This is a genomic window from Autumnicola patrickiae (assembly GCF_031846525.1).
GTDB lineage: Bacteria > Bacteroidota > Bacteroidia > Flavobacteriales > Flavobacteriaceae > Autumnicola > Autumnicola patrickiae.
This window is the reverse complement of record NZ_JAVRHM010000002.1, coordinates 1-115,343: the sequence shown is the minus strand read 5'-3', so window position 1 is coordinate 115,343 and position 115,343 is coordinate 1. Positions and strand designations below refer to the sequence as shown.

Genomic DNA, 115,343 nt, shown 5'->3' with positions numbered 1-115,343 from the left:
TATGATCTTGAAAAAAATAAAGAAGGTTTATGGGTAGGAGAATCTGCCCCGCAAGATGAGGGCTTTCATTATTATCAGCTGAATATTGATGGTGCTTCAGTTCCAGATCCTGGTTCAAAATATTATTATGGTGCCGGTCGCTGGGGCAGCGGGATTGAAATTCCGGCTGGCGATAAAGAATTTTACGCTTTAAAAGATGTTCCCCACGGAAACGTTTCTGAAAACTTATATTTTTCAGAAATAACCCAGCAATGGAGGCGTAATTTCGTCTACACCCCGCCGGGATATTTTGAAAACCTCGAAAAGAGATATCCGGTACTATACCTTCAGCATGGGAGTTATGAGGATGAAACCGGCTGGTCCTCCCAGGGTCACGCCAACTTAATTCTGGATAATTTAATTGCTTCAGGTAATGCAGAACCTATGATTATCGTAATGGATAACGGGTATGCATATAAACCTGAAGACCTTGAAGAAGCGGGAGAGAATCGGCCAAAGTCTTCTTTTGAAGAAGTACTTATAAAAGAGGTTATTCCTAAAATTGATAACAAGTTTCGCACAATTCCAAACCGGGATAACCGTGCCATTGCCGGACTTTCAATGGGTGCCAGTCAAACCATGAGCATTATTATGAATAACCTGGACCAATTTTCGTATTACGGTGGTTTTAGTGGTACAGCCAACTTTCCCGGCAATAAAGAACTGGATGCATATACTTTTCTAAATGGTGCTTTTAGCAATGCCGAAGAAGTTGAGCAAAAACTTAATGTTCTTTTCCTGGGATTGGGGACTAAAGAGGCTGAGGTTTTCTTCAATACCGTAAATGCATTTCGGGATATGCTGGAAAAACAGGATATAGATTACACTTATTATTCGTCGCCAGAAACTGCCCATGAGTGGTTAACCTGGCGCAGGTCTTTATATCAATATGCCCAGATATTATTTGATCAAAATCAATAATAATAAATCAGGATTATAGATTTCAAACCCTTATTAGTTTTATCCCGTTCAATAAATAATTTTTTTTGAACTAGCAGAACCAAAAGCACATTCAAGTATAATTTACATTTTCGGGTATTATTAACTTATGCTATTTTTTGTTAAATTCTTTTTTCTGTAATTAGAAGGAGAAACACCATAAAAATCTTTAAAACTGGTTGAAAATTTAGATACACTTGAGAAGCCGGTAGCGTATGCCACTTCCGAAACAGATATGTTTTTAGAAATTAACAGTTCGGCTGCTTGATTTAATCGTACGTTTCTAATAAGCTCCCGCGCAGATTGATTTGTTAATTGCTTTAATTTTCGGTAGAGATGTACTCTGCTAATTCCTAATTCCTGTGCAATCATTTCGACATTAAGATCTGTGCTATTTAGATTTTTGCTCACCACATCCATGAAACGCTGGATTAACTTCTCATCAGCAGATTTCATTTGAACCTTTTCGATTTTATCATTATGAGTTTGATTACCTCCGAATGAATTTTTAAGAATTTTTCTATTCCTGATAAGGCTTTTAACTGTCTTTTTTAGGATTTCAATATTAAAAGGTTTTGCCAGGTAAGCGTCTGCACCTATATCTAGTCCCTGTACTTTTGTTTCATCATCTGTTTTACCTGTCAATAGAATTATTGGTATATGATTGAGCTTAATATTATTTTTTAGTTTTCTGCAAAATTTAATACCATTCATCTGGGGCATTACTATATCACTAATAATGAGATCGGGATTTTCTTTTAAAGCTATTGGTAAGGCTGCTTTACCATTTGATGCTGAAACAATATTGTACTGTAATTGTAATTCCTGGCAGATGTAATTCCTTACATCCTGATTATCATCTATAACCAGGATTTTAGGTTTGTTTTTATTATTAGTATTTGAATCACCTTCATCTTTTAAAATTGGGGAGATTAATCTTTTATTTTCTGGTTTAAAGTTTTCATTATGCTTTACTTCATGGTCAATTTCTTCTGGACTAAGGTGTTTTTTACCTAAAGGTATACTTACAATAAATTTACAACCAACTCCATTTCTGTTGTTTTTGGCGTAGATAGTTCCATGATGTAATTTGGCAATAGACCGGGTAAGATGAAGACCTATACCTGTACCTTCAGAACGACGTAGATTGTTATTTACCTGATAAAAACGGTCAAATACCTTTTCTATCTCACTCTTATTTATTCCAACTCCATCATCTTTAATTATTATATGAAAATATTTCTTTCCAGATTTAACTGCAGTACTACCTAGGTTTTTAGTGGTAATAATTATTTTAATAAGGCCATTTTCTGGAGAAAATTTCACCGCATTAGAAAGTACATTTTGTATAATCTTATCAAAATGTTTAGGATCTATCCAAACTTGAAGTTCCTCAACTTCTGAGTAAAATTTAACGCGGAGGTTCTTTTCATTAACTTGATCTTCGAAAAGAGAGTAAATATCTTGTATAAAGGAGATTAGCTCTACCTGACGAAATTTTAATTCAATTTGACCCTTATCCAGTTTTCTGGCATCGATTAATTGGTCGATCAACTGCAAGATACGGTCAGAATTACGTTGCATTATCCGGTAACTCTTTTGTCTTGCCTCATTATCATCAGTAAGAATTAATTTTTTTAAAGGATTGGTAATTAAAGAAATAGGTGTTTTAATATCATGGGAGATATTTGTTAAAAATTGTAGCTTAGCTTCATTAATTACCTTAGCCTGCTTGTAATTTCGAAGCCTCTTCCTGGTTTCTTGACGTTGACGAATTTGATGAAGGATGAAGTAACAAAAGATGATAAAAAGAACGGTGTAAAGAAATTTCATCCAGGTCGAGAAATACCATGGAGGATGAACGATAATTTCTAGACTTCTAATGTCCGAAAAATAACCTTGATCATCAGCTTTAACCTCAAAAGAATAATAGTCTGGTTGGAGATCACTAAAGGTGACATTATTAACACCAGGTTGTAATTTAATCCACTCGCCTCCATCAAATTTATACAAGAATTTCACCCTTTCAGGATTATCAAATTCCAACGAAGAAAATTCGATGCTAAAATCATTATCCTTATGTGATAAGTGGAAGGTGTCGGCGTCAATTATAGCTTTATCAACAATGTCATAACTTCCAGATTTCGTCCCTTTTTTTACAGATTTATCCTGAAGATAAAATCCGGTTATTTCTACATTAGGAATTATTCGCTGTTCTATTATTTCACTGGGATCGAAGAAGGTTACACCATTTGTACTACCAAAAAATAACTGATTCTCGGAAGCATAAGAAGCGTTTTTGAGAAATTCATTGCCTTGAAGGCCATCATTAAAAAAATAATTAAAAAACTGATTTTTCGCTGGAATAAATTTACAAATGCCATGACTGGTACTAATCCATAAATTATTCTCATCATCACTGACGATGGAGCTTATTATATTGCTCGGAAGACCATCCTCAGTTGTATATTTTCTCTTAATTTCTTCTCCTTCTGGTTTAAGGAATAGACCTTCTGATGTTCCAATCCAAAGGTTTTTCTCCTTATCTTCAAAGAGTGAATAGACAATTTTTCCCCGTAAGAATTTATTCTTACCTTGTTCTGTCACATAACTATAAGTCTTTAAATTTAAAATGCTAAGGCCATCAAAAGTGCCGATATAAAGTTTATCGCTTTCAGAAAAAAGGAGACAATTAATCCATTCGTTATCCAGGACATTATTTGGTTCACCATTTTTGATGACATTGTGGTTCTTTACTTCATTAGAAGTTAAATTAAGGGAAAAAAGCCCCGAACCCATTGTGCCAATCCAAAGACGATCATCATTGTCTTCAGTTAAACTGAAAACCCGATTGACCTGATATTTTTTTTCATCCCTTAAGCCCTCAACATAATCAAATCGGTTCTTTTCTTTATCAAGTTTAGCTAATCCATTCAGATAAGTTCCGATCCATAAATTATTTTTAGAATCCTCAAAAATACACATGATAGTCGATGAATTTCCTGAGTCCTTCGTATTATTGGAGTAATGATATTTTTTTTTCATCCCGGGAGAAATTCCATACAAACCATCACCATCTGTTCCTACCCATAATGTTTCGTCTTCATCTTTAAATACTGACATTACGGTACTGGAACCAATAATATTATTTTTAAAAGACTGATATCCTATGTAATTGAAATTGTTTTTTCTTGCAGGAATTAGCATAACCCCTTTGTGATACAGACCAAGCCATAGATTTCCTACTTTGTCTTCAATAATTGAATGCACTTTAGCCTTAGAGAAATTGTAATTTGGAAAATTAATATTCGTTTCGTTTACCTCCTGTTGAGAAGGGATAAAGGTTTTTAAGCCTTCTCCATCAGTACCAATTAAAATCTTGTTTTCTTTTGATAAGTGCAGGGATGTAATAGATGTATTTTCGGTTGATGAAATAGGAAGAAAATCATCGGAAGCATTATCGTACTTCAGAAGTCCGTGATTAAAGCTTCCTATAAAAATATTTTGATCTGCGTCCTGAATTATAGTGGAAATATTGTTTTGATATTTCTCATTAAAAAGATATTGTCTGACTCGGTTCTTCGAATCAATTTTAAAAATTCCCTGATCTTGTGTTATAATCCATAGGTTTTCTTCATTGTCTTCAAAAAGTTTTAAAATAAATGGACTTGAAATTAAATTTGGTAGGCTATGGGCTGCAGGTGCTGAGTCTGAAGAGTCAATTTCGAAAATTCCTTCGCCAGATGTTCCTACAAGAACCTGTCCGTTTTTCCTTTCCAGGATACATAATACATGTGCTTTATAAGGATCATTATTCTCAAGTAATAAAGGGATTTCTTCGAAATCTTCGGTGGCGTGATCATATATTTGAAGTCCGTTAAAAAAACCAAAATAAAGTCTATTCTTGCTGTCTTCGAAAATCTCCTTTACATAATTATTTAATAGGGATTTGGAATCACTACGGTTTTGTTTGAAGATGGTAAACTTTGAGCCGTCATATCTGTTGAGACCATCTTCTGTGGCTATCCAAATAAATCCTTTACTATCTTGATGTACATCATTCACGAGACTGCTGGATAACTCAGAATCAGTTGAAAATAACCTGCCCGATTGAGCCACTGCTAATAAAGGGAAAAGTATGAGGACTATAAGTAGTTCTTTTATTTTCAAATGCTAAAGGTTGAATTAGAAATAATCAAAAAATTAGTATTAAAAGGAATATAATGATCCTGCTATAATTTCTAGAAAAGTACCTTATAAACTAATAGTGCAAGTGACCACAAGTTTATTAAATCAGTCGGAATTTCGCAATTTTATACGATTAAAAATAGAAATTCATCAATTTTTATTTTTAAAACCTTCACCTTTAACAAAGGTGTTTGGTAATATTCGTGTCTGGTTATTTATGTGAAGTCAACGTTGAAAAAATGAATACGATCGAAGGTAAAAAAAATATACTGGTCGATTTAAAGACTTTTGATATTTTAAATTTAAGTGGATACGGGAGCAGAATACTTAAAATAAACGATATTCTAATAATAAATTTCCAATGTAACATGATGAAAAGAACGTGTAACAAATCGATGGCTTTTTTTACGGGCTTCCTAATATCTTTGTAAAGGAAGTGAAGTAGACCTATAAATCTGTATTGTGTCAGAGCTCAAGTAGAACATCAGCAAATAGGGAAGAAGAGGGCCGCCAGATTAATTTCCGGAGGACGGGCTCGAAATGTTTATTTCGTAATCTTACTGTTTTAAATTAGCAGTAGCCAAAGTAGAAAATAATTTATTTTCTAAATGTTTCTCTACTTTTTTAAATTTAATAAAATTCAATTTCTATGATAAAGTATATTACGTCTTTAATCATTCTTTTGGTAATAGGTACTTCTGTGTGTTCTCAGGAGATCGCCAAAGAAATGCCAGAGGGTTTTGATGAGGAACGAACAGGCATTGCCAACGGAAAAATAGACACTATTACTTATTTTTCTAAAACGATAGGGAATACCCGAAAAGCATTAATTTATACTCCCCCTGGTTTTTCAAAAGAGAAAGGCCATCCTGTGTTATACTTGCTTCACGGAATTGGCGGTGATGAAAAAGAATGGCTGAAAGGAGCTAATCCGCAGGTAATTCTTGATAACCTTTATGCTGAAAATAAGCTTGAACCGATGCTGGTGATAATGCCTAACGGAAGGGCGATGAAAAACGACCGTGCCGAAGGAAATATCTTTGCACCGGATAAAATTGAAGCTTTTAGCCGTTTTGAAGATGATTTATTAAATGACCTGATTCCTTTTATTGAAAAGAATTATCCGGTGCTGACAGATCGCGAGAATCGAGCTATTGCCGGACTTTCAATGGGCGGTGGTCAATCTCTCAACTTTGGCCTGGGCAATCTCGATAAATTTGCCTGGATAGGCGCATTTTCTGCCGCACCCAATACCAAACAACCAGAAGCACTGCTACCAAATCTACAGGAGGCAAAGGAGAAACTTGAGCTGCTCTTTATTTCTTGTGGCGATAAGGACGATCTTATTAATGTAAGTCAGCGAACTCATAATTATCTTTTTCAGAAAGGAGTACCGCACATTTACTACCTGGAGCCCGGTGGCCACGATTTTAAAGTCTGGAAGAATGGACTCTTTATGTTCAGTCAGTTTTTATTTAAACCGGTAGATGAGTCTTCTTTTTCAGAATACACTGTGTTAGGGACTCCGGCTTCAACAAATATTCGTTCCGCAGATTATCCGCAGATACTTCCTGACAATCGTGTCAGATTTCGCATAGATGCACCGGAAGCGAAGAAGGTGCAGATTGATCTTGGGCGCAAATATGATATGGAAAAAGATTCCAGTGGAACCTGGACGGTTACTACGGATTCTATTGGTCAGGGCTTTCATTATTATTCTTTGGTTATTGACGACGTTGCAGTGGCCGATCCTGCCAGCGAAACCTTTTACGGAATGGGTAGAATGGCAAGCGGAATTGAAATTCCATCCCGGGAGGGAGAATTTTATGCCTTGAAAGATGTGCCGCATGGAGATGTACGGATACAGCGCTATTTTTCTGAAGTAACAAATACCTGGCGCAGAATGTATGTCTACGCTCCTCCGGGTTACGACGCTTCAAACGAAGATTACCCTGTGTTATATTTATTGCACGGTGGAGGAGAGGATGAACGTGGCTGGTCTACACAGGGACGGGCCGATTTGATTCTGGATAACCTTATTGCGGAAAACAAAGCTGAACCTATGCTGGTGGTAATGATGGATGGAAACTTGGGATCCCGAGATTCTTTTCAACAATCTCTTCATACATTTGAGCAGGAATTAAAACATGGTGTTATACCTTTTGTGGAAAGTAATTATCGCGTGGCACCGGGAGCTGAAAACCGGGCTCTGGCCGGACTTTCCATGGGTGGCCTTCAAACTTTATACGGCGGTATTCGAAATACCAAAATGTTTTCCCATTTAGGAGTTTTTAGCTCTGGCTGGTTTACAGACAATCCAGAACTTACTAAACCGGAATATACTTTTATGAAAGAAAATGCAGCGAAAATTAATAATAACCTGGAGTCTTTCTGGATTTCTATGGGTGGTGAGGAAGATATAGCATACAATAATAATAAAGCGATGATGGCCAAATTTGATGAAATGGGAATAAAGTATGATTATAGCGAATATCCCGGTGGCCACACCTGGCCTGTTTGGCGGCACAACCTGTTTTCTTTTGCACCCCTTTTGTTTAAGTAACAAAATTTCCCTGGAGAGGCTTATCGAATTATTAACACTTAAACTACTTATTATGAAACACTATAAATTAATACTCTTTTTAAGCTTAAGCTTTTTATCTCACATTGGTATTGCACAGGATCAAGAGGTAAACAATGAGGAAAAGTTTAAACCCTCCCCGGTAAATCAGCCGGGCAGTGAATATCCTATGGTGAACGAAAAGGGACAGGTTCGTACACAAATATCTGCTCCTGAAGCCAAGAAGGTTCAACTGGATATTGGCGGGGTGAAATACGATATGGAAAAAGATGAAGAAGGACTGTGGACAGGTGAGTCGGCACCTCAGGATGAAGGTTTTCATTATTATCAGCTAAACATAGATGGAGCTTCTGTTCCAGATCCCGGAAGCTTATATTTTTACGGAGCAAATCGATGGGGCAGTGGAATTGAAGTACCAGCTCAGGATCAGGATTTCTTTGCTTTAAAAAATGTTCCGCACGGTAAAGTTGAACAGATCTTTTTTCCGTCAAAAAGTACAGATACTTCGCGCCGGGCGTTTGTATATACGCCACCCGAGTATGATTTGGAACCAGAGAAAAGCTATCCGGTTTTATATTTACAACACGGATATGGTGAAAATGAAACTTCCTGGCCCAATCAGGGTCGCGCCAATCTTATTATGGATAACCTGCTGGCAGAAGGAAAAACAAAACCTTTTATTATAGTTATGACTTATGGGATGACCAATGAGATAGAATTTGGAGGTTTAAGAGAATTTGATATCGAGCCTTTTCAAACGGTGTTGGTAGATGAGTTAATTCCTTATATAGATACTGAGTACAGAACAAAGGCAAATAAGGAAAATCGCGCAATGGCAGGCCTTTCTATGGGAGCTTTTGAAACAAAACTTATCACTCTAAAAAAGCCTGATGTGTTTTCGCACTATGCCTTATTTAGTGGAGGGATTTATGAACCGAAGGAACTCGAGGATAGAACCAATCCTCAATTAATTTTTATTAGTACCGGAAGTAAAGAAAGACCTGATGCCGTAAAAGGAGCGGTTTCTGAGTTGCAAAAGGAAGGTTTTAATGCGGTTTCCTACGTTTCTGAAGGAACAGCCCACGAATTCCATACCTGGCGTCGTAGCTTATACGAACTGGCGCCATTGTTATTTCAACCTCAATAACAAAACGGCAGAAAAATGGGTCTCGCTTTAACAACTTTTAATAGTTGGGTATCAAGCAGTAATTCAGGTATTAATTCCATTTCTTCTTCTATAATATTATCTTAAAAAATTGTTTTCCGGAGTTATATAAAAGAAATATGCAAGCCTTCTTCGGTAAAAATCGACCCTACTCAATTTAACTTCTTATGTCTGGCATATTATTATATTAACTTCAAATCCTGCATAATATATATAAGATGGGGGACTGGTTTTTAGGTTAAAATTTTCTCGTAAGCTTTTTAGCTTTTTTTCGATAGCACTTTTACTATTAGGTTTGATATTCTGACTTTTTAGTTTTTCCTGAATTTCGTCCTGAGAAAAGCCCTTTGCCAGGTACTTTACCATATTTATTTCAAAATCGTTTAAAGTTGATAGGATGTTTTTGTTCAAAATCTTTTCAATTGAAGGAGAGTTATAGGTTTCACCTTTATATAAATGTCACGAAATTAGAAAAAAGCCTTAGGGATTGCGGCTTTTTATTTTTATACGACTATGACTATCCTCCTATAGGTTCTTCTGTCGGATCTATATTGTCATTGTTACCATTACTGGTAAAGTTCCTTATCAGGATTAAGGCTGTCGCTCAAACTTTGTTCTTTATGGAGCTGTGTTTAGACTACAATGATAAGAGAGACAATAATGTCTTTTACCAAAGGGAATTACCGATTCCAGTTAATTGACACTATTTCACCTCTTTTTCTTTTTAAATAGCGGAAAAAACTGAAAACATAAAGGAAAGGTTTGTGTAGAAATTAAAAATAAAGAACTTTTTGGCCAAAGTTTGATCAGATTAGGCGCGATAGCGCGTTTGTTTAATTTCCGGGGCCAACTGTACCAGAGCTTGTTCAGCAGAGGACCACAGCTTGTTCTCTACTTGCTCATTTTTTGTTCTTCACTAATTTTTACAATTCACAAATGCTATCTTCCGAATGCATTTATATTTATTTCAACCAAAAGTAATACTAAACTATAAATAGTATTAAAGGAAACCATTGATTCCGCTTCTTTTCTCCCTTATAGAAAGAAAGTCAAAAATTGTACAGAAATTCCTTTTTGGAAGATCACACTCCTAAAACCTGTTAAAGATTTTTTTCAACCTATACAAATTCTTAATCTTTGTAAATATGTGTTGAAAGTTTCAACAACAAAATCAGAACATCTTGTTCAATGAGAAACTTTCCTTAATTAAATTGGAATGTTTGGAATCAGCGATTTACCGAAGTTTTTTTTAGCATTTTTTCTGGTAATGCCACTGATTTCTATCTTACATGAAGGAGGTCATGTTTTTTTCGCCTGGTTGATGGGTGGGAAAAACATTAAAGTAAGTGTGGGTACCGGAAAGCCCATTTTTAATTGGGGAATGATTGAGGTACGTAAATATTACTTCTGGTATGGCCTATGCACCTTTGAGAACCTACGACTTAATAGAAGGTGGAGCAATATCCTTATATTTTTTGGAGGTAGTCTTTTCAATATTTTCGGAGTAATGGCTGTAATGATCCTGGTAGAACAGGAATTGATGGATACAAATATGTTCACATACCAGTTTACCTATTTTTCACTTTATTACATTTTTTTTGCTCTTCTTCCTATGTCTTATCCAGGTGGAAACTACAGCGATGGCAAAGTAATTCTGGATCTTTTACGAGCTAAAAGTCACGTTATAAACGAAAGGACCTACCGGGTGCAATGGAATGAGGAAAAAAAAGAATGGCACGTTTTTAATCACGACAGGGAATTCATTCAGGCCTTTAAGGAAGAGCTTGATGCTGGCAACAAAGCAAGAGAGATCGCAGTGCACAACAGGCCAAGCAGAATTGTTAACGTGAAAGATGGGGAGGAGAAAGAAATCCATAACTATCCGCGAATTCCATTGTAGGTTCTATTTTGTTACCCATAGAGGCACACCAAAGTTGGCATTAAATAGTTCTTCTGTTACGCTACCTACTGCGAAAGGGGAAAAAGTATTACCCCCTTTATCTGCGACCACTAGCAGGTCTGCATTGGATTTTTTAATATTGGCAATAATTTTTTGGGCAGCACCAGATTCCCTTCCCAGGAAATAAAGTGGCTCAATAGATTCAGAATAATTTATCTTCCTGATATACTTTTCTATTTTCTCCTTCACATGTTTTTCTACCTTGGGAGCCATTGATTCAGCAGAAACATAAGGTGAAAATTGCACCGGTACGCTATAGACATGCACCAGTTTAAGAGAAGTGCCATCATGCTCCTGTAAAGCTTTGGTGACATTAAATACTTTTCGTGATTCAGGAGAAAGATCAGTCCCGGCCCAGATGAGTTCGATGTCTGGTTGGGCTATACGCGGTAGAGCTAAAATATCACACCTTAGCAGCCTCAGCAGTTTACCGCTCACGAGTCCGGTACCTTTTTCGTGCTTTTTATTACCAACAATGGCCAACTGAATTGCATATTTATCTACAACGTATTTGATGAGGGACTCACTGTAGGGATCTTCAGAAATTAAAACCTCCCAATCTATAGCTGCTTTAAAATGCTCCTGTACTTTCTCATTCAATTCATCTCCAATAACCTGGTCAAGATTAACATCTTTAAGCTGTTCTTCAAAGAGTTCAGAAATCTCGTATTTTTTTATGTTATGGACGAAATACACCTTTTCTGCTTTTAGCCGTTCACAAAGAAAAGAAGCGTATTTAATAAGGATCTCATCCAGGTCTGAAAGATCCAGGGCAACGAGTATATTTTTATAATTCTTCATGAAAATTAAAATTAAAGATTAGGGTTTGATTTTGCGGAGCCTCGTTTTTTGATGATATCCGCGAGCCGTTCTTCATAGCTTTCCCATTCCTTTTGTGTTTTACGCTCTTCAGATTGCCGATGTTCGTCCTGAAGGGCGGTGTAAAGCGAATAACACATAAACAGGAGAATAAAAGCAAAAGGCAACCCTGTGGCTATAGAAGCTGTTTGCAAGGCCTGTAAACCTCCCCCGATAAGCAGAACTGCAGCCACAGTACCTTCGGCAACTGCCCAAAATATTCTTTGCCCTACAGGTGCATCAATTTTTCCTCCAGATGTAAGACTGTCCACAACCAAAGAACCGGAATCTGAAGAAGTAACAAAAAACCCTCCAATCAGGATTACTCCTATCACATTTAGAACGACTGCAAAAGGATAGTCTTCAAGAAAAACAAAAAGTGCCGTGGCTATGTTATCATCAACTGCATCAAGAACAGCTTCGTTTCCAACTAAAGCTTGTTGAATTGATGTACTTCCAAAAGCAGTGATCCAGAAAAAAGTAATGAGCGAAGGAACTATAAGCACGCCCAGAATAAATTCCTTTATACTACGTCCCTTACTGATACGGGCAATAAACATCCCAACAAAAGGAGACCAGGCGATCCACCAGCCCCAATAAAATACCGTCCAGGCGTTTTGCCAGTTATTTCCTGTATAACTTTCTGTCCATGTAGAGATCTGCAGAAAGCTATAAAAATAGTTTCCGGTATTCTGAACGAACGACTGAAGGATAAAAATTGTAGGTCCCAGCAGGACTACCAGCACCAGTAAAAGCACTGCTATTCTCATATTCCATTCACTCAAAAATTTAACTCCTTTGTCCACCCCCAGTACTACTGAAGCTGTAGCAACAAGAGTAATACCGGCAATAAGTGCCACTTGTGTCACAATTCCGCTGCTAAGACCAAAAACATGAGCCAATCCAGCGGCGATTTGTTGTACGCCCAAACCCAATGATGTAGCAAGCCCAAAGAGGGTAGCGAGAACTGCAAAGATATCAATAAGGTCTCCCCATTTTCCGTAGATCTTATCACCCATAAGAGGATAAAAAACAGAACGTATGGTTAATGGTAGGCCATGTGAGTAGGTAAAATATGCCAGAGAAAGACCCACTAACGCATAAACTCCCCAGGCATGAAATCCCCAATGTAAAAATGTAAAATTCATTGCCTCTTGCGCCGCAAGTGGAGTGCCTTCCTCTGCAAGCGGTGGATTCATAAAATGCGTTACTGGCTCAGCAATACTCCAAAACAATAAACCAATTCCCATCCCTGCACTAAAAAGCATAGCAAACCAGGAAAGAGTTTTAAATTCGGGTCGGGCATCTTTTCCTCCTATTCTTATCTCCCCATATTTACTGAAGGCAAGATAGATTACAAAGATCAGGAAGATATTTACACACAGCACAAAAAACCAGCCTACAGTATTAGAAATAAAATTCTGAATCTCATTAAAATAACTTTCTGCCTGCTCCCTGAAAATTAGGGTAAGCGTGATGCTTATTATTATAATAATGGAAGAGGTGAAAAATACAGGACCATTGACATCCAATCCCATAATAGATTTTTTCTCATCGCTTCTTATAATTTTCTTAGCCATAAAGTGATTTTTTATCTCCTATTTGCTTTATTAGTTTAAAAATAGTACCCAATATTAATATTGAACCTCGCCTCCCAATTAGCTCCTGGTGTTCCACGGCTAAAATCATCAATATAATTTCCTCCCAGCCAGGAATGGTTTAAACCGGCAGCATAATCAATATACGTATAAATATTTCCTGCGGTTACTAAAACTCCGGTTACATTCATGACAGAATCCTCAAAATCATCTTTTTTCTTCTGCATATACCCTATATCATTATAGAATCGAAAAGATGATACCGGTCCCCAATCTACTGAAACATTTTGGGCAAGGGTCATAGTATAAATGTTAAAATCTGCAGCAACTTCATAGGCCGCACCATAAGCTGCCATTGATATTACCTCCCGCGGAAGACCTGGTGCGTTTTCAGGGTTATTAGAGACGTTCATCGCTTCCGCTTTCAGGTTCCAGTTTTTATAGGTTGCTTCATAATGCAGAGCAAGTCCATAATGATCTCCTGTTTCTCTAGTATTCAGATTGTATAAACTTCCATACTGCCCGGATATCCCTATTCGCTGCAGCACGTTGTTTCCAAATTTATAGACGAGTTTACCATTGAATTGGTTGATTTCCTTATTTCTTCCTGCTATATCATAAGAATACCTGCTGGGAGAGATCTCTGTGTCATTCCCAAAGCGCATTTCTTCAGCATTTTTAAAGAAAGCCAGGTGATATTCCATTTTCTCTCCCATATGGATATATTTGATCCCCATATCATGATCATCTTCTAGGCCTACATAATAAGAAAGGTTAAAAAACCAGTTGTTGGAATTATATTGCTGAATTCCGAAAGGCACCTGGGTAAGTCCCAATTGCAGTTCATTTGTTTCGCTGAAATGGTAACCAAACCAGCCTTGTTTCAGCATTCCGCCCCCGAAGGCATCAGAGTAGAGACGGTATTCAGCATTAAGATAAATTCCTTTGTAGGATGCCATTGCATTTATTCTGAATAGATCATATCCAAAATCACCTCCTCTTGATTTTTGCTCAGGCTTCCAGGAAGATAAATTATAATTAAAACGTAGAGCACCGCCAACTGTAACTTTGGGATTTTCCTGGGCACTTACAGTACTGGAAACGGCTGCTATAACCATTAACTGCCAGATAAGGATTGACGGTCTAATTATTAAATTCATTCCATTTACTTGAAACTTTTAATTTAGGCTTAGCAATTTAAAAATCAATTCATTTTTTATAAATTAATGTTAATCTACCCCCTGAACTTACGACCAGTATAAATTTTTTTCAAGTTGTGCAGGAGTTCTTTTATGCAGTCAAAAAAGTTGGATTGACTGAATAAATGTATAAAGGTTCGAAAAGATAGATGAATAACTATTGAAATTACCATTAATATAAATTTTTGAAACAGGTAGAAGTTCACAAATTCCATGAATTTTTTAATTCCTGAAAGGCTTACCAAAAAAATCGAGCTCAATCCGGTTTCTTTTCAGATGCACGGTTTTTAAAGTCCTTTATATCCAGCTTTTCCCGAAAGGCTTTCATATCATCACTAATTTTTCGATCTACAATTTTGCGTAATTCTGAGGTGTTCTCAAATTTTTGTGCGAAAGCATTTTACTTACCGCTTCTATTGGAACTCCATTGGACAATGTAATGGTGGTTGCAAATGTGTGCCGGGCAAGGTGTGTGGTCAACCGTTTTTTGATCCCGCACATCATGGCTATTCCTTTTAAAAACATATTGGACTTTTGATTACTGAGAACAGGTAGAGCCAAATTAACAATAGTAAATAGTCCTGAATTTGATTATAGATATGGAAGTGAATTTGTTAGAGTTAATATTAATGCCGCTCTAAGGCAGCAGCAAAATGATGGGAAATATAAGGGGCGTTTGGATGCTATTTATACTCTCACAAGCAAAGATGCTGGTAAATATGAAAAGGATCAAATTGAGCATTCTTTTAAATGGAGTCCAGTGAAGGTACATGAAAAAACGTTTAAAAGGGGAGTGGGACCAACAACTGATTGGAAACTTCAAGTTGAATATCTTACAAGAGACGGGGTGAAAATGCCTAGCTCTGGAGCCCATTCACATTGTAATTGACCATTTCAAATCCAGAAAAAGATGAAATGGTTTATGATGGAATGAGACAAAACCTTCAATCCTCGGGCGTTACTACAGCTGATATAAAAACTGCTATACGAATACCTCCAAGAATATAATCTGTCACCAGAAAACAAAAAACCCCGTAAACATTGCTGTTCCGGGGCTATCTAGTGGAGTCGGAGGGAACGACCATTTTTTATACTTTCCAGTATTTTTAGGGACTTTCAGATGCTATAAAAATATTGGTCACCGAATTGGTCCCGCTTTAACAAAGTTTAACACATAAGGCTGCTTTAGGATTCGTAGATCAGGTTAATCTTCATTTAAAAAATATACGAAAAATCAACAATACATAAGCTTCCATATATTTTAATAAAACAGCTCCTTTTTTATTTCAAGGAAGTAATTTTCTTCAAATGTATCATAGAAGAAACAAATTGTAACAATACAAATCACTCTTTACAAAGGAATTGGACTAAATTCGTTCCTGATATTTCTATTTTTTCTTTAGTCTAGGAAAAAATCAGCTTTACCAAAAATGGGTATTATTATTTAGAGTCATAAGGTGTAAACAGGTTGTTTATCTATGAGCAGGTTTTTATAACTTATTATAAGTTTTAGTTTGAAAAAGTATAGTGGAATTTACTGATTCTGACATTGACAATCTTACAAAAGATAAAACCTTCTCTGTTTTGATTTAACAGCCTGTTCTTTTAAAATAAAATATTGCAATTATTATTATTGGATTCACAGGTCTGGTATTTGGTCGTTCCTATTCCTATAAAATCTAATTAAGAGGCGGATATGGTGTAAAAATTAAAATCATGAGAGAAAGAATTAAATTATGTGCCCTTTCAGCATTATTATCTTCAAGTATGATCTCAAAACCTTGGAGCAATAGTAGTAAGATCGATGCTCAAACGAAGAAAAGAGTAAGAAAAGTTTCAGTATTAACTAATTATGTTCCCAATCATCAGGTAAAAGATTTAAAGGATAAGAGGGTGAAAACAATTGGTGTCATTATTCCTACCATTCAAACAGAATTTTATTCTCTGGCACTGGAAAGTATGATTAAGGAGGCCAATAATAACGGATACAGAATAGTAGCTTCCATTTCTGATGAATTGGTGAGCAGAGAAAAGGAAAATATCAATTTTCTAATTCAACGTCAGGTAGATGGCATTGTCTTGTCGCCTTCCAAAGAGACACAGAAGTTGGATGATTTAAATCACGTAAATCTCTTAAAGCAGAGAAAAATACCAGTAGTTATTTTTGGTAGGTCGATTAATAATTTGAATTGTGAAGAAATAGGTGTAGATGATTTTAAGGAAGCTCATCGAGCTACACAAAATTTAATTAGATCTGGTAGAAAAAACATTCTTTATATCTCGGGATTATCAGGGATAGATTTATATGAAAAGCGTAAGAACGGATTTTTAAATGCAGTTTTAAATTTTACAGGGAAAGGCAATGTTTTGGAATACGACAGCTTAAAAATTTCTAGTAATGAGTTAAAATATGCTATTAGATCAAATGGAATAGATGGAATTTTAGTTTCCGATGAACTGACAGCTATTCAAGTAATAAAAAATTTATTGCAGTGGGGTTACAAAATACCGAAGGATATCTCTCTTATTGGATTTTCCGCTGGTATCATGGAAGAAAATTATCGCTCATCCTTATTTGCTATTGATCAGGCACCTACTAAGCAGGGAAGTCTTGCTGTTAAAAACATTATAAATAGAATGGAAAATGAAATAACTGGTGCTGTTATATCATATAAAAAGTAGGAAATAATTTTTATATGATAATTGGTGGAATAAAAATGAGAGTCAGCGTAAATACCAATTTGCTGTTATCTGTATTTCTGGGAATGCTGTTTTTGATTTCACCCTTATCCTGGAGTCAGGAAAGTTCGCGGTAAGACCAGTGGTTTTGAGGAAGTGGAAGGGAAGGTAGAATTTTTGGCCATCACTAACATTTAAAATGAAGGAGGTGAAATAATTTCAGAAAGCAATATGCTCAAAATTATAAAGATCTAAGCATTGATGAAGAAGCAAAAGGAGCTAATCCTAATGTTTTCTTTAGGCTCCCTAACATTAAACAACCCCTTGTTTCATAAGAAGCCAAATTGACAGAAGCAAAAATTCAGAAAGTTTATGAATACGATTTGAATACTTCTAAAGGAAGACAGTATAAATTAAGGATTAAAAGATGATTGAAAATATAAAATTTGAATTTATGAATCTAAGAATTATAATGTTAGCATTGGTTGGATTTGGATTATTGCTTGCACCGCAGCATTTAAAAGCTCAAAATCCCATTATTACAGATGTCTTTACGGCCGATCCTGCCCCGCTTGTGCACAATGGTACCTTGTACCTTTACACCAGTCATGATACTGCGTCGGTGACTTCAACCAATTATGAAATGAAAGACTGGTTAGTATTTTCTACTACAGATATGAAGAACTGGACTAATCACGGACCTAAATTATCCCCAAAAGACTTCTCCTGGGCAACCGGGGATGCCTATGCAGCTGAGGTGGAAGAAAGGGACGGGAAATTTTATTTTTATGTCTCAACATTTCATAAGAATGACGACAGGAGTGATGGTGGAGGTGCAATAGGAGTCGCAGTTGCCGATTCACCGTTGGGACCATTTACAGATGCAAAAGGAGAAGCTTTAATATACAATGAAATGACTACCGATAATCCACACGGATGGGATGATATAGATCCTTCAGTTTTTGTAGATGATGACGGGCAGGCATATATGTATTGGGGCAATGGCAGTCTCAAAATGGTGAAATTAAAGGATAATATGGTCGAATTAGATGGATCTATTAAATATTACAATCCAAAGAATTTTGTAGAAGGTCCCTGGGTTTACAAAAGAAAAGGTCTGTATTATTTAGTATACGCCAGCCATGGAGGAGAACGTGAAAGAATTGAATATGCTATCTCCGACAGCCCGGAAGGTCCCTGGGAGTATCAGGGAATACTGGCAGACAGCGCTCCTAACAGTTTTACCATCCATCCCGGTATCGTAAATTATAAAGGAAAAGATTATTTTTTTTACCATAACGGAGTTTTACCCACTGGCGGAAGTTATCGCCGTTCTATTACTGTAGATTACATGCATTATAATAAAGATGGTACTATTCAGAAAGTAGAACAAACTGAAAAAGGAGTAAAAGCTGTAGAATAATTCTAATTATTACAGATCCCAAAACCTGAAATTAGTAATATGGGATCCTGCTTTTATTATATAGTATACTAAAAATTACTAGAAAAATTAAATAATGAAAAAAAATCAAGTTAGTTTGATCACGGCCCTATTGGCTTTATTTTTCTTTACTGGTAGCAATGCTCAAAAAAACGTCCCGATATTTTCTAGTGTGGTATACGAAGGAAATGATGATGTTTATAAAGAACATCCTCTGGAACCTGATGAATTCTATAATCCAATTTTACAGGGTACTTATCCAGATCCCGCAATTGCGCGTAAAGGTGATGACTATTATTTAGTAGTCTCATCCTTCGCAATGTTCCCCGGGGTGCCAATTTTCCATTCTAATGATTTGGTCAACTGGACACAAATCGGTCATGTGCTGGATCGGAAATCCCAGCTAAAAGTTCACGATACAGGAATTAGCGCCGGAATTTACGCGCCGGATATAAGGTATAATCCATACAATGATACTTTTTATATGATTGTAACCCAATTTGCCGGCGGATTTGGGAATATGGTCGTAAAAACCAAAGATCCAAAAGAGGGATGGAGCGATCCCATTAAACTGGATTTCCAGGGAATAGATCCTGCCATCTTTTTTGATGATGACGGGAAAGCTTATGTGGTTCATAACGATGCACCCAATGCAGGGGAAGAGTTATACCAGGGTCACCGGGTCATTAAAATCTGGGAATATGATCTTGAGGAAGATCAGGTCATAGAAGGAACCGATAAAATCATTGTAAATGGAGGGGTCGACCTTGCAGATAAGCCTATTTGGATCGAAGCACCCCATATTTATAAAAACAATGGGCGGTATTATTTAATGTGTGCCGAAGGTGGTACAGGAGGGTGGCATAGTGAAGTCATTTTTGTCAGTGATGATCCGCTGGGACCTTATGAACCGGCACCATCCAATCCTATTCTTACCCAGCGTTATTTTCCAAAAGACCGAAAAAATAAAGTCGATTGGGCAGGTCATGCCGATTTAGTGACTGGGCCTGATGGAAGATATTATGGGGTCTTTCTGGCAATCCGCCCCAATGAAAAGGATCGGGTTACTACCGGTAGGGAAATTTTTATCCTGCCTATAGATTGGTCTGGGGAATTCCCTGTTTTTGAAAATGGTTTAGTTCCAATGGAGCCAAAACTTCAAATGCCTGAAGGTGTTAAAAACAGAACAGGAGAAGATGGTTTTTTTCCAAATGGAAATTTCACCTATACCGAAAAATTTTCTTCAGAAAACCTGGATTACAGGTGGATTGGTTTAAGGGGACCACGTGAGGATTTTATGGAATTTACAAAAAATGGACTTCAAATAAATCCTTTTGACGTGAACATTAAAGAGGTAAAACCTACTTCTACATTATTTCACCGGCAGCAACACAAGAATTTTTCTTTTACAACTACCATGGAATACAAACCAAAATCTGAAAATGATTTAGCGGGAATTACAGCTTTACAAAATGAAAAATTTAATTATGTGTTCGGTATTACCCAAAAAGATGATAAGCACTACGTAATTCTGGAAAGAACAGAGGACGGGTTTTCGGAAATACTTGCCAGTAAAGAAATATCAATAAAAGATAAACTTCAACTTAAAGTAGAAGCAGATGGGGACGATTATAAATTTAGTTTTGCCTTAAATGCAGGGGAATTTCAAAGTTTAGGTGGTACTGTTTCCGGAGATATATTATCTACCAACGTGGCGGGAGGTTTTACAGGCACCCTTTTAGGTTTGTATGCCACATCAGCAAACGATGCTGTTCCTGAAAAATAAGAAATCAAAATTGAAATTTAACAGGAGTTCAAAAATAAAATATTAACATAAAAACTGTATTATGGTAGCTAGATCAATTTTTTGGACATTTTTATTTGTTTTTACCGCAACAAGTTGGGCGCAGGATGGAACAATTTATCCTCTTGAAGCCCCTGATGAGCCTAATGCAATTCCGCTGGGAACGGGTGGTGTTGAAGATCAGCCAGCTGAAGAGACCTGGTTCCGCCAATGGGGCGATCCGATGGCACGGAATATCACCACTGCGACACTTACTCCCTTTTTGCCAGACCCGGAGAAAGCAACCGGTACAACGGTTATTGTGGCTCCGGGCGGTGGTTTTAGGTGGCTTTCAATGGGGAACGAAGGTTGGGAGGTAGCAGAGGCACTTGCCAAGCAGGGAATCACTGCATTTGTGTTAAAGTACCGGCTCCACCCAACTCCTGAGTCGCTTGATGAGTTCAGGACCTCCATGGAAAGACTTCCCATGCCTCCCAATGATGCTTCAGATAATGAGCAGAATACCCCACCTCAACGTCCGCGATCTAACCTTACTAACCAGCTGGAAGATGCCGAGGCTGCCTACGCCTTAATTGTAGAGCGTGCAGAGGAGTGGGGTGTGGACACCACCAACATTGGCATGATCGGCTTTTCGGCCGGTGCCGGACTTACAATGCATTCAACTTTAAATTCCGAAACGATGGATTTGGCTTTTATAGGTCCAATCTACGGTGGTCTGAATGCAGTAGAGGTGCCGGAAAATGCTCCTCCTATGTTCAATGTTATTGCTGCAGATGATTTTCTCTTCCACGGGGAATTTGGACTGATAGAATCCTGGCATAAAGCCGGCGTACCTGTTGAGTTTCACCTGTACCAGAACGGCGGCCATGGTTTCGGACTCGGAAATCCTGATCGTACCAGTAATCGCTGGTTCGACGCCTTTATTCACTGGCTTGAGGTTAACAAGTTCCTCAAAGTTGCCTCCGAGGAGTGATTCTTCTTTTATGTCCTAAAATTAAAGAGCTTAATTGATCCTATCTAATTAAGCTCTTTTTTAATAATTACAATATGGTTTTCTGCTGCACCTTCTGATTTTTAAACCTTCGACCTGTCGGCAACATTTCTTTAGAACCAGCTATCTCAAATTTTAATTTCATTTTTAACCTATTCATACCCCTTGTCTTGTTTAAGTTTTTCACTGTCAGGTCTGGCAACAGTTTCACCTCCACATAGCGGGGAAAAAGATTGATACGCCCATCCATTAAATAGGTTTTATGCCAATATTGCGATGGTAGAAACTCAAGATGGAAGCCTGCTTTTCCTCTAAGTTCTGTGGGAACGGGTTCAGGTAAACAGATTTCAAAACCTTGGTCCTTAGCACTAACGACTACTGTTGATTTGAAGTGGAAATCTTCATATGGTAAAACAGATTCAATGCTATTTGTGGCAGGATCTACTGTTCATGTAGGAATATTGGATACAAGATTCCATTGCTTCGGAGTGTTGGAAAGCCTAACAGCACCGCCTTGAGCGGTCCTAACACCTGGCGGAACAGTTCAATACCGGTTGTTTTCTCATCGTTAAAACCTCCGGGAAAAAGATTGTTGTAAACAAGAACGTTAACAGCATGTTGTTCAAAATATTTCTGGTCCATTAAATTTGAGTTCCTGACACCAGGAATTTCTGGATATCGCAAGCAGTAGCACTGCTAAAAATAACAAATTTCATTTTTCCTGTTGAGTTAAATAATTCCTGTAAACAGCATTTAATCCTTATACGAAACCTCGTTTGTTCCTTCACCAATATGAGTTTTATAAAATCTCCAGGCTTCGCAACATTTCTTCCCAATTCCAGTCCTGCAATATTATCTGCCTGGAAGCCGAATCATATGTTCTGGCACAATTATATAGATGAAAATATATTCATCTATTATTGTTCTTTTCATTTTATCTCTTTGTCTAAATGATCCTCTCTATATTGTGTTGGGGTAACACCATAAAATTCTTTAAAACTAGTTGAAAATTTAGATACACTGGAGAAGCCGGTAGCATATGCCACTTCGGAAACAGAAATATTTTTTGAAACCAATAGTTCGCTAGCTTGATTTAAGCGTATATTTCTTATAAGTTCCCGGGCAGATTGATTTGTTAGTTGCTTTAGTTTTCTGTACAGATGTACCCGGCTAATTCCTAATTCCTGTGCGATCATTTCAACATTTAGATCTGTGCTATTTAAATTTTCGCTGACCACATCCATGAAACGCTGAATCAACTTCTCATCAGCAGACTTCATTTGAACCTTTTCAATTTTATCATTATGTGTTTGATGGCCCCCGAAGGAATTTTTGAGAATTTTTCTATTTCTAACGAGGCTCTTTATAGTCTTTTTAAGAATTTCAATATTAAAAGGTTTTGCCAGGTAAGCATCTGCACCTATATCTAGTCCCTTTAATTTTGTTTCATCATCTGTTTTACCTGTCAATAAAATTATTGGAATGTGATTTAGCTTAATATTATTTTTGACTTTTCTGCAAAATTTAATGCCATTCATCTGGGGCATTACTATATCACTTACAATCAGATCGGGATTTTCTTTTAAAGCTATTGGCAAGGCTGCTTTACCATTAGATGCGGAAATTATATTGTATTGTAACTGTAATTCCTGACAGATATAATTTCTAACGTCCTGGTTATCATCTATGACCATTATTGTAGGTTTGTTTTTGTTGTTCGTATGTGAATCGCCTTCATCTTTTAAATTTTTAGAGATTAATTTCTTCTTTTCTGGTTTAAAAGTTTCCTTTTGTTCCACTTTGTGTTCAATTTCTTCTGGCTTAAGGTGTTTTCTACCTAAAGGTATACTTATAATAAATTTACAACCAACTCCAGTTCTGTTGTTTCTGGCGTAGATAGTTCCATAGTGTAATTTGGCAATAGATCTGGTAAGATGAAGGCCTATGCCGGTGCCTTCAGAACGACTTAATTTATTGTTGACCTGATAAAAACGTTCAAATATTTTCTCTATTTCACTCTCATTTATTCCAACTCCATCGTCTTTGACTATGATATGAAAATATTTAGTGCCAGATTGAGCTGCAGCTATACCCAAATTTTTAGTAGTAATAAGTATTTTAATCAGACCATTTTCTGGAGAAAATTTTACGGCATTAGAAAGTACGTTTTGTATGATCTTGTCGAAATGTTTAGGATCTATCCAAACATTAAGTTCCTCAACTTCTGAGCAAAATTTAACGCGGAGGTTCTTTTCGTTAACCTGATCTTCAAAAAGGGAATAAATATCTTGTATAAAAGAGATCAGCTCTACTTGGCGAAATTTTAATTCAATTTGACCTTTATCCAATTTTCTGGCATCGATTAATTGGTCGATCAATTGCAAGATACGGTCAGAATTCCGCTGCATTATCCGGTAACTTTTCTGTCTTTTATCATTGTCATCAGTAAGAATTAATTTTTTTAAGGGATTTGTAATGAGGGAAATAGGTGTTTTAATGTCATGAGAGATGTTCGTTAAAAATTGTAGCTTCGCTTCATTAATTTCCTTTGCCTGCTTATAATCCTGAAGCCTTTTCCTGGTTTTTTGACGCTGACGAATTTGATGAAGGATGAAGTAACAGAAGATGATAAGGAGAAACGTATAAAGAAATTTCATCCACATGGAGAAATACCAAGGAGGATGAACGATAATACCTAATCTTCTAATGTCCGATAAATAACCTTGATCATCAGCTCTAACCTCAAAAGAATAGTAGTTAGGTTGGAGGTCACTAAAAGTGACATTATTAACACCAGGTTGTAATTTAATCCACTCTCCACCATCAAATCTATACAAAAATTTTACTCTTTCAGGATTGTCAAATTTCAAGGAAGAAAATTCGATGCTAAAATCATTATCCTTATGTGATAAATGGAAGGTATCGGCATCAATTACAGCTTTTTCGACAATATCATAACTTCCAGACTTCATCCCTTTTTTCACAGTTTTATCCTGAAGATAAAATCCGGTTATTTCTACATTTGGATTAATTCGTTGTTCTACTATTTCACTGGGGTCAAAGTAGGTCACCCCATTTGTACTGCCAAAGTATAATTGCTCCTCGGAAGCATAAGAAGCATTCTTGAGAAATTCATTGCCTTGAAGACCGTCATTAAAAAAATAATTAAAAAACTTATTTTTCTTCGGAATGAATTTACAAATGCCATGGCTGGTACTAATCCATAAATTGTTGTCTTTATCACTGACAATAGAGCTTATTATATTACTCGGGAGACCATCCTCAGTCGTGTATTTTCTTTTAATTTCTTCTCCTTCTGGTTTAAGAAAAAGACCTTCTGATGTTCCAATCCAGAGATTTTTCTCCTTATCCTCAAAGAGTGAATAAACAATTTTTCCCCGTAAGAAATCATTGATGCCTTGTTCTGTCACATAACTATAAGTCTTTAAATTTAGGATACTAAGACCATCAAAAGTGCCTATATATAGTTTTTCGCTTTCAGAAAAAAGGAGACAATTAATCCATTCGTTATGCAGAGCATTTTTTTGTCCACCATTATTGATAACATTGTGGTTCTTTACTTCATTAGAAGTTAGATTAAGGGAAAAAAGACCAGAACCCATTGTACCAATCCAAAGACGATCATCATTGTCTTCTGTCAAACTGAAAACCCGGTTGACATGATATTTTTTTTCATCCCTTAGACCCTCAACAAAATCAAATTGGTTCTTTTCTTTATCAAGTTTGGCTAATCCATTTAGATAAGTTCCGATCCATAAATTATTTTTAGAATCCTCAAAAATACACATGATAGTAGAAGCATTTCCTGAGTCCTTTGTATCATTTAAGTAATGATATTTCTTTTTCATCCGGGGAGAAATTCCATATAAACCATCGCCATCTGTTCCTACCCATAAAGTTTCGTCTTCATCTTTAAATACTGACATCACGGTACTGGAACCGATAATGTTATTTTTAATAGACTGATATCCTATATAATTAAAATTGTTTTTTCTTGCAGGGATCAGCATAACCCCCTTGTGATAAAGACCAAGCCATAGATTTCCTACTTTGTCTTCAATAATTGAATGCACTTTAGCCTTAGAGAAATTGTAATTTGGGAAATTAATATTTGTTTCGTTCATCTCCTGTTGAGAAGGGAAGAAGGTCTTTAAGCCCTCTCCATCAGTGCCAATTAAGATCTTGTCTTCTTTTGATAAGTGTAGGGATGTAATAGATATATTTTCGGTTGATGAAATAGGAACAAAATTATCGGAAGCTTTATCGTACTTCAGAAGACCGTGAATAAAGCTTCCTACCATAATATTTTGATCGGCGTCCTGAATTATAGTGGATATATTGTTTTGATATTTCTCATTAAAGAGATATTGCCTGACTCGGTTTCTTGAATCAATTTTAAAAATTCCCTGATCTTGAGTTATAATCCATAGATTTTCTTCATTATCTTCAAAAAGTTTTAAAATAAATGGACTTGAAATTAAATTTGGTAGGTTGTGGGCTGCAGGTGCTGAGCCTGAATAGTTAATTTCGAAGATTCCTTCGCCAGATGTTCCTACAAGAACATCACCATTTTTCCTTTCTAGCATACACAATACATGTGCGTTAAAGGGATCATTATTCTCCAGTAATAAAGGGATTTCTTTAAAATCTTCCGTGGCGTGATCATAAATTTGAAGCCCGTTAAAAAACCCAAAATAAAGTCTATTCTTGCTGTCCTCGAAAACTTCCTTTACATAATTATTTAATAGGGATTTGGAATCCTCATGATTTTGTTTGAAAATGGTAAACTTTGAGCCGTCATATCTGTTAAGACCATCTTCTGTGGCTATCCAGATAAATCCTTTACTATCTTGATGTACGTCATTTACAAGGCTGCTGGATAATTGAGAATCGGTTGAAAATAACCTGCCCGACTGAGCTGCTGTCAATGAAGGACAGAGCATTAGTACTATAATTAACTCTTTTAATTTCAAAGTTTTTAAATGAATTAGAAAAGATTAAAAATTGGAGCCGAAAGAATAAATAAAGATTCTAATATAATTGTAAGAATAGTATTGTGTAAACTAATGGTGTAAGTGACCACAAGTATATTAAATTAGTCGGAATTCCGCAATTTTATGGGGTAAAAAATAAGAATTTGTCAATCTTTTATTTTCTGATTTTCACATTTTAAGGGAGGTGCTTTATAATAGTGAGATTTAATTACGACTTGTTTTTTGCAATTTCCTCTACTTTCAAATTCGCTAATTTAATTCAGTAAAAATAATTACTTAAAGTTGATTAGGTTTTAAATATAGATAAATCTATACTCAGCTTTTAAGAGCTTTAAATATTTTAAATTTGAATTAACTACAGGAGAAAACCCACCAATCGTCAATAATTTCTACCTATTTAGTTCTAAATGTAACCTGGTGAAATGAACGTGTAACAAATCAGCGCTTTCATTTATAAACATTCGAATATCTTTGTAAAAGAGAGGTTCATCAAAACCTGGTTTTTTCTATTGATTTTAGTAACGCTGAAGCAAATCATCTCTGTATGAGAAAAAGTAGTTGAGCTGACTCCCTGAGTTATTCTCGACGGTAAAATTCAGAAGAAGGTCTTTTATTGATTTCCACTTTGGCTTAATTATATTGAATTTATGAGAAAAATTGTTTCTTTGTTATCTTTAATCTTGATAATCGGCACCTCCACCTGGGCCCAGGAAATTGCTTTAAAAGCACCTCCGGGTTTCGATAATGAAAAACCAGGGATTCCCAAAGGCAAAATTGACACAATTTCCTATGCTTCTAAAACAGTTGGTAATACTCGCCAAGCATTAATTTATACTCCACCAGGTTTTTCAAGAGAGAAGAAGTATCCTGTATTGTACCTTCTTCACGGTATTGGTGGTGATAAAAAAGAATGGCTCAATGGTGCCGATCCGCAGGTAATTCTGGATAACCTTTATGCCGAAAATAAGCTCCAGCCAATGCTGGTGGTAATGCCTAACGGCAGAACTATGAAAGACGACCGTCCTGTAGGTAATATCTTTTCACCAGACAAGATCGAAGCTTTTAATCGCTTTGAGCGTGACCTGTTGGACGATTTAATTCCTTTTGTAGAAGAGACCTTTCCTGTGCTTAAAAATCGCGAAAACAGGGCTATTGCCGGTCTGTCAATGGGAGGTGGCCAGTCATTGAACTTTGGTTTGGGCAATCTGGACAAGTTTGCATGGGTGGGAGCCTTTTCAGCTGCACCCAATACTAAACAACCTGAATTGCTCTTGCCTAAGCCTAAAGAAGCAGAAGAGAAACTTGAGTTGCTCTTTATCTCTTGTGGCGATAAAGACAACCTCGTTTATATTAGTCAGCGCACCCATGACTATCTTTTTCAGCACGAAATACCTCATGTTTACTATCTGGAACCCGGTACTCACGATTTTAAGGTTTGGAAAAATGGTCTATACATGTTTAGCCAGTTTTTATTTAAACCGGTTGACAAGTCTTCTTTTTCAAAATATACGGTGCTTGGAACTCCGGCTTCCACCAATATTAGATCTGCAGCTTATCCCCAGATTCTTCCGGACAATCGTGTTATTTTCCAGATCAATGCACCAGAGGCAGAGAAGGTTCAAATCGATTTAGGACGTAAGTACGATATGAAAAAAGATAGTAGCGGCACATGGTCGGTTACTACGGATTCCATTGGCCGTGGCTTTCATTATTACTCTCTGGTTATAGACGATGTAGCTGTGGCCGATCCGGGAAGCGAAACATTTTACGGAATGGGTCGTATGGCGAGCGGAATCGAAATTCCTAACAGGGACGGGGATTTTTATTCCGTAAAGGAAGTACCTCATGGAGATGTCGGGATAAGGCGTTATTTCTCTGATGTAACGAACAGCTGGCGCAGAATGTACGTTTATGCTCCTCCGGGATATGACGCTTCGAGTGATAAGGAATATCCTGTACTCTATCTTTTGCATGGTGGAGGTGAGGATGAGCGCGGCTGGTCCACTCAGGGGCGTGCAGACCTGATATTGGATAATCTCATTGCCGATAAGAAAGCTGAATCAATGCTGATAGTGATGATGGATGGAAATCTAGGATCCGGGGCTTCTTTCTCTCAATCCCTTCAAACTTTCGAGCGGGAGCTGAAACAGGCTGTAATACCTTTTGTAGAGAATATTTACCGCGTGGCACCTGGTGCCAAAAACCGGGCTCTTGCCGGGCTTTCTATGGGAGGGCTTCAAACTTTATATGCAGGTGTTCGTAATACAGATATGTTTGCCCATCTGGGAGTTTTTAGCTCAGGCTGGTTTGCAAACAACCCTGAACTTACTGAACCGGAATATGCTTTTATGAAGGAAAATGCTTCAACAATTAATAATAATCTCAAATCTTTCTGGATCTCCATGGGAGGCGAGGAAGATATAGCTTTTAATAATAGTAAAGCAATGTTAGCAAAATTCGACGAAATGGGAATAGACTATGACTACAGTGAATATCCAGGCGGACATACATGGCCTGTATGGCGCCACAATCTGTTTTCTTTTGCCCCGCTGCTATTTAAATAAAACGGCTGATTCGGAAATGATATTTACTTATTATAATTGATTTCACTTGAACTGAAAGTTTAAAATAACCTAACAAAAGCAAACTCTTTACAGGAATTGAGAATACAGTTTATGCCGCTTCCCCATTGCTCAATAAGCCATAAATTCTTTTAAAAATATTGGAGAATACCCGATTTCGGCTTTCACTGCGGCCTTTAAAATTTTTTTCTATCGTAATATTGTTAGGTGAGCTTCCGGGAGAGAGAATATTTACCATATCATCATAAACTTCAACTTTTATATCACGGCTACAATTCAAATAGTCCCGGTGAATTACGAATTGCCACTTCCTAATTACATTTTTGAAGCTTATAATGTCACAAGTCTTTCCAAAGGTCGAAAAATAATGGTTAGCAAATTATTGGTCCCTCTTGAACAAATTTTAACAGTCGGAGGAGTTTTGCCAAGCAGTAATTCAGGAATTAATTCCATTTGTTCCTCTATAATATTACCTTTAGAAAATAATTTTTTAAAAAGGCATAAAAGAAATATGCCAGCCTTTTTCGGTAAGAATCGACCCTACTCAATTTAACCTCCAAAGGTCTGGCATATTATTATATTAACTTCAAATCCTGCATAATATATATAAGATGAGGATTGGTGTTTGCGCTAAAATCTTCCCGTAAACTTTTTAGCCTTTTTTCAATAGCACTTTTACTATTGGGTTTAATATTCTGACTTTTCAGTTTTTCCTGAATTTCGTCCTGAGAAAGGCCGTTTGCTAGATACTTTACAATATTTATTTCAAAATCGTTTAAAGTTAACAGGTTGTTTTTATTCAAAATCTTTTCAATCGAAGGAGAGTTATAGGTTTCACCTTTATCTAAATGTAGGATTGCTTCCTTTAATTCTTTTAGTCCGTGGCGATCTTTACACACATAAGCTTCTATATTTCCAGAATCCCATAAATCCCTTACGGTTTGCGGATGATCTTCTATTGAATTTACCAGGATCTTGAGGACTGGATTTTCAGATTTAAGGATGGCTATAAGTTCTTTTCCAGATTTGATCTTTTCTTCCCGGTGATCCTCCTTGAATGAGAGATCACAGATAAGTAGATCGAAAGGCTTTTCTTCCTGAGAGGCTTTTTTGACTAAAAGCCAGGCCTTGTCGCAATACTGCGCATGTGCAACTTCAGGAATATTTAATTCTTCTAAAACAGATGCAACGGCATGGTTGATACTGTCCATATCTTCTGCTACTAATACTTTTTTAAACATGCCTGAATACTATATTGGTATCTGGATTAAAATTTTCAATCCCTTTTCCTGTTCGGTTTCAAAATTAAGTTTTCCTTTTATAGAAAAAATACGGTTTTCCATATTTTGGATTCCATTGCCCGATTTTAAACTTTCCTTTGAAAGACCAATTCCATTATCAGAATATTGGATCTTTAGTAAATTCTTTTCTTCAGAAAAGATTATCGCCACTAAACTGGCTTGGCTGTGTTTATTCATGTTGATCATCATTTCCTGTAAAACCCTGTATAAGATGATCTTTTTCTCGGGACTAAGTTTACTCCAATTGATACTTTCTTCACCACGCAAAATAAGTCGGGTATTTTCTGAAAGGGCAGAACTAAGAGTAGATATTAAGTGAGGCAGGTAATTTTCTCCCACCGGAATACTGCTGTTCTCTCTGGAAATGTTGCGTGTTCGCTTGTAAATATGATCTAGTTTATTCATGATGTCATTGGATGCAATTTCCTGCATTCCGCTCATTACATTATATACATCGTTAGCCAATTCATCGTGGATCTTTTTAGAAATCCTGGTCTCAGTGAGATGGGTTTCCTGAATTTTTTCTTTTTCGTGGCGTTGTTTTAAATAATAAAATCCGAACCCGCTGCTTACCAGAATCAGCAATCCACCAAGAGAAAGAATTATGGTTTGACTTTTTAATTCTTCAGATTCCAGTTGTTGCTTGAAGGATTCAGCCTGGAGATCATCAATTTCCTTCTGTTTTTGTTCCTCATCAAGTTTGATCTTGGCAAAGAAATTCTTAGCCTTTAATTCAGCTGTTTTTAGACTGTCGTTTAAATGAAGGTATCTTCTGATGTATTTCTCAGACTCCCTTGGTTCTACCATGCCAAGAAGACTTTCCAGAGCATTTAATTCTGAAGTTTTACTGTCATTTTTTCTGGCGGCCTCCAGTGACAGGACGGCATATTCTTTGGCCTGGGCCCAATCCTTATTTAAGTAATAATCTGAAAGATGGTTGTAACTAGAGGTCAGGCCTTTTAAATCATTATTTTTCAACCTCATTTCCAGCGACTTTCTAAGAGCAACTAACACATTAGCTGTTGAATCCTTGAGCCATTCGGTGTAGGCAAGATTATCTATAAACCTGGCGTGCGATTCCTTATCAGCATATTCACTTTTGGAATTGATCAATTTGAGGTAATCAATTGCTTTGCTGAAGTCGCCATTGTCTCTATATGCCAGGGCCATATTATTTAAAAAGGAAAGGCTGTCTCCAGTCGAGGTTGAATATTTTAAACCGGATTCGTAATTTGCTATTGCATCCTGGTAAAAGCCACGTTCACGATTTGCAATACCAATTTGGTTTAGAGCACTGCCTATATAAGATGAGTCCTTAGTCTTCTGTAAAAGGCTTAATGCGAGGGTAGCATTTTCCTGACTTCCTGTATAATCTGACATACTGCTCTGGGCATTCGCCATTTCCAGTGATCTTTTTCCAGCTCTCAGGCTATCTCCTATACTTAAATATAGGTTTCGGGATTTAAAGGCATTTCTGAATTGCTCCTTATGATTATTTAAATACTGATGGATTACTGCTTTACGGTAGTATCCTAAAGCTTCAAAATAGGTGTTTTCATTAATCCTGGCCTGTCTGATCATTTTTTCCGAATAAGCCATGGAACTATCGTATTTCTTAAGTTTATTATACGAGTAGATGATCCCATCCAAAAGGTAGTACTCTATAGTATCGTTAGTTATTTTTCCTGATCTAAGGCCTTCTTTAAAATGAACCAGCATTTTGGAAGGTTCCTTAGCATTAAGAGCTTGTTGAAAATATGCTTCTGCTGAATCTTCTTTAATTCCGGGAGGGTTGTTTTTCGTGCTTTTGCTACAACCAAGAATGATCAGAAATAGTATCGGCAGCATTAGAAAATATTGGGGCGACTTCATAGGTGCGAAAATAGAAAATGCTACTAAGAAAATCCTAACTATTAAACAAGCTTGGAATTTTTTTTTAACTGCCTGTTTATGATAATAGCTTTTGGTTCTATGCCTGAATGGTGAATTTTGAGGTATTTATGTTAGAACAATAATTCAGCCTGCCGGGGACAGTTTTTGACGATTTAAATTTTCAACTTTCAAAAAAGAAAAGTACATGACAATCGAACAATTTTTTGGAAGTCTTTGACCTTAACAGAGTTTATTTCAGAAATGCTGCTGAGTAATGGTCGTTCCCATGATTATGGCACATTGGAGGAATTCATTTATCTTGCTGTTACTTCAGGAGAGGTGCGAGGTGAGAGGCAATACGTAGTGGCACTACATGGGATCTGCAAAAATATCTTGTCTTTCCGATTCCATTTCTCCAATAATTTTAAGACGACATTAATTGTCGTTAGGCTGGCATAGGTTTGTAAATCTAACAGGGCTGAGAAATGCCTCGTAAAGTCTAATTTCAAAAATAATAGTATGCCAATGCCAAATAATGGCTTCAAATGGAGGCCTAATGATAATTCTGCCACAACCAATCTGCGTTATACTCTTGAGGCAGAAAAGTGGATGAAGGCAGTTTCTTCGGCACAAGGAAAGGCCCGGCCAAGGTCTATCTGGCGTGATTTGGGAATGATCAGTATGCTTTTCGAATTGGTGTTTTCGGTCATTTTATTGATCCTTCTGGGCCTGCTGCAGCTAATTACAGCTTTAATCCGTTTTGTAGAGACAAATATTCAGAATAAATCAGGATCGGGCAAAGAGCAGGTAAGGGAAAAAAGTGAACCCGAAAATATAGAAGAGCATAAACCAGATGTAGTCTGGAACATAAAGAAAGAGAAGAGATATCCATCAGGCTTACAGTTAATCTTTTGGAATAGCTGGGGAGAGGTAAGGGAGATCTGGAGGTTTCTTTTAATGTTCGTGTTCATTTTTGCCTGTGTGATCTCCGTCTTTTATCTGCTTAGCTTTTGGAGCTCCGGGCAGGTGCATATTGGTATGGGTGGTTATCTGGTTGCAGGTGCTATAAGTTTATGGAATGCTTTTATAGGTTCTGAATAATCGATTATGGATCGTAAAAAGCTGATTACAAAAGTATTATTTCTGTTTCTGATTCTTAGCCTGACATCCTGTGCTCCCGCAGGTGTAACGGAGAATGAGTATGGTTTTTTTGCAGGGATTTGGCATGGTTTCATTCTTACTTTTTCTTTAATAGGACGTTTTATTTTTGGGTATGATATCGGTTTATGGGCAGAAACCAACAGTGGAGTTTTATACTACACAGGCTGGATTATTGGAATTTTAATTATAGGCATAATTTCTTTAGGAAAGCTATAACGTAAATATGGAAACAGAGGTTTTTCTGAAAAATCCTTCGATCTTAAGATTGGAAATCGAATACAAAGGAAAATCAAAACTTTTTTCAAGGCTCTCCATCTTTAGGCGGAAGGATATTCAAAAGTTGAAGATGATCTGGGAGATAAAATTTATTACCGACGACGAGTTTTGGCGCTTTTGAGTCCTAATCTTGAATAAACGAAAACAATATGACACCCGAAGATTTTTCCAACCGGCCTGTTGCTTTTACCGAGTTTGTTGCAGAAATACTGCTGAACAAAGGCTGTTCCCTTGATTTTGGAGTAGCAAAAGGACTTGATTTTCTAAGTGCTACTTCTAAAGATCCTCCTTTGGAAAAGCAATATGTGGTAGCATTGCGAGATGAGGAGGTAAGAGGAAGCCTGCTTTCGGTACTAAAGTTTACAAAAGAAAACCCGGAAAAGAAAATTTTTATCTGTGTCCTGAATCTTGGAGATAAGCAATTCCTGGAGCGTGTTCTGCTTCCACGTACACAAAATGTGGAAATTTGTCTGTTACCGCTGTTAGAAAGGTACAGTTTCTATAAAAAGGATTTTGAATCGAGAAAAAGTAAAATATGACAAAGCTGTTCCTCCTATCGATCCTTTTGATGATCCCGATCAGTGCTGTGAGCCAGGCTGTTCATCTGCAAAACAGGTATGGTAAAAAAGTCTTTTTCCTCGAGAATAACAGCATTAAGCGTGAAAATCGCTATGGTGAAAATTTATATCATTGGGATGGGGAGACTATCAGGCAAAAGAACAGGTACGGAGAAAAACTATATCATATTTCCGGAAACGAGGTAAGGTATAAGAACCGCTACGGAGACAAACTATACTTCTTTGACGGTCACACAATAAGAGCAAAAAACCGCTTTGGCAGAAAGTTGTACTTCCTTGATGGTAGGGTGTTGAGGGAGGAAGACAAGTACGGCGAAGCGGTCTTTTATTTTGAAGGTATTCCTGAAAAGTGGATGATTATCACAGTTATTGGATATTTATAGGTGGAAATTTTTAAAAAAGCTATACCGTGAAGATGAAAGTTTTATAAGATTATTAACATATTGATTTTTAATTGGTAAGAGTTGTTTTTAGAAAGCCATGTCTCCCATAAAGCAGCAATGCCGCAGCATTACAAATCATAAAATTTCGCACGATTACGGATTTTCTTTTTTTTCCTACAATCTGATTCTATATATTTAACAGGATTTTAAGCCCCTACACTTAAGATCACATAACCAGATCAACCATGAAACCTACTTTCTATTCGGAAGTATCTGAGGGGGCTTATCATTTGCATCAACAAATTCTCGCAGCCGCGGGAAAGCATCCTGAGATAACAACATTGTATAAAGGCTGTCAGCTGCTGTTCAGTCCGCTGCTGCAGCGGCCTAAGATCCTATTGATCGGCTTTAATCCCGGGGGAGGCTACTATAAGCACCACGGATCCATAGTCGAGAATTTGGAGCCTATGCAGGCCATGGAATACTACCTGAACCGGCACATCCTGGGAGAGCAGACAAAAGAGCTCTTCCGGCAGGCGGGCAGGGAAGAGCATTTGCAGCATGCCACGGTAAAAACCAACTTTTACTATTGGGCAACAGATAATGTCGCCGATTTCAACCGACTCCTGAAACTTCTTCCCGAAGAACTCAGCCGAGAGATTTTTCATTTCGCCCGAGTGTGGACGAAGCAGTTAATTGATGGTCTTCGACCGGAGATGATCATGGCGGAGGGGTTCAAGGCTTATGATGAGATCGCTGTTCTGTTCCCACAGAAACTGCAGGAGGAGAGCTCAGGATCTATGAGATCATTTATAACTCCAGAAGGGGTGAAGGTTCTGGGGTATAAGAGGAATCAGGGAAGTATTGTGGGGAAGGAGTTAATTGCCAATGCAATTAACTCTTTGTCATTAACCACGAAAGGCTAAAAACGAGATTAAGAGCACTAAAAAATATGGCAACATTTGAAATAAAAACCAAACACTGCATAAATGTCAAAGGAGAATATATAGATGGCGGACTGGCTGTACAAATAAGCTCAATGTTTGCAAATCCTCTGGATGAAAAAGAGAAAGTTTATAATGCATTCATGAGAGTACATGGTGTGGATCTAAAGACAGAAGGGTATTTGAATACGGGATATTTGGAGTATAGAGCAATTTAATTTGGATGTATGGGACAATTAGATGATTTAAAAAAGCACACCAACAAACTTATCGATGAAGTGGAATCTGACACTGACCATAGTAGAAGTCAATCCTTTTTAGAAGATTTTTGGGCAACCAGGGAAAAATTACAGGAGGCCAGGGATACCACTTATGGAGAAGAGAAGAGTTCTTTTAGTGAGCTTTTAAACCTCCTCAACCGTAACGCTGAAGAAAACGATTTGGAGCCTTATTAATATTAATTAAAGCATCAACAGTGAAGGATGTGGAGAGATCAAATGCAAAATCAGATAAAAGTGGAAATGAACTTTAAAAAGGTAATGAAAATAGGACTATTCCTGTTTCTAATTCTTAGTCTAACCTCTTGTGCCCCTGCAGGTCCAACGGAGTCTGAATATGGTTTTTTTGGGGGGCTATGGCATGGCTTTATTATAACTTTTTCACTAATAGGTTACCTGATCTTTGAAATAGGAATATTCGCAGAGACCAACACCGGTTTTACCTATTATTTAGGATGCGGAATTGGGATGCTAATTATGAGTATAATTTCTTTAGGGAAGTTATAGCTCAGAGAATTGATTCTTACGCTAAGCATTTTAGGCTTTCAGAAAAACCATAAATTCTGGCTAGAGCAGCCTTATATCTATATATCTATTATTACAACATAGTAAAACGACCATTAATTAATAATTACAATATAATGCTTGAATATGTCCCAACTCTAATTTCAAAATTTTCAGGAAAACAGCCACAAAAGGAGTTCTACAAGTGGCAAAAAATGTTTAGGGAAGAAGACGGAGAAAAGATCTTAAGTCAAGAAGAATATTTTTTTAGAATACCCCAGAAAAGTTCAAATTCAAAAAAGGTTGAAGACCTAAAAGATTTTTTTTTGTTATTCAAGGATTTCTACAAGGGATTTTACAAAGATGTAGCATTACTAACAATAGCTTCTATCGGAGGATATTTTTTGTATGTGTTGCGTCCAGTAGTGTTCACCCCTATTCCTCCTAATGTTTTTTCTGGATATTTAAAGGATGCGGCCTTTTTTGAAATTTGTCTAGATATTGTTAAGGAGGATCTGGAGAAATATAGAGAGTGGAAAAAAGCATAACCAGTTGAAGTTTAACGGATTCAGAGGAAACTAACATTACAAACTGGAATGATAAATAAAAACAGGCCATACCGGAGAATAGAAATAGATAAGGAATTTGCAAAAGCAAAACGATCGATGCACGCAGCTGCACTGGCAAGAGGAAAAGCCAAAGGATTTGAACAAGCACATTACCAGGATATTTATACCGGCAAAGTATTATTGGGGGGTGATCCTTATGATTATGAACATATTAGATCTTCTGAAGAAATTCACAGCAGATATAAATCCGTTTTAACCGATGAGCAAATTGCTCTGGTGGTAAATTGTTCGGAAAATATTGGAGTTACACTTTCATCTATAAATAAATCGAAAGGTAAAGGCAGAATGGAAGATTGGTTGAGCAATCCAACTAATATTGAAGTTAACGGAATCGATTTAAAATTAACATTGGCTAATTTAAAGAAAGCAGATGCTGGAATTGAAGGTCTGGTGAAAATACTCACAACGTAATCATCAACAAGAATTGAATTTTAAAAAAGATGAGAAAATATAACCTAATTGAAAAAAATGGGATACGGCGAAAATAATATTATAGAGACACTTAAAGATAAGAGGAAGAATAATTCAAGCTATCGAAATGTCTATTCGAGCCTTATTGATAATGTTGATGAAGTACTGAACGACATTTCTAATGTTGAGATACAGCATATTGATGTAAAAAAAGTAAATGACGAAGTACACTCCGATTTACAATACTTGAGAAATGAATTTGTTCAAAAACTTATAAAGTTAGATGAAAATGCGGTTTGGGATAAGTTCACTATTGCATTTTTTGGCGAAACAAACGCTGGTAAAAGTACAATAATAGAGGCCCTAAGAATTTCAATGCTTGAAGATAAGAAGATTGAAAACAATGAACTAAAAAAATCCATAGACTCCAAAATTCTCGAGTTGAAACAAGAATCTGAAGAAATTAAATCCTCTATTAGAGAGTTAAAGCTTAATCAAGCCAAAGAAAAAACCTCTCAGTTGGAGCAAATAAAAGAAAAGGCAAAAAGATTGCAAAATACTTTTTGGGCAAATGGACTAGATGTTTTCAGGTCTTGGTTTGGCTTACCTCCTGTTCTCTTTTTTGAACAAAAAATCAAGTTGTTGGAAAATGAAATTTATAAACTGGATTCAGAAGATCCAGAACAGGATAGTAGAGTGGCGAATATAGTTTCCAAGGCAAGCGAATTGAAAAAAGAAAGGGAGCAATTCTTTGATGGGGAAATAATAGGGACTGGAGTGCAAGATTTCACTCAATTCTGTATTGAGTATCAATTCAATCAAGAAGAAGAACCTTTTACATTAATTGATGTGCCAGGTATTGAAGGAAATGAGGGTAAATATGAAAAAATGATAATGGAGGCTGTCTCAAAAGCACATTGCGTTTTTTATGTGTGCTCGGCAGGGAAATTACCAGAAAGTGGAACGATAGCTAAAATAAAAAAATATTTAAAGGAGCAAACTGAAGTATATTTTTTATTGAACGAGAGGAAAAACACATACACTTATGACGACGTCGTAACTTTTGAAGCAATGCATCCTGGTGCAGAAGACTTCAGGAAAAACATTTCTAACCAAATGCAAAATGAGTTAGGAGATTTTTATAAGGGTTGTTATTCTTTACAAGGCTTAATGGCTTTTTGTTCAAAAGGAGAAATACCTCAGAAAGAAAGGAATTTTAAGTTTCAGAAAAAGCTTCTGGATAAATTTGAAACACCTGAGAAACTTTACTCTATTTCACAATTAGAAAAAGTTGAAACTTTGATTAGGTTTCAGTTGACTGAAATGGAAAGAAAAATCATTAATGCAAATATTCAAAAAGCAGTTTGTGCTGCAAATGATTTTCAAGAGAAAATCCAAGAAATACGCAATTCAAGATATAGTGATGAATTTGTTCAAAATATTGATAAAGAGATTACGGTAGCGAAGGATAAAAACGACAACAGTCAGAGGGAATTAAAGAATGAACTAACCCGAATTTTAAACAAATTATCGAAATCCGCAGTAGAAAATCTTCGTGAAAAACTATACGATCTAATAGATAAAAAAGGGGAAAGTCTTTATAGATTAAATACTTCTGATAGATCAAAAGCTCGTCTGATCAAGAATCAAGAAAAACGTATAAAATTTATTGCAGGCTGTTATGGCAATTATGTTTTAGAAGAATTATCGAAAGAATATACGGATTCTACACAAAAAACATGTGATTCATTTACACGTGAGGTAAAAGAGAATGTGGAAAAAATGCAAAGTAACATCAAGAAAATTGCATCGGTTAGAATTACCGGTTTTGAAAATAGAACTGTTGGTGACTTTAATACGTCATTTAATTTTCAGTGGAGTAAATTTGGAGGGATTGTAATCTCTGTGGCAGGAATGGCAATGAGTGGAGCTGCTTTAGGTTCTGCTATACCAGGAATAGGAAACTTAATTGGGGCAGCTGTTGGAGCTATTCTGGGTGCTCTTTTTAATGTTGTTAGGTTCTTCTTGGATAAAGAAACTCCGGAATCAAAAGCTAAGAAACAGGTGGATGAAAAATTAAGAAATTTGCAAGCCGAAATCAAATCAAGATTGGATGCTTCAAATAAAAATATCATTGATGATTGTCAGAAGAATATAATTAATGAGGTTAGGACGATGCTAGATTACAACCTAAAGGGGATTAAGGCAATACAATCTGTATTAGAAGCAAAAACAGATCAGCTAGAAATATTAATTAAAGAAGTTAAAACCCAAAAAAAATAAAAAATGGAGCCATTAAATAGCTTTCTTGAGCAAAAACAACAAATAATATCCAATCTCGAAAAAACGCTGAAATGGGTAAGAGAAGGTAAACTACTAAACGTAGATGTCGAAGACACTGAAAAGAAGATTTTAAAAGTAATTGAGGGGGTGAAATCTGAAAAAATAAAAGTTGCATTGGTAGGGGCTTTTTCAGAAGGTAAGACAACAGTTGCCGCCAGTTGGTTAGGGAAGATAAAAGAAAATATGAAGATAGATCCGTTGGAATCCTCAGACAGTTTAGAAATTTATCGTCCAGAAGGTTTTGAAGATAATTGCGAAATTGTCGATACCCCGGGGCTATTTGGTTCAAAAGAAAAGGTAGCTGAGGATTCAGCTGTACTTAAATATGCAGAAATAACCAAAAAGTATGTTTCCGAAGCACATCTTATATTATATGTTTTAAATCCGGTTAATTCTATAAAAGATAGCCATACCGAAACCATAAAGTGGTTATTTCGAGATTTAAAAAAGTTGAATAATACTATTTTTATTATAAATCGTATTGATGACGTTTGCGACATAGAAGATGATGAAGACTATGAACATCAGTTTGCAATAAAAAAGAATGCAGTAATTGATAAATTAAAAACCGTAATTGGATTGACTTTAGAAGAGGAAGATCAATTAAAGATTATAGGTATTTCTGCGAATCCATTTGATAGAGGTGTGGTAAATTGGTTCAAAAATGAAGATGTATATCTAAAACTTTCCCGAATCAATAAACTTAGGGAGTTGACAGAATCATTTTTAAAAAGTTCCAAAGAGAATCTTATTAAAGCACAATCTTTAAGTGTTATATCAGAGTCAATATCAAAACAATCCAGACAAGCTGATGAAATTTTTACTTTTTATGAACAACAACTTAAAACCAGAGATGAATCCCTGGCTGAAATTGATAAACAGATTTCGAAAACCAAATCTAAATTCAAGGAAAACAGAATTAACTTAAAGGCGGAAGTGATTTCTTATTTTGATGGAATGCTATTGCAGGTGAAATCGACAGATTTAGAAACGTATGAAGACTTTTTCATCCGAAACATTGGACAGGATGGCATAAACCTGGAATCTGAAGTGAATTCTTTTTTTGATAGATATGCCGAGAGTACTAAATCATCAATAGTAGCATTGAATAACAAAATTACTGCTGAATTTGATTTCAGAGATTCCTTAGATAAATCGTTTTTACAATCACAGGCAAAAATGGGCTTTAATGCTTTATCTAAATTAGGAATAAATAACACTACTGTTTTGGCTTCCAGAGATATACTGAGGGGAGGATTAGGTAAAATTGGTATTGATTCAGCAATGAAATTCAAGCCTTGGGGAGCTGTTAAATTCGCCAAAGGCCTGAATGGTGCTTTAGCCGGAATCGGTGTGGCTTTTGAGGTATGGGAAACTTGGGATTTGCATCGAAAAAACAAAAAGCTGGAAGAGTCGAAAACTGAAATAGTAGCCTATTTAAATCAATATAAAAAGCACCTTTTATCAATTGTTAATGACGATGAATCCTATATAAAAAACTTTGCCCCGGCTTTCGAAAACACCTTAAAAAGTCAGGAATCTTTAAGAGCAGAAGCCGGCGAATTTATGGACAAGGCAAAGAAAATAAAGGAATGGTATGACAAGGCAAGTTATATTACTACTGTCGATTATGAAGAAGTTGCGTAGTTGAACAAATTTACATTACAAAGGATCATTAAAAAAAGTTTCAATAAGATCGAATATGTTCCGGTACTGTTTCGGCAGGAAAAATGTTAAAGTAATTCCTGTATTCGTTTTTCTCTGACTATTAGGGAGTTCTTTTGTGGCAGTTTGAACATTTTGAAGCTCCTGAAAGACTCCTTTTTATAGCCTTTTCGACGTGAATTATCTGCTGTAAAAAATTTTCTAATATGAAATCACCCCCCCACCACCACTTCGCCTCCTTCTTCAAGGAACAAAAAGACTTGCAACCCTTCGCCTACGCCGTTTCCCGGCAGCTGGCCCAGGGCAGTGTCTGCCTGGACCTAAAAGAGAAACCATCAGCGGATGAATTGTTCGAAGGCTTTCAGGAGGACCCAATGGACCTTGACCTGCAAGAGGCAGTTGAAAAACTGGCACAGAGCGATCTTGTGTATAAGCAAACTCCTGAGAACGGGGAAGGGAAGATCAACCTCCCCTTTGCCCTGGCCGGAAACAACTTCTATATCACGCGCTACTACAACTACGAGACTCAGATCATAGAAGGCATTAAAAGCCTCATCTCAAAAGGACAGGAAGAACGGCAGGGAAGGCTGAGGAAACTTAAAGAGTCCTCTCAGTTCGAAAAACTTATCGCAGGCAGGGAAACCTCAAAGGAGGTGGGGACGGACTGGCAGCTATTGGCTGCGGCCATGGCCTTTCTCAATAACTTCAGCATCATTACCGGAGGACCGGGGACGGGAAAGACCACTACCGTGGCCAAGATCCTGAGCCTGCTGTATGAGGAGAACCCTGATCTGGACGTAAAGCTGGCGGCTCCGACCGGGAAAGCGGCCATGAGAATGAAAGAAGCCCTGAAGGACAATGCGCAGGTGCCGGAAGATTTCAGGGAGAGCATTGCTGCCCTGGAGCCTTTTACCCTGCACCGGCTTTTGGGACCTAAATACCAGTCGCCGTATTTCAGGCATGATGCAAAGAACAAACTGCAGGCAGATGTCATAATTGTCGACGAGGCTTCGATGATAGATGTGGCCCTGTTTGCGAAGCTTATCAGTGCTGTTAAGGAGGACACCCGGCTTATCGTCCTGGGGGACCAGAACCAGCTGGCTTCGGTGGAGGCGGGGAGTCTCCTGGGGGACCTGTGTAATTCTGTTAAGGATCGAAACCGATATAGTGCGGAGGTGCTGAGGGACCTGAAGGAATTGCTGCCGTTCTATGAACTTCAGGAGAACCGCGATGAAAGCGAACTCCTGCAGGATCATATCACCGAACTGCAGTTCTCCTATCGATTTCAGAAGCATCCGGAGATAGGGAGGCTCAGCAAAGCCATCATTATTAACAATGAAAAAGAACTGGGATCCTTTTATGAGAAAACTTATTCCAGCAAGGAGATAGAGATAGATCCTGAGTATGATCAGAAGCTCCTCCACGAGTTCATAGAAGGCTTCAGCGAGTACATAGAGGAAAAGGATATAGCAGAGGCCATCCGTAAGCTGAACAAGCTCAGGATCCTCGCTGTGATCCGTAGGGGGCAGCAGGGAGTAGAAGGGCTGAACGAGAAAGCCGAAAAGCACCTGAACAGAAAAGGCCTTCTCACAACGGGAAAAACTTTTTATAAGAACCGCCCGGTGATGGTCACAAAAAATCATCCCGACCTGAACCTGTTCAACGGTGATGTGGGGATCGTAAGACCGGCAGAGGACGATCCCGAAAAAATGAAGCTGTGGTTCCTCGATGAGAAGGGAGAAGCAAAGAGCTATCCCCCGGGACTGCTCACCGATGTGGAGACCGTCTTTGCCATGACCATCCACAAGAGCCAGGGCTCGGAATTCGACAGCGTGTTCATGGTCATGCCCAAAACAGAGGAGCTGGCCCTGCTTACCCGGGAGCTGCTCTATACCGGCATCACCCGGGCAAAGCAAAACCTGAAGATACAGGGCACAATAGAAGTATTGAAAACGGCAGCGAAGGCAATGGTGAAAAGGGCCTCCGGAGTAAGAGACCGGATATGATCCTGGAGGCCGCTTTTAGCACCGATCTTTCTCAAGAATATAAATAAAAGAGAAGGAACTGTTCCAAACCTTTTTCTGAAAAACCAACTAATCCACTGACCATGGAAACCAACCAGACCGAAATACAGAACCTCAGGAGATACAGCGCCGCTCACAAAACCGAACTGGCAGCTGAACTGGCGCAGCATATTAAAATGAACTTTTCCGGGGCAGCGCTTGTTTTCAAGCCGGTTCAGATCATTACTCCCAATAAGGCGCAGCACAACTGGCTCAAAGAACAGCTGGCACAGGAAAGCGGATTTATTTCAAACCTGAAGCAACACAGCCTGAATTCCTTTTTCAGGGAGCTGATCGCAGAACTGGATCCGGAACGCAAGGACAGCTCCGGCAAAGAAGAACTGATCTGGAAGCTGTTCTCCGAAATGGGAAAGCAGAATTTCCGGAGCAAGTTCATTAAGATAAAAGAGTACTGCGGAGACGATGAGATCAAACGGCTCGCCCTGGCGCAACAGGTGGCCAACTTGTTTGAAAAGTATCAGGAGTATGATCCTCAGCAGGACTGGAAGAAGCAGCAGCATCCCGATCTGGAATGGCAGGCCTGGCTGTACAAAAAGACCGGATACGAAGATCAACTCCTGTCCGCATCGGACCTCAGGGAGCTGATAAATGAGCATCTGGACAGGCTCCTGGAATTTCATTCCCTGTACCTTTTCGGCGATCTGCAGATAAGCCCATTGCACTTGGAGTACCTGCAGGTGCTGGCAGAGAGGGAGGAATTTCCCATGTATGTTTACAGCACACATTCCGCAATAGCACGGAAGGTGAATCCACTGGCACAAAGCTGGGGTGAGTATCTCGTTCACCGGAACAGGCAGCTGGAAGTGCTGAAGGCTACTGCAGAGGATATTTCTGCCACTACATATGTGCCCGGAAACAAGATGCAACACCTGCAGCGCGACATTCTCAGAGATAGCGTCTCAGAGACACTGCCGCAGGATGATTCCATCCTCATCTATAACTCTTTCACCAGGGTAAGGGAGGTGGAGGCACTGTACAACTACCTGGTGAGGCAGGTAAGCAATAACAAGGAACTTGGCGCCAGGGATATCATGGTGTGCATGCCTTCGCTGGACCCCTATGTTTCGGCGATAAGAACCGTCTTTGATTCGGCACCTTATAAGTTCCCCTATACCCTCGTAAGCCGCGGCTACGGAAGGGAGGAGAGCTTCTGGACAGCCCTGGAGCAGCTGCTTTCTTTTAAGCGGGAGGATCTCACTGCTCCGGGAGTTTTCAACCTGCTGGAGATGCAGCCTGTGCAGAACAGCTTTGGCTTCAGCGATCTGGAGCTGCTCCGGAAGGCCTTCATAGATGCCAATATCCGAAGGGAACACGAGGGCGACGAAACCCTGGAAACGCATTATGCTTCTTTCCGCAACGGCCTCTCGCGACTCATTTACGGGTTCTGCCTTGGGCACACAGAGCCGGTGGATATCTGCGGAAAGAAGATCTATCCGGTGGACATTGCCGAAGGCCAGCAGGCTCAGGATCTCTTCAGCCTGCATGAGATGGTGGAAATGCTGAACGATTTCCTGGAGCTGAAAGAGAAGAAAAAGAGCGCGAAGGAGTGGCATCTGGAGCTAATGAAGCTTTCTGAAGCTTTCCTTCGGCCTGAGGACTGGCAGCAAAGGCAGTTCCAGGAGCTTATGGAGAGAATGGGAGGCATACAGGCTTCGGAAGAGAAGATCGGGTTCAGAACATTCTTTTTCCGCTTGAAGGATCAGCTGCACAACAAGGACCTGCAACAGATCAAGGGGAGGGGAGGCATTGTTTTCTGCGGACTCTACCCAGGAATGAGCATACCTAAGAAGCTGGTCGCTTTTCTCGGACTCAACTTCGGCGAATTTCCGCGGAAGTCTCAGGAGCTCAGCTTTGACCTGCTGCAGAAGGAGTCGAAACCGAACAGCCGCAGGGAAGACCGGGGCGCCTTCCTGGAGACCTTCCTGAATGCGGAGCGGCAGGTACTGCTAAGTTATATCGGCCAGAATGTGAAGGACAATTCAGTGATCCCGCCCTCGGCGCTTATCAGCGAACTGCAGGACTACGCAGAAAAGGCAGGGGCCGAGATCAGGGAAGTGAAACATCCGTTGCATGCGTTCAACTCGAAGTATTTTGATCCTGCGGAAAAAGAACTATATACTTACCAGATACGTGCCAAGGATAAACTGAAGATCAACGAGGTGAACAGAGAGCCAGATATCCCGGAAGAGATTCCTTTATGTGTTCTGGAAAACTTCCTGAAGGATCCTTTCAAACACTACTATAATAAGGTGCTCGAGATCTATTATGAGGATCCGGAAAACCTGCCGGAATGGGAGCTTTTTGGTCTGGACAATTTGCAGGAATGGAGCCTCAAGAATTCCCTCCTTCAAAAGAGCCTGGCAGGAGAAGAGTTGGATCTGGAAGAAATAAGAAGGGAAATGATCCTGAAGGGACAGTTGCCGCTAAAGAGCGTAGGAGAGCAGGAACTGGAAAAGGTAAATACCAGGATAGATGCTCTCTGGAAAGAACTGGAGAAACACACAAACGGCAGGACCCTGACCATGGAAGAGATAGACCTAAAATTCACCCTGAAAAACAACAGGAGCATTAAATTGAACGGACACCTGAGCACTTTAGGAGAGGATGCTGTCTACTTGTTCGTTTCAAAGGCCGAAAAGAAGAAGTACGAATTGTCAGCCTACCTTCATTACCTGGTACTGAAAGCCTCTGGAAGAACCGGAGCTCTGCATTATCTATGTCTCGACGACAATAATGAGCCTTTCCACCACAAGATAGAGGTGCCAAAGACGATCGAAGAGGCAACAAAGGAAATAGAAGAATTCCTGGAACTATATGTCGAAAATCACGAGCGTATTATCCCCTTTTATCCGGAACTGAATCTAAAAGTGGAAGAGGTAGCTGCCTGCGATGATACAGCCGAAAGCGATAAGATCGAGAAACTGCGAAATCTTATCGACAGTAAGTTTGAACCCTTCAGTAATTTCTATCCGTCAGATTATTTCCTGCGGGAATACCAGCAGGGGTTTTTTCTGGGAGATCAGGGAATGTCCAGCCTTCTGGAATTTCAGGACCTGTATACCAGGATAGGAGGAGAAATAGAAACCGCGTTTAACAGATAAAGAGATCAGAGATGCCCAATTTTAATCTAAACACCGTGGAGCTGGAAGGCTCAAATTTAGTTGAAGCCAGTGCAGGTACGGGTAAAACCTATTCTATAGGTTTACTCGTGCTGAGACTCATTCTTGAGAAGGATGTAAAAATTGAAAAGATCCTGATGGTTACCTTTACCAATGCGGCAGTGGCGGAACTGGCGGCACGAATAAGAAGGTTTCTTAAGGAAGCAGTAAAGGCAGTCAAATTCGGCGAATGTGACGAGAAACCTGTGGAGCGGCTCATTGCAGGCCAATCCAATAAAAAAGTGGCACTGGAGAGACTGGAGGCAGCAATAAAACAGCTGGATGAAGCTGCTATTCAGACCATCCACAGCTTCTGTCAGGAATCCCTGAATACTTTTGCCCTGCATGCTGCACAGCCTTTTGGCCTCGAATTAAAAACAAACATTCAGGAAATAGCCAATAACCAGATAAAGGAATTCTGGAGAAGGGAGGTCACTCCGCTTCCAAAAGAGCTGCTTTCGGAGATCAAAGCAATATCCTTTGCAAACCTGGAATCGGCCGTAAAGGAATCTATTGGAGGTAAAGTATATTCCGTAAGCGAAACGGAAGAGCCATCGATCGAAAACTATTTTAAGCAGTTCAAGGCATTCAGGGAAAATTATGAAAGGGATCTTGAGAATATTCATGATAAGATTCAGAATTCTGATCTCACTGATAACCGTAAAGCACATGTCCTAGACAAAGTAAGTAACTTTTCAGGCTACTGTGAATTTCTTCTCGAAACTACGCAGTACAAGGAGAGATTTGTCAATAATTATCTTAGTGCTGAAAAAGTGCAGGCTCAGGAACTTCTTTCCCAGAAAGAACAATGCTGTCACTGGTTCTTTTCAAAGTGTATCCGGGAAGTTCAGGAGAAGGTAAAGCAATATCTGCAGGAAAATCACCTGCTCACCTATGACGAGATCATCAAGCGGATGCATACGGCTATAATGAAGGAGGAAAATAAATCTTTCAAAGCAGCTCTCAGAGACAAATTTGATGCTGTCTTTATCGATGAATTCCAGGATACCGACAGGCTGCAGTACGAGATATACCATAGGCTTTTCGGAAAAGGAAAGACCATTTTTTTTATTGGCGATCCCAAACAGTCGATCTATGCGTGGCGTAAGGCTGACCTCAATACCTATTTCAGAGCCAAAGAAGATATTGACCGCCACTTCGAAATGAATGTAAATTTCAGGTCTTCAGAAGCCTATGTAGAAGCAGTTTCTCAATTTTATGACAGAGGGCAAGATCCCTTTAAAACGAAAAAGAGTGATCTGGATATAAATTATCTGCCAGTTACTGCCAATGATACCACGTCTTCCGGGCTCACACATCCGGAAAGGAAAATGAAACCTTTACAGATGTTCGACGGGGGTACTAAAGGAAAAATAAAGTCTCTGGTCACAAGGCTGGTTCATGATATCCTGTTCGGAGGCTATAAGCTGAATGGTAAAGATGTTGTGAAGTCTGATATCGGAATACTTGTCCGTTCTAACAAGGAGGCGCAGGAGGTAAAAGGCTTACTCGCTAATGAGGGTATACACGCCATTACTATAGATGATTCCTCGATCTATAAAGATTCAGAGGAAGCAAAGTCGCTCCGTTATATCATGGAAGCCGTACTGAATATCACTGAAAAGAATATCAGTAAAGCCCTGCTGAATTCATTTACCGGTTACTCTTATAAGAAGGTTTCCGCAATAAAGAAAGAAGAGTTGCTGGATACATTCAGGGGATACAGGGAAATCTGGAAAGAATCCGGGATCTATTCCATGATCCGGAAATACATGGAAGATCTTGATGTCATGCGGCACCTGATGAAGAGGAGGGACCAGAACGGATTAAGGATCCTGAGCAATCTCACCCAGCTCCTGGAACTGCTGCAAGAAGCGGAGTACCGGCAGGAATTAAAGCCGATGGCACTTTACGATTACCTGGGGAAACAAATTGCAGGAAGTTTAGAAGAGGGAGATGAATTTGAGCAAAGAATGGAGAGTGACGAAGCAGCAGTCAAGATACTGACGGTGCATAAAGCTAAAGGGCTGCAATATCCCATAGTAGTAGCGCCTTTTCTGGACCTGACAAATTATGAGAGCTACGATATTTGCTCTTACCGGGAACCCGGAGCAGACGGTGAGTACAAGTTTTACTGCAAGCCGTTCAGGAGTGAGGAGCAGAAAAAAATGTTTAAAGACCAGCTAGATCAGGAGAATTGCCGACTGCTTTATGTTGCGTTGACCAGGGCAAAATACAACTGTTTCCTTTTTAAAACTTCAGGTGAAAGAGTTCGCACGACTTGTCTCAGCCCCTATGCCACTAATTTTGACAGTCTTCCCTCTCTCGATCGACCCATTCCGGAAGAAGAAGGGGAAAAGAAAAGCGAAGGAACACCGCTTCCTCCTTTTTGGGGAGAGGGTGAGGTCCTGGAAAAATTCTCTCTTCCCGACCAACACCACGGCAAGCTCAGCTTCAGTGCCCTGAGCGCCCACGGGTCTCATGTGTCCAGGAGTAACTCCGGAGAGCCTCAGGACGACTACGACAAGTTCATCTTTAAGGAGATCCCAGGCGGGAAGACCATGGGAAGCATGCTGCATTACCTCTTTGAGAACATCGATTTTGAAGGTGACAGGGAGCATATACTTGCAGAAGTGGATAAGCTGCTGGATAAATACTACCCGCACAAGAAGGAAGCCCTTCGGGAAAAGCTGGTGGAAATGGTGGAGCATGTGCTGGAGGCCGAGATCCAGATAGAGGAGACGCGTATTCCGTTGAGGGAGCTTGATCCCAACAGGAAACTGAACGAGATGGAATTCGATTATAATACTTCCGGACTTGACCTGGAGAAGCTCAAGAATTTTGATGCCGGGGAAGGTATTGAAATCAACTGCAATATGGCCATAAGCACACAACAGGGTCTGCTCAACGGACTCATTGACCTCTTCTTTGAATACCAGAACAAATATTATATTCTTGACTGGAAGTCAAATTACCTGGGGGATGATCTCAGCTATTACGAAGGGGAAGACAACATGCGAGAGGCGATGAATTCCGGCAACTATCACCTGCAGTACTTTATCTATTCCCTGGCTGCAAAAAAGCATTTGGAGCAGAGAATATCCGGCTTTGATTATGATAATCAATTTGGTGGAGTGATCTATGTGTATTTGCGAGGTGCCCGTAAGGGAAAAGCATCAGGAATTTACACGAACAAGCCGAGCCTTGAACAAATAGCTCGAATGGAACAGTTGTTTAATAAAGAGGAATTGCAATTGGCATAAAATATACAGGTGATGAGTAAAAAACAAATGGGAGCCTTTGAGTTCTTTGACCATGCACTGGCACATGACTTTGGAGTGCCCGTAGAAGTTTACATAGAGACCATAGAAAACGCTCCTGAGTTCAGGGCGGAGACCATTCTCAGCGGAATCATTAATGATGATCCTAAAAAACGAGAACAGGCCAGACGCTGTTTTCACATGCTCAAACCTCCAATCCACAAAATGAATTAATTCACGCGGCCTAACATCTCACGTCTCAAGTCTAACGTCCAACGTCCAACGTCTAACGTCTAACATCTAAAGTCTACCGTCTAACCTATGATCTACCCACCCAAATTCCCCACCCATAACGACAACAACGGCGAAAGAAAGGTTTTTGAAGCCTTACAGAAGCTGGATCCCCACAATTTTGACATTTTCTGGAGCCGGGGCTTTACCGGAAGGGCCACCGGGGAAGACAAGCATTATGAAATAGATTTCCTGGTGTTTGATCTGCGGGAAGAGCGACTGGATCATATTTACGTTATTGAAGTAAAGGGCGGAAAGGTGCAGTATAAGGCAGATGAGAATGCCTGGTACCAGAATTCCCGGGAGATGGCTCCGGCACCCGATCATCAGGTGATGGGTTATGTATCTAATCTTCTAAAAAGATATAAAGAAGTTATTGAACATAAAGTGCCGGTTACTTGGTTGCTTTGGTTTCCTGATGGGATATTGGACAAAGATAATCTGCCAACCCAATGTGAAATCTGGAATGTACTGGACCAGGAAGATCTGGATGATCCCCGGACAGCTCTTAACATGGCAGCAGAGGCCGTGGAGAATGAATACAGTCACTTTAAACGGATCTCTATAGACGACTACAAAACCACACTTCAAAAGGATCTGCTGCAGAGCCTGGAGGTTTCTGAAAACTTCAGAACGCTGCTGGAAAACATGGAGATAAACATAGACAAAACAGAAGAGAGTCAGAAAGCCTTTTTCAACGGACTCTGGAGCTATTCGCGTCTGGCAGTTGAGGGTGGCGCCGGCAGTGGTAAAACTGTATTGGCGAAATGTGCTGCTGAGGTCCTGGAAAATAAAGGAAAAAAAGTGCTTTTCCTGTGCTATAACACTTATTTGTGCTCCGAGGTAAGGGCAGATCTTAATTCCGGAATTAAAACCGATAATATCCACAACCTGATGAGGAAATTTGCAGATGACCGGGAACCGCGTTGGTTTGAAGCTCAGGAGAAAGACAGGGATTTTTGGGATAAAGGCCTGCCTGAAAAATTTAAGGAGCTGCTTAAGGATAAGCCACTACGGGAAGAAGAAAAATTCGATGTGATCCTGGTGGACGAAGCACAGGATTTTGAGGTGGGCTGGCTCAATATGCTGCTCAAGTATCTAAATCCGGATTCTCAGTTTTTCCTGTTCTATGACCAACGGCAGAATATCTTCGAGCGGAATTTCATGCTGCCCCAGGGACAGAGCTGGCATTCTCATCTTCTGAATTGTAACTACAGGAATACCAAAAAGATCAATGACTTTATAAACACAACCGTGGGTACAGATGCTGTTTCTTACGGAGTCGATGAAGGGGAGGAGGTAAGAGTTAAAGAATATGCTCCCGGGGAAATGGCAGGGGCTCTAAAACGATGTTTACTGGAAGTGCACAATGTGGGAAAAGTACCAAAAGAGCAGATCATGGTCCTTACAGACGGTTCTACTAATGACTGGAACCTGACGATCCACAGGAACGGCTTCGAATACGAGATTCTGGATCCTGTAAAGGCAAGGGAAAAGGAAAAAGTATATTATTCCTCTATCCGCCGCTTTAAAGGTTGTGAAGCCCCTGTAGTTATCCTGCTTCTCAAACAGCCTTTTGAGGAGATTAAAAATGGAAAGACCAAAAATAAAAACAGGCTTTACACCCAGCTTAGTCGGGCGAAGAGTTTGTTGTATGTTTTGGAGCCGGAAGTAAAAGAGTGAACGTGATTACTAAAAAGTGAAAAGAGGAAGAACACCTTCTGTTTCCAATTACCTTTAAAGAAAAGTTCATTGATTTGTCGTACAATAAAATTTAATCTCTATGTCACCTAATACGCTTTTACAGATTTTCCAGAATACCACTAATAGTTACAAATATTACTGGTGGTATTCTTTATTAATTCTTTTTAAAAAAAAATCAAAACCAGGAAAGCTTTTCCTTTAAGGAAACGGCTATTCAGATGGTTGTGTTAGTGTGGTACCCTATTAACTATTTTAAAATTTCATTCGGAAAACAAGATCAGCTTGGAAAGTTAGTAAAGAAATTGAAGGCTATATATTCAATTCCAGACGATATTTCCGAAGATCAACTACGAGATTTTTTGGAAGACCGAGCAAGTGAAAAGGAATTGTCACGAATTTTGAATGCCCTAACAAGATATGTGCCCTACAGATTTATAAGACCGTGGTTTCTCGAACTTGTAGGAGTAATAGATGGAGCAATAAATAGGAGAATATTAGAATTGCAGGAGTCGAGAATGAATAGGCCGCCGTACCAAATAAAGGATGAATTAATTTCTTTTAACAGTGACTGGTTGAACTGGATACGTTCAAATTTAATGCTAATAGAGAAATTTACGCTATTCGAACTATTCCGTTACGTTGAAAAAAATAATCCTAATACCCCGAACATTTCTTTAAAACTTTTCAAACCTCAGCAAAGAAAACTAACTCAGGCAACAAACCTTTGGAAGGGATTCGTAGATAGAAATCGGACCGTTAGAACCGTCTTCGAGAAAAAGCCAGTCATCAAATTAGATGTTGTTAGTATTGACCATTATATTCCCTGGAGCTATTTAACTCATGATCAGCTTTGGAATTTACATCCCACAGAGAAAATTAGTAATAGTTCAAAGGGAAATAAATTGCCTCATTCTTCCTACTCCTCAGAATTCTGCTTGTTACAGTATCAATTTGTAAGATATTTGATTTCTGAGGAAAAAGAGAAGTATCTTTTAGATTACAACAATTTTCTATTTATATCTACAAGAGATCTGGCCATTATACCTAGAGAGCTTTTTCAACAGAAGTTAAGGGAAAAAATGGAAATCCATCTCGACACAGCTCAAACTATGGGATTTAGCCCTAACTGGTTTTTAGACTAATTCTTTTACTCCTTCTTCCATTTTTTCTACGAGAAAATCAAATCCATCTATATTTCTTCTTATAGATAACTCTTTATACAAAATTTCTAGTCCGTCATCTATATGCAATTTGATGTACTTAGGGATATCCTTATCTGAGATATATAGCCCATAATGTAAAGCAACTAAAGCACTATAGTAGTCACTATTTTTTCCGAATAGTACAGATTTTGAATATTCTTTTCCACTAGAATTTTGAATATCTTTCAAATCGAGCCTTCTTTCTTGTTTTAAAGAATAGGATAACGCAATTCTAGCAATGGCATTTTCCGCTCCCAGATTTAACTGTCTCGTTAGTTTAGAAACAATCTCTCTATTTTCTTTGCTTGTTCTAATGTGCGTAAACATCATCTTCAATTTTGAATTCGTCGAATAATTTATGAACAGGACAATTTTTCACTACAGATCCACCCGTTACGTTTTTAATCAAATAGGTTTTGTTGATGTTTGGCTTGAGGAGTTGGAACTCTTTATAAGACAGCTCCTTTTCCAAGAGAGGGAACAAAACAACCTGTTCAGAAACTCTTGGATAGAATTCTTCAATAATCCTTACGGAGTGTTCAACATCAAATTTCTGCAAAGGACTATCAATAAAAACCGGAAATTTTATGCCGGATTCATCTACAAGAGCTTTAAGTAGGGCAGTCGCATATAACTGCTGCTCACCTTTAGACAATTCGTCCTTATCAATTATATTGCCATTACTATCTAACAATTCTACATCCATTATATCTTCAAGAATTTGCACTCTTACAGAGGCTATAAATTCTTTTTTATGCATAAGTTGTTTTAGGTTTCTTTGGATTGCATGTTGAAGAGAATACTTTTTTTCTTCCTTTATCCTCCCCATGAGAAGGTTTATTTTCTCTAGCAGTTGTTTGGTGAGATCGTATTTTTTCAAATCTGTCTCTCCTATCTTAAAATTTTTCTCGTATTCAGAAAGAATCCTTTTATGGCTGCTACTATTGCTATTTAGTACACCGAGAGCGAGAGTTAATTCATTCTTCTTTTGAGAAAGACTACTGATTTCTTTTTCAATTTCCTCTTTTTCCCTTCTGAATTGTTTAGCTAATTGATTGTTTTGTCTAGCTTCTCCTTGTTTTATTTTATTGCTAGTCCTATTAAGAAGTGCTTTTGTGGTGCGTTCATTCTTAACAATCGAATTGAAATGCGACACAAAGGATGATCTAATATTGTCGTAGAGAGCTTTAAAACCTCGATATTGCTCGTCAGAAAAATCCAGCATCGTATCTCTCTTTTCAACCGACTTGTTTTTTTTGTATCTGGAGTTCAAGGTTTCACCAACAGTACCAATGATTTCTTTTTGTAAATGATCATCTTTTATGATGCTACTAAGTTTTTCGGAAAGTATTTTAGAAAAATTCGAAAGCTCGGCTTCTAGTTCTTCTTTGTATTGTTCTTGTTTTGAAGAATCGTGTTCATACGATAATTGCTCATACAGTAAGGTGGTTTTTTTTCCTGCAATCACGAAAGGAGCAACGTCTAAAAGTTTTTTTAATTCATCTTTACTTTTTTTAAGCTCTAACTGTAGGTCATTCTTACGAGTTTTTAGATTTTTTAATTCGTCTAGCGTAATGGAATTCCCTTCCCGAATTAGACTTTCTTGAAGTGTATCGCTCCTTAATTGAAGATTATTTATTCGGAGAGCAATGCTTTCTTGTTCACTTTTATTATGCTCGACAAGCTTTTGAAGCTCCCTGTCCTTCTCAATTAAATCTTGTAATTCTGATTTTTGATATGTCGTTGCCCCTTTTCGCCTCAATTTAGCCAGCAACGTCTCCAGGTTGAGCTTTAATTCTTCATATTTCTTAATTCCCAGAACCTCTGAATAGGCTCTACTGAGGCTTCGTAGTTCAGACCTAGATCTGGCTTCGGCAAGAGAAACTATTTTTTCTGCGTCAAAAAAGAAAAATTTTGCTATTTCACGGGGTAAAATGAAATCATTTATAAATACCTCGTAGCCGACGTCTTTTGTAAGTTCGTTTTCGTCTCCATCTATTAAAATAAGAAGGCTTTCATCGTTTGTTTTTAAATCAAAAGAACGTTTGATGGTGACAGTCTTGCAAGGAATTGAAGGAATCATTAAATCTGAAAGCTCAACTTCAACGGAGAAAACCGAATCTTCACTCAATCCCTCCTCGAATTTCTTTCGAGCATTTCTATTAAACAAGGATTTAAGATAGTTGTCGTATCCTCCTTTGTTTTTGATGTCTTTTTTGAACTTTTCCTCTACCTGCACCATTAGCTTTCCGTAAAAAGCATAAATTAATGAGGATAAAAAAGAAGTTTTACCAAAACCATTTTTTCCTGCGATCAGACTGATGTTCTTTTCACTGTTGTTAGAAAACAAAACATTATTCTCTCCTTGGTATATTCTGTAATTATGTAGCCTTATCTTTTCTATTTTCATCCCTGTCTTTCTGTTACAAAAGTTTCTATTCTGTTCTCTAGGTCATTGTGAAGGCCATATTTTGATATCATCAAGGTTTTGCTTTCCTGAAGGGTGAGTAAGTTATCTATAAGATGATAATAATCCGTATTATCATCACATATCTCTTTTAATATGCGCCGTTCAGTCAGGTCGAGTGACTTCATGTTATTAGTTACAATGTCTTTATCGTAAACCTTTTTGTATATTTCACCGACATTGTAATCAAAAATCATGTCTCTGTTCCAGATGACTTGGATAGCAATAAGTTCTTGATTTGTTATGAGGCTAATATGTGGTTTTTGAATTTGAACTTCTTTTTGAATTTGAAGAAGTTCTTTTAGAATTCTGGCACGATAATGAGATTCATAATTACCTTGTTTATGACCGTCTGGATCGACGGCTGGAGCACCATTTCTTCTGGTGGCAGACCTGTTTTCACTAAGATTTCTATTGGCAACTAGATCATTCCTGAAATTAAGTAATGGCATCATCCAGTGCTGTCCTTTATCGACTAAAGCAGACATAGATTTATCTTCTTTAACAACCGTGCATGTCCAGCAACCGAATCTGCTTTGACCACAGGAGGAATGCTCCTTATTAGTTACAACAGTCGGACATTCATAATCATCTGCGCTGGCATCGCTATAAATTTGAAAGAGAATTGAATTATCAAAACCCCATGGAGAGGGAACAGTATTAATTATATACCATATCTCTTCCAGTTGTAGGTCCTTAATAGGCGGATATACGTAGGTGTTTGGAGTGTTATTATGTTTAGATAACCTCTTTCCTTGGACTTCATGTTTTCGCATAGAACGCTCTCTGGTGGAACTTTCTTCATAACGAGTACCCAGAAGAACGATAGCCTCTCCCTTTTCATCGATTTGCTCTAATAAAAAATTGGAAGTCGGACGGATTTTTAGTTTATCCGTACACCATCTAAAAGTGTTATTTGGTACTGGGTACCCTTTACCAATGACATTTATAAAAAATGTTTCTTCTAATTTGGGAACAGTTTTCTTGACAATGATAGGCAGATTTTGGTCTCTTGCGGCAGTTTCTATTTTTCCGAGAACATCCTCTACATAACTAGCGATTATAGGATTTTCTACCATTGTATCGTTACAAACAACATAGACAGGTCTTCTTAACTGGTATGGGTACGGCATTTGCTCTCTGATTCTCTGGAGCGCAATCCAAACTAAGGTGAGGAGCACGGTGGAATCTTTACCACCACTAAAACCTATGATCCAAGGTCGTTCAGAGGTATCGGCGAAGGCATACTGGTCAATTAATTCCTCAATTATTTCCTCTGCTTTTTTGCTTCTAATCTTTGTCATTTTCCTTAGGATTGTATGGTATAAAAATATGAAATTTCTAGGTGTGACTTGGAATAAATCCAAATTTTTATTAACCGGGTAGGCCGCTGTTTTGGTTATTATCTTCTCTAAAGCTATTGAAGGCGAGTAAATGAAATTGCTCAGGCTCCCGTATTTTAATGTACCCCCGTGGGTAGGATTTCTATTGAAAGTTTACCAATTATAATCAGCAAGTGAAATTGTACACCTTTTTGGGGGTAAAGGAAAAACCTCAAAACCAACTACCTTCTCTTATTCTCTACAATTAAAACAAAATGTCCACTGGCATCGGAGGAAGTTTAACATTACTTTACCAACAGTTAACGTGATAAGATAACCGAATTTAGAAAAGTTATATACGCTATGAAGAGTCTGGGGCATGGTGTTTAAGTAGTTGCGAACAAAAAAGGATCAAACTTTAAGTGGTAAAGAGTGATCCTTTTTATTTTTTTCAAAAAAAACTGAATTGTAAAAATTTCGGGAGGTTAAAAAGCTACTCTTTCTGAGCTAATCGTTGATGAATTTCGTCGAAGAAATGTTCAATATTGTTTAGGTAGGTCTTGGAGACAGGATCATCGCCCTCTCGTTTCTCTAAGATGTATTTAGCTCCACCCTCTGCAAATTTGGATATATTGTTTAAAATTTCTCTTATTCCATTCTGACTGGTAAGATCCTTTTCAATATCGTTAATTTTAGTTTCATTTAGTCCTATCATTAGCATTGTATATGCCACGTCTTCAGCTCCATCTCGCAAAAAGGTTCCTATTGAAAAGGTGTCGGTATGTTCCCATTTCTCGGGAATCTCAGTTCTTTCATAAAAATATCCCGTAAAAAAAGCCCAGGAAAATGCATGAATATGTTTTCCGAATACCTTAGTGTCGTCCAGGTTTACCTTACCCTGCACTCTTGTTATCAATGGTATTAATTCCCTTAAATTTTTTCCGTAATGTAATTTTTTGTCTTCAACTAATTTTAGAAATGTATCTTCCATTTTAAATTTCTTCTTTAATTACTGTTCTTGACTCAGATTTTGGTTTTGGATTATTTGGACCTACAGGATTAGAATTTCTATCCACCTGCTCAATCCAGTACCATTTTCCACCCTTTGATTTGCAGAGATTAATTAATTCGGTTTTTCTTGCAGAATCATTTTTAATAGGTTCTAAGTAATCCTTCGAAAAAAGGATGACCTGATCAAAATTTTCACCTAAATTATTGGTAAAATACCTAACGTTTACCCATTCCAGGGAGGAGGTAGGTGCATCTGCGATTAAGGGTAAGGATCTGCCAAGTTTTTTACTACTAATTTTTAGAAGTGCATTTATTATTGAAAATCTAATTAGAGTATCCTGCGATTCATTATCTGAGCCCAGCTCTAGTTCTCCGGTACTTCTATCCAATCTTAGAATTTCGCCATTATTGATTTCAATGATGACTGAAGGATTATGATAATAACTGGTAAATAAATAATTGCTTGTCTCTGTTATTTCTTTTTCTAATCCTGTTTTAGCCTCTTCTTCTAAGTCATGCATTATATCCTTTAATAATTCGTAGTAGTAGATATTCTTATTGGCACTCTTTAATTCCGTACTTCCATTGTCGAATTCTTTTATATCCTTCGAAACTTCCTCCAGCTTTTGCGAATCTTGTTGAAGAAGCTTTTCAATTCTTCCTTTATTTAATCTTAAACTATCTAATTCTTTTTTCTTATCCTTTTCCCTTCGCCGGTACAATTCATAATTGCTGCCGGAAGAGTCCGTAGTGCTTTTTTTTCCATTTGTGATTTCATCAAGTTTAGTCTCTTGATCTTCTAGTTGACCCATAAGAACCTTTCTTCTTTTCAAGAAACTATTTATTTTTTTATTATGGTTCTTAATATCCACTTCGATTTCCACATAATTTTCGGAAGTCCTGCGCTTTATTCTTTTAAATTCATCGAAATTTTTACGAAGCCATTTCGCTTTCTGGCCCTCCTTATATACATCTAAGCGTTTTAGAAGAGCAAAATAAGCTTGGTCTGAGGTGTCTGGAACATCTCTTTCGCAGATATGGCATTTCATATCGTCAATCATCTCTTGAACCATTTCGGGTCCAGGTATATGAAGAGGAATTTTGCTTTCATCAATATCATTTAATTCACTTTGGAATAACTGGATATGAGATTGGAATTTCTCATACTCTTTCTGAGCACCAATAATAGACCATTTTTTTATTAGGTTGTTTACCTTTGAAATCTCTAAAGTTTCGATTTCACTATTAATGGAAGAAATCTGATTTTTAATATTTTTTATTTCACCATTAATTTCCACGTAATCCTTTACATTGTTCAGATAATCTTCAATATCAATTAACTGTCTTTCTTTAGTGTCTATGTCTTCTTCAATGTCCTCGAGCTGGGAACTATAAATAGGAACTTTTTCCTGTAATTTTTTCTGAAGTAATAATTTATCTCTTTGTTCCCTGCTCAAATCATCCTGAGAGCTCCTTATAGTATTAAGCTCTTTTGTTTTCTTACTATGAGCTTTTTTAACTCGGTCAAGCATTTTACCATAAAAGGGATAATGAGAAATTTTATCTAAAATTTCATTAAAGCCACTTCCTTTCCTCGTCAGATCAATATCAGAAGAAAAGCCTTCGCCTTGAAACCACATTAACTTCCTAACTGCTCTAGGAAAAAGGGTTTCAATAATGTCATCTTTACGATAGCTACTAAGGAGGACATGTTCACCCGTATTAGGGTGTATGTACTTTATTTCTAATTCATCTCTGTTAGTCAATATTGTTCCACTGCTCGACCTAAGATGATGTCTTTTTTTTGAAAAATACCACTGTGTGTTAATTTCTGGATTCTCTTCAATGTGGGGTGCTTCTAAAATGAGCTCTACGGAGGTAACAATATTGTCTTGTTTATATTCTTCCTCGTTATTCTTATTAGTGTACCACACGGGATAGAGCGTTTTATTGTCTGCTTCTACCCAATCCGGTTTTTCATAAATTTGATTGTACAATACCCAATAAATACTGTTCAAAAGCTGAGATTTTCCAGTACCATTTCCAGCGTTCACAATATTAAGTCCGTTATTGAAACTAAATTCAATGGGTTTTAAGAAACAGGTGAAATTTTCGATTTTAATGCTTAATAATTTCATTTTTAAAAACTTTTAGAGCTTCTGTCAATTGTATTAATCAAGGCGTTAGCATCCGTGTTGATTTTGGAATTAGTCTCCTCAGTGATATTTTGCCTTCTAATATCTCTGATTTGCTCAATAAGTGTTTCGAGAGCTAAATCTAAAATTTCAATATCTAGATCTTGATTATTTATTTTTGAGCTATATTTCTCTTCTGATAATTTTTCAGAAAATTCGTTGCGGATATCGTCGTAAATTGTTGCCATTTCTTTTTATTTCAAATAATCATTTAGGTTAATGCCGTAATGGTCTGCGATTGATAATAATTTTCTGTCAGATAGAATTTCATCTAAATTTTGTGAGTCTAGAGCAAATTCAATTAATCTACGCACTTCCCCTTCTATTAATCCTTTTTCACAATTAAATTCCCGTTCCTTACTAGTGAAATCGATAACAGGTATTACTATCATGTCGTAGATCAAAGCATTTTCTTTTTCCTTGTGCAGCCGTAAAACACGACCCCGTCTTTGTACATATTGCCTAGGATTTCCAGTACTGGAACAGAAAATTGCAATTTCTGTCCTGGGAATATCGACTCCCTCATCTAGGCACTTCATAGCAAATAAGGAATCTGTTTTACCGGTTTCAAAATCCTTGAGAATTGATTGCCTATCCCTCGTTTGCCCCGTAAAGTGTCGAATAGGAATTTCATTTTTATATCTCTCATTTACAGTTAAAGTATAATCAGAAATGATATTTAAATCCTGTTGATCTAAATTATCCCAGTCAAGATCATTTTCTGAATAATCTATTTCCTTACCCTCTGGAACATATACGAATGAATATTTAAAATTCTTAGGTCCTATTTCGTCGATAATTTCTAATAATGCAAATTTTTTATTTCTTGCTTTTTTAATTATATCCTTTCGTAATTTTAAGATCTTTTCAACTTCGATAGACATCATTAATTTCCCTTTTCCATCAATATGTCTTGCCAGTTGCCTTGTATATTCTTTATACTCATTCAACTCATCTTTTTCCAATTCTACAAACTTAATCCTGTATGTGTAAGGACACAAAAAAGGTTCTGGTTTGGCATTAATAGCCTCAGAAATACTGAAGCTATAGGTGAAATCCGGATTGTTGTCCTCTATCTTTATATTAAAAAAGGTATATACTTGTTGTTCTCCATAATCATCAAAATATCTTGATGGTGTAGCCGAAAGACCAATTCTTTTCTTAACAGGTTCCAAGGAATCGATTATCCGAAGAAAGCCTTTTGAGCCCATGTTATGCGCTTCATCTGCAATTAGAGTAAGAGAATCTTTGTGTGAAAAACGTTTAAAAGCTTCCTGGAATTTCTGCCCTTTAAAGGTTGCATAGGTTAAAAGAATGCAGCTATTTTCATCTGGCTCATCATACTCTATTTCCTGATAAAAATATTTTGATCGCACACTGATAATTTCCTGAAAATTAAATTTCACCTTAATTTCTTTCTCCCATTGCTCAACTAAGGCTCTAGTGGGTACTAAAACGATGAATTTATACTTTCCTGTCCTTCTATAGCCTTCCAGAATACAATTTAATGCTGTTACTGTTTTTCCTGTCCCAGTTGCCATGGCAAAAATTCCTGTGGAATTATTTTTTTTCCAATTCTCAAATGCTTTTTTCTGGTATTCCCTTGGTCCTTGAGGAAAAGGAAATCTAGGTTCACTTTCTATTTTATTAATCATCAACTGAAATTTTTGAGCTTGTTTTGTTTTCAGGGTTCTAATCTTTTGAGAATATTCTTCATTGGTAGAGCATTCAATCGCATCAAACAGTAGATCTTTTAAATCTTTCTCATTACCTATGTCGTCTATTACCCTTTCTAACTGGGTAATATTTAGGTATTTATAGGATGTGTGCTTTTTCGAAAATACTTTATCAAAATGTTCCACTTGTTTTGAAATTCGACTTTTACTTACTCCTCCATTCCAAGGAACTTCTACCTGAAAACTTTCACCGTTTTTGGCTACCCCTGCAGGAGTAAAATTCATGCTTCCTTGTGTGAGAATAGTTTCTCTTCCGTCAAAGAATAACATTTTTTTATGGTGGTTCATGCTTTGTTTCCCAAATAAAACGGGTTGTAATCTTAACCTGCCCTGTTTCTTCAAAAATTTGAGACAATCAAAAAAAAGCTGTCCACGAGCATCTAATGTTTTCTGTAACTTTTTCAAATTGCCTACAATTTCTTCTGCCTTGGAATAATCTTTGTATTCATCAGGCTCTTCTACCAGATTGTCATAATCTGTCGCCGAATAAAAGTGATTAGTTACAATGCGAATTTCGCCACCTTTATATATAAATTCCGCAAAGGACTCAGAAAGAAGGCTGAAGGTAAATGAATTAAAATAACCTAAGAATAAATCGATTCTTTTAGAGCGGGGAAAGACCTCACTGTAGAATTCAAAAGGAATATGGCTATCTTCAGAATCTGAAGAATATTCAAAGGTGGTGGGGAATTTTATATTACGATAATATTCCATAAAGTATTGGTTAGTAAGGATTTTTTTAAAAATGAAGAAATTCTTCTTTGTAGGGTAAAAGAAAAAAATTCGATTTTCAGGTGTTTTCAAACATAGCTCTTTTCCTACACAAAAAACAATTTTTTGTTAATCTGGTAATGTTAAAAATCATAGTTAGCGGATTCGAATCTTTCGACTAGTTTTTCTAATCCAATCCGTCACTTCCCGCCTGCTGCACCTTAGCACATTTCACCTTCACTAATGTCATTGTACCTTTCAGCACAGTCATATTCTAGCACCTACAGATGCTTTTTGTGAGGCCGAGCATTTTTTCATGGATGATACACAGGCTTTGTGACTTTGATGATCAGAGCCCCTAGATCGCTTCTTCGGATCGACCAAATAATCGGAAAAGAACTTCTGTAAATAATTCTTATTGATGGAGCACTTATAGTCATTCTGCCAGTAAAAAAGGTCATTCTTGTCCCTTTCGCAGATCCTGACCATCCCTCATCATGAGTTGCTGCCCGTCGTCTATAAAAGCAATATCATTGTCCTTCAGCAGCTGCTTCTATGCCTCTTCTAAGTATTCATAACTCTTCAATTTAGTTTTCTTAAGTACACCCAAAATCTCTATTAATTTAGAGTCTAGAGCCTCATCCGTATCCTGACCTTCAGTTTTGTTGACATTCAGGATAAATCCTTCATCGTTATCAGCTTCAAAATTTAGGTGCTTTAGAACATCAGCTATCTGCTGTTCAATCCTATGCTGACTTGACTCATCGACATTCAGGAATCTTACCTGGTAATTCCCGTTGTCGTATCTTATATCCAGATGATAGGATTCATTTCTCTTCCATCCTTTAAAATAACAGCACGGCTTTTCTTGTTGATCCTTAACAGGATGGTATCCTATTTCCTTGAAAGGCTCAGGATCATGAGAAAAGTTATGCTGCAGGAACTTGGTTCTCAGCTCGCTGTGATACCCGCTAGCCGTTGGATTAATTAACAAGCGTACATTGTCATCATTGTTCTTTTTTATCATCCGCTTCTTGCAGGCCCGTATGGTCTCCGGCTCCTTTATGAAATAATATTTCCAGTCCTTTATCTTGTAATTTTTTACCAGGGCTTTTAAATCATTTTCAAAATCTTCAATACTCAAATCCTTTAGTAGGGAATTAAAAATTTGGAAGTAGTTTTTGGCATGTTCACTCTTAAATAACCAACGCCATCCTTCTTCCTTCGAACGTAAATCAGTAGGGTTGTTTGAGAAAATTTCTAGCTTGTTACCATTTTTGCCCTTAAATTCAAAGCCTCTGGTCATTAACGCTCTTTGTAACAGCCATTCACTGTTTCCGGAAAATTGCGGATCGAACAAGGCTGATAATTTCGAGCTAAAGGATGCAAATTCTTCCTTGTTAAATATATCTCCCTGCTCCACTCTATTGGTCGCCATATCTATGGCGAAACCTATTTGGCCATGAAAGTAATCGTGGTTTTCAAGAGATCTGAACATCTGGTACAGTCCCGGATCATCTTTATACAAGGATACCTTCTTCACTTCCTCTGAGATCTGTCTTGGAAACACTCCCAGATTAGTTCCTTGCTCCAACAGGGTTTTCTCAACATTCCTGCCGTTAGCCACTAAAATATTGACATGTTTTACCGCTGTTTCAAACTCATCCTTACCCTGGATATAAGCTTGATTATATATCAGGTTTTGCAAGACCCTGCACCATTGCCTGAACAATCTTATGTCAAAGTCTTCTTTATAGGCACCCAGGTAGCTGGTGAGAGCATAATTAAATGTCCTGTCATAGTAGCCTGTATTTCCTGAATCGCTTTTTAAATTATGTTTGAGAAAATCATATCCAAACTCGGGCACCCCGTTTTTTTTAAAGCTGATCTCATCTGCCACCTTTTGTGCCTTGTTCAGGAACCCGGCATCTGAGAGGGTTTCCAGGTTCTCGAAAACATATTTAAGGCTGGCCGGTGAAATGAGTTTAAGTTTTTGCAATGCCTTGAAGTCAAAACGTTCAAAGTTGCTATCTCTTTTGTCTCCTATTAAAGCTGAAAAGTACTTAGAGCAAAACTGGTCATCAGAGTTTTTGTTGCTTATTCTGTGTAACAGTAAATGGTACAAAAAGAAGTAGTGGAACGAATTCTCAATATTAAAGCTATCGGTTCCTTTTTCCTTCCAGAACAAATCATGCCACCTCTTATCCAGGTTTTGTGCTATTTCGTAGTACTCCCTTTCCGTAAGATCCGGATCATGCTTTCTTTTGGCGAGATCCTGAAGATAACCGAGCAGATCATTCTTGAAGATTTCAAAATCGGTTAGTTGTTTACCCCGGTCATTCATTTTTATATAAATATCATCCTCTACATCAATGTCCGACAATGATAAAAAGCTGAAATGAATGGCAGGTTTACCTTCACCTTTAACAAGATGATCTATCCATTTTTCCAGCTCCTGATTTCGTTCCTCACCTGGAAAGGCACTCAATTTTTCCTTCAGTTGGGTTCGTATCTCATCAAGACTAACCATCATTCCTTTCACCGTCGGGTCCTGTAACCAGGCCTTATAAAACCACTTGGATTTTTCTATACAATTGGAATAGCTGGAATCTTTGTCCATGTCAATATTCTCGATCAGGCCGTTGATAAATGAAGTACTGCTCTTCCTGGTTTTATAGGTGAAGTTGTGCATCCACTTCGGTAATTCCAGGGCAGACTGGTGATAGAGGACATAATGTAACAGCCACAAGGTGGTAAGTCGTTGTTGTCCGTCCAGGGGCATGAGTTTTGTTTTACTGTTATCCAGAACCTTTCTGTCCACCTCCGGAATTGCTCCTGACAAACCAACCTTGGCTTGTAAGGTATAGGCTTTGGCAAATGCCAAAATACTCTCCACATGATTGTAGTTGTTTTCCTGGACATTCTGGGTGGACTGGGATTCAATTCTTCCATAAATGAAGTCCAGATGAAGCTGACTGTTTTCCGGATTTTCTATTGCCTTTAGCAGGGCACCAACAAAGTCTTTTCTTATGCGGTTTACCTTCGGGTTTTTTCTGCCCTGAGCATAATCGCGTTGAATGACAGGAATTTCGATAATGTGTTCGGTGAGTAGTTTTTGAAGATTATGCATTTGGCTCTATTTGTTTTCAGGTAAGAAGTTTTTCATCATTTCGGCAATATTTTTTTTGTAATCCATGGCATCCCGGTAGCTCCAGAAATCCAGTTGTAAACTGTCCTCACTATGGAACTTTGTAAATACCTGTAAAGTGGAAATAGGTATAAAACTTCCCTCTTTTGAATCTGAATTAAAAAAGTTAAGTATTTGTTCTCGTTTTGACTTGAAGGAATTATTGCCAAGACTACTGTTCTCTGCAGATCGCAGGAGTGCAAGATTTCCTATTCCGTGCAGCTCAAATCTATCTGTGATGTTTTCTTCCACAAAATTGTTGAACCTCAATAGATAATCCCGTTGCTCTTTTTCAGTTACCGCTTCTGGCATGGAATTAATCAGTTGGTCAAGCTCTGCCCGTACATCACCAAACTGACTGTCGGAGTCGGTATCCTCATTTTTGATCAACGATCCCATCTCTTCTAAATAGATCGCAACATTGTCAAAACTTAAATCCTTCGGGTTCTGAGGTTGGATATGCTCCACACTCCATTTACCGCTGTAGAACTGGTCAAAGTCTAGCCGATAATCGGGCATGATGCGCTCATAAGTCAGGATATTGAGCAGTACCAGCAAATTGCGGACTTCCGGGAGGTCGTGATATGAAATAGAATCCAATGAATAGATGCTAATTTCTACTTTGTCCCTTGTTTGCGTTGCCCGAAATAGTTCCTTCAATTGCTCCTCCAGGTTTTTCTTAAAAGTATCCTTATCTACTACATTCTGATACCTTTCATGGATGTGTCTAAGGGTCCTCCAGTCCTTAATGTTCTGACGCATAAGAAAACCTATCCGGTGGTAGGTTTTTATGTCATCAAACCACTCCCTAAGGGTGAAAAATAAATCCGTTACAGTATTCCAGTTTAATTTTGCTTTGGCATTTGCATCTGAATACCTTCGATAACATTCATACACATTCTTGTGATCAATAGTATCAGTAAGAACTTCAAAGAGGTAACCTATACGACTGTCCTCGTAGTTACGGCTGGTATTCCCGATGATGAAACTCCAGAATTTTGACTCATGTAATTGCTGCTCTATATCATCCCATTCACTCGCAAGCTTGTTTTGTTCAAACTCAATCTGGGCGGGAAGTTGATCTGCTTTTTCCAGTTTTAGAATAAAAAGGGCCTTTATTAAATCTGAAGCAGACAGCCGAATCTTACCTGAATTGAGGTTTTTAAAAAGTTTATTGGCCGTTTCATCAGTAGGATCCTGGTACCAGATGACCTTTACCTTTTCCTTCAGTTTGTCCAGAAACTGGTCTTTATCAATTTCTGGTCTGTCAAAATAACTTCGGATAATCAGTGCAGCCTGAAAAAAATGATAATTATCTACATTGTCATAGTTCTCTTGGTTTTCTTCATCATTCCTGGAGTCTTCTATGTACTTCTTCCATTTTTGATTTAAAGAATTTTCAATTTCTCTTTTAAATTGATCCTTTCTGTATTCAAATTTATAATCCAGGAAAGGATGAATGTCCCTAAGGAACAACTCACTTTCCGTCCTTGTTCTGTAATATATGTCAAAGAGGTTCTTTCCACCACATATTTTGAGTATAATGTAAATGGTTGTCAGGCGTTGCTGGCCGTCAACCAGTTCATATTCATCAGGAACATCAGGGTCGGCTTTTACAGCTACTGGTTGTAAACAATAGGAGTCCAGATTTCCATGTGAATTAAAACTGTTAATGTCTTCCAGCAAATCGAGCACCTGATTAAAGTCCCATTTATATCCCCGTTGATAATCCTCTACTAAAAAAGTTTTACCTGCCAGTTCTTTTATCGGCTTTTGTTTGAAGTGAGTGTTATCTGATAAAACTTCTTTCTGGTGTCCCATTTAATTTATTTGTTTTTTATTGGATTCTTTCGTCTGCAACCCTTGCTTGGTTGTGAATGATATACAGCTAGATGGATTCAACAAGGGGTCATTCTCAAGGAAATCTTACCGGAAAATACTTTTTCCAGAGTATCTTTAATTTATGGTTTCTTGTCGGTAAACCAGGCAACAGCTATCCGTATAACTTCTTCAGCTGAGTGAAGTTTCTCGATAATTGTAGACTGGATGTTTTCAAAATAGGTTTCTGCAAGCATTTGATGGTAGGTTGGTTAGACTAATATTCTCAATTAAATATTGCAAATCGGATGGTTGCGCGCTTATTATGTTTCAGAGTAACTTTTGATGAACTCATTTATAAAAAACCTACAGTGTGGCTTTAAGCTTTTTTCAGCGTATGCATTCCATTCTCTCATAATTTCCTTTTCAATATTTTCTGTTTTGCCCAGATCCAGCAGGGCCAGGTCGATCAGTTCCTGGTCTTCGACGGCCCATTCCTTTTCGTTTGTGATTTTACATCCATACTGATCGATGCCGTTTTTCAAGAGATAAGAGGCAACAAGGGTATGGAAAACATCGGCCAGGCCAATTGCTTCCTCTTCATATCCGTTAAAAATTGCATCCATTGCCAGCTCCTCCATGCGCTCCAAGTCGTGAAACGTAAGAGGAACTTCTTCTATGTTTGTAGAGTGGTAGGCATAAACATAGATAGTGCAGAAATGCCTGCCAAAAAAATTAAAGTCATAGATATCCACAGGCTTTGGGAGCAATTCGGTACTGGTGGAACCTCTTCTTTCGTATTCCATGTCTTCGTCCAGTTGTGCCAGCCTCGTACAGAAGGAGCGGCCGGCTGCAATGCTATTTACGAGTACCGGATTATCCACAGAGGTGCCATAATCTTCTATATCTATAGAAGCTTTCTTTAAAAAACTCTTTTCTTCCATCGTTGGGGTTCTCAGAAATTATTGAGTGTAAACTTCGAGTATGGAAAGGAAATAGCTTTATAAAAGCATGGCGCACACAGTAGAAATAAATTTCTCATTTATCAGGTTGGTTAAATTGATAGACTCTTCTGTGTAGGGGCAAAAGAAACTTTGTTGTCTCCTCAAACATAGCCCTTTTCCTACGTAAAGCAAAATAATATGTTAATGCTTGTTAAAATTCTTATACTTTAACATTTTCTGCAGTCTAAAAATAACTGCTGCAGCCGTCCTTTCCTTACGGTTATCCGTAATATATTTCTTCTCTTCCGGTTTAATATTCATAATCAGCTCATAAGATCAGTCCTTCCTGTAGTTTTTGAGTTCAGAGAATATTCTACACAAAACTTCAATAAATAATTGCTATTAAAAGAGCATTTATAGTTGTTTGAACAATAAAAAATATTCTTTTCATCTATTCATAACTCAGCACCAGCTCTTTATGCAGGCCTTATTTTTTAAGCCTTTCTCACCTGTTATGGAAAAGATATTAATCTTTCGGTTTAGGAATTATTCTTTTAAGAATAATCCTTTTCCTATGTAAAGAAAAAATGAAACGTTTGGCGTCATTTAATTTTCTTGTTTATCAGGATGTGCGGCATTGCGTGGCGGCTACAAGATCTTTTATTCGTAGGATGTTATCATCCTGGGGGAGAAGGGATTCATTAAAATTTAGCTCTTTCGGCATGTCCATTAGAAATAAAACCACTTCCAGCAAGTACCCGGAAAAACTATCATTTCCAATATGATCAATATAGACAGCATTTTTCCGAATCTCTGGTGAAAGATGTTTATGCAGCAATGGCTGTAGCCAGATTTTTATTTCCCTGCCGCTTAGATCCATTCTTAACTCTTCCCTGGTAAAATAAAGCCTGAAAATATTTATATCTGATTTCCTAATGCTGGAAACCTCCGGATCAGTTTTTTTAAAGAAAAGGGAAAGTATTGCAAGGGTGTAAAGGTCTGCTTCCATAGTAAAAAAGGAACCTGGAAGGTCGAAAAAATACTTTAAATACTCTATCAATTTATCTTTCATACCTCTTTTAATGCTAATAATTTCGCTTAATAGTTAAATTTCAAGATGAATTTTATATTAAAAAATACCCACCGCGGGATCAGTGGGTATTTTGGTAGTTAAATCAAAATAATCAAGTTAATCAAGTTAATCAAAATCATATTCCCGCTTATGATAATTACATCCTCATCTCCATCTGCTCTTATTTTAATACGAATTAAACTAATGTAAACGACAAAACCTGACGCTTAAAAAAGATGTATTTTATCTCTTTTCATAGCCAAGGTCAAAACATAAACTGGCTGCTCCCACGTTGCCATAGGTGATCAGCAGTTTGTCCTGCCCCCAGGGCAGCTCTTCTTTTAATTTTTTAAACAGCAGTTCGCCTTCAGTTTTTTTCGCATTTTCATCAAAATAAGCAGCAAACTTTTCCCTAAGCTGTTCACTGCAGTATTCAAAATCCTTGATTTCCTCCACATAAATAAAAAGCAGGGCAGGTGAGGTAGTATATCCATCCGGATGTAGTACCGGCTCTCCCGTTACCGGGCAGTAAAAATATTCGAATTCGCGGTCCGGGGTGATTTCAGTCATATCTTTTAAAAGTTAAGGGAGGCAATACTAAAAAATGCTGACGTCAAAACCTGTCGTTGCTTTAAGAAATTGTTGCCGCATTACTTCAGTAGAGATGAGGTGAAACTTTAGCAGGCAAGCTGACTTTCGAGATTCTTTATTTAAATTAGTAATTCTTCTGGCCTGATATTATAGGGAATGCTATTGGTTTTTTCCTTCCAACTTCTGATTGGAAATCCATTGTTCAAGATGCCAGCCGTTTAATATAAGCCTGATCTTTATTGTGGTTTGAATCATCTTCTTTTCTATAACAAAATTCAGCTTACTTTTGCTGCTTTCAATAAGATTTTCTTCTATAACCTACACTTCGCTTAATAACCGGAGAAATAGATTATTTCTCATAATTCCGTTATGCTCTGCCTGCTGTATAATGTCTTTTAGCTTTATGAAGAATTGATGTTCAAACATTGGGATGCTCTCGGAGTTTTCCAGCTGCACCATTATCGTTTTTCGGTTAAATATGTATTTGCAGTAATTACATACTTTGGCGGCAATCTTTGGGGTAACTACAGGAAGCAGAAACACGTAATAGGATTCATTTGATAGGGAAAGAAAGTAGTCCTGATGATTTATTACCAGCAAGGGCGAATAATTTCCCTTTTCTTCAATCAGTTCGAAAAGTGCCTGCTGAATAAACTCTACTTCTAAAAGTCTATAAAGGTTAGTGAAATAATCTTTGGTCATGTTCATTTTATTCCGTTAAGATACCTTCCTTTAAACAATCCTCCCAGATCTCCTGCCATTCATTGCGGTAGGCTTCCGCAGTTTCATAATCGGCATAGGGATGTTCTGTAAAGTCATTAATCAGTACTTTTTCATATTTCTGGTTTTCAGGATTAAAAATATATTCGTACCGGGAATGAAATTCAATTCGCAGTATGTGACTCTTTCCGCGAGGATTCCAGGTATCAATATGAAATGCCTTAATTTTGGAGAGATCTATTGTAATCCCACCATGGGTGACCAGGTAAATTTTTTTCATGTCGTTTACTTTAAACGCTGAGAATTTTAATGATGCTTCCTTACCCCAAAATCAGAAACCAATCCCAATTATCTCAGCGGATATATTTTCAAAACTACAGGTGAAGTATGACAAACTATGTCGTTGAACCGCTGGAGTAATAGCTTTCTAGCGCATTTGTCAGTTGAGCGGCTATCTTATCTCCCAGTTCCTTCGGCTCCATAACTTTAACCTGGTCTCCATAAGACAAAATTTCCATCCTGAAATCATAAGTGGGCCTTATAAAATAACTGAAGCACATTTCCTTTTCATCTTCAGAATTTAACTGCTGACTCTGGTGCAGTGGGAGGGAAGCTACATATTTGCCTTCGCGTGCGGTAAATGCCAGCACCACCTTTACCGGCTCTTCATCGGTGCCGTTAATGATTCCAAAGCTGTCTTTAAATTCTTCGTGGATATTATATTCAATCTTTTTAAATTTTTCTGAAGTGATGCTGAGCTCCTGGATCCTGTCCAGGGAAAAATTCTTGATCTGCTCGTCTTTGGTATCCATGGCTATAAGATACCAGCGGTTGCGGGCTTCCTTTAGTGAAATGGGTTTAACCTTTCTTGTGCTTTGGGAATCTTCGCGAAATTTGTAATACTGAAACTTCACAAGGTTAAGATTCTGAATGGCATGAAGCAAGCCGGCCATATGTTCAGTGCCCAGGGATTTCCTTTTCTCAAAGATGAGGCTGCTGCCCAGGCTTCGGGAAAGCCTGATGGCATTTAAAATTTCAAAATTTTCCCTGAGCCTCTGGGAATGGTTCATCTCGAAATCATCAACAATAAAATATTTATTGTAAGCGCGGTCTGAAGCAATCTCAATTCCGTAGATAGAGGCAATATCCTTTATATCGCGCTGCAGGGTTCTTTGGGATTTTAGCAGGTTTTCTTCCAGTGAATCAGGATCGGACAGAATTTCATCAGAGAGTTCTTCATAGCTCATCGGCCGCTTTTTAAGTAGCGAAATGATCTTGTAGTGGCGTTTTATAGTTTGACGTACAGACATAGGTTTCGTTTTAATAACAAAGTTTGGAAAAGAAAGTTCTTACCTGTTCCCAGAATAGTTCTTGCGGAATGCGGTGCCCAAGTTGGGGATCTGTGATAATTTCCAATTCAGATTTTTTTAAATGCCTGCCGAGAAATTCCATGGTTTCCGAAGGGTTCACCACCTCGTCACTGCCTCCCAGTAGTAGCTGTTTATAAGCCAGGCCTTTTGTAAACCGGGCGCTGAAATTTATTTTCCGGTATTTGATTAGTGGCGGATTGAATAGTAAGGCAAGCCTGCCGATATTTTCTGAAATAATATAGCCGTTAAGCGCGCCCATACTACTGCCGATGATCACGTTAAATTCCACCTCCGGGTATTTGCTCAGGATAACTTTTGGCTGAAGATGCCGTTTTTCATAGTCGATATCGGGAGCGAAGACGCTGCCATATTCTTGCAGGATTTTTCGTTTAGGATTGCTAAGTTTGCTTTCGAGTCCGTGCAGGTATAAAATGTTCATCCTGTAAATTTAGAAGTTTAAGACAAATAAAAGGAGATTAGGCGACAAAAACTGTCGTTATAATAAATCTTTAAATTACAGGAGCTCGATAGGTAAAAAGTTCACATGTTTGCTGTCGCTCCCTCCTTCACTTTATTATGAAACATTAATGTTCTTAGAAGGAATGTCTCGAAGCTAACTTTTCTTACAACGGCTCTCTATAGTCTTTATACCTACTAGTATGCAGGTTGTCCCAATTTCGGGACGGTGGCCTAAATTTTGGATCCTTTTTTATTTCGTCAGCTTTTATTATCCAGTTCCGGGCACAGGCCTGCCAGTCGGTGATCGGATTTTTACCATTTAATTTCCAGCCTATGGCTTCGTAAAAGTTATAGAATTTTTTAGCCTCCAGGGGACTTCTTTTTTCAGATTGAAAATATTCAATAACTACTTGTTCATTTTCTGGACCTGTTTGTTTAAAAGAGTTTATTAAAGGTTTACTTTTTTCTTTATTTAAAGATACCAATTTTTGGACAGGTACCTGTTCAGAAACTGGATAAGTCCTGTTCATTTTTTGATCAGGTAGGGTATCAAATCTGAACATCTCAATGAGGGAACCAATTTCCGGATTATTGGAGGGATGGTATTGAAGATAGCCCCACATTTTTAACTCTTGAAGTAATTTATGATAGGTAGTCCGGGAACGTATTTTGGCCAGGGACATTACCTTTTTGCTGTTTACCATAAGGGTCTTCGGAAAATGTTGCTGGTTCCATAATTCAAAAAATGCCAGGTATAAACTGCGGTGCGAGGACGATATTTTATCATCATCGGAAAATTTCCGCAGTACCCTGTTTAAATGGCTGATATAATTGACTGGTCTCATTTTGGTGATTTTTCAGATTTGTAAATGGCTTTAGCCTCCCTGTATATTTTCTGAAAATTCAATTCCAGATCTTCTAAAGAAAATTTGTGCTTAGGGTCCGGTAATTCCTTGGGCCAGTCGGGCGTGGAGAATTTTACTTTTCGGTCTTTACCATCAGAAAAAGTCACGAACTCGCCCGGTTTTAAGCGAAAGAAAACATCAGCCCTGATCTTGGCCACTTCGCGTTCACTTTTGGTGGTACGGGTATCAAAATTCAGGTTATCACTTTTGCTGACACTGATACTTTTCCGCTTCACAATCTCAAAGAAACTCTCATAGTATTTTGCTGTCTCGGGGTCATTGACCTTTCCGAAGAACTGATAAGACAGATTGCTCAGGATGGCTTTTCCTGCTTCCCTGCCATAAAGGATATCATTTTGTATTTTATCCTGGATTACATAGACCGTAGCAATGTTATAGCTTCGCAGCGTCGCCGGAATACGGTGCATGTTGAGCAGGCGAATTGTGGAAGCTTCCTCCATAAGGATAAACGAACCAAGCCTTTCATGTACACTCATTTGCTTAGTTATACTATGAATTATGGTTGCTACAATGGGGGAATATGCCGATTCAAATTTAGGATTATTCACTACTGAAATCACCCCTGGATTTTCGGAATTATTGATATCCAACGGAATCTCATCTTCAGAAAGTACCATAAAGATCCGTTGGGTGCTTATTTTTTTAAAAGCATTGGAGAGGGTACTTTTTACCGAAGCCGTTTGTCGTTCTGAATCCACACCATTTATAAAAGCATTTGCCATGGCCTGGGAGGTTAGATTAGAACTTAAAAAGTCAACTAACTCGTAGGTCGTTAATTGCTGGAACAATGCGATGAGATGCGGAAGGGTACAATACCCGGGATGATCGGTTTTAAGTTTCCAGATGAGCCCTCCAATAATCCCTTCTGCAGCATCGTTAAAGAACCTGGAACTTCCCGAATACCCGTTTTCCGTTTTTTCTAATAAATTCTCCAGAAGAACGCGGGAAATCTCGTTGACACTTTCTTCATCCTGCATATAGCGAGGCGCAATGGGATTTACTTTATGAAAGATGGTATCAAAGGAAATAATATAAAACGGCATTTTACTTTCCTTGAATAGGGGGTAGGCAATTTTGGAAAGTTCAAAATTTTTGTAGTCATGGATAATTCCGCAGAAAGTATGCCTGCTAAAATGCCTTAGAAATTGAGCAACCACACTTTCCGTTTTTCCACTACCTGCAGCTCCAATGATGGATACCCCGCGGCGGATATCTTTCAGTTTAATCGATCCGGAAGATAGAGGCACTCTGAAAGCGTATTGTTTGGTTAAGCTATCTTTATTAGGTTTGAGCAGCCATTCCTTCAGCAGCACATTGATAAGAAATAATGGGGTCAATAGGCGTATGGAAAGCAGCATAAACATATCAAAGTCGAAGCGGGAAGGAAAACTGATAAAAAACAGCAGAAAAATAAAACTAAAGTTGATGGTATACCCCCAGGAAGTATTTTTCAGGGAGAAGTAAAACATGCCCACGGCCGCAGCATAGCAAAAAAGTACTAAATAAATATTTGACAGCATAACAGATAATTTTAATAGCCGATAGAACTTGCTTTAATTCCGGCTTCGATGATTTTTTTAAGTTGTTTATAAGCGAAGCCCACTTTACTTTGGGGCAGGTGTAATACCGGCAGTTGCAGCCCGGTTTGCCGGATCAGGTTAAAGGCGATCTTTTTCTCGTTAATACCCAGGCTTCTTAAGGATATAATATATTGTTTCGGATCCTTGCTCAGCATTTTCCTGGCGGCATAACTTTCCACATAATTCCTGTTGTACCCAAACATCTTATCAAACGCTTTTTCAGAATTCTGAAAAAACCGGTCACGCTCAAACCCCCGCTTGACCATTTTGCCATGCATCTCCACTTCCGAAGCTTTGTATTTACTACCCGGGGAAAGACTGTAGATATTTGAAGCATCTTTCCTGCTTACAATGATGTGGATATGGCTTTGTAGCCCTTCCTTTTTCATTCCCGGTTCCACCACCTGTCCGCGGATTTTATAAGGAGCATCCCTAACCAGCTTTTGGATCTCATTTTCAAGTTGCCGGGTATTTCCAGGAATTTCTCCCCGTTCCACCTTCCGAAGCTCATTTTTTAAATGCGCAATTTGATTGCTGTAAGGCTTATTCTCCCGAATAGCTACATCATTACTTTTATAGGTTCGCTCATGTTCAATTTTGGCGAAATATTTAATGTCGTTGACGCTGATGGGCCTCCCGTTAATCTCCCGGTTAAAGGAGTCGGCATATTCTTTCATGGTTTCCCGGACAAAAGCCCGGAGTTTCTCAGGATTATTATGAATATGTTTTAATTCATATTGGCTGGGATTGATGGTGATAGAATAATATTTAGGTTCCTTGAGTTTTAATTTAGCTGTATTCCCATCAATCTCTTTAATTACCTCATACGGCCGTATGTTATCTCCATATTGATTAAAGAAATATTCCTTTTCCAACAGGTTTTTTCCTTGGTTTTCTTTTTCCAGGTAGCTCACAAAATCCCCTGCACTTTGTGAAAAAGCACCGCCTAATTTCTGAGGAGAGATAGTGATATACATTTAGACTTTATGTTTTATGGCAATCTTAAATTGTTCAAATGCTGTTCGGGGGATGTTCAGTTTTAGGTAATCCGCACCAAAAGTGTTTCCTTTTATTTCCACATGCTGTAGCAGGTACTCCAGGTCCTTTTTTGTAGCTTTTAATACCTCCTGAAGCCGGGAGATTTCCAATTCTAATTGTTCCTGGGTTTTTTCATTGTTGGATGCAATCTTTTTCTTTTCAATTAATTCAGGTTTTGGAACAGATCGCCCTTCCATAAGTAATTCTAGCATTAACAAACCTGGTTTGGTCTGGGTCTTTTCAATATTTTTAAGGATGGCTATCACGGCATCGATCCTTTTTTTTATGAGCTGTTCCAGGCTTACTTTTGAAGGCACTAAAGTCTCAAAAGGAGAGAGGTTATTTTTCTCAAAAAAATCCAGTACCAGGTCTAAGGTTTCGGAGGGGTTGCTATTGTTCTTTTTAGAGAACTCCCGGAACCTGTTTGCCGTACTTACTTTTACTTGAAGTCTTGATTTTGTCTTCATGGCTACTATTTTTACTTCTGCTGGCTAAAGCCCTCCTGATTTTACTGGGCTTTCTAGAGGAAGATATCCATCAGAGTGGATACTTTCATATTTTATAAATTTTCAACTACTTTAAAATCAATATTTTATAGATTTTGGAAATCGAATGACATCGCCCAGCGTGTCATCCTCTTGCTATTCGATTTCGTCCCGCAGGCGGGACAAAATTTTCATACAAGTTGGTTTGCACCAACTGCATTTCTTTTAAGGGAATGCAAAAAATCCCTCTATTATTCTAATGGGTTAATTATTTAGTGAAAGTCAAATCAGTGAGATTTCCATTCTTGATACTAAACAGAAAATCACCACTTTAAGATACTATTTCTGCTGATTCAGTTAAAACGAATTATTCATGAAATTTGATGTCAATTGATCTCTATTGCTATCAAAACCTTCAATTCTTACAAAATGAAAAAATTCGAAACGGCAGATTTTCCATTTTAGAAGCTATAAACCCATCTTAAATTTCCACCCTTAACCTGAAAAAAACCTATTCAATTTTGCTATACCTGACCCGCCAATAAATTTATTTTTAAATGATTTACTTATTATATCCAGAGCATTTTCCTTTTTTTGTTTTTTTAACATCAGACTAGATCTATATTTTGAGATTTGGAATTGATTCTACTTTTTCCTTATGGATTTACTTCCTACAGAGCCGTCACATTACCTTTTTTGATGCTTTTGTTTTACAACATCCGGGTTTGGTAAAGCGTATAAAAAGAGTAGGCGAAGCCGGAACGGCTTTATGCCGCTGTCCAAGAGAGGATGTTGTTATTTGCGTCTTAAAAAGGGATGGCTGTGAGGATGAAATTTGAACAAGGATTAGGAAATATCCCTATTTTTCTTTGGGAAAGAAAAGCTATAAGTCTAAGTTCAATCTGGCGGACTTCATCGCAAAATTTCGAGCTGGAATGAAGCGTTCCGATATTTTCATCGGGTTAGCGGAATGGAAGTCGAAATTTCTTCGATGGTGTCCAAGACTTTTATAGAGAAGCGCTTTTGCCGGAATGAAGCTTTTGCGAAATGCAGCGGAAAAGGGCTGAACGGGTATTCACCTTTTATAACCTAAGTTATGACGGGATTGCCGCTAATATGATATGACCTTCCACCCAATAAACTGTATTATTTAAAAGTAAAAATATTACTTTTAAGCAATTGGCACGTAAATTAAAATACTAATGTTAGAATTGGGGAAAGTTTATTTACCAACCTTGCTGTCTTATGATCCGGAAACCAACAAAGTATCATTGGAAATGCCAGATATCCATACCCCGGACTATTTTAAGAACATAGATTATTCGTTACAATTGGCTTTTAGTGGCAGTAATGTTACTATCATGTACTATGGTGAGAATGACACTTACCTCTCTCAAATTCTTCATTTTGAAGATTTTTGCATTGCCAGTGGTAATTTAGAATCAGAAAGCTTCGGTAAAATCCAGGAAAGGGCCTTGAGAGCCTTGGGTAACTATATTACAGACCCTCAAAGGGAGGTACTAGATCTTTTTAATGAAGAGTAGGCTAAATTACAATCAGGTATTGACAAGCTTTGTGACCTGGAATGAACAGAATAACACGCTATTTTTTCTTCTTAGAAGAGGGTTTATCTGAATCTTTATTTTCCTTTTCTTCTAGTTTTGCTCTTAACGCTTTCATATCATCACTTATTTTTCTATCCACAATTTTGGCATAGTGCTGGGTAGTTCTAAGATCTTTATGACCTAGCATTTTACTCACCGATTCTATTGGAACTCCATTAGTTAAGGTAATGGTGGTGGCAAAGGTGTGTCTAGCCAAGTGGGTGGTAAGGGATTTTTTTATCCCGCACATCATTGCTATTTCTTTTAAGTAGGCGTTATATCTTTGATTACTGGGAACCGGAAGAATACAATGCTTATTCTTAACTCTGGGATAATCTTTATAGCGTTCGATGATTTCTTCAGCTATGGGAAGTAAAGGAATGCTGCTTAAGGATTTAGTCTTTTTTCTTTTTGTTCTTATCCATTTTCCCCCATCGAGACCCTTTGTAATATCATTTTCAGTAAGTTTTTCAACATCACCATAAGCCAACCCGGTATAACAACTAAAGACAAATAGATCTCTGACAACTCTTAAACGGTCAAAATGAAGTTCTTTTTCTACGAGAGCCTTAACTTCATCTTCATTAAGGAATTCGCGCTCCACAGATTCAAATTGTACTTTATAATTATAAAAAGGATCCCTGTCCATCCATTGATTGGCAAGCGCAATGCGGATGATCTTCTTAAAGTTGTTGACATACTTCAGGGCAGAATTGTGATTGCATTCTCTTTCCGTTTTTAAAAAATATTCAAACCTGGTGATAAATTGATGGTCGATGTCCTTCATCCGGTAATCGTCAGACCTGTAAACTTCATTAATGAATTGTTCTACATGATTGTAACAGGTCCAGTAGCGCTTAGCAGTGCTCTTAGAAATACTTTTTCCGGAAAGGCGGTCCATTTGCTCGTTGTGCTCTTTGAAAACTTTCAGGGCCATTTTAGAATTATCCTTGTTCTCGCCTTTCAATTCTCTGATCAATGTGGTTGGCGTAATTCGCTGATCTCGGTCTAAAAAATTTTGCTGGATTCGTTTCAATTTATTTTTCAAAACGTCCATGTAGTTATTCACTTCCTGAGCTTCTTGGCTGCGCCCCATCATTTTTTCGGAAGTAGAATTCCATTTTCGAGGGTCAACTTTTCTTCCAATGCTCATGTCAGATCGCTTGGAATCGACCGTTACTCGTAGGTAAATATCACTTTCTGTTGACTTGTTGCTACGACTTTTTCTGGTGTAAAATGATACGTGATGATAAGTGTCCATAATTTCAGCTTTAAAATGAGTGATTAATGTACATTATTTTACCATGTCATTTAAAACTTTATGATTTTTTAAAGAACTGGAATAAAGCGGATTATGGGCTATTTTAGACTCTTCAGTGTGCAATTTTTCATTGATTATAGTGCTCACCGAATTGCACACAAATAATTTGATATCAATTGATATTAAACGACATCATTAAAAATGAAAAACCCCGTAAATCCTAGGATTTCGGGGTTTTTGATTGAGTTTGCTACTCAAAAAGTGGAGTCGGAGGGGTTCGAACCCTCGTCCAAACAAGCAATTCAGATGCTTTCTACACGCTTAGCCTTCGTTTGGTTGTCGATGCAAAGCCGGCCGAAAACCACCAACTTTACACGTATCCTCGCTTAGATTTCGAAACTACATCAAGGCCCTGCAGTTCCTATATTTACTTTATCGGTGCCTCTGTTGTGGACGCCGTAAATCAAGGCTTCCACGAGACATCTTGGCTCCCTGCCTTGCAGGGACTAAGTGTAACCTACTGTGATTCGGTTACGCAGCCAAGGCGTAGTTATTCTCGCCGTTTAAAAAAGTGTGAAATATGAGATTTACGAGCTATATCCCAGCGCTCGACGTGCTTACAACTCAATTAGACTCGCTGTCAAAACCAAGTCGACCCCATTATGTAAAAGAACTTCTTATATATTCTTGCATTTTTCATGCCAAACCGCACTCTCAATTTCACCTTTAACAAGTTCAGGTCTTCGGCGGTCGCGCTTTCCGCTTCTATTCTTTTCTTTTCGCTGTTTCGAACAGAGTCGAATAACAAAATAAAAAGGACTTTCGCTGCAATTCCTAAGGCAGCCTTCCAAATGGCAATTTTCGACCACCTTTCAAATGCGGAATGCAAAGGTACATATAAATATTTGTATCCTTTATCTGCGATTAGAATTATTCAACACCTGTGCTGAATATGATAAATTTGCCACTGTTTACCTCCACAATTGCATTGCCAGAATAATTTGGCTAAAAATGCTTTTTTTTGCCGGGATTAGGCGCTAAATCTGATCAAATTTTGCGGGAAAAGTTCATTAGCTCAATAATTTTCCCAATCAATTTTTCTTGAAGCATACATTACTCCGGCAAGAATCATGAAGAGGCCAATGCTTCCTACTAAAAGGGCATAGCTTTCCAGCTGAATGATGATGTAAATAAAAGAGTAAAGGGCACTAAGGGCAAGCCCAATGAATAAGGGAAACTTCCAGCCCTTTAAAATACTTTTGGAGTAAAGTGTAATCAACAGGATTATGGCAGTTCCGGCAATTAAATAAGCTTTAAGAAAACTGCTGTGTTCTGAAATAGAAATAAGTAACGTATAAAACATAACAAGCCCGAGTCCTATCATTACATACTGGAATGGATGTATGGGAATATTGCTCAACGTTTGGATAAGGAAGAAGAGGAGGAAGGTGAGTCCTATAACCAGGAAACCATATTTTGCTGCACGTTCACTTTTTTGATATTCATCTACCGGAATCATAAAATTTACTCCAAAGGCATATTCTGAGAGATTGGGAAGTGTACTAATAAAACTTTGCGGAAAAGGCCGGTTAATATCCAGGATTTTCCACTTTGCATTAAAACCTTCAGCGGTGATTTTGTCTTCATTATAAGGAAGAAAATTGCCCGTGAAATTGTTAGTTTTCCAGTTGGAGCTAATTTGAGCTTCTGTAATTTTGCCAACAGGAACAAAGCTAATTTGGGAACTGCCGTTAACTGAAAGTTGCATACTGAAAGAAACAGGATTCTTTTGGGGAAGGGATTTTTCTTTTAAAGATTCGCTTTCCATAGAAAACAATTGTCTTTCTGCCCCGGGAAGGGAAGTTTGTTCCTGATATTTAGAGGTGAAATTGTACTGCACATGGCCGAGGCTGATGTTCACCTGTTCATTTACACCTTTTAGGTTAGAAATTTGGAAGATAATCCTGGATTTCTCCCAGATAATATGCTCTTCGGCTATGTCTTCTTCATCAAAATTGGGAACAGAAAAGCTTCCTGTTAATTCGGTTCTACTTTTATACACTGCAGTTTTGTAAATCCCGCGCTTTTTCATTTCGGGGTTTACAAGAGCTTTGATGTTAAGTTCCTTCGGAAGGAAATAAGCATATCGTACTTCTTCAATACTTTCAGTAGTAACTTCTTTTGTTTGGGAGTTAGTAATCGATTTTTCCCGAAAGGTACGGTAAGGAATTTTCAGCACAGGACCATATACCAGCACCTCATCTCCCCATTTATCATTTATTTCTGAAACCACATTCTCCTGGCGAATAGCTCTTTCTCTTATTAATTCCTGAACAAATAGGAGGGGGATGAGTAAGATAAGAATAAGGGCTCCTACCATAAACATTCTTGCGGAAATGGAATTTTTAATCCAATAGATTATTTTACTACCGGTGTTTTGTGATGTTTGATCGTTCATTTTTTGATTGATTTAGATGATGTGTTTTTTCCCCCTGATAGTGGCTTCAATTAATTCTTTCTTTACAAAACTTGACAAATTTTCATGGCGTTCTCAGTTTCAAGCCGGAAAACTGTCCAGTGAGCGTATTTCTTTTTTGTAAGCAGGTGGAAGGATGAGTTGTTTCAGTAGCCAGTCAATTTTTATGCTTCTGCTTATTTTGTAAAAGAAGATCACCGGTTTTAATAAGGAGGTTCTCCAAAACCCCAGGAACTGCCGCACTGCGTATGGACAAATGAGATTTTGGGTTTCTGTTAATAAGCAATAACGGACAAAACCGAGATGTTGCTGATATTGTATGAATAGATCCTCTGTATATTTTCCGTAATAAAGATCCTGTTGCAGGTGTGTTTGGCGCATCTTTTTATAGTTTTTAAAACTGGACGGCAAGTCCTTTAATTTCATGTATTCGCCTACCCGGTAAAACACATGAAATACTTCCTGCTTTTCGGCTAAAGTGAGACTACGCTCCAGCAATTCAAAGGATCTGATGGAATAATCTATAAGCATAAAAAGAACATCCTTGTATGCCCAGTCCGGAATTTTTGCGCCGCGGCTGTTTTCCACTGCGGAATGTATATTGTTAATGCAGTTTATAGCTCGAAGTGCCGATTGTTCTTCAGAAAAAACTATTTCTCTGGCATAAGATACAGTTGAGAAGAGCCTTCCCAGAGGATCAGCGGGAAGCCGTCCCGTAAAATAAAGCCAATCTACCGCTTTGTTAAGTGCAAATTCTGCGGAAGCGCCTACAAAGATAAAAAGGATGGTGTCTCCTTTCCCCCAGATTTGCCGTACTATAGAATCCTTATCTACAAAATATTTTGTCGTCATAACCTTTTAATTGCTGCTGTTTAACTTTCTCCTTTAGCTTAACTTCCTGCGAAAGGAGTTCCAAATATACCCACAGCCAGTTCTGCCCAGATTATAAATAATGTTGCAAGGATAATTCCGCATACAATAATCTGGTTTTTTGTAGTGGAAATCTTCCTTAGAACAAGGTCAATGGCGAGACCGGTGCCAAAAAGAAGTATTCCGGCGACAAGAAAATCGGAAATTGTCCATACCACTTCATCGGTGAATTGCATTGCGATTAACGGAATTAATAATAGTGCTCCAACAATAAGTACAATGGTTAAAAATCTTTTGTTTTTCATGATGATTAATTATAGTTAACAAAATATTAAAGTACTTTGAAATTCAAAGTTTATACATAAAATTTTTTTCTTTTTATTGTTTCTCTGGGATTAACCTCCTTTTCCTGAATTGAGAAGTTTTTCCAGTGCATCCAGATGTTCCTGAAAAGCTTTCCGGCCTTTGTCTGTTACCAGGTAGCGGGTGTTTGGTTTTCGGTTTATAAATGATTTTTCCACTTTTATATATTTTTGTTTTTCCAGAGCCTTGGTATGGCTGGCAATATTCCCGTCTGTAGCACCTAAAAGTTCCTTCAGGGATTTAAAATCAGCAAACTCGTTGACCATAAGAATACTCATAATCCCGAGCCTAATGCGATGATCAAAAGCTTTATTTATGTTGCCGATTATGTTTTTCATCTAAGCTCTTTTTCGCTCATATTTATTGTACATTACCAGGCCATAAATAATGTGAAAAACTCCAAATCCCATTGCCCAAAAGTAAATTCCATAGCCAATAAACTGCGTGGCAATTAATCCGAGAAGCATATTTGCATAACCCAAAGACCTTAAGTCACTAAAGGTATATTTGCTGGCATTCACCAATGACATTCCGTAAAAAAGTAACATGGCTGGGGCAATAAGCCCTACAAGTTCATACTGTAATAAAACTAAACAAAACATTCCACCTGCGCTTAAAGGGGCAAAAAAGTTGGTGAGCAATCTTCGGCTTGTACTATCCCATATTTTCTGATTGTTCTTTTTGGCTTTGCGCGTTGTGAGGAAAATGGCAGTTGCAATAGCGAGTATAAGGACACTAACAGCAACAAGGATTAATTCTGCTCTTAGCTGGGAATCTTCCGTATTCATACTTAAAGCATTGGCGCCTTTATCATAAACGTTACCGTGGCTGGCCAAAAGACTTTTGGCTACCGCTGCGCCTATAATGGCATATACGCCCGCGAAAACTCCCGATAATCCGCTAAGGGAAATAAACCTTGAGGAGCGGCTCATCATTTCCCTGATCTCACTTAGATCATTCAGATACTTTTTGTTTTCCATTATGAAGTACTTTGAATTACAAAGTAAGTGATAAATTTCTTTACTTTTACAATTTCTTCGGGAAAATTTCTGATTGTCCGCAGCACTTTTACCACTTCATCTTTAAGAAAATTTAATATGCAGATTAAATTTTTCCTCTTAATTTTCAATCCTACTGCGAAACCATACAATAAGTTTATGAAGTTAATGACCTACAATATTAAGTATGCCAACGAAAAGGATGGTGAAAACAGCTGGTCCAAAAGAAAGAAGTCTCTAACCAGCCTTATGCAATTCTATGCTCCCGACATTTTTGGCCTGCAGGAAGCGCTGCATGAGCAACTGGATTATTTTAAGGAGCATTTGCCAGGCTATTCTTATATAGGTACTGGTCGTAACGAGGATGGAAAAGGGGAATTGACTCCTGTTTTGTATAAAACAGAAAAATTTGAAGTGCTGGAGAGTAACACTTTCTGGCTTTCTGAAACTCCCGAAAAATATTCCAAAGGATGGGACGCTGCTTATCCGCGTATCTGTACGTATGTGCTGTTTCAGGAGAAAGGAACAGGAAAGAAATTCTGGCACTTCAATACTCATCTTGATCATAGAGGAGATAAAGCGCGGGAAGAAAGCGTAAAGCTTCTTTGGCAAAAAATAGAAGAAGTGAACCTGAAAAATTATCCTGTAATCCTGACAGGGGATTTTAACCTGGAACCGGAATCTAAAAGTATTAAATACCTTTCTAAAAAGCTGAACGACAGCAAAACGATTAGCAAAGAGGCCCCTTTTGGTCCGGATAAAACTTTCAATGCCTATGAATATAATGAGCTACCAATCTCCCGGATTGATTATATCTTTATTTCAGAAGGAGTAGAAGTATCAAAGTACGGGGTGCTGAATAATTCTTATGATCAAAAATATCCTTCAGATCATTTTCCGGTAATGGTGCAACTTCAGATAAAGTGACCTCCAAAAAGTCTGGCTCTCAAAATGACAATTTTCGGTTTAGAGAGAAGTTTCCGTTTAAAGTTTTTTTTTGATTAACTACCAGTATCGATGCTAGCGAGATCGGGCTTATCGGAATGTTACTTAACCAATATTCAGGAAAAAACTACCCAGAGTTATAGAATTACTAACAAGCAGAATCCAAAATGCCCAGAAGGAATAGTTTTTTATGGAAAATTCTTTTCTTCTGACTATTCTATTGAAAACAAACACGAAGAGGAGGAATTGTAAGCCTAAAAAAGGGATTGTTAAGAGCTCCTGAAAAAAACCAATTACAAAATTTTCCAATTTCAGCACGTATTCGTTATAAAACAAAAACGTGAAATAACAGAAAATAGAAATAGCCGAATAAAATATAGTTTCCCCCTTTATTTTTGAAATCATAGCTTTAAGTATTTGTTGACCATTAAGTTAGTGCTTATAAGCTCCGGGGAGACATTGTCGCTCATCAGATCTTCAGTTAAGGATCACCTAGAATCCATTTATAGTCTTCCTAATCGCCACAAGATGGCTCAGTACTTTTTCTAAATGATCCAGGTGGAGCATATTCGCACCGTCACTTTTGGCATTTGCAGGATCAAAATGCGTTTCCATAAATAAACCGTCCACTCCGGTAGCAATTCCTGCCCTGGCGATGGTTTCTATCATATCGGGACGGCCACCGGTTACTCCGCTGCTCTGGTTGGGTTGCTGTAGGGAGTGTGTGACATCCAAAACCGTAGTCGCATACTCTTTCATCGTAGGGATGCCTCTAAAATCAACAATCATATCACTGTAGCCAAACATCGTCCCACGGTCTGTCACCATTACATTTTCGTTGTTGCAGTCGCGGACTTTCGTAACAGCGTGTTTCATGCTTTCCGGACTCATAAACTGACCTTTTTTTAGGTTAACCGTTTTTCCGGTTTCCGCGGCAGCAACAACAAGATCTGTTTGTCTTACAAGAAACGCCGGAATTTGTAAAATATCAACATATTCGGCAGCAAGTGCGGCATCGCTTATTTCGTGGATATCGGTGATGGTGGGAACATCAAAAGTTTCGGAAACTTTTCTGAGGATTTTCAATGCTTTTTCGTCTCCAATTCCGGTGAAACTGTCTATCCTGCTTCTGTTTGCTTTTTTAAAGGAACCTTTAAAAACGTAAGGAATTTCCAGTTTGCTGGTGATTTCTACAACTCTTTCAGCTATTCTTAAAGCCATTTCTTCTCCTTCAATAGCACAGGGGCCGCAAAGCAAAAAGAAGTTGTTTGAATCTGTATTTTTTATCTTCGGAATAGTATTCAGCTTCATTGTGATAGATTTTTGAAATAAATAAAAGTCCAATTCAGGAACTTCTAAAACAAAGATAATAGAATTTAATCTTCTGTTCTTTAATTGGCAGGACGAGAAATTCAGTAAAAAATTTAACGTTCCTGTTAAGATAAGCGTTTTCAAATTTATTGTAAATTCACAAGAATGATCCTAATACTTGTACCATGGATATCCGGGATTTTTTATTGCCCCAGCTTCGGCAGGAAGCGGCTTTAACTACTAAATTCTTTAAGCGTATACCTGAAGATAATCTGGATTGGCGGCCGCACCCAAAATCTATGAGCTTTAAACAACTGGCGAATCACATGGCTGAAATACCTAGTTGGATTACGGCGACCATGGAATTGGAAGAGATGGATTTGGGTTCTTACACAACGCCGGATTTCAGTACGATTCCTGAAATTATTAAAGCTTTCGAAATCAATCTTTCCCAGGCAGAAAATTCCCTTAAAAAGGACGATAAGGAATATGAAAAAAACTGGCGAATGCTCCATAACGGAATTAAAATAATGGAAATGCCACGGCTGGAAATGTTAAGAACGATGGTCCTGGGTCAGCTTCCGCACCATCGTGCACAAATGGGCGTTTACTTCAGGTTATTGGACATTCCGGTGCCTTCTACGTACGGTCCATCTGCAGATGATCGATAATTGCCAAATTTGAGGGTCGACTTAAATTACTTTACTGAATAAGCTTCCGAAAGGGTTAAAATATCTTTTTCGAAGCTAAAAAAGAGGGTTTTTAGAAGCTTTTTCCGGCTTTTTTGTGCAGAAATGAGCATAATTTGCCGCTAATGTTGGTATATTCACTCATTTTTGCCCTTCAGATATAAAAAATATAGCAGTTTGATTTACAGTTTATTGCCCGCATATAAAAGGAATGTCAAATTTTATAATTATCTCCCCGAAGTTTGGTAAATTCCTGAAAAATAGGTGTACATTTGCAGCCTTTTAAAACAGGCTTATATGACAGCTATCAGAAATATTGCAATTATTGCACACGTTGACCACGGGAAAACTACCCTGGTTGACAAAATTATGTACCATTGTCAGCTTTTTCGCGATAATGAAAATACCGGAGATCTTATCCTGGATAATAACGACCTCGAGAGAGAACGCGGCATTACCATTACTTCCAAAAACGTTTCGGTTACTTACAAAGACACAAAAATAAACATTATAGATACTCCCGGTCACGCCGACTTTGGGGGAGAGGTAGAACGTGTTTTAAACATGGCAGACGGAGTTTTGCTATTGGTTGATGCCTTTGAAGGGCCTATGCCGCAAACTCGTTTCGTACTTCAAAAAGCGATTGACCTTGGTTTAAAACCTTGTGTTGTAATCAACAAAGTAGATAAGGAAAACTGTACTCCCGAGGAGGTGCATGAGAAAGTTTTTGATCTTATGTTCGAACTTGGTGCTGAAGAGTGGCAGCTGGATTTCCCAACAGTTTACGGTTCAGCTAAAAATAACTGGATGAGTGATGACTGGAGGAATGAGACCAAAAATGTTGAGCCTCTTCTTGACATGGTTATTGAACATATTCCTGCTCCAAAAGTAGATCTTGAAGGGTCACCTCAAATGCTTATCACTTCTTTGGATTTCTCTTCCTTTACAGGAAGGATCGCTATTGGGCGACTTCAGAGAGGAACTTTAAAAGAAAATCAGCAGGTTTCCCTTGTAAAGCGCGATGGTAGCATTAAGAAAACAAAAATTAAAGAATTACATACTTTCGAAGGTTTAGGCCGTAGAAAGATTGAAGAAGTACAGGCGGGGGATATTTGTGCTATTGTTGGTCTTGAAGGTTTTGAAATTGGTGATACGGTTGCCGATATTGAAAATCCTGAAGGTTTAAAAACCATTGCAATTGATGAGCCTACGATGAGTATGCTTTTCACTATTAATGACTCCCCTTTCTTCGGAAAAGACGGTAAATTCGTGACTTCCCGTCATATTAAAGACCGTCTGTTCAAAGAACTTGAGAAAAACCTTGCGCTTAGAGTTGAAGAAACTGATAGTGCTGATAAATTTATGGTTTTTGGCCGTGGAGTACTTCACTTATCTGTTTTAATCGAAACAATGCGTCGTGAAGGTTACGAACTTCAAATCGGTCAGCCACAGGTAATCATCAAGGAAATTGACGGAGTTAAATGTGAGCCGGTTGAGGAACTGACTATCGATTTACCTGAAAATGTTTCAGGAAAAGCGGTAGAAATGGTGACGATGAGAAAAGGGGAAATGTTAAGCATGGAAGGAAAAGGTGAACGTATGGTTATCCAGTTCCTTATCCCTTCAAGAGGCATTATCGGTTTAAGAAATCAGTTGCTAACAGCTACTGCCGGAGAAGCGATTATGGCTCACCGTTACAAAGAATATCAGCCGTTAAAAGGAGGTATTCCGGAGAGGCAAAACGGTTCTTTGGTTTCTATGGAGAAAGGAAAAGCTATTCCTTATTCTATCGATAAACTTCAGGACAGAGGTAAGTTTTTCGTAGATCCGGGAGAAGATATTTACGAAGGTCAGGTGATTGGTGAGAACTCCCGTCAGGATGATATGGCGGTAAATATTACTAAAACCAAGAAGCTTTCTAACGTACGTTCTTCAGGAGCAGATGATAAAGCGAAGATTGTTCCGGCAATTAAGTTTTCACTGGAAGAAGCTTTAGAATATATTCAGAAAGACGAATATGTTGAGGTTACACCAAACCATATCCGTATCAGGAAAATTCACCTTACTGAAAATGATCGTAAGCGTAATAAAATAATGTAGTTGTAAATATTATATTCTATAAAAGCTGCCTCGGAAACTATTTTGAGGCAGCTTTTTTATGGGATTGCGTTACTGGCCGCAAGGCAGGGCAAATTTCACATCAAAAAGTTTTTACCCAAATAATTAATGAACAAATCAGTATTAAAAGGAGCTATTCTGGTAGGGCTGGGAGCCTGTAGCTATGGTATGCTTACTACTTTTGTGAAATTGGCTTACGAAGAAGGATATACTTCTCACGAAATCACTTTTTCCCAAATGGCACTGGGTTTAGTGGGACTTTTAGTTATAAACCTTTTCTTCGGAAAAAAGAAGAAGGAAAATTCTGAAAAGGCAGGAGCCATGAGCAAGTTTAAGCTTATCGCCGCCGGTACTACCCTAGGTTTAACCAGTACTTTTTATTATCTGGCTGTTAAATACATTCCTGTCTCAATTGGGATTGTGTTGTTGATGCAAAGCGTGTGGATGGGAGTAGTCCTGGAAGCTGTGTTGCAACGTAAGAAGCCCGGGCTTAAAAAAATCCTGGCTGTTCTGGCCATTCTTGCCGGAACTGTGCTGGCTACCAACGTGATGAATGACACATTTTCTATTGACTGGCGGGGCATTGGCTGGGGAATGCTGGCTGCGTTATCATATACAGGCACTATTTATTGCTCAAACACAGTTTCTCTTAATATGCCTTCCCTGCGACGCAGCCTTTGGATGATGGTGGGAGGTTTTCTTGTAGTAAGTGCTATAACGGGGCCATATATTGTGGAAGAATTTAATTTTGATATTCTGATAAAATGGGGTCTGATTCTCGCCCTTTTCGGTACAATTCTCCCACCGTTGCTTTACACTGCTGGTATGCCAAAAATTGAAGTGGGACTGGGGGCGATTATCTCCTCTATAGAATTGCCTGCTGCTGTATTAATGGCCTATTTTTTACTTAATGAACGAGTAGATGTTTTTCAATGGCTGGGGATTATTCTAATACTGATGGCCGTAGTTCAAATGAATCTCAAAAAGAGAAAACGTAGTAACTCTGAATAAAACAGAATATCAATAATTGCCATTTTTGAAGTGCTATCTTAAACTGAATCAGGAAACCGGAGACAAGACTCAGGGTGCCAGGAAACGAATGTCGCCCCGAGCGGAGTCAAGAGGTTGGTTAGAGGCAGTAAACACTATTTTTGTGAAAAAGAACACAATGGGTCTTGACTTCGCTCAAACGGTGAAAGACTTCGAACTATAAACACCGAACTTACTGAAGTCGATAATTGCCATTTTTAAGGCATGGCTTGTTTTATCCTGAAAAAATTTCTGCGGAAGTTCTCAGAGAATATTCGTGGATTCGTGGTGCAACCTAAGGTGGATAATTGCCATTTTAAAACCCTCTCCTTTTTTTGAAACCTGAAACATGAAACCTGAAACATGAAACTCTCCGAACTCCAAACTCTGAACTCCAAACTAGCAGAAGTCGATAATTGCCATTTTGAAGACTTCTCTTTTTCTTCCTAATTTTCTTTAGCGTTTTCCAGAACTGACAACCGACAACTCAAAACTGACAACTTCAAAAAGAATTCCGAACTCCGACCTACACCGTCTTCTGTACCACTTCAAAAACCCTTTGTCCATCGCATTTTAATGTTTTGGAAGGATACTTCAGCAGGAGCGCATAATCGTGCGTAGCCATAAGAATCGTATTTCCGTTTTTGCTGATTTCCTGAAGTACTTCCATAACTTCAACAGAAGTCTGCGGATCCAGGTTTCCGGTAGGTTCATCGGCAAGAATTAATTCTGGATCGTTAAGAAGCGCACGGGCAATGGCAACTCGCTGCTGCTCTCCACCCGAAAGCTGATAAGGATATTTAAAACCCTTGGTTTTCATCCCCACCTTATCCAGAACTTCATCAATTTTACTGTCCATTCCTTTCTGGTCTTTCCAACCGGTCGCCCTAAGCACAAAAAGAAGGTTGTCTTTTATATTTCTATCGGTAAGTAATTTAAAATCCTGAAAAACCACACCAAGTTTCCGGCGTAAAAAGGGGATGTCTTTTTCCTTTAAAGTCCGCAGGTTATAATCAACAATATGGCCCTCACCTTCGGTTAAAGGCAGATCGCCATAGAGCGTTTTCATAAAGCTACTTTTTCCTGTACCCGTTTTTCCGATGAGGTAGACAAAGTCACCTCTGTTCACGGTTACATCAACTTCAGAAAGGATTAGACTTTCACGCTGATAAATAGCTGCATTTTTTAATTCCAGGACTGGTTGAGACATAAAGTATTTTAACTAATGAGATGTAAAATTATCTGTAAATATACATTTTTCAAAAAGTGGCAGTTTACTTTTTTTCATATTAACATAATTATAGCTGGCATTCATCGTTATTAAAAAGAGTATATAAATTATCTTTGAACTTCAACCTAAACATATATAAATGACGACCAGTAAATCTCTCCTTTTTGTTGCTTTACTATTCTTCTCATTTCAAGGCTTTTCCCAGCAAACTGCAGCTTTTACAAACAACCTTGCCGACTTTAACCAGGCTTTGGAATTGTATAATAATCAGCAATATCTGGCGGCACAAAATCTTTTTGATGATGTAAAAGACGAAACAGAAGATGAAAAAATAAAAGCTGATGCTGCTTACTACATTGCAAATGCAGCAGTAAGACTTAACCAACAAGGTGCTGACAGGCTTATGGAAAGGTTTGTCACCAGGTATCCTACCAGCACCAAAACAAATTCTGCTTATCTGGATGTCGCCGATTATTATTTTAATACCGGTAAATACGCGCTGGCCAGGAAATGGTATGATAAGGTAGATGAAAATGCGATGAGCCGGAAGGACAGGCAACGGTTCTACTTTAATAATGGCTACGCTTATTTTCGTTCTAATGATTATGAGCAGGCGCGTACTTACCTGGAGCGCGTAAGAGATTCCAAAGAATTTGGCTCCCAGGCCAAATATTATATTGGTTTTATGGCTTACGAAAGTGACGATTACGAAGAGGCCAATGAAAATTTTCAGCAGGTACAGGATAATGATCGTTATAGCGAAGACCTCTCTTATTTCCAGGCTGATATGAATTTTAAACTGGGAAATTTTGAAGAGGCAATAAAACTTGGACTGGAGCAATTGCCAAATTCTAACCGACAGGAAAAATCTCAGCTTAACAAAATTATAGGGGAGAGCTATTTTAACCTTGGCAAGTACGAACAGGCGATTCCATACCTAAAGGAGTATCAGGGGCTTCGAGGCAAATGGAACAATACAGACTATTATCAGCTTGGATATGCTTATTACAAGCAGGGGAATTATGAAGGTGCAATTTCAGAATTTAATAAAATTATTGACGGGAATAATGCCATTGCTCAAAATGCCTATTATCACCTGGCACAATCTTATCTTAATTCAGACCAGAAACAACAGGCGCTGAATGCTTTTAAGAATGCCAGCGAAATGGAATTCGATGCGAAAATCCAGAAAGATGCTTATCTCAATTACGCAAAATTGAGCTACGAAATTGGAAATTCTTATGAAAGCCCTTCACAGGTTCTTCTTAGTTATCTTGAAAAATATCCCGATTCAGACTCCCGGCAGGAAGTAGAGACTTTACTTATAGACTCTTTTATTAATTCCGGAAATTACGAGGAGGCAATGAGGCTCCTGGAAAATAACAGGAATTTCAGTGATAAGCAGGCTTATCAAAAAGTAGCCTATTACTACGGACTGGAACTGTACGAAGAAGGAGATTACTACAAAGCACTGGAAAATTTTGAAAAAGCTTTAGCCGAGCCACGAGATCCTGTGGTTACAGCGAAAGCAACTTTCTGGAAGGCAGAGAGTGAATTTAATGTGAATCGTATAGACGATGCAATTATTGGCTATAAGGAATTTGGCGGGATGACAGCCGCCCGTGGTACAGAGGAAATGAAAAACCTGGACTATAATTTAGGTTATGCTTATTTCAAAAAGAATGAATATGCCCAGGCCATTAACTATTTTAAAAGATACTCTGAAAATACAAACAACGATGGCCCAAGAAGAGATGACGCTTATTTGAGGCTGGGAGATAGTTATTTTGTGAACAGCCAGTACTGGCCTGCCATGGAGGCTTATAACAGCGCAATTGCCAATAATGTGGAGAACAGCGATTATGCAGCTTTTCAGAAAGCGATTAGTTATGGGTTTGTAGACAGGAATGAGACCAAAATAGAGGAGTTGAATAATTTCCTGAACAAATATCCGCGCTCCTCATACAGGGATGATGCATTGTTTGAGCTTGGAAATACCTATGTTGCAATGAACAATACTTCCGAAGGTGTGCAGGCTTACAACCGTCTTATTAGAGATGTATCAGGCAGTGCTTTTGTTCCAAAAGCGATGTTGAGACAGGGATTAATTTATTATAATTCCAATCAGGGAGATAAAGCCCTGGAGCGACTTAAGAAGGTGGTTACAGATTATCCCAATACTCCGGAAGCTATGCAGGCCGTTTCCACAGCAAGGAACGTCTATGTGGATATGGGAAGAACAGACGAGTATGCGAGCTGGGTAAGAAATATTGATTTTGTTGAAATTTCTGATGCAGATCTGGACAATACTTCCTACGAAGCTGCAGAAAATCAATATCTGAATAATAACACGGCTCAGGCCATTAGAGGATTTGAAAATTATATTCAGGAATTCCCGAACGGAATACACTCGATAAATGCCAATTTTTACCTGGCGCAACTTTATTTCCGCGATGGAAATAAAGATAAGTCGGTGAACCACTACAGGTTTGTGCTAAGTAAGCCGAATAATGAATTTACAGAGCAGGCACTGGCGAGACTTTCCCAGATTTATCTTGAAAAAGGAAATTATACTGAAGCTACTCCGCTTCTGGAAAGATTGGAAAAACAGGCAGAATCTCAGGAGAACATGGTTTATGCCCAGTCCAACCTTATGAAGTCCTATTTTGAACAGGGAAATATTTCCCAGGCTCAGGCTTATGCTGAAAAGGTTCTTCAGAACACCGGAGCCGAAGAGAAAGCGAAGACTGATGCACAGGTAATTATCGCCAGGGCAGCAATGAAAAACGGAAACGAAAGCAGGGCAAAAACTGCTTATGCTGAAGTTCAAAAAACTGCAACCGGAGAATTGGCCGCCGAAGCTTTATACTACGATGCTTATTTCAAAAGCAAAAGTGGAAATTACGAGGCTTCCAATGCCGCAATACAAATTTTGGCTAAAGACTTTTCAGGATACAAGCACTGGGGAGCAAAAGGACTTGTTTTAATGGCAAAGAACTTTGATCAATTGGGTGACGCTTACCAGGCGACTTACATTCTGGAGAATGTCATCAAAAACTTTGGAAATCAACCTGAAGTCGTCGCCGAGGCAAAATCTGAACTGGCCAGGATCAAGGAGAAAGAAGCCAAAACCAACTCTTCAGTTCAAAATTAAAACTAACTCAGTCATTTATATGCGAATTTTCTCAAACAAGAACCACGTCGCAAACCCTAATTATATGAATCAAATGGTATTGAAATTCAGCTTGGTCCTGAAGATATTAAACCCGTTGGTGGGAAAAAGAAGCCTGTTTTTAAGTTTGTTTTTAATTAATGGTTTCCTTTTTGCCCAGGATCCCTTGGGGAGCGAGACCGTAACAGTTGTAAAACCCTATTCACCTTCTGTACGTGATGCATCCAAAATACGTGAAACACCAACAAGGGCAGATTCTGTAAATACAGCCAAGAAGCCTGTGCAGTACAGCATATTTTCTGTGCCAGTGGCATCTACGTTTACTCCTGCTAAAGGTCGGGCTACAAATTTAGAGCGCGAAAGACCGCCAAAAGTTTACGACAATTACGCCACCCTTGGATTTGGTAATTACTCTAATGTTTTAGCCGAATTTTATAGTAACCTGGAGGTAAACCGTACTGATAACTTCGGAATTTTTCTTACACATAATTCCTCTCAGGGAGGGATAGAAGGCGTTAGACTGGATGATCAATTTTATGATACTGAACTTAATCTGAGCTATACCAGGAGAGATCGCGAGCTTTCGTGGAAGACCGAAGTGGGAGGGCAGCACCAACTGTTTAACTGGTATGGATTACCAGAAATTCCTGCTTTGTCTAATGACCAGGTAATGGATATTGATCCTACTCAGAATTATTTTTCGGTTTATGCAGGCGGCGAAATCGATCTTTATGATTCATTCTTTGATAAAGCCAAAGCGAAATTCAGACATTCGGGTGACGCATACGGTTCTTCCGAAAATCATTTTGATGCCAGAGGGACTTTTGAAGTCAATATCGCCGGAGAGCTAATTACTTCAGATATTACTGCAGATATCGTAAATGGGCAATTTGAGGAGGTCGCTTTGGATGGAACAGGACAGGATTATACGTTTATGAACTTCGGCTTCAGTCCGAGTTTACTGGTGCTTCGGGATGATCTTACATTAAATTTGGGAATCGGACTTTTCTATAGCCTTGATCCGGAAAACAGCGATAACAATTTTTATCTGTATCCGCAGATTACTGCCAGTTACAGGCTTTCAGGAGATCTTTTAACTGCTTATGCAGGTATTGAAGGGGATCTGGAGCAAAATACGTATTACAAGTTCTTTCAGGAAAACCCTTTTGTATCTCCGGCCCTGGCAATTCAGCCTACAGAAACGGAATATGATGCTTATGTAGGTGCTAAAGGAAGATTAACTACTTTTCTTGGTTATAATGTTAGAGCAGGGTATGCATCCCAGTTTAATAAAGCTTTATTCCGAAGAAATCCTACAGGCCCAATCGCTTCTATGGAAAATTATGGCTACGGAAATTCATTTCAGGTAGTTTATGATGATGTAAACACGCTTTCGCTTTTTGGGGAACTTAATGTGGATGTAAACCGAAATTTTTATCTTTCCCTGAATGCCGAATATTTTAACTATTCTACAGATGAGGAAGCAGAAGCATGGAATTTGCCAAATGTAAAAGCGTCCCTTAACGCCGATTATCAGATAACTGAAAAATGGTACGCAGGTGGAAATATCTTCTTTAGAAGTGAACGCCAGGATTTGGCAATTATCGATAACAGGCCGGTAGACGGTTCATTATCTGAAGCGTATGTAGTACTGGACAGTTACTTCGATTTAAATGCACACTTGGGCTACCGCTTTAACGAGCAGCTTTCAGCTTTTGTGAGAGGAAATAATTTGCTCAACAACAATTACGAAAGATGGACAAATTTCCAGGTACAGGGATTACAGGTTCTGGCCGGGGCAACCTATAAATTCGATTTCTAGAAAATTAATACAGAATTATAAATTATTCTGGACTATAATGTATAAGCACCTATTGGGGTGCTTTTCTTTTTTGGACTTATTTTTAAATAAATTGAACAAATGGTTCTAAATTATTGTTTTTCAGAAAATTATTATCTTCAGCAAAACGTATTACTTAACATTTAGTAAACATTGGAAACTTAAATTTAAGTTAATATTGCACCCGAAAAACAGAACCCAAACACAAGTCACGAAGTAATCTAAAATTCTAAATGGCAAAAAAATTCAGGCGGATTAACCGCGATCGACCTTATCTAAATATCCTCGATTTCTTAGTTCAGGAAAAAACTTTCCTGGCAATTATAATTATAGGTATTATTTTGGCCGGAATCTTTACCGGTAACAGCCAGGCCGCAATGTGGCTGGGCTTCTTTTTTGCAGCTTATGCAACAGTGGCTAACGACAGTATTCAGTCTCTGGGAACTTTTATAGAAAGTAATAAAGGTAAAAAATGGTGGATTTTATGGCTCTATGTAGGTGCAATTTTTTTGGCGGTAGTCACGTGGAGCTGGTTGGAGTATGATGGGGATGTAACCGTACAGCGACTTACAAAACCCGATGGAAGTACGGCATATCCGCACCCTGAGAACTTTAGTTTTTTTCAGATTATTGCACCGTTGATCTTGTTGATTTTAACAAGATTACGAATGCCGGTTTCTACCACATTTTTAATTCTAAGTGTTTTTAGCGCAGACACTTCCGGAATTACTTCTGTAGTCTGGAAGAGTTGGACTGGCTATATAATGGCTTTTGTACTATCTTTTCTGGTGTGGTACCTTTCGTATAACTTTATTAGAAAATACTTTAAAAGCCGGAAATTTAATAACAGCTGGACAATTACTCAGTGGATCGTTAGTGGTACCCTGTGGGGGGTTTGGGTAATGCAGGATGGTGCAAACATCGCAGTATTCCTGCCAAGGCAACTGGATGTTTTTCAGTTTACCGTATTTTCCCTTACAATATTTTTAGGTCTTGGTCTTTTATTTTACCTGCGGGGTGATAAAATTCAGCAGGTGGTAAGTGAGAAAACCAGGATTTCAGATATCCGCGCAGCTACGCTTGTAGATTTAATTTATGTGGTCATGCTTATTTACAAACTTTTTATAAGTACAGTCCCAATGAGTACTACCTGGGTTTTCCTTGGGGTTATTGGGGGCCGGGAAATAGCGATTAGCCTTGCACGTAAAAAGAAAGGAAAGAAGCATCGCAAGAAAGCCGGATTAATGATCTTCAAAGATTTCTCCTATGCAATGATCGGACTTATTGTATCGGTGGCACTGGCCGCAGCCGCAAATCCCGATATACGTTCTGCTATTGGGGATGCAATGGGATTCTAAGAATTCTCAGGATCTTTCATACGAAGTAATAATATATAACCAGGAAAATACGCCCTTCATCAGGCGTATTTTCTATTTTTACCCAAAATTGAATTAAATGAAAAAGGTACTAACCATCCTGATCCTTACTATTGCTTTTACTTCATGTGATTCCACAGAAAAGGAATCTGCAGACCTTCTTATTTTTAATGCTGAAGTTTATACAGTAGATAGTACATTCAGTAAGGCAGAAGCATTTGTAGTACGGGATGGAAAATTTTTAGAAATAGGAACTGCCGAAGATCTTCGGGATAAATATGAGGCCGCAGAAATTTATAATGCTGAAGGAAAAGCTGTTTTTCCTGGTTTTATAGATGCTCATGCTCATTTCTACAGACTGGGACTTCAGCAAAACCGGGTTGATCTTACAGGAACAGAAAGTTTTGAAGAGGTAGTAACCAGGATTGTTGAATTTCAGCAGAAGAATGGAGTAGATTTTATTACAGGTTGGGGCTGGGATCAGAATGACTGGGAGAACAAAGAATACCCGACAAAAGATACGCTGGACCGTTTGTTTTCAGATACGCCCATAGCCATTACGCGCATAGATGGCCATGCATTACTGGCCAATCAGGCTGCCCTTGATGCCGCCGGTATAACTATAGAAACTTCTTTTGAGGGTGGCGATATTGAGCAAAAAAACGGCGGGCTTACAGGGATAATCGTAGATAATCCAATGGACCTGGTTACCGGTGCCCAACCTGAACCGACAATAGAAGAACAAACTAATGCTTTAATGGCGGCACAGGAGATCTGCTTTGAATACGGACTCACAACCGTGGTCGATGCGGGAATCGATAAAAGCACGATAGAATTAATGGACAATCTTCATGAAGAAGGTGATTTTAAGATACGTATTTATGCGATGATTAGCAATACCGAAGAAAATCTTGATTTCTTCCTGAAGAAAGGAACGTATAAAACAGATCGTTTAAATGTGCGCTCTGTTAAGTTCTATGGGGACGGAGCCCTGGGATCCAGGGGAGCTGCGCTTAAAGAAGAATACACAGACAGGCCTACCCATCATGGTGCTTTGCTTTCTCCGATTGTAAATTTCGAAGAAACCGCAAGAAGAATTGCCAATTCAGAATTTCAACTGAATACTCATGCGATTGGGGATTCAGCTAATTATCTTGTTTTAAAAACCTACGATGAATTGTTGAGCAAGGGAGAAGACAGGAGATGGCGAGTAGAGCATTCGCAGGTGATCGATGAGGAAGATTTTAAATACTTTAGTAAAAATATCATTCCGTCTGTTCAGCCAACACACGCCACAAGTGATATGTACTGGGCTGAAGAGCGATTAGGGAAAGAGCGGCTAGAAGGTGCCTACGCTTATAAAAAGTTACTGGATCAGGCTGGAATAATTGCTTTGGGAACAGATTTTCCTGTAGAAGAGGTGAGTCCTTTTCTTACATTTTATGCAGCTGTTTCCCGTCGGGATACAAAGAATTATCCTGAAGAAGGATTTATGGCTAATGAAGCACTTTCCAGAGAAGAAACGCTTCGCGGAATGACCATATGGGCGGCTTTTAGCAATTTTGAAGAAGATGAAAAAGGCAGCATCGAAAAAGGAAAATTGGCCGATTTCATCATATTAGATCAGGATATTATGAAGGTTGAAGCTGAAAAAATCCCGGGGATAAAAGTACTGGGCACCTACGTTAATGGTGAGAAAGTCAATTAAAAGTTGGGCAGTTGGAATTTTTGGAATTAGAAAAATCCTCAGGGGATGCAGTTCGATTGTCATCCATTTAACCTTAAAAATTTATTTAGGTATCTTTGCATTTCAATAAAAATTAGAAACAATGGATAATGGTTTATATGCTAAATTTCACACTTCAAAAGGTGAAGTTTTAGTCGAATTAGAATTTGAAAAAACACCTGGAACAGTTGGTAATTTCGTAGGTCTTGCTGAAGGAAAAATAGAAAATGATGCTTTTCCACAAGGAAAGCCGTACTATGACGGACTTAAATTTCACCGGGTGATTCCAGATTTTATGGTGCAGGGTGGAGATCCCCAGGGGACAGGTTCCGGAGGTCCGGGTTACCAGTTTGAGGATGAGATACATCCTGATCTAAAACACGATTCGGCAGGAACACTTTCTATGGCTAATGCAGGTCCTGGAACGAATGGAAGTCAGTTTTTTATTACTCATGGTGCAACGCCATGGCTGGACGGTAAGCATACTGTATTCGGAAATGTAGTGGAAGGACAGGATGTCGTGGACAAAATTTCACAGGGTGATAAGATTGACAAGCTGGAAATTGTAAGAGAAGGAGAAGCTGCTAAAAACTTTAATGCCGTAGAATCTTTCAGACAATTTAATGGGGCAAAAGCAGAACGTGAAGCTGCTGCAAAAAAGCAGCAGGAAGAACTTCTAGGGGAAATTTCCCAGGGTTTTGAGAAAACCGAGAGCGGACTTCGATATAAGATTGAGAAAAAAGGAGACGGGGCAAAAGCTGAAAAAGGTAAGACTGTGTCTGTACACTACAAAGGAATGCTTACCGATGGGACTGTTTTCGATTCTTCCTATAAAAGAAAAGAGCCAATTGAATTTCCTATTGGACAGGGTCACGTAATTGCAGGCTGGGACGAAGGTATCCAGATGCTACAGGTTGGTGACCAGGCAAGGTTTGTAATTCCTTCCCATCTTGGCTACGGCGAACGTGGGGCAGGAGGGGTAATCCCTCCAAATGCTGCCTTGGTATTTGATGTTGAACTTATGGACGTGAAATAACTGGTTTTAATGCAGGTCGAAAATTGACAAATATCGACCTGCACTTTTTTTACTGTAAAAAAGATTTTGAAGATAGAACGTGTTGATTTTTTCAGCACGTTTTTTTATCTTTAAGAATGACTTCGGAACAACTGGAATTATTAAAATATCCTATCGGAAAAATGTATTTTCCGGAGCGTTGTCATGAAAAATACATCCAGGGTTGGATAGAAGATATTGCAGCTTGTCCTTCCCTGCTTCAGGATTTGTTAAAACACCTGGATGATATCCAATTAGACACAGCATACAGGCTTGGTGGCTGGACAATAAGACAATTGGTCCATCATTTGGCAGATAGCCATAGCCATGCCTATATTCGGTTTAAATGGGCTTTATCAGAAGATGATCCGTTGATAAAAGCTTACGATGAAAAAGCTTACGCGGCTCTTTTTGATAGTAAAAGGCCTCCGGTAGCACTATCCCTGGATCATTTAAAAGCCCTGCATGCAAAATGGGTGTTTTTACTTGAAGGAATGGAGGAAGCGGATTTTCGCAAAACCTTCCGTCATCCTGAAAATCAAAAACAAATAAGTCTTTTATATTGTCTTGCCATGTATTCCTGGCACTGCCGGCATCATTGCGCCCATATTGAACACCTTATGAAAAGAAGGGACTGGATATAAAAAAAGCTGCACGAGATTTTCATGCAGCTTTAATTCTTTATAGAATCCTTTGCCAATTATTTCTTGTCTGGCTGCGGGGTCATCCTTAGGTAAGGTTTTACTTCTTTAAATCCTTTTGTAAAGATGTTTTTGGCATCTTCGCTTGATATAGCTGGGCTTATCACCACATCCTCTCCGTTTTTCCAGTTTGCAGGTGTTGCTACTTTGTGATTTGCCGTTAACTGTAAAGAATCTATTACACGTAACAGTTCATCGAAATTTCTTCCTGTACTGGCAGGATAGGTGATCATTAATTTAATGGTTTTTTCAGGATCTATAATAAAAACAGATCTTACGGTTAAGGTATTATCTGCTTTTGGATGGATCATACCATATAAATTGGCAATTTTTCGGTCCTCATCTGCGATAATTGGAAAATTCACAGTGGTGTTTTGTGTGCTGTTAATGTCTTCTATCCAACCCTTATGCGATTCCACCCCATCTACACTAAGTGCCATTACCTTAACATCACGCTTCTCAAACTCATCTTTATACTTTGCTGTTACTCCCAGTTCGGTAGTACAAACGGGTGTGTAATCTGCAGGGTGGGAGAATAAAATTCCCCATCCGTCACCTAAAAACTCATAAAAGTTGATTTTACCTTCAGATGTTTCTGCATCAAAATTTGGTGCTTTGTCTCCTAATCTTAAGTCGCTCATATCTATTTCCTTTTTGTGTTGAAGTATTAAAATTAAGGAAAAATAGCTTTAAAAACCTACTAAACCGATAGGATTTACATGAAAGGGAATAACTCCTTTCTATGGTTGACGTAATCGTCACTCTTTCCACTTAATATTACAGCCTATACTGGGCTTTTGTACTTGGGAGACTTTACGATTATTTAAAACTGCATCCATAGCTTCCCGAAGATCCCGTCCATTTACAGGAATTCCATTTCCGGGCCTGGAATTATCAAGCTGGCCTCTGTAGATAAGTTGTAACTCATCATTAAATAAAAAGAAATCTGGAGTACAGGCGGCTTTATAAGCTTTGGCAACTTCCTGGGTATCGTCGTAGAGGTAGGGAAAAGAATATTGCTCCTTCATCGCATGTTCTTTCATAAGGACGGGGTGATCCTGTGGGTATTTCGCTACATCATTGCTCATAATACCTGCAAATCCAAAGCCTGCCTGGCGGTAATCATTTGCCAGCCGTGCAATTTCATCATTTACATGTTTTACAAATGGGCAATGGTTGCAAATAAACATTATTACTGTTCCTTTTTCACCCTTAACATCGTTCAAGGTGTAAAAATGATCTGTTCTGCTGTCCTGAAGACGGAAAAAAGGAGCAGTGGTGCCCAAAGGCAGCATATTCGAAGGCGTTAGTGACATTTTTTCTTTAAAGTTACAAATAGATATGTAAATCTGAGAGTTTTCATTAATTTCAGGTTTTAAAAATTAAAATATGGATCTAACCTGGAAGGATTTCCAGAAAGTGGAAATGCGGGTAGGCACAATTACAGAAGTAAATGAATTTCCGGAAGCGCGAAAACCTGCTTTTCAGTTAAAAATCGATTTTGGAGAAAAGATAGGTTTTAAAAAATCTTCAGCACAGATAACCAGTCGTTACGCCGTGGAAGAACTCAAAGGAAAGCAAGTTATTGCTGTGGTAAATTTTCCGAAGAAACAGATCGCAAACTTTATGAGTGAATGCCTTGTGCTTGGTGTTGTGGGTGAGCAGAGTGATATTGTGCTTTTGGAACCCGGCTTTAAAGTAGAAAACGGGTTAAGGGTGGGATAATTTTATGTTGAGGAAACGGCAAAAAACCTTTAAAGGATTTCTAAAATAATGGAATAAAAAAACCGTCCTAAAGAGAAGGACGGTTAAGATCTTAACGATGTAGTTTTCTAGATGTCGTCAAAACTTACATCTGTAAAAGCCTTTGGCGAGGTAGCTGTAGCGGCTGCTACTGGTGCACCATTTGTTTCTTCCTGCTCTTCTGGCTTGAAGTTTTTCTGATGGCGCTCACTAATTACTTCTTCCCCTTTTTCATCAAGAATAAAATCTGTCATCTCCTGGAGAATCTCATTAAATCCTGCGAAATCTTCTTTATACAAGTAAATCTTGTGTTTCTTGTAATAAAAAGAACCATCATCATTGGTAAATTTTTTACTTTCTGTGATGGTTAGGTAATAATCATCAGCCCTTGTAGCCCTTACATCAAAAAAATAAGTTCTTCTTCCGGCTCTTAGCACTTTAGAGAATATTTCCTCTTTCTCCATCGTTCCCTTGTCGCTCATAAATAAATGCTTTAGTTGGTTTTTATTTGCTCTTCAAAAATCTAAAAATTATTAACATATAGCAAAGAATTTTCACATTTCTTTTTCATTTAACTGTTTTGCATAGAGCTCTTTATAATATCCGGATTGGTTTATTAATTGGGAATGAGTGCCTTGTTGTACTATTCGCCCGTCTTCCAGGATGATTATCTTATCTGCATTCTTAGCTGAAGAGATTCTGTGGCTAATAATAATTGTCGTTTTATCTTTAGAAATTTTGAACAAATTATTCAGGATTTCTTCCTCAGTTTCTGTATCTACGGCTGAAAGGCAGTCGTCAAAAAGCAATATTTCGGGATCATGGATTATCGCCCTTGCAATAGAAACACGTTGTTTTTGTCCGCCAGATAGGGTAATTCCACGTTCTCCCAGTACAGTATCATAACCTTTGCTGAAGTTTACGATGTTTTTATGAACTGATGCATTTCTTGCAGCTTCATATATTTCCTCATCGGTAGCATCTGTTTTTCCGAATTTTATATTGTTGCGAATGGAGTCGCTAAACAAAAAAGCATCCTGTGGAACATAACCTATACTCTCTCTAAGACTGTCCAGGTTAAGTTCCTGAATATTTTTCCTATCTATAGTAATTTCTCCCTGGTCTACATCGTAAAGGCGCCCAATTAGTTCTAATATTGTTGATTTTCCGGCACCGGTTTTTCCTATAATGGCAAGCGTTTCCCCATTTTCAACTTCAAAAGAAATATTTTTTAATGCTGTAATATTGGTATCGTCGTAGGTAAAGCTGACGTCTTTAAAAGCAATAGCTCCTCTTATACTGTCGGGTTCATTTTTCCTATTTGTAATTTCCGGTTTTTGATCCAGAAATTCATTAATTCTTTCCTGCGAAGCCGAAGCCTGCTGAACCAGGGAAGTTACCCATCCAATAGAGGCTACAGGCCAGGTTAGCATGTTTACATACAGCAGGAATTCTACAATAACACCAAGATTTTCGATTTCCCCGTTAAGATATTTTCGTCCGCCTATATAAATCACCAGGATGTTACTAATTCCAATAAGCAGGACCATTAGCGGAAAAAAGAATGCCTGCACTTTTACAAGATCTAGGTTTTTATCCCGGCTGCCGTTAGAAAGTTCTACAAAATCGTTGTTGGTTCGTGTCTCCATTCCGTAGGATTTTATCACCGCAATCCCGCTAAAACTTTCCTGTGTAAAAGTATTTAACCGCGATAAATATTGCTGTACAACTGTACTGCGTTTATGGATAGCTACACTTAATTTATAAATGGCAAAAGATAAAACCGGCAGAGGAATTACTGTGTAAAGGGTAAGTTCTGGCGCAGCATCTATCATGTAAATTAAAACCACCACAGTAGAGGTGAAGGTTGTAACACTGTACATAATTGCCGGTCCCAGGTACATTCGCACTTTGGAAACATCTTCACTAATTCTGTTCATTAAATCCCCGGTGCGGTTTTTCTTGTAGAAATTAAGGGATAGATCCTGGTAGTGCCGGTAAACTTCGTTTTTAAGGTCAAACTCCATGTGCCGCGATACCACTATAAACGTTTGTCGCATTAAAAACGTTAGAAAAGCAGAAACGAGTGTAGCGCCTACTATAAGCGTAATATTATAAGCAAGTTCACTACGTACTACAGAAAGTTCTGTAATTTCGCCTTTGATGTAGTCCTCAATTATATTGGTAGAATCCCCGATTAGAGGGATGTAATAAATAGCGAAAATCCGTGCAGCTATTGTAATTATTAGTCCGCTAAGAAGTTTCCATTTATATTTATAGAAATATTTATTAAGATGCTTTAAATGCTTCATTAAGCCTGGAGGTTCAAGTGATCCAATTTAATCAAATTGCTTTGATAATTCAGGATTAGTCCGGTTATGGTTGTTTGCCTTACCACAAAGGGAACTAAAAAAGCTGCATCCGTTAGCTGGGTAGCATATCTTCTAAATTACGAGCAATTTTTTGGGTGCAAAGATACAGGTTTAGAAGCAATTATTAGTATCTGTCCCATTGGTTTTGGTACCACTAAAATACAGTGGGTTGTATAGAATATTATGTGGAAGAATCCTGATGAAGTAAAATGAAAATATTTCAATTTGTAGAAATTTCCGGCTCTAAGAAGTTTAAACAATAAAAAAACCAGTTTTGAACTAGTCAGTTTTAAATAATTGGTATTTTTGCACGGAGGAATTAATTTCGCCCTTTATAATTATAAAAGTTCTTTTACACTTATGTTGACAAGAAGACATATTCGCGTTAAGGTTATGCAGTCGTTATACGCTTTTCATCAAAGCCAGAATGACAGACTTGCTACTGAAGAAAAATTTCTGAAAAAAAGTATGGATGAGATGTATGACCTCTACCTGCTGCAGTTAAACCTATTTGTAGAAATAAGGGGAAAGGCAGAAAAATTTCTTGAGAAATCCCAGCAGAAGCACCTGGCCACACAGGAAGATATAGATCCCAATAAGAAGTTTCTTGACAATAAAGTAATTCAGATCCTGGACGAGAATGAGCATTTACGCCAGGCTATAGAAGACCATAAAATTACCCACTGGAAGAGAGATGATGAGTATGTAACCATCGTTTGGGAAGAAATTAAAAATAGTGAGATTTATGAGGAATACATGGAGACTAGAAATTCCTCTTTTAAAGAAGATAAGGACTTTGTAATTGCAATATTTAAACAAATCATTGCACCTAACGAGAAACTTTACGAATACCTGGAAGATAAAAAGCTGACCTGGCTGGATGACCTTCCGTTAATTAATACTGCGATTTTAAAAATGCTTCAGAAGCTGAAAGAAACTTCAGCCGATTCCTTAAAGCTTACCAAACTATTTAAAAGTCCTGAGGACAAAGAATTCGCTATAGAACTTTTCAGAAAAACTTACCTTAGTGATGAGGTGCTTTCCAAAGAAATGTTGGGAAAAACACCAAATTGGGACAAGGACAGAATTGCGGAAGTAGATATGGTTTTAATTAAAATGGCCATTTGTGAGTTTATGAAATTCCCTTCCATTCCGGTAAAGGTAACCATTAACGAATATCTGGAGATTGCAAAAGAATATAGTACTCCCAAAAGCAGCATTTTTATTAACGGGATATTGGATAAATTATCCCGGGAATATAAAACTGAAGGGAAACTAAATAAAATGGGCCGGGGCCTGATGTAGTAAAGAATTTTTATTAATTTTAAACTTTGAATATTTAAATAAATTACCATGAAAAAAGGAATTTTAATGATAGCAGCAGTTGGAGCGCTGCTTTTTTCTTCTTGTAAGGATAACAATGCTTCAGACAAGGTGAAAGCTGAAAATGTACAAACTGCTGCAGAGCGTGACGCTCAGGAAACTGTATATCCTGTGATCTCTTTTGAAGAAGAGGAGTACGATTTTGGAACAATCCAAAAAGGTGAAAACGTAGAGCACGTTTTTAAATTTACTAACACAGGAAGAGCACCTCTTGTAATTACCAATGCTACTAGTTCTTGTGGTTGTACTGTGCCTGATGCTCCAAAAGAGCCAATCGCACCTGGAGAAACTGCAGAAATGACTGTGAAATACAATGGTTCAGGAAATGGACAGGTTACTAAAACCGTTACCGTATCTGCGAATACTGAAAAAGGAAAAGAACAAGTGAAAATAAGAGCTTTCGTAGAAGCGGGAGAAACAACTAGCTAGAAGAAAACTATATGGATAATTTAGCGCAGTTTGCCCCAATAATCTTAATGTTTGTAGTGGTGTATTTTTTTATGATACGCCCTCAAATGAAAAAGGCAAAGCAGGAAAAAAACTTTGTCGAAGAACTTAAGAGAGGTGACAGAATTGTTACTAAAAGTGGGATGCACGGCAAGATTTTAGATTTTAGTGAAAAAAATAATGCAGTAATTATTGAAACCGGAGCAGGTAAAATTACTTTTGATCGTTCTTCTATTTCTATGGAGATGAGCAGGAAGTTAAATGAACCCGCAAAACCGGCAGTAAAAGAGAAAAAATAATCTGCTTTTGTTACTCTCAAAGATGACAAAATGATTAAAAAACCTGTGAAGTTTTCTTCACAGGTTTTTTTTGTTTTGGAGTTTGAAGGTGCAGATTTTTTGCTGAAAATTGCAGAGGCTGAAAAATGCCAATTATCATCCTTTTCTGTAGTGATCGTTTAAACCAGAACCTTGTTTAATTAGCGGAAATATCTTTTCCAATCTCTTCTGTTTTGTGCCTTCCCGTTTTGCCTCAAATATGTAATTGGTATATTCCCTTTGTTTGCCTTCCGGAAGTTTAGCAAAAGAAGATTTTAGATCTTTGTCCTTATTAAAAGCAGCTTTTAGCTCTGGAGGTAAAACTAATTTGCTGTTTATCTGGGTTTGTAGTATTCTTCCCAGTTTCTGGTTTGCTATAGCTTCGGCTACATATTTTAGCAAAACATCAGGATCGATTTTATCTCCTTTCCTGAATTTTATTTGCCGTAGTGCTTTTGTTTTTCCTTCCTGCGCATTGTCCAGTAAATCAGTATTTTTTTGAAGAGAAGCACCATTGTAAAACCACATTGCACAATGATTCTTGAAAGCAACCAGTCCTACAACGTTTTTTCCATTTAGAGTATAAACTGGTGCGCCCCATTTTATTTCTTCTTCCAACGCTGTAGAAAGCAGCATCTTTCTTAAAACCAAAAGTTCTTCCTGCCAGTATGGATGTATCTCCACATATTGATCTGCTGACGGTACGGGCATAACTTGAGAATTGATTAGATCATTTTTTGTACTTTTCTGAAGTCAGTTGTGCTAGTTTTACAATTACTTCAGCGGCTTTTTCCATACTTTCTACAGGTACATATTCATATTTTCCATGGAAATTATGTCCGCCGGCGAAAATATTGGGACAGGGAAGTCCCATATAGCTTAGCTGCGCACCATCTGTTCCACCGCGTATAGGTTTAATAATAGGTTTAACACCTACCGCTTTCATGGCTTTTTCAGCAAGGTCTACGATATGTTTTACCGGTTCAACCTTTTCCTTCATGTTGAAATATTGGTCTTTAATTTCAATAGCTATGCAATCGCGTTCATATTGCGTTCTAAGATCCTCACCCAAGTCCAGAATCATCTTTTTACGGGCTTCAAAATGCTTCTTATCATGATCCCGGATTATGTAATGAAGTTCTGTTTCTTCAACGTCTCCCTTCATATTACTTAGATGAAAAAATCCCTGTCGGCCTTCAGTATGTTCAGGAGTTTCCAGTCTTGGTAAAGAGCTTATAAAGTCCTGGGCGATATACTGGCTGTTTATCAATTTATCTTTTGCGTAACCCGGATGCACACTTTTCCCACTTATTTTTACTACAGCCGAAGCTGCATTAAAATTTTCGTATTCAAGTTCACCAATCTGGCTTCCATCCATAGTGTAAGCCCATTCTGCACCAAACTTTTCAACATCAAATTTATGTGCGCCCCGGCCTATTTCTTCATCGGGGGTAAAGCATATTTTAATTTCACCATGCTCTATTTGTGGGTTATCAAGAAGATATTGCATGGCCGTCATAATTTCGGTAATCCCGGCTTTATCATCGGCACCCAAAAGCGTCGTGCCATCTGTGGTAATTAAAGTCTGACCTTTATACTGCTCTAAATCTTCAAAATAATCTGGAGAGAGGATAATTCCTTTTTCTTTATTTAACACAATGTCCCCGCCGTTGTAATTTTCAATAATCTGCGGATTCACATTTTTACCACTAAAATCAGGTGTAGTATCAAAATGGGAAACAAAACCTATCACCGGCACTTTATGAGCAACATTTGCAGGTAAAGTAGACATCACATAAGCATGTTCGTCAATATTTACATGCTGCATTCCCATTTCCTTAAGCTCATCTACAAGTAAATTTGCAAGTTTCCATTGCTTTTCTGTACTTGGCGTGGAATCGCTGCCAGGATCACTTTGGGTATCGATCTTTACATACGTTAGAAATCTATCTATTATTCGATTTTTATTAAGCATTCTGATCTTTTTATTTTCGGAAATATGAACTAATTTGGGTTGTTTTACTCTATTAGCGAAGATAGTTCAACGAGCAATTTTATTCCTTAAACTTATGAGAAAACTTGTTTACCTTTTTACAATAATTTTATTCGTTTCCTGCAAAAATTCTGAAGATGTTGTTTCTTCTGTAGCAGCAGAAAGAGGTGTAATTGCTGAAAAAGCGATAGTTGTTTCTGCGCGTAAAGAAGCTTCAGCGATAGGTTTGTCAATTTTGCAAAAAGGGGGAAACGCTTTTGATGCTATGATTGCTACAAAGATGGCCTTGGCTGTGAGTTATCCCTTTGCCGGGAATCTTGGCGGTGGAGGTTTTATGGTATACAGAACTGCAAATGGAGAAACAGGTGCGCTGGATTACAGAGAAAAAGCTCCTTTGCTGTCCTCCAAAAACATGTACCTGGATGAAGATGGAAATGTGCTACCTCAAAAAAGCAGGCTTGGTGCAATGGCGGTAGGGGTTCCGGGAACAGTGGCAGGTATTTTTGAAACACATGAACGCTTTGGTTCTATGCCTATAGCAAAAATTCTGGAGCCGGTTATCCAACTTGCTGAAAAAGGATTCGTAATTACCGAAAAGCAGCAAAGAAATTTTATCAAATATCGGCAGCTTTTTTTTGAAGCAAATCAGGACACAATCCTTTTTGCCAGAACTTATGCTGAAGGTGATACACTAAAAAATCCTGCTTTGGCCAAAACCCTTAAGCGTTTGGTCAAAAACGGTAGAGCTGAATTTTACGAAGGTGAGACCGGAGAAAAAATGGTGAATTACCTTCAGGAGAAAGGAGGGATATTAAGTATGGAAGATCTCGAAGAATACCATACCCACTGGAGAGATCCAGTTAATGTGAAATTTAAGAACCTGAATATTATCTCCATGCCGCCACCTTCCAGCGGGGGAATTGTGTTGGGGCAAATCCTGAAAATGATAGAAGATTTTCCTTTAGATGAATATGGTCATAATTCTTTAAAAACTATTCAGGTTTTAACTGAAGCAGAGCGACGGGCTTATGCCGACAGGAGTTTCTATTTAGGAGATCCTGATTATGTGGATATTCCTGTCGATTCTTTGTTGAGTTCCGGCTACCTGGATCGTCGTATGAACACTTTCAGTTTTGAAAAAGCAACGCCTTCTTCCAGTCTGGAACATGGCAAAATCCCTGGCTACGAGAGTGACGAGACAACTCATTTCTCAATAGTAGATCAATACGGGAATGCCATAGCAGTTACTACCACTCTAAATGGGGCTTATGGATCGAAATTGTATGTGGAGGAACTTGGGTTTTTTCTCAATAATGAAATGGATGATTTTAGCTCCAAGCCGGGTTTTCCAAATATGTTCGGGCTTATTGGTGCAGAGGCCAATGCCATTGCTCCCGGAAAGAAAATGTTAAGTTCCATGACACCAACAATTATTGAAAAAAACGGGGAATTCTGGATGAGCGTTGGCTCCCCTGGTGGTTCTACCATCATTACCTCTGTTCTGCAGACAATTCTTAATGTTTCTGAATTTGACATGACTATGCAGCAGGCAGTCAATGCTCCGCGCTTCCACCATCAGTGGCTGCCCGATGAAATTCTTTTTGAACCCAGTGCATTTTCTGAAGAAATCCTGGGTTCACTTCGGAAAAAAGGCTACAATATTAATGAGGGAGAGTCTACAATAATAGGCAAGGTAGACGCCATTTTAAAACTTCCTGATGGGAGGTATGAAGGTGGTGCAGATCGAAGAGGGGATGATGCTGCTGTAGGATTTTGATATTACTACTGTAGGATAATGCAGAGTAATAGAGAGACCGTCCAAAAATTACAAATATCGTCATTCAGGATTTTTTCAGGATGGCGATATTTGCCATTTTGAAGGCCTCTCTTTTTTAAGAAAAAAATTAGAGAAAGTTTCATAAAGGATTTTTGCTTCATAAATTAAATCTATTTTTGTAAAAACCCGCTGCTACTATGTATACCTCTATAATTCGTTCTGCACTTTTTAGATATGATCCCGAAAAAGTGCATTATTTTACTTTTAATTCATTAAAAAAGCTAAATAAGCTTCCGGGAATATCTTCTTTTCTGAAGAAAAAATATCAGGTTAATGACCGCAGGCTGGAAAGGGAAGTTTTCGGATTAAAATTTAAAAATCCGGTGGGACTTGCTGCAGGATTTGATAAAGATGCGAATTTATATAAAGAATTGTCAAATTTTGGATTTGGTTTTATAGAAGTAGGTACCGTAACCCCCAAACCGCAGCCGGGAAATGAGAAAAAACGACTTTTCCGGCTCCAGGAAGACCAGGCAATAATTAACAGGATGGGTTTTAATAATGGTGGAGTAGAGGCCATGGTAGAGCGGTTAAAACAGAACAAAAATGTGCTTATTGGAGGCAATATTGGTAAAAATAAAGTCACTCCGAATGAAAATGCTGTAGAAGATTACAAAATTTGTTTTGAAGCACTTTATGAGCATGTAGATTATTTTGTGGTAAACGTGAGTTCTCCAAATACTCCAAATTTAAGGGAACTTCAGGACAAGGAGCCGCTTACAAATTTGCTGAATACACTTCAGAATCTTAATCTGGCAAAACCGAAGCAAAAGCCGATATTGTTAAAAATAGCACCCGACCTTACCGATGCACAGTTGCTTGATATAATCGAAATTGTGCAGACGACAGGAATTGCAGGAATCATCGCCACTAATACAACAATTTCGCGGGATGGTTTAAAATCTGAAAATAAAAAAGAAATGGGTGGAATGAGCGGAAAACCACTAAAGAACCGTTCTACTGAAGTGATCAGGTTTCTTTCAGATAAAAGCAATAAAGCCTTTCCTATAATTGGAGTTGGAGGTATCCATTCTCCTGAGGATGCGTTGGAAAAACTGGATGCCGGTGCAAGTCTTGTGCAATTATATACCGGCTTTATTTATGAAGGACCGGCGCTGGTAAAAGCCATAAACAAGAAGATTCTGGAGCGGGAAATTGCAAGATAATTCCGGTAAGGAATTAAGAAGAGCAATAATACCTAAAATGCTATCTTTGGATTTATGCAAAAAATAAAACTAATCGAATGTCCGCGGGATGCAATGCAGGGTATTAAACCCTTTATCCCTACAGATAAAAAAGTGCAGTATATTCAATCCTTGTTGAGGTGCGGATTTGACACGATAGACTTCGGAAGTTTTGTTTCTCCCAAAGCCATTCCGCAGATGGCAGATACTGCAGAAGTTCTAAAGCAGCTCGATCTTTCCAGAACACAGAGTAAGCTCCTGGCCATTGTTGCCAACACCCGGGGCGCACAGGATGCTTCAGTTCATGAGGAAATCCGGTACTTAGGTTATCCTTTCTCAATTTCTGAAAATTTTCAGATGCGGAATACTCATAAAACAATCTCAGAATCTGTAGAAGTTCTTGAGGAGATTATGCAGATTGCCCGCGACAATAATAAGGAAGTCGTCGCCTATCTTTCAATGGGTTTTGGAAACCCGTATGGTGACCCGTGGAATGTGGAAATAGTGGGGGAGTGGACAGAGAAACTTTCAGCAATGGGAGTTAAAATTTTATCATTATCAGACACTATTGGAAGTTCTACGCCAGAGATTATCGATTATTTGTTTTCGAATCTTATTCCGAAATTTAAAAATATTGAATTTGGTGCTCATTTGCATACCACGCCTTCCAGCTGGCATGAAAAAATTGATGCTGCTTATAATGCCGGCTGCTATCGCTTTGATGGTGCCATTCAGGGTTTTGGCGGTTGTCCCATGGCTAAGGATGAGCTTACTGGAAACATGCCTTCAGAAAAAATGATTTCTTATTTTAATTCCAAAAAAGCTGATACCAACGTTAGAATGGGAAGCTTCGAGTCTTCCTATAATGAGGCCACAAAGCTTTTTAGTAATTACCATTAGGAATAAAATATTTTCTGTTTTTCATTAAAATTACCAACTCCTGGTTTTACAAAATAATTAGCCCTTTATAATCCTCTATTTCTGGTCAAAAGAACTTATATTTGCACGCAATTAAATCCTTAATTGCTATGACCGCACACGAATCTAAAATCCTTGGAGAAGGTCTCACTTACGACGACGTACTCTTAGTGCCCGCATTTTCTGAAGTTTTACCACGCGAAGTCAGTATCCGTACAAAATTTACCAGAAATATTTCCATTAATGTTCCTATTGTATCCGCTGCGATGGATACCGTTACAGAATCCCGTATGGCTATAGCTATGGCGAGAGAAGGAGGTATTGGCGTGCTTCACAAGAATATGACTATTGAGCAACAGGCGCTAAAAGTCCGGAAAGTAAAGAGGGCAGAGAGCGGCATGATCATAGATCCGGTTACTTTACCAATTTCGGCAAAAGTAAAAGATGCAAAAGCTCAAATGAGGGAACATAGTATTGGTGGGATTCCAATTGTGGATGGTGAAGGTAGATTGCTGGGGATTGTCACCAACCGCGATTTGCGTTTCGAGAAAAATCTTGAGCGACCAATTTCTGAAGTTATGACTTCAGATAACCTGGTAACCGTTTCTGAAGGAACGTCGCTGGATCAGGCAGAAGATATTCTTCAGGAAAATAAAATTGAAAAACTTCCGGTTGTAAATAAGGAAGATAAGCTGGTAGGTTTAATCACATTCAGGGATATTACCAAGCTTACCCAAAAGCCTATGGCTAATAAAGATAACTTCGGAAGGTTACGTGTTGCCGCGGCAGTTGGAGTAACCATGGATGCTGTAGACAGAGTGGAAGCTCTTGTCGCAGCCGGTGTGGATGCCGTCATTATCGATACTGCACATGGCCATACCAAAGGAGTGGTGGAAGTACTGAAGGCAGTTAAAAAGAAATTTAAAGACCTGGAAGTGGTGGTAGGGAACATCGCCACTGGAGAGGCGGCCAGGTTTTTGGTAGAAGCGGGAGCAGATGCGGTTAAGGTTGGAATTGGACCAGGATCAATCTGTACTACAAGAATTGTGGCCGGGGTCGGATTTCCGCAATTTTCGGCAGTCCTGGAAGTTGCTGCAGCTATAAAAGGCAGCGGCGTACCTGTGATTGCAGATGGAGGGATTCGCTATACCGGAGATATTCCCAAAGCGATTGCCGCGGGAGCAGATACTGTAATGCTGGGCTCTTTGCTTGCAGGAACTAAAGAATCTCCCGGGGAAACTATTATTTACGAAGGAAGAAAATTTAAATCCTATCGCGGGATGGGGTCTGTTGAAGCTATGCAGAAAGGTTCAAAAGATCGTTATTTTCAGGATGTGGAAGATGATATTAAAAAGTTGGTTCCAGAAGGTATTGTGGGGCGGGTGCCTTACAAAGGGGAACTTGAAGAAAGCATACATCAATTTGTTGGAGGTTTAAAAGCCGGAATGGGCTACTGTGGCGCCAAAGATATTGATACTTTAAAGGAAACTGGAAGATTTGTCAAGATCACATCTTCCGGAATTCATGAAAGTCATCCACACGATGTGACGATCACCAAAGAATCTCCAAATTACAGCAGATAAGGTTTAATAGAAGATAAATTCTGCTGGTCTGTTCTTAAGCCGAATTAGCATTTCTATATAAACTGATTAGGTCAGGACGGGACATTG

At 38.3% G+C, this 115,343-nt stretch carries 89 protein-coding genes and 1 other RNA gene (1 of these 90 running past the window's edge); 46 read left to right on the top strand and 44 right to left on the bottom strand.

Annotated elements, in window-relative coordinates:
- Positions 1-960, top strand: the 3' portion of a protein-coding gene (locus RM549_RS03235) for an alpha/beta hydrolase-fold protein (protein WP_311681065.1). It extends 210 nt beyond the left edge of the window; only the last 960 of its 1,170 coding nucleotides appear in the window; the start codon falls outside the window, past its left edge; it ends in the stop codon at positions 958-960.
- A gap of 120 nt (positions 961-1,080) precedes the next feature.
- On the opposite strand, the gene RM549_RS03230 is transcribed toward RM549_RS03235, so the two are convergent.
- On the bottom strand, positions 1,081-5,148 hold the full coding sequence (locus RM549_RS03230) for a hybrid sensor histidine kinase/response regulator transcription factor (RefSeq protein WP_311681063.1): 4,068 nt from the start codon (positions 5,146-5,148) through the stop codon (positions 1,081-1,083).
- Positions 5,149-5,815: 667 nt separating this feature from the next.
- Between RM549_RS03230 and RM549_RS03225 the strand changes: the two genes are divergently transcribed.
- From RM549_RS03225 to RM549_RS03215, 3 genes are all read left to right on the top strand, one after another.
- Entirely contained in the window at positions 5,816-7,729 is a 1,914-nt protein-coding gene (locus RM549_RS03225; RefSeq protein WP_311681061.1) for an alpha/beta hydrolase-fold protein, read from the top strand.
- A gap of 52 nt (positions 7,730-7,781) precedes the next feature.
- Positions 7,782-8,894, top strand: coding sequence for an alpha/beta hydrolase (locus RM549_RS03220; protein ID WP_311681059.1), 1,113 nt, complete (start codon positions 7,782-7,784; stop codon positions 8,892-8,894).
- 1,234 nt (positions 8,895-10,128) lie between these two features.
- Entirely contained in the window at positions 10,129-10,812 is a 684-nt protein-coding gene (locus RM549_RS03215) for a site-2 protease family protein (RefSeq protein ID WP_311681057.1), read from the top strand.
- Positions 10,813-10,815: 3 nt separating this feature from the next.
- Here the strand turns inward: RM549_RS03215 and RM549_RS03210 are convergent, their stop codons facing one another.
- From RM549_RS03210 to RM549_RS03195, 4 genes are all read right to left on the bottom strand, one after another.
- Positions 10,816-11,673 carry a universal stress protein gene (locus RM549_RS03210; RefSeq protein ID WP_311681054.1) on the bottom strand — a complete coding sequence of 286 codons (858 nt, stop codon included), beginning with the start codon at positions 11,671-11,673 and terminating at the stop codon, positions 10,816-10,818.
- An 11-nt stretch (positions 11,674-11,684) separates the two neighbouring features.
- Positions 11,685-13,310 (bottom strand): BCCT family transporter, encoded by a 1,626-nt coding sequence (locus RM549_RS03205; RefSeq protein ID WP_311681052.1) that lies wholly within the window; start codon positions 13,308-13,310, stop codon positions 11,685-11,687.
- Between the two features lie 35 nt (positions 13,311-13,345).
- Positions 13,346-14,446: a hypothetical protein gene (locus tag RM549_RS03200; RefSeq protein ID WP_311681652.1), complete on the bottom strand. Its 1,101-nt coding sequence runs from the start codon at positions 14,444-14,446 to the stop codon at positions 13,346-13,348.
- A gap of 429 nt (positions 14,447-14,875) precedes the next feature.
- Entirely contained in the window at positions 14,876-15,052 is a 177-nt protein-coding gene (locus RM549_RS03195) for a tyrosine-type recombinase/integrase (protein ID WP_311681049.1), read from the bottom strand.
- A 1,191-nt stretch (positions 15,053-16,243) separates the two neighbouring features.
- On the opposite strand from RM549_RS03195, the gene RM549_RS03190 reads away from it, so the two are divergent.
- From RM549_RS03190 to RM549_RS03175, 4 genes are all read left to right on the top strand, one after another.
- The gene (locus RM549_RS03190; protein WP_311681047.1) at positions 16,244-17,209 is read left to right on the top strand and encodes a LacI family DNA-binding transcriptional regulator; all 966 of its coding nucleotides are present in this window, start codon (positions 16,244-16,246) and stop codon (positions 17,207-17,209) included.
- Positions 17,210-17,660: 451 nt separating this feature from the next.
- Entirely contained in the window at positions 17,661-18,629 is a 969-nt protein-coding gene (locus tag RM549_RS03185) for a glycoside hydrolase family 43 protein (RefSeq protein WP_311681042.1), read from the top strand.
- Between the two features lie 94 nt (positions 18,630-18,723).
- Positions 18,724-20,433 (top strand): glycoside hydrolase family 43 protein, encoded by a 1,710-nt coding sequence (locus RM549_RS03180; protein ID WP_311681035.1) that lies wholly within the window; start codon positions 18,724-18,726, stop codon positions 20,431-20,433.
- 61 nt (positions 20,434-20,494) lie between these two features.
- Entirely contained in the window at positions 20,495-21,424 is a 930-nt protein-coding gene (locus tag RM549_RS03175; RefSeq protein ID WP_311681028.1) for an alpha/beta hydrolase, read from the top strand.
- 947 nt (positions 21,425-22,371) lie between these two features.
- Here the strand turns inward: RM549_RS03175 and RM549_RS03170 are convergent.
- Complete coding sequence (locus tag RM549_RS03170) at positions 22,372-26,406, bottom strand: hybrid sensor histidine kinase/response regulator transcription factor (protein ID WP_311681021.1); 4,035 nt, start codon at positions 26,404-26,406, stop codon at positions 22,372-22,374.
- Between the two features lie 698 nt (positions 26,407-27,104).
- Here RM549_RS03170 and RM549_RS03165 point away from each other — a divergent pair.
- Positions 27,105-29,021 carry an alpha/beta hydrolase-fold protein gene (locus RM549_RS03165; protein ID WP_311681014.1) on the top strand — a complete coding sequence of 639 codons (1,917 nt, stop codon included), beginning with the start codon at positions 27,105-27,107 and terminating at the stop codon, positions 29,019-29,021.
- 109 nt (positions 29,022-29,130) lie between these two features.
- Here the strand turns inward: RM549_RS03165 and RM549_RS19510 are convergent, their stop codons facing one another.
- The 3 genes from RM549_RS19510 to RM549_RS03155 form a co-directional block, all read right to left on the bottom strand.
- A complete protein-coding gene (locus tag RM549_RS19510) occupies positions 29,131-29,319 on the bottom strand; it encodes an ATP-binding protein (protein ID WP_432264694.1) in 189 nt (62 codons plus the stop codon).
- A 295-nt stretch (positions 29,320-29,614) separates the two neighbouring features.
- Positions 29,615-30,280, bottom strand: coding sequence for a helix-turn-helix transcriptional regulator (locus RM549_RS03160; protein WP_311681011.1), 666 nt, complete (start codon positions 30,278-30,280; stop codon positions 29,615-29,617).
- A 9-nt stretch (positions 30,281-30,289) separates the two neighbouring features.
- Positions 30,290-32,188 (bottom strand): ATP-binding protein, encoded by a 1,899-nt coding sequence (locus RM549_RS03155; protein ID WP_311681006.1) that lies wholly within the window; start codon positions 32,186-32,188, stop codon positions 30,290-30,292.
- A gap of 549 nt (positions 32,189-32,737) precedes the next feature.
- Between RM549_RS03155 and RM549_RS03150 the strand changes: the two genes are divergently transcribed.
- The 18 genes from RM549_RS03150 (at position 32,738) to RM549_RS03065 (ending at position 53,023) form a co-directional block, all read left to right on the top strand.
- On the top strand, positions 32,738-33,313 hold the full coding sequence (locus RM549_RS03150) for a hypothetical protein (protein WP_311681000.1): 576 nt from the start codon (positions 32,738-32,740) through the stop codon (positions 33,311-33,313).
- 6 nt (positions 33,314-33,319) lie between these two features.
- A complete protein-coding gene (locus RM549_RS03145) occupies positions 33,320-33,589 on the top strand; it encodes a hypothetical protein (RefSeq protein WP_311680994.1) in 270 nt (89 codons plus the stop codon).
- 209 nt (positions 33,590-33,798) lie between these two features.
- Entirely contained in the window at positions 33,799-34,188 is a 390-nt protein-coding gene (locus tag RM549_RS03140) for a hypothetical protein (RefSeq protein WP_311680987.1), read from the top strand.
- The gene (locus tag RM549_RS03135) at positions 34,185-34,610 is read left to right on the top strand and encodes a hypothetical protein (RefSeq protein ID WP_311680980.1); all 426 of its coding nucleotides are present in this window, start codon (positions 34,185-34,187) and stop codon (positions 34,608-34,610) included. The genes RM549_RS03140 and RM549_RS03135 overlap by 4 nt, the downstream gene beginning before the upstream one ends.
- Positions 34,611-34,855: 245 nt before the next feature.
- On the top strand, positions 34,856-35,536 hold the full coding sequence (locus tag RM549_RS03130; protein ID WP_311680972.1) for a hypothetical protein: 681 nt from the start codon (positions 34,856-34,858) through the stop codon (positions 35,534-35,536).
- 26 nt (positions 35,537-35,562) lie between these two features.
- Positions 35,563-35,772 carry a DUF6140 family protein gene (locus RM549_RS03125; RefSeq protein WP_311680966.1) on the top strand — a complete coding sequence of 70 codons (210 nt, stop codon included), beginning with the start codon at positions 35,563-35,565 and terminating at the stop codon, positions 35,770-35,772.
- A gap of 9 nt (positions 35,773-35,781) precedes the next feature.
- Positions 35,782-36,009 (top strand): hypothetical protein, encoded by a 228-nt coding sequence (locus RM549_RS03120; RefSeq protein ID WP_311680959.1) that lies wholly within the window; start codon positions 35,782-35,784, stop codon positions 36,007-36,009.
- A gap of 84 nt (positions 36,010-36,093) precedes the next feature.
- Positions 36,094-36,339 (top strand): hypothetical protein, encoded by a 246-nt coding sequence (locus RM549_RS03115; protein WP_311680952.1) that lies wholly within the window; start codon positions 36,094-36,096, stop codon positions 36,337-36,339.
- Between the two features lie 134 nt (positions 36,340-36,473).
- On the top strand, positions 36,474-36,884 hold the full coding sequence (locus tag RM549_RS03110) for a YkvA family protein (RefSeq protein ID WP_311680946.1): 411 nt from the start codon (positions 36,474-36,476) through the stop codon (positions 36,882-36,884).
- Between the two features lie 48 nt (positions 36,885-36,932).
- A complete protein-coding gene (locus RM549_RS03105) occupies positions 36,933-37,376 on the top strand; it encodes a hypothetical protein (protein ID WP_311680944.1) in 444 nt (147 codons plus the stop codon).
- 57 nt (positions 37,377-37,433) lie between these two features.
- Positions 37,434-39,659, top strand: coding sequence for a dynamin family protein (locus RM549_RS03100; protein ID WP_311681649.1), 2,226 nt, complete (start codon positions 37,434-37,436; stop codon positions 39,657-39,659).
- 3 nt (positions 39,660-39,662) lie between these two features.
- Positions 39,663-41,366, top strand: a complete 1,704-nt coding sequence (locus RM549_RS03095; RefSeq protein ID WP_311680938.1) for a LeoA/HP0731 family dynamin-like GTPase — start codon at positions 39,663-39,665, stop codon at positions 41,364-41,366.
- Between the two features lie 224 nt (positions 41,367-41,590).
- Positions 41,591-43,390: an exodeoxyribonuclease V subunit alpha gene (gene recD / locus RM549_RS03090; protein ID WP_311680922.1), complete on the top strand. Its 1,800-nt coding sequence runs from the start codon at positions 41,591-41,593 to the stop codon at positions 43,388-43,390.
- Between the two features lie 101 nt (positions 43,391-43,491).
- Positions 43,492-46,569 (top strand): exodeoxyribonuclease V subunit gamma, encoded by a 3,078-nt coding sequence (locus RM549_RS03085; RefSeq protein ID WP_311680915.1) that lies wholly within the window; start codon positions 43,492-43,494, stop codon positions 46,567-46,569.
- Between the two features lie 11 nt (positions 46,570-46,580).
- The gene (locus RM549_RS03080) at positions 46,581-49,889 is read left to right on the top strand and encodes a UvrD-helicase domain-containing protein (RefSeq protein WP_311680900.1); all 3,309 of its coding nucleotides are present in this window, start codon (positions 46,581-46,583) and stop codon (positions 49,887-49,889) included.
- 12 nt (positions 49,890-49,901) lie between these two features.
- Positions 49,902-50,120: a hypothetical protein gene (locus RM549_RS03075; protein WP_311680896.1), complete on the top strand. Its 219-nt coding sequence runs from the start codon at positions 49,902-49,904 to the stop codon at positions 50,118-50,120.
- A gap of 87 nt (positions 50,121-50,207) precedes the next feature.
- Positions 50,208-51,860, top strand: coding sequence for an AAA family ATPase (locus tag RM549_RS03070; protein WP_311680892.1), 1,653 nt, complete (start codon positions 50,208-50,210; stop codon positions 51,858-51,860).
- Positions 51,861-52,099: 239 nt separating this feature from the next.
- Positions 52,100-53,023, top strand: coding sequence for an HNH endonuclease domain-containing protein (locus tag RM549_RS03065; RefSeq protein ID WP_311680890.1), 924 nt, complete (start codon positions 52,100-52,102; stop codon positions 53,021-53,023).
- Here RM549_RS03065 and RM549_RS03060 read toward each other — a convergent pair.
- The 20 genes from RM549_RS03060 to RM549_RS02965 form a co-directional block, all read right to left on the bottom strand.
- Positions 53,015-53,413, bottom strand: a complete 399-nt coding sequence (locus RM549_RS03060) for a DndE family protein (protein ID WP_311680888.1) — start codon at positions 53,411-53,413, stop codon at positions 53,015-53,017. The genes RM549_RS03065 and RM549_RS03060 overlap by 9 nt on opposite strands.
- A complete protein-coding gene (locus RM549_RS03055; RefSeq protein ID WP_311680883.1) occupies positions 53,394-55,493 on the bottom strand; it encodes an AAA family ATPase in 2,100 nt (699 codons plus the stop codon). The genes RM549_RS03060 and RM549_RS03055 overlap by 20 nt, the downstream gene beginning before the upstream one ends.
- Complete coding sequence (gene dndC / locus RM549_RS03050) at positions 55,490-56,854, bottom strand: DNA phosphorothioation system sulfurtransferase DndC (RefSeq protein ID WP_311680880.1); 1,365 nt, start codon at positions 56,852-56,854, stop codon at positions 55,490-55,492. The genes RM549_RS03055 and dndC overlap by 4 nt, the downstream gene beginning before the upstream one ends.
- A 511-nt stretch (positions 56,855-57,365) precedes the next feature.
- On the bottom strand, positions 57,366-57,863 hold the full coding sequence (locus tag RM549_RS03045) for a hypothetical protein (protein ID WP_311680878.1): 498 nt from the start codon (positions 57,861-57,863) through the stop codon (positions 57,366-57,368).
- Position 57,864: 1 nt separating this feature from the next.
- The gene (locus tag RM549_RS03040; protein ID WP_311680876.1) at positions 57,865-60,021 is read right to left on the bottom strand and encodes an AAA family ATPase; all 2,157 of its coding nucleotides are present in this window, start codon (positions 60,019-60,021) and stop codon (positions 57,865-57,867) included.
- Between the two features lie 2 nt (positions 60,022-60,023).
- Positions 60,024-60,266, bottom strand: coding sequence for a hypothetical protein (locus RM549_RS03035; RefSeq protein ID WP_311680874.1), 243 nt, complete (start codon positions 60,264-60,266; stop codon positions 60,024-60,026).
- A gap of 6 nt (positions 60,267-60,272) precedes the next feature.
- Entirely contained in the window at positions 60,273-62,528 is a 2,256-nt protein-coding gene (locus RM549_RS03030) for a DEAD/DEAH box helicase family protein (protein WP_311680872.1), read from the bottom strand.
- 550 nt (positions 62,529-63,078) lie between these two features.
- Positions 63,079-65,655: a DUF262 domain-containing protein gene (locus tag RM549_RS03025; RefSeq protein ID WP_311680870.1), complete on the bottom strand. Its 2,577-nt coding sequence runs from the start codon at positions 65,653-65,655 to the stop codon at positions 63,079-63,081.
- 6 nt (positions 65,656-65,661) lie between these two features.
- Entirely contained in the window at positions 65,662-67,533 is a 1,872-nt protein-coding gene (locus tag RM549_RS03020) for a DUF262 domain-containing protein (RefSeq protein WP_311680868.1), read from the bottom strand.
- A gap of 320 nt (positions 67,534-67,853) precedes the next feature.
- A complete protein-coding gene (locus RM549_RS03015) occupies positions 67,854-68,474 on the bottom strand; it encodes a hypothetical protein (RefSeq protein ID WP_311680866.1) in 621 nt (206 codons plus the stop codon).
- A 622-nt stretch (positions 68,475-69,096) separates the two neighbouring features.
- Entirely contained in the window at positions 69,097-69,546 is a 450-nt protein-coding gene (locus RM549_RS03010; protein ID WP_311680864.1) for a hypothetical protein, read from the bottom strand.
- 243 nt (positions 69,547-69,789) lie between these two features.
- Complete coding sequence (locus RM549_RS03005; protein ID WP_311680862.1) at positions 69,790-70,116, bottom strand: RING finger protein; 327 nt, start codon at positions 70,114-70,116, stop codon at positions 69,790-69,792.
- 339 nt (positions 70,117-70,455) lie between these two features.
- Positions 70,456-70,845, bottom strand: a complete 390-nt coding sequence (locus RM549_RS03000) for a hypothetical protein (RefSeq protein ID WP_311680860.1) — start codon at positions 70,843-70,845, stop codon at positions 70,456-70,458.
- A gap of 1 nt (position 70,846) precedes the next feature.
- On the bottom strand, positions 70,847-71,137 hold the full coding sequence (locus RM549_RS02995; RefSeq protein ID WP_311680858.1) for a hypothetical protein: 291 nt from the start codon (positions 71,135-71,137) through the stop codon (positions 70,847-70,849).
- 115 nt (positions 71,138-71,252) lie between these two features.
- Positions 71,253-72,167, bottom strand: coding sequence for a helix-turn-helix transcriptional regulator (locus tag RM549_RS02990; RefSeq protein ID WP_311680856.1), 915 nt, complete (start codon positions 72,165-72,167; stop codon positions 71,253-71,255).
- Positions 72,168-72,177: 10 nt separating this feature from the next.
- Positions 72,178-72,666, bottom strand: coding sequence for a YqiA/YcfP family alpha/beta fold hydrolase (locus RM549_RS02985; RefSeq protein WP_311680854.1), 489 nt, complete (start codon positions 72,664-72,666; stop codon positions 72,178-72,180).
- A 184-nt stretch (positions 72,667-72,850) separates the two neighbouring features.
- Positions 72,851-73,531 carry a hypothetical protein gene (locus RM549_RS02980; RefSeq protein ID WP_311680849.1) on the bottom strand — a complete coding sequence of 227 codons (681 nt, stop codon included), beginning with the start codon at positions 73,529-73,531 and terminating at the stop codon, positions 72,851-72,853.
- Complete coding sequence (locus tag RM549_RS02975; protein ID WP_311680843.1) at positions 73,528-75,132, bottom strand: type IV secretory system conjugative DNA transfer family protein; 1,605 nt, start codon at positions 75,130-75,132, stop codon at positions 73,528-73,530. The genes RM549_RS02980 and RM549_RS02975 overlap by 4 nt, the downstream gene beginning before the upstream one ends.
- An 11-nt stretch (positions 75,133-75,143) precedes the next feature.
- On the bottom strand, positions 75,144-76,169 hold the full coding sequence (gene mobB, locus RM549_RS02970; RefSeq protein ID WP_311680835.1) for a MobB family relaxase: 1,026 nt from the start codon (positions 76,167-76,169) through the stop codon (positions 75,144-75,146).
- On the bottom strand, positions 76,170-76,697 hold the full coding sequence (locus RM549_RS02965) for a BfmA/BtgA family mobilization protein (RefSeq protein ID WP_311680827.1): 528 nt from the start codon (positions 76,695-76,697) through the stop codon (positions 76,170-76,172).
- A 1,220-nt stretch (positions 76,698-77,917) separates the two neighbouring features.
- On the opposite strand from RM549_RS02965, the gene RM549_RS02960 reads away from it, so the two are divergent.
- Positions 77,918-78,259: a hypothetical protein gene (locus tag RM549_RS02960; RefSeq protein WP_311680820.1), complete on the top strand. Its 342-nt coding sequence runs from the start codon at positions 77,918-77,920 to the stop codon at positions 78,257-78,259.
- Positions 78,260-78,317: 58 nt separating this feature from the next.
- Here RM549_RS02960 and RM549_RS02955 read toward each other — a convergent pair whose 3' ends face one another.
- The 7 genes from RM549_RS02955 to RM549_RS02925 form a co-directional block, all read right to left on the bottom strand.
- Positions 78,318-79,580 (bottom strand): site-specific integrase, encoded by a 1,263-nt coding sequence (locus tag RM549_RS02955; protein WP_311680812.1) that lies wholly within the window; start codon positions 79,578-79,580, stop codon positions 78,318-78,320.
- A gap of 259 nt (positions 79,581-79,839) precedes the next feature.
- Positions 79,840-80,239: a transfer-messenger RNA gene (gene ssrA / locus RM549_RS02950) on the bottom strand.
- A gap of 416 nt (positions 80,240-80,655) precedes the next feature.
- A complete protein-coding gene (creD, locus tag RM549_RS02945; protein ID WP_311680808.1) occupies positions 80,656-82,038 on the bottom strand; it encodes a cell envelope integrity protein CreD in 1,383 nt (460 codons plus the stop codon).
- A 99-nt stretch (positions 82,039-82,137) separates the two neighbouring features.
- Positions 82,138-82,908, bottom strand: coding sequence for an oxygenase MpaB family protein (locus RM549_RS02940; protein WP_311680806.1), 771 nt, complete (start codon positions 82,906-82,908; stop codon positions 82,138-82,140).
- Between the two features lie 38 nt (positions 82,909-82,946).
- Positions 82,947-83,231: a hypothetical protein gene (locus tag RM549_RS02935; RefSeq protein WP_311680804.1), complete on the bottom strand. Its 285-nt coding sequence runs from the start codon at positions 83,229-83,231 to the stop codon at positions 82,947-82,949.
- Positions 83,232-83,321: 90 nt separating this feature from the next.
- Complete coding sequence (locus RM549_RS02930; RefSeq protein ID WP_311680802.1) at positions 83,322-83,627, bottom strand: winged helix-turn-helix domain-containing protein; 306 nt, start codon at positions 83,625-83,627, stop codon at positions 83,322-83,324.
- The gene (locus RM549_RS02925) at positions 83,628-84,269 is read right to left on the bottom strand and encodes a hypothetical protein (protein WP_311680800.1); all 642 of its coding nucleotides are present in this window, start codon (positions 84,267-84,269) and stop codon (positions 83,628-83,630) included.
- A 117-nt stretch (positions 84,270-84,386) separates the two neighbouring features.
- Between RM549_RS02925 and RM549_RS02920 the strand changes: the two genes are divergently transcribed.
- The gene (locus tag RM549_RS02920; protein ID WP_311680798.1) at positions 84,387-85,214 is read left to right on the top strand and encodes an endonuclease/exonuclease/phosphatase family protein; all 828 of its coding nucleotides are present in this window, start codon (positions 84,387-84,389) and stop codon (positions 85,212-85,214) included.
- Between the two features lie 510 nt (positions 85,215-85,724).
- Here the strand turns inward: RM549_RS02920 and kdsA are convergent.
- Complete coding sequence (gene kdsA, locus RM549_RS02915; RefSeq protein WP_311680796.1) at positions 85,725-86,543, bottom strand: 3-deoxy-8-phosphooctulonate synthase; 819 nt, start codon at positions 86,541-86,543, stop codon at positions 85,725-85,727.
- Between the two features lie 185 nt (positions 86,544-86,728).
- Here kdsA and RM549_RS02910 point away from each other — a divergent pair, with 185 nt between their 5' ends.
- From RM549_RS02910 to RM549_RS02900, 3 genes are all read left to right on the top strand, one after another.
- Complete coding sequence (locus RM549_RS02910; protein WP_311680794.1) at positions 86,729-87,214, top strand: DinB family protein; 486 nt, start codon at positions 86,729-86,731, stop codon at positions 87,212-87,214.
- 315 nt (positions 87,215-87,529) lie between these two features.
- Positions 87,530-89,332: a translational GTPase TypA gene (gene typA, locus RM549_RS02905; protein ID WP_311680791.1), complete on the top strand. Its 1,803-nt coding sequence runs from the start codon at positions 87,530-87,532 to the stop codon at positions 89,330-89,332.
- A 126-nt stretch (positions 89,333-89,458) separates the two neighbouring features.
- Positions 89,459-90,361 carry an EamA family transporter gene (locus tag RM549_RS02900; protein ID WP_311680789.1) on the top strand — a complete coding sequence of 301 codons (903 nt, stop codon included), beginning with the start codon at positions 89,459-89,461 and terminating at the stop codon, positions 90,359-90,361.
- Positions 90,362-90,905: 544 nt separating this feature from the next.
- Here RM549_RS02900 and RM549_RS02895 read toward each other — a convergent pair.
- Complete coding sequence (locus RM549_RS02895) at positions 90,906-91,589, bottom strand: cell division ATP-binding protein FtsE (protein ID WP_311680786.1); 684 nt, start codon at positions 91,587-91,589, stop codon at positions 90,906-90,908.
- 160 nt (positions 91,590-91,749) lie between these two features.
- Between RM549_RS02895 and RM549_RS02890 the strand changes: the two genes are divergently transcribed.
- The 6 genes from RM549_RS02890 to RM549_RS02865 all read left to right on the top strand — a co-directional run bounded on the left by RM549_RS02890 (position 91,750) and on the right by RM549_RS02865 (position 101,422).
- Positions 91,750-94,764, top strand: coding sequence for a tetratricopeptide repeat protein (locus RM549_RS02890; protein ID WP_311680779.1), 3,015 nt, complete (start codon positions 91,750-91,752; stop codon positions 94,762-94,764).
- Between the two features lie 64 nt (positions 94,765-94,828).
- On the top strand, positions 94,829-96,604 hold the full coding sequence (locus tag RM549_RS02885; RefSeq protein WP_311680772.1) for a TonB-dependent receptor: 1,776 nt from the start codon (positions 94,829-94,831) through the stop codon (positions 96,602-96,604).
- A 251-nt stretch (positions 96,605-96,855) separates the two neighbouring features.
- Complete coding sequence (locus RM549_RS02880) at positions 96,856-97,980, top strand: hypothetical protein (RefSeq protein WP_311680767.1); 1,125 nt, start codon at positions 96,856-96,858, stop codon at positions 97,978-97,980.
- 97 nt (positions 97,981-98,077) lie between these two features.
- Positions 98,078-99,706: an amidohydrolase gene (locus RM549_RS02875; protein WP_311680765.1), complete on the top strand. Its 1,629-nt coding sequence runs from the start codon at positions 98,078-98,080 to the stop codon at positions 99,704-99,706.
- 121 nt (positions 99,707-99,827) lie between these two features.
- Positions 99,828-100,760 carry a peptidylprolyl isomerase gene (locus tag RM549_RS02870; protein ID WP_311680763.1) on the top strand — a complete coding sequence of 311 codons (933 nt, stop codon included), beginning with the start codon at positions 99,828-99,830 and terminating at the stop codon, positions 100,758-100,760.
- Between the two features lie 116 nt (positions 100,761-100,876).
- Entirely contained in the window at positions 100,877-101,422 is a 546-nt protein-coding gene (locus RM549_RS02865) for a YfiT family bacillithiol transferase (protein ID WP_311680761.1), read from the top strand.
- Between the two features lie 56 nt (positions 101,423-101,478).
- On the opposite strand, the gene RM549_RS02860 is transcribed toward RM549_RS02865, so the two are convergent.
- Together RM549_RS02860 and RM549_RS02855 are read right to left on the bottom strand one after the other, a co-directional pair.
- Entirely contained in the window at positions 101,479-102,120 is a 642-nt protein-coding gene (locus RM549_RS02860) for a peroxiredoxin (protein ID WP_311680759.1), read from the bottom strand.
- Between the two features lie 117 nt (positions 102,121-102,237).
- The gene (locus RM549_RS02855) at positions 102,238-102,795 is read right to left on the bottom strand and encodes a thioredoxin family protein (protein ID WP_311680757.1); all 558 of its coding nucleotides are present in this window, start codon (positions 102,793-102,795) and stop codon (positions 102,238-102,240) included.
- A gap of 73 nt (positions 102,796-102,868) precedes the next feature.
- On the opposite strand from RM549_RS02855, the gene RM549_RS02850 reads away from it, so the two are divergent.
- The gene (locus RM549_RS02850) at positions 102,869-103,204 is read left to right on the top strand and encodes a tRNA-binding protein (RefSeq protein WP_311680753.1); all 336 of its coding nucleotides are present in this window, start codon (positions 102,869-102,871) and stop codon (positions 103,202-103,204) included.
- A 107-nt stretch (positions 103,205-103,311) separates the two neighbouring features.
- Here the strand turns inward: RM549_RS02850 and RM549_RS02845 are convergent, their stop codons facing one another.
- Positions 103,312-103,704 (bottom strand): PUR family DNA/RNA-binding protein, encoded by a 393-nt coding sequence (locus RM549_RS02845; RefSeq protein ID WP_311680751.1) that lies wholly within the window; start codon positions 103,702-103,704, stop codon positions 103,312-103,314.
- Positions 103,705-103,776: 72 nt separating this feature from the next.
- The gene (locus RM549_RS02840; RefSeq protein WP_311680747.1) at positions 103,777-105,534 is read right to left on the bottom strand and encodes an ABC transporter ATP-binding protein; all 1,758 of its coding nucleotides are present in this window, start codon (positions 105,532-105,534) and stop codon (positions 103,777-103,779) included.
- 420 nt (positions 105,535-105,954) lie between these two features.
- On the opposite strand from RM549_RS02840, the gene RM549_RS02835 reads away from it, so the two are divergent.
- The 3 genes from RM549_RS02835 to yajC are packed head-to-tail and all read left to right on the top strand — an operon-like array spanning position 105,955 to position 107,723.
- A complete protein-coding gene (locus RM549_RS02835) occupies positions 105,955-106,899 on the top strand; it encodes a transcription antitermination protein NusB (protein ID WP_311680739.1) in 945 nt (314 codons plus the stop codon).
- A gap of 48 nt (positions 106,900-106,947) precedes the next feature.
- Positions 106,948-107,406, top strand: a complete 459-nt coding sequence (locus tag RM549_RS02830; RefSeq protein WP_311680735.1) for a DUF1573 domain-containing protein — start codon at positions 106,948-106,950, stop codon at positions 107,404-107,406.
- 11 nt (positions 107,407-107,417) lie between these two features.
- Positions 107,418-107,723, top strand: coding sequence for a preprotein translocase subunit YajC (gene yajC, locus RM549_RS02825; RefSeq protein WP_311680732.1), 306 nt, complete (start codon positions 107,418-107,420; stop codon positions 107,721-107,723).
- Between the two features lie 135 nt (positions 107,724-107,858).
- On the opposite strand, the gene RM549_RS02820 is transcribed toward yajC, so the two are convergent.
- Together RM549_RS02820 and pepT are read right to left on the bottom strand one after the other, a co-directional pair.
- On the bottom strand, positions 107,859-108,452 hold the full coding sequence (locus RM549_RS02820) for a YdeI/OmpD-associated family protein (protein ID WP_311680728.1): 594 nt from the start codon (positions 108,450-108,452) through the stop codon (positions 107,859-107,861).
- Positions 108,453-108,471: 19 nt separating this feature from the next.
- Positions 108,472-109,716 (bottom strand): peptidase T, encoded by a 1,245-nt coding sequence (gene pepT, locus RM549_RS02815; protein ID WP_311680722.1) that lies wholly within the window; start codon positions 109,714-109,716, stop codon positions 108,472-108,474.
- A 94-nt stretch (positions 109,717-109,810) separates the two neighbouring features.
- Between pepT and ggt the strand changes: the two genes are divergently transcribed.
- The 4 genes from ggt (at position 109,811) to guaB (ending at position 115,256) form a co-directional block, all read left to right on the top strand.
- The gene (gene ggt / locus RM549_RS02810; RefSeq protein WP_311680715.1) at positions 109,811-111,511 is read left to right on the top strand and encodes a gamma-glutamyltransferase; all 1,701 of its coding nucleotides are present in this window, start codon (positions 109,811-109,813) and stop codon (positions 111,509-111,511) included.
- Between the two features lie 197 nt (positions 111,512-111,708).
- Positions 111,709-112,737, top strand: a complete 1,029-nt coding sequence (locus RM549_RS02805) for a quinone-dependent dihydroorotate dehydrogenase (protein WP_311680710.1) — start codon at positions 111,709-111,711, stop codon at positions 112,735-112,737.
- Between the two features lie 54 nt (positions 112,738-112,791).
- On the top strand, positions 112,792-113,655 hold the full coding sequence (locus tag RM549_RS02800; protein ID WP_311680706.1) for a hydroxymethylglutaryl-CoA lyase: 864 nt from the start codon (positions 112,792-112,794) through the stop codon (positions 113,653-113,655).
- A gap of 128 nt (positions 113,656-113,783) precedes the next feature.
- Positions 113,784-115,256: an IMP dehydrogenase gene (gene guaB, locus RM549_RS02795; RefSeq protein ID WP_311680701.1), complete on the top strand. Its 1,473-nt coding sequence runs from the start codon at positions 113,784-113,786 to the stop codon at positions 115,254-115,256.
- Positions 115,257-115,343 lie beyond the last annotated feature (87 nt).

What these genes read in the sequence shown, in the direction of transcription:
- RM549_RS03225 (WP_311681061.1), top strand. Translation starts at nt 5,816, where the DNA reads ATGATAAAGTATATTACGTCTTTAATCATTCTTTTGGTAATAGGTACT.
- RM549_RS03220 (WP_311681059.1), top strand. Translation starts at nt 7,782, where the DNA reads ATGAAACACTATAAATTAATACTCTTTTTAAGCTTAAGCTTTTTATCT.
- RM549_RS03215 (WP_311681057.1), top strand. Translation starts at nt 10,129, where the DNA reads ATGTTTGGAATCAGCGATTTACCGAAGTTTTTTTTAGCATTTTTTCTG.
- RM549_RS03210 (WP_311681054.1), bottom strand. Translation starts at nt 11,673, where the DNA reads ATGAAGAATTATAAAAATATACTCGTTGCCCTGGATCTTTCAGACCTG.
- RM549_RS03205 (WP_311681052.1), bottom strand. Translation starts at nt 13,310, where the DNA reads ATGGCTAAGAAAATTATAAGAAGCGATGAGAAAAAATCTATTATGGGA.
- RM549_RS03200 (WP_311681652.1), bottom strand. Translation starts at nt 14,446, where the DNA reads ATGGTTATAGCAGCCGTTTCCAGTACTGTAAGTGCCCAGGAAAATCCC.
- RM549_RS03195 (WP_311681049.1), bottom strand. Translation starts at nt 15,052, where the DNA reads ATGTTTTTAAAAGGAATAGCCATGATGTGCGGGATCAAAAAACGGTTG.
- RM549_RS03190 (WP_311681047.1), top strand. Translation starts at nt 16,244, where the DNA reads ATGAGAGAAAGAATTAAATTATGTGCCCTTTCAGCATTATTATCTTCA.
- RM549_RS03185 (WP_311681042.1), top strand. Translation starts at nt 17,661, where the DNA reads ATGAATCTAAGAATTATAATGTTAGCATTGGTTGGATTTGGATTATTG.
- RM549_RS03180 (WP_311681035.1), top strand. Translation starts at nt 18,724, where the DNA reads ATGAAAAAAAATCAAGTTAGTTTGATCACGGCCCTATTGGCTTTATTT.
- RM549_RS03175 (WP_311681028.1), top strand. Translation starts at nt 20,495, where the DNA reads ATGGTAGCTAGATCAATTTTTTGGACATTTTTATTTGTTTTTACCGCA.
- RM549_RS03170 (WP_311681021.1), bottom strand. Translation starts at nt 26,406, where the DNA reads ATGCTCTGTCCTTCATTGACAGCAGCTCAGTCGGGCAGGTTATTTTCA.
- RM549_RS03165 (WP_311681014.1), top strand. Translation starts at nt 27,105, where the DNA reads ATGAGAAAAATTGTTTCTTTGTTATCTTTAATCTTGATAATCGGCACC.
- RM549_RS03160 (WP_311681011.1), bottom strand. Translation starts at nt 30,280, where the DNA reads ATGTTTAAAAAAGTATTAGTAGCAGAAGATATGGACAGTATCAACCAT.
- RM549_RS03155 (WP_311681006.1), bottom strand. Translation starts at nt 32,188, where the DNA reads ATGCTGCCGATACTATTTCTGATCATTCTTGGTTGTAGCAAAAGCACG.
- RM549_RS03150 (WP_311681000.1), top strand. Translation starts at nt 32,738, where the DNA reads ATGCCAAATAATGGCTTCAAATGGAGGCCTAATGATAATTCTGCCACA.
- RM549_RS03145 (WP_311680994.1), top strand. Translation starts at nt 33,320, where the DNA reads ATGGATCGTAAAAAGCTGATTACAAAAGTATTATTTCTGTTTCTGATT.
- RM549_RS03140 (WP_311680987.1), top strand. Translation starts at nt 33,799, where the DNA reads ATGACACCCGAAGATTTTTCCAACCGGCCTGTTGCTTTTACCGAGTTT.
- RM549_RS03135 (WP_311680980.1), top strand. Translation starts at nt 34,185, where the DNA reads ATGACAAAGCTGTTCCTCCTATCGATCCTTTTGATGATCCCGATCAGT.
- RM549_RS03130 (WP_311680972.1), top strand. Translation starts at nt 34,856, where the DNA reads ATGAAACCTACTTTCTATTCGGAAGTATCTGAGGGGGCTTATCATTTG.
- RM549_RS03125 (WP_311680966.1), top strand. Translation starts at nt 35,563, where the DNA reads ATGGCAACATTTGAAATAAAAACCAAACACTGCATAAATGTCAAAGGA.
- RM549_RS03120 (WP_311680959.1), top strand. Translation starts at nt 35,782, where the DNA reads ATGGGACAATTAGATGATTTAAAAAAGCACACCAACAAACTTATCGAT.
- RM549_RS03115 (WP_311680952.1), top strand. Translation starts at nt 36,094, where the DNA reads ATGAAAATAGGACTATTCCTGTTTCTAATTCTTAGTCTAACCTCTTGT.
- RM549_RS03110 (WP_311680946.1), top strand. Translation starts at nt 36,474, where the DNA reads ATGCTTGAATATGTCCCAACTCTAATTTCAAAATTTTCAGGAAAACAG.
- RM549_RS03105 (WP_311680944.1), top strand. Translation starts at nt 36,933, where the DNA reads ATGATAAATAAAAACAGGCCATACCGGAGAATAGAAATAGATAAGGAA.
- RM549_RS03100 (WP_311681649.1), top strand. Translation starts at nt 37,434, where the DNA reads ATGGGATACGGCGAAAATAATATTATAGAGACACTTAAAGATAAGAGG.
- RM549_RS03095 (WP_311680938.1), top strand. Translation starts at nt 39,663, where the DNA reads ATGGAGCCATTAAATAGCTTTCTTGAGCAAAAACAACAAATAATATCC.
- recD (WP_311680922.1), top strand. Translation starts at nt 41,591, where the DNA reads ATGAAATCACCCCCCCACCACCACTTCGCCTCCTTCTTCAAGGAACAA.
- RM549_RS03085 (WP_311680915.1), top strand. Translation starts at nt 43,492, where the DNA reads ATGGAAACCAACCAGACCGAAATACAGAACCTCAGGAGATACAGCGCC.
- RM549_RS03080 (WP_311680900.1), top strand. Translation starts at nt 46,581, where the DNA reads ATGCCCAATTTTAATCTAAACACCGTGGAGCTGGAAGGCTCAAATTTA.
- RM549_RS03075 (WP_311680896.1), top strand. Translation starts at nt 49,902, where the DNA reads ATGAGTAAAAAACAAATGGGAGCCTTTGAGTTCTTTGACCATGCACTG.
- RM549_RS03070 (WP_311680892.1), top strand. Translation starts at nt 50,208, where the DNA reads ATGATCTACCCACCCAAATTCCCCACCCATAACGACAACAACGGCGAA.
- RM549_RS03065 (WP_311680890.1), top strand. Translation starts at nt 52,100, where the DNA reads ATGGTTGTGTTAGTGTGGTACCCTATTAACTATTTTAAAATTTCATTC.
- RM549_RS03060 (WP_311680888.1), bottom strand. Translation starts at nt 53,413, where the DNA reads ATGATGTTTACGCACATTAGAACAAGCAAAGAAAATAGAGAGATTGTT.
- RM549_RS03055 (WP_311680883.1), bottom strand. Translation starts at nt 55,493, where the DNA reads ATGAAAATAGAAAAGATAAGGCTACATAATTACAGAATATACCAAGGA.
- dndC (WP_311680880.1), bottom strand. Translation starts at nt 56,854, where the DNA reads ATGACAAAGATTAGAAGCAAAAAAGCAGAGGAAATAATTGAGGAATTA.
- RM549_RS03045 (WP_311680878.1), bottom strand. Translation starts at nt 57,863, where the DNA reads ATGGAAGATACATTTCTAAAATTAGTTGAAGACAAAAAATTACATTAC.
- RM549_RS03040 (WP_311680876.1), bottom strand. Translation starts at nt 60,021, where the DNA reads ATGAAATTATTAAGCATTAAAATCGAAAATTTCACCTGTTTCTTAAAA.
- RM549_RS03035 (WP_311680874.1), bottom strand. Translation starts at nt 60,266, where the DNA reads ATGGCAACAATTTACGACGATATCCGCAACGAATTTTCTGAAAAATTA.
- RM549_RS03030 (WP_311680872.1), bottom strand. Translation starts at nt 62,528, where the DNA reads ATGGAATATTATCGTAATATAAAATTCCCCACCACCTTTGAATATTCT.
- RM549_RS03025 (WP_311680870.1), bottom strand. Translation starts at nt 65,655, where the DNA reads ATGCATAATCTTCAAAAACTACTCACCGAACACATTATCGAAATTCCT.
- RM549_RS03020 (WP_311680868.1), bottom strand. Translation starts at nt 67,533, where the DNA reads ATGGGACACCAGAAAGAAGTTTTATCAGATAACACTCACTTCAAACAA.
- RM549_RS03015 (WP_311680866.1), bottom strand. Translation starts at nt 68,474, where the DNA reads ATGGAAGAAAAGAGTTTTTTAAAGAAAGCTTCTATAGATATAGAAGAT.
- RM549_RS03010 (WP_311680864.1), bottom strand. Translation starts at nt 69,546, where the DNA reads ATGAAAGATAAATTGATAGAGTATTTAAAGTATTTTTTCGACCTTCCA.
- RM549_RS03005 (WP_311680862.1), bottom strand. Translation starts at nt 70,116, where the DNA reads ATGACTGAAATCACCCCGGACCGCGAATTCGAATATTTTTACTGCCCG.
- RM549_RS03000 (WP_311680860.1), bottom strand. Translation starts at nt 70,845, where the DNA reads ATGAACATGACCAAAGATTATTTCACTAACCTTTATAGACTTTTAGAA.
- RM549_RS02995 (WP_311680858.1), bottom strand. Translation starts at nt 71,137, where the DNA reads ATGAAAAAAATTTACCTGGTCACCCATGGTGGGATTACAATAGATCTC.
- RM549_RS02990 (WP_311680856.1), bottom strand. Translation starts at nt 72,167, where the DNA reads ATGTCTGTACGTCAAACTATAAAACGCCACTACAAGATCATTTCGCTA.
- RM549_RS02985 (WP_311680854.1), bottom strand. Translation starts at nt 72,666, where the DNA reads ATGAACATTTTATACCTGCACGGACTCGAAAGCAAACTTAGCAATCCT.
- RM549_RS02980 (WP_311680849.1), bottom strand. Translation starts at nt 73,531, where the DNA reads ATGAGACCAGTCAATTATATCAGCCATTTAAACAGGGTACTGCGGAAA.
- RM549_RS02975 (WP_311680843.1), bottom strand. Translation starts at nt 75,132, where the DNA reads ATGCTGTCAAATATTTATTTAGTACTTTTTTGCTATGCTGCGGCCGTG.
- mobB (WP_311680835.1), bottom strand. Translation starts at nt 76,169, where the DNA reads ATGTATATCACTATCTCTCCTCAGAAATTAGGCGGTGCTTTTTCACAA.
- RM549_RS02965 (WP_311680827.1), bottom strand. Translation starts at nt 76,697, where the DNA reads ATGAAGACAAAATCAAGACTTCAAGTAAAAGTAAGTACGGCAAACAGG.
- RM549_RS02960 (WP_311680820.1), top strand. Translation starts at nt 77,918, where the DNA reads ATGTTAGAATTGGGGAAAGTTTATTTACCAACCTTGCTGTCTTATGAT.
- RM549_RS02955 (WP_311680812.1), bottom strand. Translation starts at nt 79,580, where the DNA reads ATGGACACTTATCATCACGTATCATTTTACACCAGAAAAAGTCGTAGC.
- creD (WP_311680808.1), bottom strand. Translation starts at nt 82,038, where the DNA reads ATGAACGATCAAACATCACAAAACACCGGTAGTAAAATAATCTATTGG.
- RM549_RS02940 (WP_311680806.1), bottom strand. Translation starts at nt 82,908, where the DNA reads ATGACGACAAAATATTTTGTAGATAAGGATTCTATAGTACGGCAAATC.
- RM549_RS02935 (WP_311680804.1), bottom strand. Translation starts at nt 83,231, where the DNA reads ATGAAAAACAAAAGATTTTTAACCATTGTACTTATTGTTGGAGCACTA.
- RM549_RS02930 (WP_311680802.1), bottom strand. Translation starts at nt 83,627, where the DNA reads ATGAAAAACATAATCGGCAACATAAATAAAGCTTTTGATCATCGCATT.
- RM549_RS02925 (WP_311680800.1), bottom strand. Translation starts at nt 84,269, where the DNA reads ATGGAAAACAAAAAGTATCTGAATGATCTAAGTGAGATCAGGGAAATG.
- RM549_RS02920 (WP_311680798.1), top strand. Translation starts at nt 84,387, where the DNA reads ATGCAGATTAAATTTTTCCTCTTAATTTTCAATCCTACTGCGAAACCA.
- kdsA (WP_311680796.1), bottom strand. Translation starts at nt 86,543, where the DNA reads ATGAAGCTGAATACTATTCCGAAGATAAAAAATACAGATTCAAACAAC.
- RM549_RS02910 (WP_311680794.1), top strand. Translation starts at nt 86,729, where the DNA reads ATGGATATCCGGGATTTTTTATTGCCCCAGCTTCGGCAGGAAGCGGCT.
- typA (WP_311680791.1), top strand. Translation starts at nt 87,530, where the DNA reads ATGACAGCTATCAGAAATATTGCAATTATTGCACACGTTGACCACGGG.
- RM549_RS02900 (WP_311680789.1), top strand. Translation starts at nt 89,459, where the DNA reads ATGAACAAATCAGTATTAAAAGGAGCTATTCTGGTAGGGCTGGGAGCC.
- RM549_RS02895 (WP_311680786.1), bottom strand. Translation starts at nt 91,589, where the DNA reads ATGTCTCAACCAGTCCTGGAATTAAAAAATGCAGCTATTTATCAGCGT.
- RM549_RS02890 (WP_311680779.1), top strand. Translation starts at nt 91,750, where the DNA reads ATGACGACCAGTAAATCTCTCCTTTTTGTTGCTTTACTATTCTTCTCA.
- RM549_RS02885 (WP_311680772.1), top strand. Translation starts at nt 94,829, where the DNA reads ATGAATCAAATGGTATTGAAATTCAGCTTGGTCCTGAAGATATTAAAC.
- RM549_RS02880 (WP_311680767.1), top strand. Translation starts at nt 96,856, where the DNA reads ATGGCAAAAAAATTCAGGCGGATTAACCGCGATCGACCTTATCTAAAT.
- RM549_RS02875 (WP_311680765.1), top strand. Translation starts at nt 98,078, where the DNA reads ATGAAAAAGGTACTAACCATCCTGATCCTTACTATTGCTTTTACTTCA.
- RM549_RS02870 (WP_311680763.1), top strand. Translation starts at nt 99,828, where the DNA reads ATGGATAATGGTTTATATGCTAAATTTCACACTTCAAAAGGTGAAGTT.
- RM549_RS02865 (WP_311680761.1), top strand. Translation starts at nt 100,877, where the DNA reads ATGACTTCGGAACAACTGGAATTATTAAAATATCCTATCGGAAAAATG.
- RM549_RS02860 (WP_311680759.1), bottom strand. Translation starts at nt 102,120, where the DNA reads ATGAGCGACTTAAGATTAGGAGACAAAGCACCAAATTTTGATGCAGAA.
- RM549_RS02855 (WP_311680757.1), bottom strand. Translation starts at nt 102,795, where the DNA reads ATGTCACTAACGCCTTCGAATATGCTGCCTTTGGGCACCACTGCTCCT.
- RM549_RS02850 (WP_311680753.1), top strand. Translation starts at nt 102,869, where the DNA reads ATGGATCTAACCTGGAAGGATTTCCAGAAAGTGGAAATGCGGGTAGGC.
- RM549_RS02845 (WP_311680751.1), bottom strand. Translation starts at nt 103,704, where the DNA reads ATGAGCGACAAGGGAACGATGGAGAAAGAGGAAATATTCTCTAAAGTG.
- RM549_RS02840 (WP_311680747.1), bottom strand. Translation starts at nt 105,534, where the DNA reads ATGAAGCATTTAAAGCATCTTAATAAATATTTCTATAAATATAAATGG.
- RM549_RS02835 (WP_311680739.1), top strand. Translation starts at nt 105,955, where the DNA reads ATGTTGACAAGAAGACATATTCGCGTTAAGGTTATGCAGTCGTTATAC.
- RM549_RS02830 (WP_311680735.1), top strand. Translation starts at nt 106,948, where the DNA reads ATGAAAAAAGGAATTTTAATGATAGCAGCAGTTGGAGCGCTGCTTTTT.
- yajC (WP_311680732.1), top strand. Translation starts at nt 107,418, where the DNA reads ATGGATAATTTAGCGCAGTTTGCCCCAATAATCTTAATGTTTGTAGTG.
- RM549_RS02820 (WP_311680728.1), bottom strand. Translation starts at nt 108,452, where the DNA reads ATGCCCGTACCGTCAGCAGATCAATATGTGGAGATACATCCATACTGG.
- pepT (WP_311680722.1), bottom strand. Translation starts at nt 109,716, where the DNA reads ATGCTTAATAAAAATCGAATAATAGATAGATTTCTAACGTATGTAAAG.
- ggt (WP_311680715.1), top strand. Translation starts at nt 109,811, where the DNA reads ATGAGAAAACTTGTTTACCTTTTTACAATAATTTTATTCGTTTCCTGC.
- RM549_RS02805 (WP_311680710.1), top strand. Translation starts at nt 111,709, where the DNA reads ATGTATACCTCTATAATTCGTTCTGCACTTTTTAGATATGATCCCGAA.
- RM549_RS02800 (WP_311680706.1), top strand. Translation starts at nt 112,792, where the DNA reads ATGCAAAAAATAAAACTAATCGAATGTCCGCGGGATGCAATGCAGGGT.
- guaB (WP_311680701.1), top strand. Translation starts at nt 113,784, where the DNA reads ATGACCGCACACGAATCTAAAATCCTTGGAGAAGGTCTCACTTACGAC.